The organism is Oryzicola mucosus (genome assembly GCF_014534685.1).
Taxonomy (GTDB): domain Bacteria; phylum Pseudomonadota; class Alphaproteobacteria; order Rhizobiales; family Rhizobiaceae; genus Oryzicola; species Oryzicola mucosus.
In genome coordinates, this window is the sequence record NZ_JACVVX010000002.1 from 677,023 (window position 1) to 791,045 (window position 114,023).

A 114,023-nucleotide genomic window follows, 5' to 3' on the forward strand; every position below is an offset into this window, starting at 1 on the left:
TTTCCGTCTCAAGTCGACCGGTGGAGATGTAGGGCGGGTTGCAGACGATCAGATCGACCTGGCCTTCCAGCCCCTTGCCGTCCAACGCGCCGAAAAGGTCGCCTTGCAGGATGGTCACGCGGTCGCCGAGGCGAAGGCGCTCGACATTGCGTCGGGCGGTGGCGACGGTGGAATCCGTGAGGTCCGCGCCCCAGACGCTTGCGCTCGCCTTGTTGCTTGCAACTGCAAGCGCGAGGTTGCCGGAGCCGCAGCACATGTCTATGACCGTGGCTGGCTGGCCGTCAGGCAACAGCCCTAAGGCAGTCTTGCCGAGAATTTCGGTTTCCTCTCGCGGTACGAGCACATCCGGCCCCAGTTCCAGCTCCAGACCCATGAAGTGGTGCAATCCGGTCGATGGTTCGTCTTGCGTGCCCTTGGCCATTCTCGAACGATCCCCTAACAAGGTAGAGCTTCCATAACGGGTCGAGGTAAACGGATGTTGAAATGTGCGCAGCGTTTATACTGTTAACTGCTGGAACACTTCCAGCCTGTATCACCGGCTACGACCCAATAGTGACTCCGTCCTAGAGACCAACCGAGGCAGATGACAGAAAAGCACGCAGTCGGTCAATTAAGGCGATTGCTGCCGATGGCCATGTCCTACATGGCATCCGGCGGCAGCCTTATCGTTGCCTCGGCCGCGCAACTCATCACCTTTGCCATCCTGGCGCGGTTTCTCGGCGTCGAGGAATTTGGTCTCTATGTTGCCGTGACCGCCGTCACCGCCATCGCTATCCATCTTTGCGGCTTGGGCGCTACGGAATGCCTTGTCCGGAGGGTCGCCCGCGACAAGTCGATATATCCCATCATGCTGGGCCACAACATCATCCTGACCGTGGCGAGTTCCGTCGTGCTCGTGGCGATCGGGTTGGTCGTACTGCCTTATTTCTATCCGCTGTCTCCGGATATGGCGATCAATGTCGGAGCGACGCTGCTTCTGCTCCTGACCAATATCCCGCTGGTTCGCGGCATCCTGCTGACGGAGCAGATTTTTCTCGGCCACAGCGATTTCCGCTCGGCCAACAAGGTCGTGTTGAGCTTCGGCCTGGCGCGCACCGCCGCCGCAGCACTTGCGTGCCTGGTGTTTGGCGTGAACACCATTGCCGAATGGGTCGTCTGGCAGTTTCTCTGCCACGTCATCGTGGCTGCGGGCTGCGTTTATTCCTTGCGAAATCTCGGCCGTCCAAAATACGGCATCGTCGGCGAGGAGATCAAGCAGGGGCTCTATTTCAGCATTCCGTTCATCATCCGTGCGGTGCGCCAGAACGCCGACCTTCTGATCCTGGGACTGGTCACGGCGCCTGAGATCGTCGGCAGCTACAGCGTCGCCCGGCGTATTCTGGAAAGCAGCTATCTGTCGGTCGAGGCGATGAACCGACTGATCTATCCGGGGTCGGCGCGTGCCTCGATGAACGGTTTGCATGCCGCGATGGGGCTGGTGAGGAAAGTCGCGATCGCGGCAGTCAGTATCAGTGCCGCGACTGCGATCACGGTGTTCATCTGCGCGCCGCTGCTGCCGCTGCTGTTCGGCCACGAATACGTGTCGATGGTCGATTTCGTGCGGATCCTGTGCTGGGTGGTGGTGCCGATGGCGATGTGGGCGATTGCCGTCGAGGCGTTGGGCGCCGCGGGCCATCACGCGGTGCGGGCAACGGTGATGGGCGGCGGAAGCCTCGTGGGTGCTGCCTTGACCGCCTGGGCTACATGGTACGCCCCGCCGACGGGCACGTTCATTTCCTTTTACGTGATCGAATTCATGATGGTGGGCATAAGCTGGGCCGTCTTGCTGCGGCTGGCCAGGTCGAGCCGGTCTCAATCGCAGGAACCCGTGGTCGATGCGCCGGTTGAGCAGGGCAAGGGAGCCTGATGGTTGCACGAGTGGTTGGGCCAACGCCAGAGAGTGAGAGAGACGGCGATCCAGGCGGCTCGCGCGACAAGCGCGTGGCCCCAGCCAATCGCATCCGCACAATGGAAATAAGCGACATCGGCGCGGTCGGGCGGTTGTTCAACATCGCTTTTCGCGGGAATGACCGACCGGCCTCGGAGAGCTTCACACGCTATTTCGAGACGCTGTTCTTCGGCAGTCCGAGCTATTCGCCGCAGCAGGGCAGCCTCGTGCATGAAAGCGCCGGCGGTATCGACAGCGCCCTTTTGTCCATCCCGATGCGGTTCGTCATCGGCGACCGCCCCCTGACCGGACGGCTCTTGTGCGCCTTCATGTCGAACGGTCGCAAGAGCGGTGTCGTGGGGGCAGCGCGGCTGTCGCGCAACCTCGCAACCAGCACTTCGCCGTTCTTCTTCACCGACAACGCCTCGCCGGTCAGCGCCGATCACTGGACCGCCGGCGGCGGCGACGTGCTGCCCATCCACAGCCTGGAATGGCGTCGCGACTTTCGCCCGTTCAACGCGCTTGCTCTCAGGGCCGCGCGGCGCAGGCCTGTGTTCGGTCATGGCCTGATCCGGTCCGGCCTGTCGCCTTTCGATATTCTGGCGCGGCGGTCCTTGCCATCCTATCGCTCGGCGCCGCCGCCCGGCATTCACGTCGTCCCCGTCGAGCTGGATCGATTTTACGCCCATGCCCGACCGATGACCGAGCGTTTCGCGCTGCGTCCGGCCTGGGATATGGATGAGCTCGACTGGCTGATGCGCGTGGCGGCGATGAACACCGCGCGCGGTGTTTTGAAGCTGGTCGAGGTTCGCGACGGAAACGAGAGGGTTGTCGGTTGCGTCCTCTATTTCGGCAAGCCGGGGGAAACCGCGCTGGTGCTGAACGTGCTGACGGTCGCAAAGCGTGAGCAGGATGTGGTCGCGGCGATGTTCGCCCATCTCGATGCCGAAGGCTACAGCGCCGCTCGCGGCATGGCGCAGCCCTTCTTCCTGAACGCTATTTTGCGGCAGCGCCGGCTAACCTTGAAATATGGCGGGTTTTTCTGCGTGAAATCCCCGAATGCGGAAATCCAGGATGCGATCCAGCGCAACGACATATATCTGGGAGGCTTGGCCTCGGAAAGCTGGAGCCGGTTGTTGACGGAGTTCTAGGAGTTCTAGCTCGAAAGGCTTATGCCGAAACTACTTTTTGCCTTAAGGGAAGATTCATCCCAAAAGTGTAGCAGTTCATCAAATTGCCATTGATCAACTGCAGGTGGTCCCGGGGTTCAGGGGAAAACGCAATGTACAAGCCATCGGAAATCCGGGAACGGCAGGCGGGCAGCGCCAAAGCGATAGCCCCCAGCGCCGGTGGCGGATCGTTGCTGGATCTGGCCGGGCATGAAGAGCCACAGGTCGCAAGCTATACCCAGCCGCGCGTCATCTCGCCCAAGGCGCAGCCGGGAGGGGAATCCGAGCCCGTAGCGCCGGAACCAACGGCCCCGGTCGTGACCGCCGACAGCGCTTTCATGGACCGCATAGCTGCGATCGGTGTCTTCGACGTTCTCCAGTGGGTCAAGCGTGGCCTCGCCTGGATCGTGTTGCTGTCCATCCTGTGTATCGGCGGCGCCTATGCCTATGCCAAGTTCGCGCCGCCGCGCTATACGGTCTACACCGATCTGGTCATCGATCCCACCAGCCTTCAGGTGGTGCAGAACGACGTTTTCGCCAGCAATCCGCAGCGCGACACGCAGTTGCTGGAGGTCGAGAGCAAGCTTCGCGTGCTGACCTCTCGCAATGTCATGACCAGGGTCATCGAAAGGCTGAACCTGACGCAGGACAAGGAATTCGTCGGCCCCGGTCCTTGGGCGCCGCTGATGTCCTATTTCGGCATCGAGCCCGAGCCGGTCACCGATAACGAACTCGCCGCCCTGCGGGCGCTGAACGAGCGCATCACGGCCCGGCGCGAGGAACGATCCTTCGTCGTCTCACTGGAGGTCTGGAGCGAGGATCCGGCCAAAGCCGTGCGCATTTCCGATGCCATCGTCGAAGCCTTCCAGCAGCAAGTGTTCCAGTCGTCTGCCGAAAGTGCCGCCCGCGTCGCCACCAGCCTGAACGATCGTCTCGACGAGCTGCGCACCAATGTGCGCGATGCGGAGGATCGTGTCGAAACCTTCCGACGCGAGCACGGCCTGCAAGGCACGAGCGGCGGCGATCTCCTGAGCACGCGCCTTGCGACCGAGCTGAACATCCAGGTGCTGGACGCGCAGCAGCGGCTGATCCAGGCCGAAACCCACTACAACGAGGTTCGGGCCGCTGTGCAGCAGGGCGATGTGGTGAGCGCTGCGACGTTGCAGTCGCCAGCGCTGACGAGCATGCGCGCCGAATACAGCACCCTGCAGCAGCAGGTCGCTTCGCTGTCGATGAACCTGGGTGCGCGCCATCCTCGACTGGTTTCGATGCGGTCGCAACTGGGCATCGTCCAGCAGTCCATCACCGACGAGGCGCGCCGCATTCTCGGCAATGCGAAGGCCGACATGGACCAGGCGCGTTCGACGCTCGATGCGCTGCGGGCGCGCGCGGAAACGGAAAAGTCGAATGTGTTCTCGGACAACGAGGCGCAGGTGCGGCTGCGCGCGCTGGAGCGCGAAGCCCGGGCCAGCGCAGCCCTTTACGAGACTTATCTGACACGCGCACAGCAGGTAACGGAGCGTCAGCAGCTCGATACGTCCAACATTCAGGTCATCTCCAAGGCGGTTCCGCCGCAGGCCCGCAGCTGGCCGCCGCGTACGGTTATCCTGCTTGCCGCGGGCGCTTTTGTCGGCATTGCGCTCGGAGTGGGGTTGGCCTTGTTGTTCGGCTTCATGAGATTTATGCGCACTCCGGAACCTGTTCCGGCGCGCTGACGGAGCGCTGCAATGGAGAGTGCTGCGGCAGGATCGAGTTCCGCGCCGATCGTCGACAGGAAGGCGATCGGCACAGTGCTGTTCATGGCGCTGTTTTTGTTTTCCTGGATTTCGCTGACGCCATTCTACGACCTGACCGGCGAGGCGGTGCTCGACCCGTCGGCCGGCAACTCCAACCGCCTCAACCAGATCGTGTTTCTGCTGCTGTTCGGCTGCATGCTGGTCTATGGCGTCATGCATCCGATGCGGCGGATGATCCTGCAGCCGCGGATCTTGCTGGCAACGATCTTCCTCTGGTTCCTGTTCGTCTCGGTGATGTCGGCGCATTCCAGCAACAGCATCAAATCGGTGATCCTGGCTGTTATGATGATCGTCAACGCCAGCATCTATCTCATGCTGCCGGCGTCGGAAAAGCACTTCGCCAAGATGCTGGCCATCGGCAGCCTGGCCGCGCTGGGATTGTCTTATTACGGCATCTTCATGCTGCCGCAGTTCTCGATCCACCAGGCAGCCGAGCTGCGCGAGCCGATGAATGTCGGTCTGTGGCGCGGGCATTTCCCCCACAAGAACAGCGCTGCCGCGGCGATGGTGCTGATGTCCTTCTTTGGCCTGTTCGTCATGAGGGCCTGGTCGCGGATCATTGGCGCGGTGATCTTCGCCCTGGCGGCCTTCTTCCTGATGCAGACCGGCGGCAAGACCTCGACGGCGATGCTGCCGCTGATTCTCGTGCTTGCCTTTATCGTCGAGCGTTTTCCGGTCCTGCGGATACCAGTGGTGGTGGGCGGGGTCGCGGCTTTCAATCTTTTCGCCGTCGGGTCGAGCGTCTACCGGCCCTTCGGTGAGTTCGTCGCCAGCCTGGGTATCGATGCGACCTTCACCAACCGGGCCGATGTCTGGCGCTTCGCGTTCGCCGCCATCGCCGAGCATCCATTCACCGGCTACGGATTCCGGTCGTTCTGGCAGACCGAAGAACTGCTCTACAGCGGCGGGCAGGTCGAGACCTGGGCCGTCGCGGCCGCGAACGGCCACAATTCGTTTGTCGATATCCTGCTCGCCACCGGAATACCCGGCCTGGTGCTGACGATCTTCTGGATCATCTTCATGCCGCTTCGCGACATTTCGAGGATAGATGCAAAGCAGGCGAGTCCAAACCTCACGAGATTTTTCCTTCGTGTATGGCTCTACGGTCTGTTTCATGCAGGACTTGAGAGTTTATTTTATGAAGGTGGTAACGTCTTGTGGTTTACCTTCGTGGTGGGGTTATACGGGTTTCGCTTCCAGTCGACGGCAACGCTTGTCGGCCGGGAGGCGGCAGGCAGGGCGACGGCGACATGAGTGGTTTTACGGACAGGCTCGACACCCTGGCGTCGCGCGTCATCAACAAATACAGCTGGAGCACCGTGCGCAAATCTCAGGCGATTGCCACGGATGTGCCGATCGTCAGCTTCACCTTCGACGACGTTCCCGATACGGCGCTGACCAACGGTGCCGCCATACTGGAGCGCTACGGCGCGCTGGGAACCTTCTACCTTTCCGGCAGCCTGATGGGTACCAAGGAAACGTACCGCAACATCATCGATGCCGAGGGGGCTCGGGAACTGGCCCGGCGCGGGCATGAGATCGGCTGCCACACCTATGCCCACCGAAAGGCGTGGAAGCTGTCGCCCGGTGGCTTAAGGCGCGACATCGAGAAGAACGGAGCGATGCTGGCGCGCGAGCAGATTGTGGACAGGGCCGAGAATTTTGCCTTTCCCTATAATGCGATGTCGCCTTTGGCGCGCGCCATGCTGCGCCGTCGTTTTCGCAGCTGCCGCGCGGCCAATGAAGGCATCAACCGCAATGCGATGGATCCCATCGCGCTGCAGGCGGTGGAGATTCGTCAGCCGGAGGATCACGCGCGTTCGCTGACCCGCTGGATCGACGACGTCGCGCAGACGCCGGGCTGGTTGATCTTCTTCACCCATGACATTGCCGATTTTCCGACGCCTTATGGCTGCAAGCCCGAGACGCTGGAGCGTCTGGTCAGCCATGCGGTTGCCAAGGGTTGCCAGATCCTTCCCGTTTGTGCTGCGCTAGACCGGCTGGAAGGCAAGGCAGAGGCGGCATGACGGCAAAACCGCACCCGCGTCTCCTCGCCGTCAACAACTACTTCTACCGCCGCGGCGGCGCGGAAGCGGTGTTCTTCGACCATATGAAGCTGTTCGAGGAGATCGGCTGGGAGGTGATGCCGTTCGCCATGCAGCACGAGCACAATCTGCCGTCGCCATGGTCGGATTATTTCGTTTCGGAGATCGAATACGGTCGGGAAAGCGGTCTTCTCACCAAGGCCAAGCAGGCGACGCAAGTAATCTATTCCTTCGAGGCGCAGCGAAACCTCCAGCGGTTGATGGAGAAGGCCCGACCCGACATCGCGCATGCGCACAATGTCTATCACCATATCTCGCCGTCGATCTTTTCGACATTGCAGGCGGCGAAGGTGCCTGTCGTGATGACGGTGCATGACCTGAAGCTCGCCTGTCCGGCGTACAAGATGCTGCGCGACGGCCATATCTGCGAGGCGTGCAAAGGGGGACGTATCTACAATGTCGCCCGCTACCGCTGCATCAAGGACTCCCTGTCGTTGAGCGCGGTGGTGTTCGCCGAGACCATGGTGCATCGCGGGCTGGGGCTCTATCGCCACAAGGTCGATCGCCTCGTCGTGCCCAGCCGCTTCTATATCGAGAAGCTGGTGGAGTGGGGATGGCCGCGCGAGAAGATGGCCTACATTCCGAATTTCATCGACGTCAGCCATTTGTCCTCGGACTGGGACGATGGCGGCTATTTCCTATTTGCCGGACGTCTTGCGCCGGAAAAGGGCATTGCCACGCTGATCCGGGCTGCGGCGAAAGCCGGCCAGAGGCTGGTGATTGCCGGCACGGGACCGGACGAGGCGATGCTGAAGGCTCTCGTTGCGGAGCTTGGCGCCGACGTGACCTTTGCCGGCTATGTGTCGGGCGAGGCGTTGCACAGGCTGATCGGCCAGGCGAGCGCGCTGGTGCTGCCGTCCGAATGGTATGAGAACGCGCCGATCAGCGTTCTGGAGGCCTATGCCATGGGCACGCCGGTCATCGGTGCGGCGATCGGCGGCATTCCCGAAATGATCGTGGAAGGCGAAACAGGCTTCACCGCGCGCAGCGGCGATGCCGACGACCTTGCCTCGGCGCTGAGCCGGATGGCATCGCTTGGCGCGGCGGGGCGAGCGCGACTGGGTGCCAAGGGGCGAGAGATGGTCGCAGAGAACTTTTCCGCCGAGGCCTATCGCAGCCGGACGCTCGATCTTTATCGCAGCCTTGGAGTGGAGCAGACATGAGCGCCACCGCAAAGACGGCGAGACCCAAGGTGATGATGCTCGGCCTGCGCGGTATTCCCGACGTGCAGGGCGGCATCGAGCGCCATGTCGAGGCGCTGGCGCCGCTTCTCGTCGAGCATGGCTTCGACGTCGAAGTGCTCGGCCGCGCACCTTATCTGCCGCAAAAGGAGGTTTCGACCTGGCGTGGCGTGACGGTCAAACCGCTCTGGGCGCCGAAACGCAAGAACACCGAGACGATCCTGCATACCGGGCTCGGCGTGCTCTATGCCGCCTGGAAGCGGCCCGACATCCTGCACATCCATGCCGTCGGTCCCGCGCTGCTGACGCCGCTGGCGCGGCTGTTCGGGCTGAAGGTCACGGTGACGCATCACGGCTACGACTACGACCGCGACAAATGGTCGAACTTCGCCAAGGCGATCCTGCGGGCAGGCGAGAGCGGCGGCATGCGGTTTTCCCAACTGCGCATTGCGGTGTCGGCGGAGATCGCGCGCACCATGCAGCAGCGCTTCAACGTGCCGGTGCATTTCCTGCCCAACGGCGTGACCGTGGGGTTCAGGCCGACACGCACCGACACAATAGACCGTTTCGGGCTGGAAAAGCGGCGCTACATCATGCTCGCTGCGCGCCTGGTGCCCGAAAAGCGACAGCTCGACCTTATCGCAGGCTATGCCGCGATGGCCGAGAAGGGCGGCTTCAAGCTCGCCATCGTCGGCGGCTCGGAGCATCCCGATGCCTATGAGAAAGAGGTCATGGCGCGCGCGGCGGCTACGCCCGGTGTGGTCGCCACCGGCTTCCAGTCCGGCGAGGCGCTGGCGCAACTGTTTGCCAATGCGGCGCTGTTCGTGCTGCCTTCCAGCCACGAAGGCATGCCCATTGCGCTGCTCGAGGCGCTGGGCAACGGACTTCCGGTGCTGGCGAGCGACATCGTCGCCAACAAGGAACTGAAGCTGCCGGAAGGCGACTATTTTCCGCTCGGCGATATCGAGGCGCTGGCGGAGGCGCTGCAGCGCAAGCTGGCCGTGCCGTTCTCGGAAGAGGATGCAGAACGCCAGATCGAGCGGGTGAAGCGCGACTATGGCTGGTCTGTCGTGGCCGACAGGACCGCTGCCTTGTATCGCGCACTGTTGAGCGGCCGGCCGGCGGGGGTGCTGGCCGAGAGCGGTGACGGGCAGAAGGCATGAGACGGGCGGCGATGGTCGCAGCCTGGCTGCTCCTGCTGTTTGTGCTGGCGGTCACCATATCGCCGATTGCCGACCGGCCGCAGAGCGGAATGCCGGTTCATTTCGAACGCGCCGGTGCGTTCGCGCTGATCGGTTTCCTGTTCGCATTCGCTTATCCGCACCGGCTTTTGCAGGTTTTCGCCATTCTGATCGCCGCCGCCGCAGGCTTCGAAGTGCTGCAAGGACTGTCGCCTGAGCGTCATCCGCGCATGATGGATATGCTGGTCAAGGCTGCCGGTGGCATGGTCGGCGCGACGATCGGCTGGTTCTGCTGCAACGTCGTAGAAAAGATGCGAAAGCCGGTATCGGGCAGCCAGGTCGAGAAAGAGGGAGGAAGGCGCGATGTCGGTATCGATCATCATCAAGACGCTGAATGAAGAGAAGCGGATCGCCGCGACCATCGAGAGCGCGCTTGCGGGCCTGCCCAACGGCAAGGGCGAGGTGATCGTTGCCGACAGCGGCTCGACCGACAGGACAATCGAGATCGCTTCCGGCTATCCCGTCATCGTCGCGCAGATTCGCGCGCCCGCCCAGGCAAGCTGCGGCATCGGCCCGCAACTGGGCTTTCAGTATTCCACCTTCGAGGCCGTGTGCCTGCTCGACGGCGACATGATCCTCGATCCGACCTTTCTGTCGGAGGCGCTGGCCTATCTTGAGGCCAATCCAAAGGCCGGCGGCGTGACGGGCCACATCGAGGAGATGCTGGTCAGCAATCTCGAATTCACCCGCCGCGTCCAGCGCAACGCGCCGGAACTGCGCGCCGGGCGCATCGACCGGATGAATGGCGGGGGGCTTTATCGCCGCGCGGCGATCCAGAGCGTCGGCTATCTGTCGGACCGCAATCTGCATGGCCATGAAGAGTTCGAGCTGGGCGCCAGGCTGCGCGCCGCCGGCTGGGAGCTGTATCGGCTGGACCGGCGCTTCGTGCAGCATTTCGGCCATACGATGAACTCCTACAAGCTGTTGGTGCGCCGCTGGAAGAGCAAATATCTGCGCGGCTCGGGCGAGGTGTTGCGCGCATCCTTCGGCAAACCCTACTTCAGCCAAGTGGTGAAGGATCTGCCCGAACTGAAGCTGTGGGTGCTCGTCTATGCCTGGATTCTGCTGTCGCTTGGCCTTTTGATCTTCATGCCCGGTAAGCTGGCCGCTCTTGGGCTTGTGGTGGCGCTAGCAGCTTCTATCGTGGCGCTGATGAGCTGGCGCAAGGGCAGCTTCCAGCTCGGCCTCTACACCGTGGTGGCGTGGCTGTTCCATGCCGCCGCCCTGCCGCTGGGCTTCTTCAAGAGCCGCCGCAAGCCGGATGACTGGATCGAGAGCGAGATGATGGGGCAGAAACAGTGAAGGCCGCCGCAACCGCCGCCCTCCTTCTGTCGCTTCTGCCCGGCATCGCCGGGGCGCAGGAATGGTTGCCGGTGCGCGAGGTATCGCTGGAGGTTGCGCCGGGAAGCCCGCTGGATTTCTCGGCTTTTCTACCAAATCCATCCATCGCGGAGACCGGCAGCATCGTAACGACGCCGGATGGGCGGCTGTCCTTCCAGGCGACGCCCGACAAGCCGGAGCGCCTGTTGTGCGCGTCGCTGGCCTGGAGCCCGGCGTCGGGCGGGTTTCCCGATCATGACACGGCCGACCGTTATGCCAAGCAGCTCGCCATGCATGGCTACAACATTGCGCGTTTCCATTTCGCGGATGCCGCGCTGATGGCAGACCGTGCGCGCGACTTCGATTTCGATCCAGAGGTGCTCGACCGTTTCCACTATCTTCTGGCGGCGTTGAAGAGGAACGGCATCTACTGGATCATGGACGGGCTTTCGTCCTGGCGCGGCGCCTATGGCGGCTATGAGGATCGCTGGGATCCGTCGAGCGACATCAAGCTGAAGCTGCATCTCGATCCGGCGACCTTCGAGCATTGGAAGATGCTGCAGGAAAGAATCCTCGGCTCGGTCAATCCCTATACGAAAAAGCGCGTCATCGAAGATGAGGCGCTGGCACTGGTGGTGCTGGCCAACGAGAACGGCATCGAGTTCGACAGCATCGTGCGCGAGCGCGGCCACCCGCATTATGACGAGGCGCTGCGCGCGCCTTTCAACGCCTGGCTGAAAGGCAAATACCAGACGACCCGGGCTCTGGCCGAGGCATGGCCCGATCTGAAGAGCGGCGAGCGCATCGAGAACGGCTCGGTGGAGTTGCCGCCCGACCGCTACAATGACAGCCCGCGCATTCGGGACCTGCAGGCCTTCTTCGTCGAGGTCGAAACGAAAACCGCCGAGGAGATGAGCAGCTTCCTGCGCGGTCTCGGCTATCGCGGGGAGATCAGCACCTACAACAACTGGCCCACCATTCAGACCGGGCTGAGCCGCCAGAACCTGCAGGCGGTGACCATGAACACCTATCAGGACTGGGTCGGCAGCTATATGCCGGGCGCGAAGCTGGAGCAGGCCAGCTCCATCGCAGACGGCGCCAACTATATGCGAATGATCGCCGCCGCGCGCTGGATCGGCCGGCCCTTCATCGTCACCGAATACGATCATCTGTTCTGGAGCCGGTACCGCTACGAGGCCGGGCTGGTGATGCCGTCTTACGCGGCCCTTCAGGGCTGGGACGTGTTGTGCAGGCACGGTCATGGTCCCATCGTGCTGGCCTATGGCGAGCCGTTTCCGCACAAGCGGCAGATGCTGCCTTATGCGATTGCGCTCGACCCGATCGCGCGTGCTTCGGAGACGATTGCCGCGCTGACCTATCGGCGCGGCGACGTGAAGACGGCGAGCATGCAGATTCCGTTCGCGGTGAGCGGTACGGAAGACCTGACCGAGGATGCTCAGGCGCGCGAGCCGGAAAACCTGACCGCGCTGGCCTTGGTGACCGGCATCGGCCTGCAGGCGCAGGCCAAGATGGATGGCAAGATCTTCGTCGGCCAACCTCGGCAGAGCAACAGCTTCGGCGCTGTTTTCAACGCGCTGCGCGAGACGGGCGTGGTGACGGCGCAGAACGGCACGGATGCGGAAGCCGGGCGCTTCGAGAGCGCTACGGGCGAAATCCTGCTCGACGAGCGGGCAGGGCAGTTGCGGCTTTCCACGGCGCTGACGGAAGGCGCTGCCTTCTCCACGCTGCGCGATCCCCTAGAGCTAGGGGCGCTGACCATCGCCCAGGCAGACGGCAACGCCATGGTGGCTGTCTCCGTGCTGGACGACGCTGCTTCTATCGCTGAAAGCAAAAAATTGCTTTTGGTCTTTGCCACCGACGCGCGCAACACCGGGATGCGGTTCCGGGACAGGGACGAGAAAATCATCGAGAATTTCGGCACATTGCCGGTGCTGATCCGCAAGGGATCTGTCGACATCCAGCTCAAGGGGATGGAGGGGCCATGGCGTATTTCGCCCGTCGGGCTCGACGGCAAGGTGCATAAGCCGATAGCCGAAGGCTCGGACGAACTCGCCGCCGAGATCAGCAACGATACGCCATCGGGGCCGACGACGTTTTTCCTTATCGAGCGGTGACGGGTCGCGGGTTTCCCGGAACGCTGCCGATGAAATGAAGGTGGAAACAGTTTAAGTCAAAATTCACCATTGTTGGAAAGGCCGGAATTTCCAGCGCATTTGGTCAGGCGGGTTTACTCTTTTTTCCGGCACGGCAATTATAAGCAATCCCGAAAACAACGGCTCGATGGGCTAAGACTTAATGTGCGGATTTGTCGGATACTGCGGCCACGACGTCGCCCCGGAAGAAGCGGGGACGTTGCTGCGTCGCATGACGACGGCGATTGCCCATCGCGGTCCCGATGAGCACGGCCATCACTCCGGCAAGGGCTTCGGCTTCGGCCACGCACGGCTTTCGATCGTCGGCCTCGCGGACGGCCAGCAGCCGATGTCGGATTCGACGGGCGAGCTATGGATCGCCTTCAACGGCGAAATCTTCAACTATGTCGAGCTGCGCGACGAGATGAAGGCGCGGGGCCGCCACTTCCGCACCGGCAGCGACACCGAGGTGATCCTGCATCTCTATGACGAGATGGGTCCGGACTGCGTCACTCGCTTCAACGGCGATTTTTCCTTCGCTATCTGGGACGAGCGGCGGCGGTCGATGTTCATCGCCCGCGACCGCATGGGCGTTCGGCCGCTGTTCTACACCAAGGTTGCCGACACCTGGTACTTCGCATCCGAGGTCAAGGCGTTGCTGGAAGTGCCCGGGGTTGCAGCCGAAATCGACACGGTGGCGCTCGACCAGATTTTCACGCTCTGGGCCCCGATTGCGCCGCGCACCGCCTTCAAGGGCATCAGCGAACTCGAACCCGGTTGGGCGATGCTGATCGACCGCGAGGGCCTCAAGACAAGGCCCTATTGGGAACTCGATTTCCCCGAAGCCGGCGCGCCGCCGCTTCATACCAACGAGCATGAAGCCGCCGAGGAGTTACGCGCGCTTCTGAGCGACGCCACCCGCATCCGCATGCGGGCAGACGTGCCGGTGGGAGCCTATGTATCGGGTGGGCTCGACTCGTCGATCACATCGGCGCTTGCGGTGCCGATGGCAGCCGAGGGGCTGCACACCTTCTCCGTCACCTTCGGCAGTGCCGAGCATGATGAGAGCAGCTTCCAGCAGGAAATGGCGAAGGCTTTGGGCACCCGGCATCACGCGGTCGCCTGCAGCGACGGCGACATCGCAGCGGTGTTCCCCGATGTCATCCGTTTCACCGAGCGGCCGATCATCCGCACCGCGCCGGCACCCTTGTTCAAGCTTTCGGGGCTCGTGCGCGAGCAGGGGCTGAAGGTGGTGCTGACCGGCGAGGGCGCCGACGAGGTGTTTGCCGGCTACGATATCTTCAAGGAAGCGCGCGTCCGCCGCTTCTGCGCGCGCCAGCCCGGTTCCACGATCAGGCCACATCTGTTCCGCAAGCTCTACCCCTACATCCCTGGACTTGCACAGCAATCGGCGGAATATCTCGCGGCGTTTTTTGGGGCGAACAACGACCCGCTCGACGACCCGCTTTATTCGCACCGGCCGCGTTTCCGCAGCACGGCGGCGGCCAAGCTGTTCTTCTCGGCAGAGCTGAAGGCGGAACTGGACGGCTACGACGCCACCGCCGAACTGGTCGAGCGCTTGCCGGAAGCGTTTTCGCGCTGGCACCCGCTGCATCAGGGGCAATATCTCGAGAGCCGCTTCCTGCTGCCGGGCTACATCCTGTCGAGCCAGGGCGACCGCATGGCGATGGCGCATGGCATAGAAGGGCGATTCCCGTTCCTCGATCACCGTCTGGTCGAATTCGCCACACGCCTGCCGCCGGAGATGAAGCTCAAGGGGCTGGTGGAAAAGCACATATTGCGCGAGGCGACGAAGGACCTTTTGCCCGAATTGATCAGCAAGCGCACCAAGCAGCCCTATCGTGCGCCCGACAGCGAATCCTTCATCGGCGCCGGCGACCTGGCCTATGTCAACGAAGCGCTGAGCGACGAGGCGCTGGCCGGCACCGGCTTGTTCAACGCCAAGGCGGTGCGCAAGCTGCATGACAAGGTACGCGCCGGCAACGTCACCGGTTTCCGCGACAACGCCGCATTCGTCGGCGTTCTTTCAACTCAACTCTGGTCTCAGGCCTTTGTGGGCAAAAGCTCCCGCAAATCGCTTGCTGCCTGACAACCCAAGGATGACATTATGAGCGACACGAAAGCGGCCGTGAAGGCCTTCATCATCGAGAACTTCCTGTTCGGCGACACCACCTACAAGCTGGACGACGAGGCATCGCTGATCGACAACGACATCATCGATTCCACCGGCGTGCTCGAACTCGTCGCCTTCGTGGAAGACCGCTACGGCATCACCATGGCCGATGCGGAGATCGTTCCGGCCAATCTCGATTCCGTCGCACGCATTGCGGCCTTCCTCGAGAGCAAGTCGGCCGCGGCCGCCTGATCGCACGGATTGGGAGGGGCGGTATCATGCGCTACGAGCGATATCTTGCGGAGAGCGCCCGGCTCTACGGGAGCAAGACCGCTCTTGTCGCTGGCGATCACCGCCTGACCTATGCCGAGTTCGACGCCTTGTCGTCGCGCCTTGCCGCCACGCTCGCGGCCAACGGCGTTGCACGCAACGACCGCGTGCTGGTGTTCATGGACAATGGCTGGGAGGCGGCGGTCTCGATTTTCGCCGTGCTCAAGGCGGGCGCCACCTTCAGCCCGATCAACCCGTCGACCAAGGCGGACAAGCTCGGCTTCATCATCGAGAACTGCCGGCCGTCGGCGGTGCTGACCACTGGCCGTCTGGCTGGTGTCGTCGAAGAGGCGGGGCAAGCTGCGGGCTGGAGCGGATTCATTGTCGCCACGTCCGGGCCAAGACCCTTGCCGACCGGTGTGATGGCGTTCGACGATGCCCTTGCGGGCGATGCCCTTGCGGGCAATGCCGAGGCGGTCGGGCATGGCGGCATCGATGTCGATCTGGCGATGCTCATCTACACTTCCGGTTCGACCGGGCGCCCCAAGGGCGTGATGATGACGCATCGGAACGTCGTGGCCGCGGCGACATCGATCACCACCTATGTCGAGAACCGCGCCGACGACATCATCCTGTGTGTTTTGCCGCTCGCCTTCGACTATGGGCTCTACCAGCTCTTGATGGCCGTCAAGATGGGCGCCACGCTGGTGCTGGAAAAGTCCTTCGCCTTTCCCCACGCGATTTTCGACCTTATCCGCCGGGAGGGGGTCACCGGGTTTCCGCTGGTGCCCACCATGGCGGCACTGATGCTGCAGATGCGCGAGCTGGAGCCGGGTTTCCTGCCCAGCGTAAAGTATCTCACGAATACCGCGGCGGCGTTGCCTGCCGAGCACATCGCAGCGCTGCGAGCGCTGTTTCCCGGCGCGCGGCTTTATTCGATGTACGGGCTGACGGAATGCAAGCGTTGCACTTACCTGCCGCCCGAGCAGCTGGACCACAGGCCGGGATCGGTCGGCATCGCCATTCCGAACACGGAAGCCTTCGTCGTCGACGACGACGGCAAGCCCGTGGCGCCCAATGTGCCGGGCGAACTCGTGATCCGTGGCCCGCATGTGATGCAGGGATACTGGGAAAACGAGGAAGCGACGAGGAAGATGCTGCGCCCCGGCGCCAATCCGTGGGAGAAGGTGCTCTACACGGGCGACCTGTTCCGCATGGACGAGGAGGGGTATCTCTATTTCCTCGGTCGAAAGGACGACATCATCAAGACGCGCGGCGAGAAGGTCGCGCCGAAGGAAGTCGAGATCGTCCTTCACGCCTGTCCGGGTATCGCCGAAGCCGTGGTCTTCGGTGTGCCGGACGAGGTCCTGGGGCATGCCATCGGCGCAATGGTGGTGCGGTCCGATCCTGACCTGACCGAACGCGATGTCATCCGGCACTGCGCGAAATATCTCGAAGATTTCATGGTTCCCAAGGTGGTGGAATTCCGCCAGGAACTGCCCAAGACAGACACCGGCAAGGTGAGCCGCCGGCTCGCCGCGGAGACAATGGAACCTGCCCGATGAACACACACGCCAAGCCTTTCTCCCCCGAAACACTCGTCATCGACGCTGAAGCGGAAGTCGAACGCATCACCGCCGAAATGCGCAATCTGCTGCGCACCCAGCTCAAGCGGCGCGGTTTCGTGCTGGGCATTTCGGGCGGCATCGATTCCAGCGTCAGCGCCGCACTCGCCGCCAAGGCGGTGGGCTCGAAGAACGTCTTTGCCGTGTTCACGCCGGAAAACGATTCCGACCCGTTGAGCCATCGCCTCGGCAAGGCCGTGGCCGACACTTTCGGCATCGAGGCCAAGCTGGAAGACATTGGGCCCGCGCTCAAGGCTTTCGGCTGCTATGAGCGCCGCGATGCGTCGATCCGCGAGATCGTTCCTGAATACGGGGAGGGCTGGGCTTCCAAGGTTGTCATCGCCAACTCGCTGTCGGGCGACGGCTTCAGCATCTCGCAGCTCGTCGTACAGGATCCGGAGGGTAATCAGCGAACGGTGCGCATGACGCCGTCAGCCTATCTCGGCGTGGTCGCCGCCACCAACATGAAGCAGCGCGCCCGCAAGCAGATCGAATATTATCACGCCGACCGGCTGAACTTCGCCGTCATCGGTACGCCGAACCGGCTGGAATACGACCAGGGCTTCTTCGTCAAGGGCGGCGACGGTCTGGCCGACATCAAGCCCATCGCGCATCTCTACAAGTCGCAGGTCTATCAGCTGGCCGAATACCTCGGCGTGCCGGAAGAAGTGCGTCGCCGTCCGCCCACCACCGACACCTATTCGCTGCCGCAGTCGCAGGAGGAGTTCTACTTCTCACTGCCCTACGACAAGATGGACCTATGCCTCTACGGGCTGAACAACGGCCTGTCTGCCGACGCGGTCGCTTCCGCCGCTGGCCTCACCGCCGAGCAGGTCGGCTTCGTCTGGACCGACATCGCCGCCAAGCGCAAGACCACGCGCTATCTGCATCTCGGCCCGCAGCTGATCGAGCCGGTGAGCGAGATCAGCCACTAAGGCTGGTTTTGGAAGGGCGCTCGTAACCTCACTATTACGGTTCGGTGGGTGCTCCATGGCGCCCCCCTCTGTCCTGCCGGACATCTCCCCCGCATGGGGGGAGATCAGGCCCTCATGACGGCTTTCGCCAATCTCAGACGCTCCAAAAGAAGCGAAGGCAGTCCAACTGCTGATCTCCCCCCATGCGGGGGAGATGTCCGGCAGGACAGAGGGGGGCGACGTAGGGCGCGACTGAAACTGCGAACTCGTCGTCGAATGATCAATCACACTTTCGCATCGCCATAGCCCGACGCAAACCGAACGATCCGCTGCGCCGCCTCGCGCAGCACTTCGTCCGGCTGGCATAGGCTGATGCGGATATGGCCGGCCGCGGCATCGCCGAAGCTCGATCCCGGCATGACGCTGACCTTCTCGGCGTCGAGCAGAGCAAAGGCGAATTTTTCGCAGTCCGGCTCGATGGCGCGGATGTCTAGCATCACATACATACCGCCCGCCGAACCGCGCACGACGAACCCGTTCGAGCCGTGAATGCCATCCAGCAGTACCGAGCGCCGCGCGGCATAGAGGGCGGCGATGTCGGCCACGCCATAGTCGTTTTCGAGCGCTTCGATGGCGGCGCGCGAGACGAAGTCGGTGAGGCCATAGGTGGTGACGAGGTTGAGGCTGATCAGCAACTGGATCATCGAAGCAGGCCCTGTCAGCCAGCCGATGCGCCAGCCCGTCATGCCGTGGCTCTTGGACATGGAGTTGATAACCAAGGTGCGCTCGGCCATGCCCGGCAGCGAGCGCGGCGAAATGTGCTCGCCGCCGCCCAGCGTCCAATAAACCTCGTCCGACAGCAGCCAGAGATCGTTACGGATGCAGAGGTCGGCGATGCCTTCGAGCGTCTTTCTCGAATAGACCGCGCCTGTCGGGTTGTTCGGGGTATTGATCAGGATGGCGCGGGTGTTCGGCAGCAAGGCTGCGGCAATCGCATCGGCACGCGGCTCGAAACCGTCGGCGGCTTCGGCTTCCACCACCGTGAAGTCGGCGCCGGCGGCACGGAAGGTGCCGGGGTAGGTGGCGTAATAGGGTGCGACGACGATGGCATGGTCGCCAGGATCGACCACGGCCTGCACCGCCGCATAGAGCGCCAGTTGCCCGCCGGGCGTGGCGATGACCTCGTCGGCTGACGTCTCGACGCCGGTGCAACGGGTGGACAGCCGAGCCATGGCCTGGCGCAGGCGCGGCAGGCCGGGCAGCATCGTATAGTGATGGAAGCCGGAGCGCACGGCTGTGACACAGGCCTCGACGGTTTCAGACGGCGTGTCGAAATCGTGGTCGCCGACCGACAGCATGATGATGTCCTCACCGGCCTGCTTGCGCATCATGGCGCTGAAATGCACCTCCCAGCCATCCTTGCCGGATGGAATGATGCCTGCAATGCGGGATGAAGGCTTTGGCATGACGATATCCGTTCTCTCGATCTGGTCTCATGACCTGGTGCGGCTGTAGCCGAAGCGGAAGGGATGCGGAAGCCCACCACGACCCGGCGAATCTGACAGAGCGCTGATCTCAGCGCATCCGAAATCCTTTGAGCCAGACGCGGTCTCCTGCCATTGCGTCAACAGCCGGCTCTGGCAATGCACCGAAGATTCTCTTGCGGGATCATGGCTTAAGGTGCAAATGCTGAGATCGATCGACGGCGAGGGTGTTCCGAAGCGGCTCGCGGCCTGGATACATCAGAGTGTTCGCAGCCGCGGTCCGAGAGGCAACAGCAGGGGACTTTGCGCGTTGCTGCTTTGCCCCGGAAGTTTGAAGGGAACTGCCAATGCTGGCGCCTGAGCGTGGAATGACGGACGATGCCGACATTGCCGAGACCGTCGACGAGGCGATCGCGACGCGGCGGTCGGTGAGGGCGTTTCTGCCAAAGCCGGTGGACGAGACGCTGATCCGCGAAATCCTCGACCTTGCCGCCCGTGCCCCATCCGGTACGAACATGCAGCCCTGGCGTACCTATGTGACCACAGGCGAGACCAAGGCAAAAATCTCCGAGGCCATCCTGAATTCGGGCATTCGCGCCGAGAAGGTCGAATGGGATGAATACAAATATTATCCCGAGAAGTTCTTCGAACCCTATCTGACGCGCCGCCGCACGGTGGGATTCGCGCTGTATTCGACGCTCGGCATCGGTCGCAGGGATGTCGACCGCATGCGCGAGCAGCATGACCGCAACTTCGTCTTCTTCGACGCGCCTGTCGGCATGATCTTCACCATCGACCGCAGGCTCAACAAGGGCTCGTGGGTCGATTACGGCATGTTCCTGCAGAACATCATGATCGCAGCGCGTGCACGCGGGCTACACACCTGTCCGCAAGCGGCGTTTGCTCCCTATCATCGGCAGATCAGGCCGATCCTCAATCTCGCCGACGAGGAGATCGTCGTCTGCGGCATTGCGTTGGGCTACGAAGATACTTCCAAGCCGGAGAATCACTTTCGCACCGAGCGCGCGCCGCTGGAAGAGTGGACGACCTTCCTGAAATAGGTCTTGCCTCGTCAGGACGACCCGGAACGACCATCATTGTGCCACACGATTGCGCAGGTTAGGCCTTCGCCGAAGCCGATTGCACCCATGGGGTTGCCTCCTTTATGAATTTCTCGGTTCGAACGCTGCGAACCGAAGCGAATGCCGAGAAGTCATGATCTCAAGAGCCTTGCGATACTCAATCCTGTTCGTCGTGCTGTTTGCCGCGTCTTTCGTCCCGCAGGCCGGTGCGCAGCAACTGGGGCGTGCCCCAGCCGGCATCGTCGCGGACCAGCAGAAAGTCATCGAGCAATTGAAGGCGCAGGTCCTGACGCTTGAGCAGGACATGACAAAAAGCGCGGAGGATGACAGCCGGCTTCTGGAGATCCGGCTGGAGCTGGAGCAGCTTTCGCAGCAACTGCTCGGCAGCGCGGTGGCGTTTCGGCCGAAGCTGACGGAAATCAACGAGAGGCTGACGCAACTTGGCCCCGTGCCGGCGGAGGGGCAGCCGGCCGAGCCGGATATCGTTTCCAGCGAACGCGAGGCGCTGACGGCGGAGAAGGCCGAGATCAATGCGGTGATCGGGGTGGCCGAAAACCTCTCGATCCAGGTCAATGGCATGATCGACCGCATCGGCGAGATGCGGCGCGACCTGTTCCAGAATCTTCTGACAAAACGCTATGACATCGACTACGCACTGTTCTTCGAGGTCCTGAGCGATTTCCAGGGCGAAATGGGCGACCTCTATGGGTCCGTAGCGTCGTGGTGGCGCTTCGTCTGGTCGTTCAAGCTGAGTTCGGTTCTGGGCGTCACCTTCTTCGGCGTGCTGGCGGCGGCGGTGCTTCTCGTCGGCGGGCGTCGGCTGTTCGGCAAGGTGTTCGAGCCGGATCCGATGGTGGAAGAGCCGAGCTACCTCAGCCGTATTTCGGTGGCCTTCTGGTCGACCTTGCTGCCCACCGCCACGCTTTCGGTGTTCCTGGGCATCACCTATTTCCTCTTCCGGTATTTCGAAATTCTGCGCGACGACATCGGCATCATGATGGGCGCGCTGTTCTATGTCATCCTGATGGTTTTCTTCGTCCATCGGTTGGGCAGGGCGATTATGGCGCCCAACATGCCCAATTGGCGTCTCGTGCCGGTGCGGACGGGAGCGGCCCGCTCGCTGATGTGGCTGGTGACCGCGACGGCCCTTTTCAGCGGCATCGATTATTTCCTGTCCACGGTCTATCAGGTGCTCGGCGCGCCGCTGACGCTGACTGTAGGCGAGGCGCTCGGCGCCACCGTCATCATCGGCGTGCTGCTGATCATGATCGGCTTGGTCAAGGCCTTGTCGACCACCGAAGGGACCGCCAAACCCTGGCCGTGGTATTTCCGCTATTCGCTTTATATGATGGGCGGCGCCACTCTGGCTGCCGCACTTCTGGGTTATATCGGGCTGGCCCGCTTCCTGTCGCAGCAGATCGTCGTGACAGGCGCGATTCTGGGCACGATGTATATCGGCCATCTCTCGGCGCGCGCGATGTCGGAGGAGGGCGCCTTTGCGCACACGTCCTTCGGCGATCGGCTGGGAAAATGGTTCTCGACCGACGAGACCACCTTGGACCAGCTCGGGCTGGTCATCAGCATCGTCATCAATGTCCTGGTCATTGTCATCGGCCTGCCGCTGATCCTGCTGCAGTGGGGCTTCCAATGGGGCGACATGTGGGTCTGGCTCGTGCGCGCCGCCGGCGGCTTCAGGGTCGGCAGCTTCAGCTTCTCGCCGTCCGGCATCCTCACCGGCATCATCATCTTCACGCTGGGCTATTTCATCACGCGCTGGTTCCAGAACTGGCTCGACGGGTCGGTCATGGCGCGCGGCAAAGTCGATGCGGGCGTCCGCAATTCGATCAGCCTGGTGGTGGGTTATGCCGGCATGGCGCTGGCGGGAATCATAGCGGTATCGGCTGCCGGCATCGATCTTTCCAGCCTGGCCCTGGTCGCCGGCGCCTTGTCCCTCGGTATCGGTTTTGGTCTCCAGAATATCGTGTCGAATTTCGTGTCCGGCCTGATCCTGCTGGCCGAGCGTCCGTTCAAGGTCGGCGACTGGGTTACGGCGGGCGCCGTTTCCGGGACCGTCAAGAAGATCAGCGTTCGCGCTACCGAGATCGAGACGTTCCAGCGGCAGACAATGATCCTGCCGAATTCGGAATTCATCAACAGCGCGGTCGGCAACTGGACGCATCGCAACAAGCTCGGCCGTATCGATATCAAGGTCAATGTAGCCTATGACAGCGATATCAATCGCGCCTTCCAGATTCTCAAGGAAATCTCCCAGGCGCATCCGCTGGTGCTCAAGAACCCCGAGCCATTCATCGCCTTCACCAATTTCGGCCCAGCGGCGCTGGAATTCGAAATGCGCGTCACCCTTGCCGATATCCTCACCAGCGGCACGGTGCAGAACGACCTCCGCTTCGCCATCTTCAACGAATTCGAGAAGGCCGGCATTGCCATACCGTCGACTGCGCGCGCGCAGACGCCCGTGCCCGAACAACCCCTCGACAAGGCAAGCGAGGATGAGCGCATCGAGGCGGAATATGAGGCGTTGCTGGCACGGCAGCAGGAAGCGAAGGCCGCCACCGCCGCGTCGAAGAGGCGACGCAAGCCCAAGGGCCCCGACCCTGCCTGATATGTGGCATGAATTTGGCATTCAGTTGGCGTTCAGCTTGGATCGTCTATAAGCTTTCATGAAAACGGGCGACAGTGCCCGCTCAGGCAACAGGGGCGGTGGCAACACCGGACTGACATGAAGAGAATGATGATCGTGCTGGCTGGTGTCCTGGGAGCTGCTTCGGCCGCTCACGCCGCAAGCGTCACCAATCTCGACGCTGAAGCTTACACGCTGACCGTGACCGACGGTTCGACCAAGTCGCAGTTGGCTGTGGCTGCCGGCGAGACGGTGGAGTTCTGTTTGAAGGGCTGCTTCGTGACCATGCCCAATGGCGACCGCGAAGCGCTGACCGGCGGTGAGACGCTGGAAATTTCAGGCGGCACCGCCCGCGTCAAGTAAAGACGCGGCGCAAGCTGCTTCGTAAGCCGGGTCCGAAAGGGCCCGGTTTTTTCATGGAGCGATGTCTTCCCGTTCGGTTTTTGGTCGGTGTGTCGTTCGCATCGATTCCGTGTCGCAAACAGGCCGAAAATCGCCTTGCTCCGCATATTAATCTCGGCCGCAAATGAGTGGATCGCTTCGGCTGAGGCCGGGCGCAGCAGGCGAGATGGAGTTGGGCGGCATGAAGACTGAAGCGCGCGCGGTCGTGATCGGTGGGGGCGTTGTCGGTGTTTCGACGCTGTATCATCTCGCGAAAAAAGGATGGGGCGACAGTGTTCTGATCGAGCGCAAGGAACTGACGTCGGGTTCTACATGGCATGCCGCCGGCCTGCTGCCCTTGTTCAACATGAGCTACTCGGTCGGCCAGATCCACAAATACTCGGTGCGCTTTTATCAGGAGCTGCAGGAAGAGACCGGCATGAATGTCGGCTTCACCAGATGCTCCAACATCCGGCTGGCCCGTACCAAGGACCGTTGGGACGAGTTCATGTATTATGCCGGTATTGCCGAGACGATCGGCGTTCCGGTGAAAATCCTGACGCCCGAACAGCTCAAGGAAGTCTGGCCGCTATGCGAGACCGACGGCATTCTGGGCGCCATCCAGCATCCCGACGACGGCTACATCCAGCCCGCCGACCTGACGCAGGCGCTGGCGAAGGGCGCGCGCGATCTGGGCGCTACGATCTATCGCAACACCGCGGTCACCGCGATCGAGCAGACTGCGGACGGCAAGTGGCTGGTCAAGACCGACAAGGGCGACATCACAGCCGAACATGTGATCTCGGCTACCGGCAATTTCGCACGCAAAACGGGCAAGATGGTCGGGATCGACATTCCGGTCATCCCGGTCGAGCATCAATATATCGTCACCGAGCCGCATCCGGCCATCGTCGAGCGCAAGAAGAAGGGACTGCCCGAAATGGGCGTGCTGCGCGAAAGCGACAGCTCCTGGTACATGCGCGAGGAGAATGGCGGCCTGCTGCTCGGCCCTTACGAAAAGGGCGCGCCGGTCTGTTATGTCGATGCGCCTTCCGACGACAGCGAATACGAGTTGTTCCAGGAAGACCTCGAACGCCTCGAGCCGTATATCGAGACGGCGATCGCCCGCGTGCCGGCCTTTGGCGAAGTCGGCATCAAGAAGGTCTACAACGGCGCAATCGCCTATACGCCGGACGGTTCGCCGATCATCGGCCCGGCCCCCGGCCTCAAGAACTTCTGGCTGAACGAAGGCCATTCCTTTGGCGTCACCGCTGCCGGCGGCGCCGGCTGGCAGCTTGCGGAATGGATCGTGGACGGCGAGCCGACCATCGACATGATGGGCGTCGACCCGCGCCGCTTCGGTCCCTATGCGACCGAAGGCTACCTCATCGCAAAGAACGAGGAAGCCTATGCCAACGTCTTCACCATGCACTATCCCGACGAGGAACGGTCTGCCGCGCGCCCGCTGAAGACGACGCCCGTCTATGATCGCATGAAGTCGCTGGGCGCGGTGTTCGGCTCGGTCTATGGCTGGGAGAGGCCCAACTGGTTCGCGCCGGACGGCTATTCCGTGCCCGAGGATCAGCTCGGTGTCGGCGCCGATGTGCTGACATCGGAAAATCATGCGCCGGCTTTGGAAGACGGTCGTGTGGTGGAGAAATGGTCGTTTCGGCGCTCCAACTATTTCGAGCATGTCGGTAACGAGGTGAGGAACGTCACCAGCAATGTCGGCGTGCAGGATATGTCGGCCTTCGCCAAAGCCTGGGTGCGCGGACCGGGTGCGGAAGCATGGCTGGACTCGATCTTTGCCAACCGCATCCCGAAGAAGATCGGGCGCATCGCGCTCTGCCATTTGCTGACGAAGCATGGCGGGGTACGCAGCGAGTTCACCGTCTACCGGCAGCCCGGCGGCTTCTATCTCGTCTCGGCCGGCGCCTACGAAGCGCATGACCACGATATCCTGCGCAAGCTGCTTCCGACAGACGGCAGCGTGCAGTTCACGCCGATGACAGCCCAGTGGGGCGTGCTGGTGCTGGCAGGCCCGAACAGCCGCAAGGTGCTGCAGAAGCTGACGCGCACGCCACTCGACAACGCCAGTTTCCCCTGGCTGTCCGGTAAGCAGATTTCGGTCGGCACTGCGACAGCGCATGCCTTGCGCGTCAATTTCGTCGGCGAGCTCGGCTGGGAGCTGCACCATCCGATCGAGCAGCAGAACACCATCTTCGACCTGCTGATGGAAGCGGGCGCTGAATTCGGCATCAAGCCTTTCGGCATCCGCGCCATGACTGCCATGGCCATCGAGAAAAGCTATCGGCTCATCCCGCGCGAGCTTTCCATCGAATATTCGGCCTGGGAAAGCGGGCTCGACCGCTTTGTTCATCCCAACAAGGGGGATTTCATCGGCCGCGACGCGCTGGTCAAGCTGCGCGAGAACGGTCCGCGCTGGAGCTTCGTCACCATGGAAGTGCATGGCGTTACCGATTGCGACGCGCGCGGCTCGGAAGCAATCTACAAGGATGGCGCGCTGGTCGGCCGCGCCACCCATGGCGGCTACGGCTGGCGCATCGGCAAGAGCATCGCGCTCGCCATGGTCAAGCCCGACATGGCGGAGCAAGGCGGGGAATTCGAGATCAAGATCCTTGGCAAGCTGCACAAGGCGACGATCATCGGCGAAAGTCCGTTCGATCCCAATAACGAAGCGCTCAGGGCGTGAACTTAGCGCTCGCGAAAATGTGAGGGGAAGCGGCGGCTATTTTGCCGGCGCTTTCTGGTCAGCTCTGAAAATTCGCGTAACCTTGCGGAATGTCTCGTTTGCTTCGCATCAGACATTTCCTGGCAGGTGGCGCCGCCTTGGCGCTGACGGCCTTCTGCGGTCAGGCCGCATCGGCTGCCGAGCAAGTCGATGTCGAACTGGTCCTGGCGGTCGATGTGTCGCTGTCGATGTCGCCCGACGAGCTTGAGATCCAGCGCAAGGGCTATGCGGAGGCGCTGACGCATCCGCATGTGCTGCAGGCGATAGCGGACGGCGTCAATGGCAAGATCGCCGTCACCTATTTCGAATGGGCGGGCGTGTCCTCGCATCATGTCATCGTGCCCTGGACGGTGATCGCCAATGCCGAAGATGCACAACGCGTGGCGACGGCGCTTTCGGTCGGACCGCCCAACAGTGCCAGGCGCACATCGATCGCAGCAGCACTCGAATTCGGCGCAGACCTGTTCGCCGAGACCAGCTATCGCGGCTTGAAGCGCGTCATCGACATTTCCGGCGATGGGCCGAACAACCAAGGCCCGCCGGTCAGCGAAATCCGCGACAAGGTTACCGCGCAGGGCATCACCATCAACGGCCTGCCGCTGATGACCAATGGCGGTTTCGCCAGTGCCTATGATGTCAGCGATCTCGACCGCTACTACACCGATTGCGTGATCGGCGGGCCGGGGGCGTTCATGATCCCGGTCAACGACTGGTCGCAGTTCCCCGAAGCCATACGCCGCAAGCTGGTGCTCGAACTGGCGGGAAATCCGCGCACGGTGCCGGCCTACGGCGCCTTGCCGGTGGTGCTGGCGCAGGCCGAGCCTGCCACCGACTGCCTTGTCGGCGAGAAGATGTGGCGAGACCGCTCCTGGATGTGGGACAGCCGATAGAGCCGGCCGCCTCGATCAGCCAGGCGTTCTACGCAGCGATGAGGTGCTTGCGGTCGAGCCGTTCCTGCTGCGGCGAGCGGGCATAGAGTTCGCGGTAGCATTTCGAGAAATGCGATGCCGAGACAAAACCGCAGGCGACAGCGACTTCCACAACCGGCATGGCCGACTGCACCAGCAGATGCCGTGCGCGGTCGAGCCTGATTTCGAGGTAATAGCGAGCGGGCGAACGCCCCATTTCGGTGCGGAACAGCCGCTCGATCTGGCGGCGCGACAGGCCGACATGATCGGCGATCTGGATCAGCGACAGCGGTTCGGCCAGATTGGCTTCCATCAGTTCGATGATGCTGAGCACTTTGGAGTTCTGCACCCCGAGACGTGCCCGAAGCGGCAGACGTTGCCGGTCGGTGGGGCTGCGCACCCGGTCGGTCAACAGCTGCTCGCAGACGCTGTTGACGACGTGATCGCCGAAATCGTCGCCGATCAGCTTCAGCATCATGTCCAGGGCCGCTGTCCCGCCGGCGCAGGTGTAGATATTGTGGTCGACCTCGAAGAGATCGGCGAAGACGTTTGCCTTCGGAAAATTCTCGGAAAAGCCGGGCAGGTTTTCCCAATGGATGGCACAGCGGCGATTGGCCAGCAATCCTGCGGCTGCGAGTACGTGGGCACCGGTGCACAGTCCGCCAATGGCTACGCCGCGGTTGTATTCCTCGCGCAGCCAGCCGAAGACCGAGCGGTTCTGGTAGCCTTCGACATTGACGCCCGAGCAGACGATCACCATCGAGGGTCGATCGGGGCCGGCCATCTTGCGGCGCTCTTCCTCCAGCGAGGTGTCGACGGCGCATTCGACCTGGTTTGATGCTCTTACGGGCCTGCCGTCGCCGCTCGCCAGGCGCCAGCGGTAGCCTTCATAGCCGAGCATGCGGTTGGCGATGCGCAACGGCTCTATCGCCGTCGCGAAGGCGACCATCGTGAAATCGGGTACAAGGAAGAAAACAAGCGAACGTTTGATCGAATGCTTTGCAGCGGTCACGTAACCCTCACACGGGCGACACATTCGAAGGAATGTCGCGATTAGCACAGCGTCGAACGAAGACGCCTTGGCTGTCAATGGTGTGGGGGGCAAAGCAACGACAAAATTTGCGACGTGCGAGAGGGGCCGGCCAAAGCCGGCCCGGGTCTCCTCAATCAGCAAGGAACCTTCGCCGAAATGAGCCTGACCGGCCTGCTTGCGCTTGTCTTCACGGTGTGGCGCGGACGGCGCTGGATGGCTTCATCGGCAGGCTGAGGCCAACCGATATCCTTCTGGATATTCCTCGGCAGCGACTGCAGCATGCGCTCGGTATGGTGACGCTTCAGCTGGTTGAAGTAGCGGTGAGCCAAGCGTTCAAAAGTGCTGAGAATAAGCATTGTCTTACCTTTCCATAGACTTAGCCGCAGAGGCGCAAACTGGCGCCACCGGTTACGGCGGTTTCCTGATTATCGATGGTGTCTTGGAGCTTTGAGGCTCCGGATGTCCGTGACTGTCAGCAGCGGTTCGTCATGAGATTGACTATGCCGACGATTTGAGGTTCAATCAATCGCAATGAAATGATCTCTTCGTTCAGTTTTATTGATGTAGGTGTCATGAACGCTCCGCTCAATCATCCTCTGCCTTTGCTCGATCTGGACGTGTTGCGAACCTTCGTCGCCATTGCGGAAACCGGCAGTTTCACCACCGCGGCAAATGCCGTCTATCGCACGCCGTCCGCGGTCTCCATGCAAATCAAGAAGCTCGAAGACATTCTCGGTCGCGCCGTGTTCGTACGCGATGCGCGTTCTGTGTCTCTGACGACAGATGGAGAAATGCTTCTGGGCTATGCCCGACGGATGCTGGCGGTCAACCGCGAGGCGGTGTCGAAATTCATCGTTCCCGACATAACCGGCGTCGTGCGGCTCGGCTCGCCCGATGATTTCGGCGAGCGTGTGCTACCCAGCGTTTTGAAGCGTTTCGCGCAATCGCATCCCTCGGTCGCCGTCGACGTGACCATCGATCAGAGCAGCAATCTGCGGCGGCGCATGGACGATCGTTCGCTCGATATCACGCTGTTGACGAACTCGGTGCGGGTCAGCATGGACAATGCCGAGGTGATGATGACGGAGCCGATCGTCTGGGCGGGTGCCAAGGGGGGGTGCGCTCATATGCGCGAGCCGCTGCCGGTTTCGATCTGGGAGGAGGGCTGTGCCTGGCGTGCCGGCGCGCTCGAGGCCTTGGGTCGCGTCGCCCGCAATTTCCGCGTCGCCTATATGAGCGCGCATACGGCAGGCCAGAGGGCGGCTATCCTTGCCGATCTCGCGATCGCACCTCTGCCGAAATCGTTTTTGGGTGACGACATGGTCGAACTCACCGTCGAAGATGGCTTGCCCGAAATGCCCAATTACAGCCTTGCCATGGTGGTGGCGCCCGATGCGAGCGCGCCGGTACTGGCGGCTGCCGATCACATCCGTGCGGCTTTCGCCATCTTCAAGGAAACCGGCAGGTTCTGACTGTTTATCTTAAAAGCAAAACCCCGAAGCCGGCCTGGCAATCGGGGTTCGATGTTGAACCGCGGTTGTCGTGTCTGACCTCGCAGATCAGATGTATTCCCAGCCGATGCGGCTGCCGGAAGAGGTCGACGGGCGATCCGGCGACCAGCGCCAGCCGATGTCCTTCTGGATGGAGCGCGGCAGCGAGTCGAGCATGACCTGGGTCTGGCGACGAGCGCGGTTCTTCATGGCAGTGTTGGCGAAACGGACGAAACCCTCAAACATGGTCGTGCTTTCTGTCTAAAATCTGTGCGGAGTGCTGATGTCGTGTGCGTATGAGACGCGATTGAGCTCCAATTAGGACAAATAGCAGGCAAAGTGCGACAAATTATTGCATTGCAGCAATGCATTTTTGCATGTCAAACCAGCAAAAAAGCCGGCTAACTCTGCGCCGGCTTTAAATGGACCATAGGCAATGTCCTTAGTCGCGCGTCCGTCTTGCAGCACGGTCCTCGCGCGAGCGTCGGCGGGGCGCACCGTCTCCCGCCGTGCCGTCGGTGTTGGCTGACTTGCGCGGTGGCAGGGTTACTTGTTCGGCCAGTTTGGGGAACGGATCGACCTTGTTGGGCAGCGCCATGGCGTCGATGAAGAGCTGCTGGAAATGCGGTTCCAGCGCGGTTTCGATCTTCTCGATCCGCCCCACTTCGGCTTCGATCTCGCGGCGATGGTTGCGGTTGAGCAGGGCCATCAGCGCGCCGGTGCCTGCCGCATTGCCGACCGCCTTGACCTCGGTCAGATCGCAATCCGGGATCAGGCCCAGCACCATGGCGTATTTCGGGTCGATGAAGGACCCGAAGGCGCCGGCGAAGCGGATGGTGTCGACCGCCTCCACGCCTTGCTTTTCCATCAGAAGCTTCACCCCGGCATAGAGCGCGGCCTTCGCCAGTTGAATGGCGCGAATGTCGTTCTGGGTGACGGTGATGCGCGGTTCGCCGTCATGCAGCAGGTAGGAGAATGTACGGCCGTTCTGGATGATCCGCGGGCTGAGTGCAGCCGTCGCACCGTCGACCACGCCGTCCTCCGAGATGATGCCGCTCAGATACATCTCGGCCACCACTTCGATGATCGCCGAGCCGCAGATGCCGGTGATGCCCGTCGCCTGCGCCTGCTCGAAGAAACCATCCTCGTCGGACCAAAGGTCGACGCCAATGATGCGGAACTTCGGCTCCAGGGTCAGCGGGTCGATGCGCACGCGCTCGATCGCGCCGGGCGCTGCGCGCTGACCGGACGAGATTTCCGCACCCTCGAAGGCCGGGCCAGTGGGCGATGAGGCCGCGACCACACGCTCGCGGTTGCCCAGTATGATCTCGGCATTGGTGCCGACATCGACCAGAAGCATCATCCGGTCCTGTCGGTACGGGCCTTCCGAAAGCGTTGCACCGGCGGCATCGGCGCCGACATGGCCGGCGATGCAGGGCAGCATGTAGAGCCGCGCGCCGCGATTGACCGAGATATCGATGTCATGGGCCCAGTAGTGCAGGGCGCCCGATACGGCGAGCGCGAAGGGCGCTTGCCCGAGTTCCGTGGGGTCGATGCCCAGGAACAGGTGATGCATGATCGGGTTGCAGACGAAGACGCAGTCGAAGATGTCCCTGCGGTCGACGCCGCCCTCGGCGCAGACCTTGTCGATCAGCCCGTTGACGGCCTCGCGCACGGCCTTGGTCATCGCCTCGCGCCCGTCCGGGTTCATCATCACATAGGACACGCGGCTCATCAGATCTTCGCCGAAACGGATCTGCGGGTTCGATGTGCCGGAGGAGGCGGCGATGCGGCCCGACAGCAGTGAGACCAGATGCATGGCGATGGTGGTCGAGCCGATATCGCAGGCGATGCCGTAAGCCTCGTTCTTCAGGCCGGGATAAAGGGCCACGATAAACGGCCGAGAGCTCTCCATGTCGCGGTGGATGGCGGCGGTGACACCCCAATTGCCCTTGCGCAGGATAGCTTGAACCTGCGGGATCAAATGAGGCGCGACGGCCAAATCCTTCCAGCCCCAGTCCTTTTCGAGCATCAGCTTGAGCCGGTCGAGATCGCCGAGCGGCTTGTGCATATCGGGCTCGTCAACCTCGACATAACAAAGCTGGACAGCGGCGTTGCGCTCGATGACACGGTCGCTCGCGGCCTTGCGGATGGTCTGGGCGTTGATGACGGTGTCCTGCGGCACGTCGATGACGAGATCGCCTTCGATCGTAGCCGAGCAGGACAGCCGCCGGCCTTCCGGTAGGCCGCGCACGCGCTCGTAGCGTTCTTCCTTGGCTCCCTTGGGCGAGATGTGCTCGTTTGAGGAGACGATCTTATGCTTGGCGAAACTGCCTTCCTGCACCGACACCTGGCATCGCCCGCATGTCGCCCGCCCGCCGCATACGCTCTCGACATAGACGCCGAGCTGGCGCGCGGCGTCCAGCACCGCCGTGCCTTTCGGGAACCGCCCGCGCTTGCCCGATGGCATGAACAGGACGAGGGGATCGGTGAGGTTTGCCGGGGCGTTCAATGCTTGACACCCCCCTCTGTCCTGCTGGACATCTCCCCCTCAAGGGGGGAGATCAGCAGTTGCGACAACAGTGCTTTCTTACCAACCTCGGCGATTGGCGAAACCCGCGATGACATCCGATCTCCCCGCTTGAGGGGGAGATGTCCGGCAGGACAGAGGGGGGTGCGGGAAAGAACGGCGCTCACTTGTTGAATTTAACCCCGATTCATCCGCGCTTCTCTCCCGCCCCTGCGCCGTCCACCGGCCGCGCCGCCATCGCCGGGCGCATTGACCTGCACCGGCGCTGGAGCGTGAACCTCACCCGGCTTGTAGTCCTTGTAGGTGCGAATCCAGTTGGTGCAATCCTTGTCGGTGCCGGCGAGCACGTTGGCGCCGCGCACCGCTTCCATTTCCTGCGGCCGGCACGGGTTCATGATCGCTGATGTCATTCCCGCGCCGATCACCATAGGGATGAAGGCGGCATTGATGCCGTGCCGGTGAGGAAGGCCGAAGGAGATGTTGGACAGGCCGCAGGTGGTGTTGACCTTGAGTTCGTTGCGCAAACGATAAAGCAACTGGAACACCTGTCGGCCGGCATCGCCCAGCGCGCCGATCGGCATGACCAACGGGTCGACCACCACGTCATGCGCGGGAATGCCGAAATCGGCGCAACGCTCGACGATCTTCTTGGCGACGGCAAAGCGCACGTCCGGGTCCATCGATATGCCGGTCTCGTCATTGGAGATGGCGACCACCGGCACGTTGTACTTCTTGATCAGCGGCAGAATCGCTTCGAGCTTTTCTTCCTCGCCGGTGACGGAATTGACCAGCGGACGGCCCTTGGCGACCTTGAGCGCTGCCTCAATGGCGGCCGTCACCGAACTGTCGATCGACAAGGGCAGGTCGACCAGCCCCTGGACGATTTCCATCGTCTGCACCAGAAGCGCGGGCTCGGTCGCATTGGGGTCGACGGCGGTGACGCCTGCATTGACGTCCAGCATGGTAGCGCCGGCGGCGGCCTGCTCAAGAGCGTCCTTGATCACCGTGTCGAAATTGCCGGCGACCATTTCGGCGGCGAGTTTCTTGCGGCCGGTCGGGTTGATGCGCTCGCCGATGACGCAAAAAGGCTGGTCGAAACCAATGACGATTTCGCGGGTCGCCGAGGCGACGATGGTACGGGTCATGCGTGTTCTCCGTTGCCGGCCTTGCCGCCAGATTTGGCGAGTTCGGCAAGCCGTTCCCGCGAATATGCATTTTCGATCTCGACGAAAGCCTTGTCGGCCTCGGCTTCCAGGTCGTCGCCGACGGGAACGGGCGCGGCCCTGCGCCACTCCGCCAGATAGGCGTCCGTCTCGGCCGCGCCGCTGCGCATCGCTGCCATGTCTATGGCCTCGGTGAAGCGCAGCGGCAGTTCGCGCTTGGCGGTCTGCCGGCCTTTCTTGACAATGATTTGGGCGGGTATGTCACGCCAGTAAACGACAACCAGATCCGCCATATGCCTGCGCTTTGTGAGTTCGTCCTGCAGCGAGCATTGCCCGAGGGCCGAAGCGCCCGCTTGTTACCAGACGACGCGCGCGCCTTCAAAAACGACGCGCATAAAATAGCGGAGGACGTTGTTTCTCAGAGCCAGCCCATCACGACCTGGGCGGCGGCACCTGCCGTGCCGATGATACCGGCGATGATGCCGAGCGAGACGATGGCAACAACGGTGCCGAGCGCAAACAGGATGCCGTCGCGCTGGGTCAGCGACAGGCCGAGCAGGGCGGTGGCAAAGGCCGGCAGCCAGTTGCCGAGCGGGATGGGAAGGGTAATGCAGGTGGCCAGGATCAGGGCTGCGATGCCGACGATACGTTCGCCACGTCGCCTCCAGAACGGCCAGTAGCGCGGCTTGACCATGCGTTCGACGCGCATCAGGCGCGGCACGATCCAGTCGGTCACGGTACGGAACTGCTCGGCGGAGATCGATCGGCGGGCAATGAAATTCGGCAGCCACGGCTTGCGCGTGCCGAACGCCATCTGCGCCGAAACGATCAACAGCGGAATGCCGAGAATGAGCGACGTGCCCGGCGGCAGCGGCATCAGATTGAAGGCGGCGAACAGCGTCAGCAGGGGCGCGAAGGCGCGATGCCCCATCATGTCGCGGATATGGCCAAGCGTCACGGTTCCCTCGGCGCGCGTCGCCATGTCGGAAAACATCTGCGAAAGCCGATGCCTGCGGCGGTGCTCTCCGCAGACAGTGTCGTCGGCGCTGAAGTCAGTCATGCCCTGCTGTTCATCCCGCTTGGTTTTTCATCTTCTCATTAACGTCGGAAGATTTCCATCTTATGTCAGGCCCAAGATGTGCGGCTTGTGCCGTCCGATTGCAAGGTCAGCGACGGAATTCGAGAATGTCGAGCTTGGATTCGTAATGCGGTGAGGGCAGTTCTACGCGCCATTCCTGCGGCCCGGTGCGGAAGGCATAGCCAACCTGGTCGGTCTCCGGGCCTGAGGCGTAGGGCTTGACCGCTTCGCCGGCGACGAAAAAGGAGCCGAGATAGATCAAGCGCTTGTCGCCATCGTCGAAGAACCGGCCCCTGGTGCGCTGCGAGCCGGTGAGCTTTTCCAGCGTCCAGCCCGAGCCGTCGTCGGTGACGCGGCATTTGAACCAGTCATAAACGACCAGTTCGCCGAGACCGCCGGCCTTGATGGTGCGGCACTGCCAGGCACCAACCATGTCGAAGCCCTGAAAAGACTTGTCCGGCTTAGCCAGAATGTCCTTCAGCGTCGCGACATCGGCGGCATTGCCCTTTTCGGCTTCGGTCACGGCTTCCTTGCGCGTGTCGTCGTAGTTCGCCAGGCGCTGCTTGTCCGCGGGGGTCATCAACTTCTGCACCTCTCCGTCGGCATGTGCTGCGCCGAGGGTCAGGGCAAGGTGAAGGGCGACAAGAACGGGAATGCGCATGGAAAGTCTCCTTTTGTCGCCACCCAGGATGCCAAAGCGGGCCATTTCAGGGCCTGGGGCCATTTGCCGTTCTCAGGAACGCGGTGAGGTCGCCATAACCCGTCGCACGTTTCTCGTAAGTGAGACCCAGCAATTTAGCGGCATTCTCCGCAACACTGTCCAGTTCCGGATCGTCGGTCTGGGCGAGATAGATCAGCTTTTCGTAATTGCCGAAATAATCCTTGATCAGTTCCGGATGCCGGTCGAGCCCGAGCGGCCGGATAAAAAAGGCGTCGAACTGGCGGCAGAGAAAGTCTGTCATGTAGAAGGCCAGCATATCCGCATCGCCCGACGCCATGAAGCGATCGTTGCCTTGGTAGAAGGCGAAGCAATGTGGTCCGGCGAGGCGTTCGACGCCATGCTTTTCGCAAACCGCATCCAGATGGCCGCCCGTGCCGCAGTCGGCATAGCCCACGACGATATGCTCGTAACCCTCGGCCCGCGCGTCGCCGATGGCCTTGTCCATGGCCGGCGCGATACGGTCGGGATAGAAATGAAACTCGGCGGGAAGGCAGGTCAGGTCGAGATGGTTGAGGCCGAACTGTTGCTTCACCGCGAGCACCTCGCGCGCAATCATGCCGCAGCCGATCACAAGCGTGTGGGCAGGGTCAGTTTTTGTGGCGATTTTTTGTCTACTCATGGAACTGCACGCCGCGGTCCGCGTTCAATCTGCGTGACTTTACCGATTGAGGGAGACATCGTCCATGAAGCTCAAACATCTTGCCCCGCTCGCTATCATCGTTTCGGCGATCGGCCTTTCGGCTTGCGCGAACACCATTCGAGGCGCCGGACAGGATACGGCCAACACCGTGCGAGCGGTGGACAGCGCTGGTAACAACGTTGCCGGGTCGGTTCGGTAAATCCGAAGAATTTTATTCAGGAATGGCCGCTCCGTATAGGGCGGCCATTTTTGTATCTGGCTTCAGGAGAGCGACGCGATCCGGGACCGGACAGGCGCAACGTTAAGCATTGCGGCTGTTGTGGCGCCGCTTCATGAAATCCTTGGCAGTTTCGACGGTAACGGCGGCATCGCGGCAATAGGCGTCGGCGCCGACGGCCCGGCCGAATTCCTCGTTCAGCGGCGCGCCGCCGACGAGCACGACGAAGTCGTCGCGGATGCCTCTTTCCTTCATCGTGTCGATGACGACCTTCATATAAGGCATGGTGGTGGTCAGCAGCGCCGACATGCCGACGATATCGGGCTTGTGTTCTTCAATGGCCGCAAGATATTTCTCGACCGGATTGTTGATGCCGAGGTCAATGACGTCGAAGCCCGCACCTTCCATCATCATGCCAACCAGGTTTTTGCCGATGTCGTGAATGTCGCCCTTGACGGTGCCAATGACCAGCTTGCCCTGCTTCGGCGCGCCGGTGGCGGCCAGCAGCGGGCGCAGGATGAACATGCCGGCTTTCATCGCATTCGCCGACAAGAGCACCTCGGGGACGAACAGGATGCCGTCGCGGAAATCCTCGCCGACGATGCGCATGCCCTCGACGAGCGCTTCTGTCAGCACCCGGTAGGGCGCCCAACCGCGCTCGAGCAGGATGTTGGTGCCTTCCTCGATTTCCTCCTTGAGGCCGTCATATAGGTCGTCGTGCATCTGCTGCACGAGTTCGTCGTCGGACAGTTCGGAAAGGATGATTTCGTCGTCGGACATTACCAAGGACTCCAGGGGCCGGCGCGCGGCATGCGACTGCTTTTATAGGTAGCTTGCGCGCGGTGATTTTCCATGGCCGATTTGCGACCTCCCGCAGCGGGAAAGCGACTGAGGTCGGCTTGGGCAATAGTATTGCGCTTGTCGATTTTGCGACAGGTGGTGGCGCTGGCGAACCGTTTCGGCGTAGCCTCTGGGCTACTCTCCGACGACAGGGCTGTCTTGCGCGGCCGACACGGATTCTTCAGGGAAGTGCGACCATGGACGACAGCGGACAGGAACCCTCGGGCGGCAGGCGGGGCCGGGGCGAACGTGGCGGGGCAAACGCCCGGCGCGCGGCGCGGTCGGGTGGCGGTCCTGGCACGCAGCTGACCTACATCAAGCGCGCGATCAACGTCTATGAGGTCCTCAACGAGGAGGGCCTGGCGCTGATCGAGAAGAACGCCGACACCGTGCTGGAAGAGATCGGCATCGAGTTCCGCGAAGACGAGGAGGCGCTGGCGCTATGGAAGGCGGCGGGCGCTGATGTCAGAGGCGAGCGGGTGCATTTCCCAAAAGGCATGTGCCGCGAATTGTTGAAGACCGCGCCGTCGATCTACACCCAGCATGCCCGCAATCCCGAACGGTCTGTGCAGATCGGCGGCAACGCAACCGTGTTCGCGCCGGTCTACGGTCCGCCCTTCGTGCGCGATCTCGACGGCGTCAGGCGCTATGCCACGATCGAGGATTTCCGCAATTTCGTGAAGCTCTCCTATATGGCGCCGTCGATCCACCATTCCGGCGGCACGGTGTGCGAGCCTGTCGACGTGCCGGTGAACAAGCGCCACCTCGACATGGTCTACAGTCATATCAAATATTCCGACAAACCCTTCATGGGCTCGGTCACCGCGCCCGAACGCGCCGAAGACACGGTGGCGATGTGCAAGATCCTGTTTGGGGACGATTTCGTCGACCAGAACACGGTGCTGACCAGCCTGATCAACGCCAACTCGCCGATGGTGTTCGACGGCACCATGCTGGGCGCGCTCAAGGTCTATGCCCGCAACAACCAGGCCTGCATCGTCACCCCCTTCATCCTCGCCGGCGCGATGAGCCCGGTGACGGTGGCGGGAACGCTGACGCAGGTTCTCGCCGAAGTTCTGGCCGGTGCTGCGCTCACCCAGCTTATCAGGCCCGGCGCACCGGTGCTGTTCGGCACCTTCGCATCCTCCATCTCGATGCAGTCGGGCGCGCCGACCTTCGGCACGCCCGAGCCCTCGCTGGTGTCCTATGGCGCTGCCCAGCTGGCGCGCAGGCTCGGCCTGCCGTTCCGCACCGGCGGTTCGCTCTGCGGGTCCAAGGTGCCGGATGCCCAGGCAGCCTATGAAAGTGCCAGCACGCTCAACTCGACCGTATTGGCGGGCACCAATTTCGTGCTGCACGCGGCCGGCTGGCTCGAAGGCGGTCTCGCCTCCTGCTATGAAAAATTCATGATGGATATCGACCAGCTCGGCATGCAGCAGAAGTTCGCCCAGGGCGTCGACCTGTCGGAAAACGGCCAAGCGATGGATGCTATCCGCGAAGTCGGCCCCGGCAGCCACTATCTCGGCTGCAGCCACACCCAAGCCAATTTCCAGACCGCCTTCTATCGTTCCGCGATTGCCGACAACAATTCCTATGAACAGTGGTTGGCCGAAGGCGAAAAGCGTGCAGAAGCGCGCGCCAACGAGATGGCGAGACGCTGGCTCGAAACCTACGAGGCGCCCTATCTCGATCCCGCGATCGACGAGGCGTTGGTGGATTTCGTGGCGCAGAAGAAGAACTCGATGCCCGACGCCTTCACGTGAAGCGAGCCCGCTTCAGGCCGGGCTAAAGTGGCCGACATCATTCACAAGGAAGTCTGGCGCACCGCTGTGCGGGGGCCGGAGGAGGGATGATTGTCTCATTTGCGCTTATACTGGTTCTGATATAAGTTGCTGTCATGTCTGCGCGGAAGCGGATTGAGTTTCTTGGGGATTCGCTCGTACAACTGAGGCGGTTTCCTGAATCGGCTCAAAAGGAGGCCGGCGTCCAGTTGCATAAGGTGCAATTGGGCCTTGAGCCGAGCGACTGGAAGCCGATGGCGTCGATAGGAGCCGGTGTCCGGGAAATCCGTATCAGGGATGAGATGGGCGCGTTCCGTGTGATCTATGTCGCGAATATCGGTGATGCAGTCTATGTGCTGCATGCGTTCCAGAAAAAAACGCAAAAGACCGCAAAGCGCGATATCGACTTGGCGGTTCTGCGCCGAAAGCAGATCTGAGGACAATTATGGAGCGTGAGGTTTTCGAGGATATCTGGGACGCGTTGGAAGCAACCCCGGCGGAGGCGGCCAACATGTCGATGCGTTCGGGACTGCTGATTGCCATCGAACAGCAGGTTAGGGGCTGGAATCTCAGCCAGGCGGAGGCCGCGCGGCGACTTGGCGTGACACAGCCGCGGCTCAACGACCTGCTTAAAGGAAAGATTGTCAATTTCAGTCTCGATGCCCTCGTTGAACTGGCTTCCCGAGCAGGTCTCAAAGTCACGCTCGACATCGCGCAAGCGGCATAGATGCGCGCGGGAGTGGCTAGGTGCGGTGTCTAAGCAATGATATCCGACCAACTCAACTCAGCTTTTACAGCCGTTGGCCTGTCTCTCCGTAGCGGGTTCAGCTTCTCTGCGTCCGATAACGCGCCGCCCGGTCTTTCTGGGCATCCGGCCCGGTCGGTGCTGCTGGTCGGCAATGCCGGCGCTGGATACTGGCCGCATTTTCAGCGCTGGCTGAGCGAGCAGCCCGCGCCGGTCCAAAATCCGCTCGATACATGGTGCCGGCAGATGATCGGCGGGATAGCCGAACAGGTCGGCGCACGCGCGGTGTCGCCTGCCGACAAGCCGTATCTGCCGTTCCAGCAATGGGCGATGCGCGCCGAAGGGTTGCGCGCGTCGCCGCTCGGCGTCCTGATGCATCCGGTGTACGGCGTTTGGCATGCCTATCGTGGCGCGCTGTTGTTTGACGTTGAGATTTCGATTCAAGTGCCTCGCAGTTTGAATCACCCCTGCGACCTATGTGTTTCAAAACCCTGCAAGAAACACTGCCCGGTCGCCGCCCATGCGGGCGAGGGTTTCGCTTATGCGGATTGTCTCGATCATGTCCGCGGCCACGACGGCGCGGATTGCCGTGAAAGGGGTTGCCTCGATCGCAATGCTTGCCCTCATGGAACGGCATTCCGCTATCCCACGGAGGTTCAACGTTTTCATATGGATGCGTTTGCGGGTTGACTCGCCGCTCCATACGGCGACCAATCCTTGGGAATGTGCGTTGATTCCTGCCGCTTCCAGAGGGGACATCTGAATGGCCGATACAACCGCTTCCCAAATCTCCACGCCTGCCATCGAACCCAGCCTGCACAGGGTCATGGGACCATGGCTGCTGCTTCTGTTCATTGTCGGCGATATTCTCGGCACCGGCATCTATGCGTTGACCGGCCAGGTCGCCAAGCAAGTGGGAGGCGTGGTCTGGCTGCCCTTTCTCGTGGCCTTCGCCGTCGCCTTGATCACGGCCTTCAGCTATCTTGAACTGGTCACCAAATATCCGCGGGCAGCAGGCGCCGCGCTCTACACGCACAAAGCGTTCGGTATCCATTTCATCACCTTCATCGTCGCCTTCGCGGTGATGAGTTCCGGCATTACCTCGGCCTCGACGGCTTCGCGCGCCTTCGCAGCCAACCTCTCAAACGCCTTTGGCTGGAACCTTGAAGCGGGCATTGGCATCACGCTGGTGGGCCTTGCCTTCATGGCGGTGGTTGCGGTCGTCAATTTCCGGGGCGTCGGCGAAAGCGTGAAGGCCAATGTTGTGCTGACCATGGTGGAGCTTACCGGTCTTCTGATCATCATTGTCATCGGCCTTTGGGCCATCGGTGCCGGGCAGGGCGATGTCTCACGCGTCACCCAGTTCTCCGCATCGGCTGACCGGGGCGCATTCTGGTCGGTCATCGCAGCGACCACGCTCGCTTTCTTCGCCATGGTCGGGTTCGAGGATTCCGTCAACATGGCGGAGGAATGCAAGAACCCGTCGAAAATCTTCCCGAAAGTGCTTCTCGCTGGCTTGCTGATCACCGGCGTGATCTATGTGCTGGTGTCGGTTTCGGCGATCACGCTGGTATCGCCGGAAGATCTGGGCGAGGGGGAGACGCCGCTGCTCAAGGTCGTCCAGGCTGGCGCGCCGAATTTCCCGATCGGTATCTTCGCCTTCATCACCATGTTTGCGGTGGCCAACAGCGCACTGATCAATATGCTGATGGCGAGCCGTCTGGTCTATGGCATGAGCCGCGAGCATGTGTTGCCGCCGCTGTTGGGCAAGGTGCATGTCACACGACGCACACCCTACATCGCCATCGGCTTCACCACCCTGCTGGCCTTCGGCCTGATCACCTTCGTGGGCGAGGTGCCGGCTCTGGGCGGTACGACGGCGCTGCTGCTGCTCTGCGTCTTCACCATCGTCAATGTCGCGGTGCTGGTGCTGCGCAAGGACAAGGTCGATCACGATCATTTCCGTGCGCCGACCATCCTGCCTGTCGTGGGCGCCATCTGCTGCGCCTTCCTGACCGGCCCGTGGACTGGCCGTGACCCCGTACAGTACAGCATTGCCGGTGTGCTTTTGGCCATCGGCGTCGTGCTCTGGGGCGTGACCGTTGCTGTCAACAAATCAACCGGCGTTCAGCCAGCGGCCCCGCGGTCCGATGACGACGACGAGTTGCATTTCCGTGGGCCGGTGAACTGACCCACCGTTTGAAGCGCGGCGGTGAGGTCGCGCTTTCTCTGCGGCGTCATCGAAAAGCATGAAAAATCTTTCCATCACCCCAAGGATCGCCGACAAGCGTTCGTCCAACGGGCAATGATGGCGATGATGCTGGACAAAAGCGATGTCTCCGATGCCGATCTGATCGGCCGAGCGCGCAATGGCGACAGGCTGGCGTTCGGCGCTCTGGTCGAGCGGCACTATGGATTCATCCATCGCGTTGCTTTCCGCTGGTGTGGCCGCAAGGCCGACGCCGAGGACATCGCGCAGGAGGTCTGCGTGCGGCTCGGCAAGGCTATCCGCGACTATCGCGGCGGCGGTGCCTTCACCACATGGCTCTACGCCATGACGATGAACGCCGCCCGCGACCTGATGCGCAAATCCGCGCGCGAAAGCCTCAAGACACAGGCTTTCGGGGTGCATGCGCTGATTTCAGGCGAGGCGCAGGAAGAGCCGGACGATCAGGCCGACCGGCTTTGGCTTGCTGTACGGCAATTGTCCGACAAGCAGCGCGAGGCGGTGGTTCTGGTCTATGGCGAGGGGCTATCGCATGCGGCCGCCGCCGACGCGTTGGCGGTCGCGGAGGCAACCGTGTCCTGGCACATCCATGAAGCGAAAAAACGGCTGAAGCAACTCATGCGCTCGGCCGGGGAAGAGTGACCATGGTCGACGACAACGAACTGGAAAGGCTGCGTTTTACCACTGTTCCGGCTCCTTCGGCGGAGGCCAGGGCGCGCGCCTTGCAGGCGGCGATGACAGCCTTCGACGATGCCGAAAATAATGCGGCCGCCACCCAAGCTTCCGAAGGCGGGCGTCGTCTCACAGACCGAGTGCACAAACTCTGGAGTGAGATGATGACCAAGAAATTTCTGACCGCACCCGCCCTTGCCGGCGCCGTGGCGTTGCCGCTCGCCGCCTATGTGACTTTCCAGGTGATCGAGCAGCAGGGTTTCGATTTCGGCCGCGGCCGTGGCGAGCTTCGCCAGACAAACCAGCCGGTTGCCAAGCCTTCCGAGGCCGAAAACCGCGACGTTGCAACCGAATTGGCGGCGCCACAGCAGCCCGAGGCTGCCATTGCACAGGAAGCAGCACCTTCGGCCGGTGGCCAGCCGGCCTTTGCCCCGCCGCCGGCACCTGCGCCGCAATCGGCAAGCCGCGACATGGCCCGTTCAAGCGGCGTGGTCGCGCCCAAGATGCTGACCCGCTCCCCGACCGACTTGCTGCCGCCGGCTACGGAGAACCGTGACCGCGTCCAGACGTTCGACGGCAACCCGATCAAGGTGACGGCGGAAGAGCCGGTGTCGACCTTTTCCATCGATGTCGACACAGCGTCCTATTCCTTCGTGCGCCGCTCGCTGAAGGAGGGGTTTCTGCCGCAGGCCGACACGGTGCGCGTCGAGGAGATGATCAACTACTTTCCCTATGATTGGCAGGGTCCAAACGATGCGAAGGACCCCTTCAAGTCGACCGTAAGCGTGTTTCCGACCCCTTGGAATGCCGGAACGAAGCTCATGCATGTGGCGATCAAGGGGTATGATGTGCAGCCGGTTGAGCGGCCCCGCGCAAACCTCGTTTTCCTCATCGACGTGTCGGGATCGATGAACGCGCCTGATAAGCTGCCGCTGCTGCAATCGGCGTTCCGGCTTTTGGTCAACACGCTTCAGGCCGACGACACCGTGTCCATCGTCACCTATGCCGGCGAGGCGGGCACCGTGCTGGAGCCGACCAAGGCTTCGGATCGCCAGGCAATCCTGGACGCTATCGACCGGCTCCAGCCGGGCGGTTCGACGGCTGGAGCCGCCGGCATCGAGGAAGCCTACAGGTTGGCGCAGAAATCCTTCGTGCAGGGCGGCGTCAACCGGGTGATGCTGGCCACCGACGGCGACTTCAATGTCGGGCAGAGCGACGATGCCGATCTCAAGCGGCTGATCGAGGACAGGCGCAAGGCCGGCGTGTTCCTGTCTGTGTTCGGCTTCGGGCGCGGCAATCTGAACGACCAGATGATGCAGACCATCGCCCAGAACGGCAATGGCACGGCCGCTTATATCGACACGCTGGCAGAGGCCGAGAAGGTGCTTGTGGAGGAGGCGGGTTCGACCCTGTTTCCGATTGCCAAGGACGTCAAGATCCAGGTCGAGTTCAATCCGGCTGCTGTCTCGGAATACCGGCTGATCGGCTACGAAACCCGGGCGCTCAACCGCGAGGATTTCAACAACGACCGTGTCGATGCGGGTGAGATCGGCTCGGGCCATTCGGTGACGGCGATCTATGAGATCACCCCGAAGGGCAGCCCGGCTGAGATGGTCGACGACCTGCGATATGGCGAGGCGACCGTGCAAAACCCCGGCGGCATCGCCAATGCCGACGAATATGCCTTCGTGAAAATCCGCTACAAGGCGCCCGACAGCGTCACCAGCACGCTGATCACCACGCCGGTGACAAAGGCGAACGAAGCCTCAAGCTTCGATACGGCTGGCGTCGACCAGCGCTTCTCCGTCGCGGTGGCCGCTTTCGGGCAGAAATTGCGCGGCGAGGATGCCACCGCTGGCTTCGGCTACGACCGTATCACCGAGATCGCGACGGCTGCGCGGGGCGACGATCCTTTCGGCTACAGGGCGGAGTTCCTGTCGCTGGTGCGCCTTGCCTCAGCGCTGGAGGCGGGCAAGCGGTAAAACAAGCGTGACCGTGGAGCCGGGGATATGGCTCTGTCGCGTGGCTGGGAGGGCTGGATAAGGGTCGCGTTCAGCGCTGCCTGCGCCGCTCACGACGGCCCTCGGCCGTCTCGGGTGCGTTGGCGGTGGCGAGTTTGTTGCGCATCGGGCCGATGCGCTCGACAATCTCCTCGACTGTCGGGCGACCAACCTTGTGGTGCTCATCCAGCGCCTTGCGCATGGCGGCGAGATGCTCGAAGGAGGTGCCGCAGCAGCCCCCGACGATCTTTGCGCCTGAATCGACTGCGAGACGCACATAATCCGACATCAGATCGGGCGTGCCCGAATAGTGGATTTCCGTGCCCCTGAATTCCGGAATGCCGCAATTGCCCTTCACGATCACAGTCGCGTCCGGCTTTGCCTCCGTCATGTCGAGCAGCGACGCCAGAATGTCTGACGCACCGACACCGCAATTGGCGCCGACTGCCACGGGCTGCTGCTGAAGTCCTTCGGACACACCATGGATATCCTTCGGCAGCAGGCCCATCATGGTGCGGCCGGCCGTGTCGAACGAGCCGGTATAGGTGTAGGGCAAGCCGACCTTGATCGCGGCTTCGGCCGCCGCGCGGATTTCCTCAGGTGCCGACATGGTCTCGATCCAGGCGACCTCAGCGCCGCCCGCCTTCAAGCCCTCGATCTGTTCGGCAAAGGCCTCGACAGCGTCGTCATAGGTCAGGGCGCCGAGCGGTTGCAGCAACTCGCCGGTCGGGCCGACGGAGCCCGCCACGATCACGCGGCGGCCGGCCTTGTCGGCGACGGAGCGGGCGATTTCAGCGGCGCGCTTGTTCAGCTCGAACACGCGATCCTGGGCATGGTGCAGCTTCAGCCGATGGCGTGTGCCGCCGAACGAATTGGTCAGGATGATGTCGGCGCCGGCCTCGACGAATTTCCGGTGCAGCGTTTCAATTTTTTCCGGCGCGCTCTCGTTCCACAATTCCGGTGCGTCGCCGGATTCCAGACCCATGGCGAACAGATTGGTGCCGGTGGCGCCATCGGCCAGAAGCACGCCTTTTTCGGCAATGAGATCATCAATCGGATTTTGCATGGGGTGCCTCGCTAACCGTGCCAATAGATATAAAGATCTCTTTATGTCTCGTCAATGAACGGTGCCGCAGTCGACGTCGCACAAAAAGCCGAGTCGCGCGTTAAACGTCATGGCTAGAGAAAATCACGAATCTTCCCGAAGAGCAGGCCAAGACGACGGTCGCGGCAGGGGCGGCAAAGCCGGCGCACTGCATCTGGGGACCTCTGGTTGGCATTATGCCGACTGGTGGAGCGCGTTCTACCCCGACGAGATCAAAAAGAAGGACGCCCTGGCCTATTATTCCAGCCGTTTCGATACCGTGGAACTCAATGCGCCTTTTTATCGGATGCCGACTGAGAAAGCCGTACGCAATTGGGCGGAGGCGGTGCCCGAGGGGTTTTTGTTTGCGTGGAAAGCCTGGCGGTACTTCACGCATCTCAAGCGTCTGCCGGTCGACGAAACCTCCCCTTCAATTGATGGAGAGCCGGATAGCGATGCTCGGAGAAAAGGCCGGCCCGGTGCTCTTTCAACTGCATCCGGGAATGAAAATTGATCTGGAGCGTCTTGCCGCCTTCCTGTCCTCTCTGCCCGGGACCACGCGCTACACCATCGAATTCCGGCATGAGAGCTGGTACGAGCCGGCAGTTTTTCGCTTGCTGGAAGATCATGGCTGCGCCCTCTGCATTTCCGACCATGCGCATGCACCTTCGCCGCGCGTGGTGACGGCCGATTGGGCCTATATCCGCAACCATGGCCCTTCCGGTAACTATCGCGGCCACTATTCGGAGGAGGCGCTGAAGGATTGGGCGGGCTGGATCGACCAGCGCCGGAAAGAGGGGATCGAACTGTTCATGTTCTTCAACAACACCATGAGATCCGCTGCTCCGAAGGATATCGAACAGCTCGAATCCTTTCTTGCGCCGGGCTGAGCGCTGCTTGCCAGAGGGAGCGGCGTTCGACTAAGCTGCTGGAATGGTTTCGTACCCATTTGTCCAGCAGCATCTGTTCGCCGTGACGCCTTCGTCGCGGACACGGCATGCCGAGTTGCTGCGGCTGTGCGCCCGCATCGGCTATTCGCCGCCCACCAGCGTCTGAACTCGCCCCGGCCAGACTGCCGGATTGAATCAAGACAGTGGGATAAATCCATGACCTATCAGAACTATTCGCTGGCACAGCTTCAGCAGATCGACGCCGCGCATCATCTGCATCCCTTCACCGACTCCAAGGAACTTCGCGAGGCCGGCTCGCGCGTCATTGCCCATGCGCAGGGGCCGTATATCTACGATACCGAGGGGTTCGAACTGCTCGATGGCATGGCCGGGCTTTGGTGCGTCAATGTCGGCTATGGACGCGACGAACTGGCGGAGGTCGCCGCCCAGCAGATGAAGGAACTGCCCTACTACAACTCCTTCTTCAAATGCTCGACGCCGACGCCGATCCTTCTCGCGAAAAAGCTCGCCGAACTGGCGCCCAGGCACATCAACCAGGTGTTCTACGGCTCGTCCGGTTCGGAGGCCAACGACACCGCGTTGCGGCTGGTGCGGCACTATTGGGCGCTGGAGGGCAAGCCGGAGAAGAACCGCATCATCTCGCGCACCATGGCCTATCACGGTTCCACCGTGGCGGGCACGTCGCTGGGAGGCATGGCGGGCATGCACAGCCAACTCGGCGGCGCGGTGCCCAACATCGTCCACGTCATGATGCCCTATGCCTATGAGCTCAAGCTGCCCGGCGAAAGCGACCATGAGTTCGGCCTGCGTGCGGCGAAAGCCGTCGAAGACGCCATCCTCGAGGCTGGGGCGGACAAGGTGGCGGCCTTCATCGGCGAGCCGATCATGGGGGCGGGCGGGGTGAAGATCCCGCCGGAAAGCTACTGGCCGGAGGTGCAGCGTATCTGCCGCAAGCATGACGTGCTGCTGATGCTTGACGAGGTCATCACCGGCTATGGGCGCACCGGCGAATGGTTTGCCGCGACGACCTTTGGCATCGAGCCCGACACCATCACCACGGCCAAGGCTCTGACCTCCGGCTACCAGCCGTTGTCGGCGCTGTTGGTGGGCGACCGTATCGCCAACACGCTGGTTGAGAAGGGTGGCGAATTCTACCACGGCTATACCTATTCGGGGCATCCGGTGGCTTGCGCGGTGGCTTTGAAAAACCTTGAAATCATCGAGCGGGAAGGGCTGGTCGAACGGGTCAAGTCCGATACCGGGCCGTATTTCGCGAAGGCGCTGCGCGAGCGCATCGCGCCGCATCCGCTGGTCGGCGAGGTGCGCTCGGTTGGCCTGATGGGAGCGATCGAGATCGTCAAGGAGAAGGCGACGCGGGAGCGTTTCTCGCCGGAGGGCAGCGCCGCTGTCACTGTCCGCGACCATGCGATAGCCGCCGGCTTGATGATGCGCGCGACGGGCGACACGATGATCCTGTCGCCGCCCCTGATCTGGACGCGCGAGATCATCGACATGGCTTGCGACCGTATCCTCAAGGCACTCGACCTGGCGGAAGCGGATCTGCGCAAGGCATAGCTGTCAGCGGTTCGGCGCAGGACATCGCACCTGCGCCGAACCGGCGATGCCATTGGTTATTGTGCGGCGCACAAAATTGGCGTAAGGATCGGCATCGACGCAAAGCCAGCGTTTCCGCCAGCAAGGCCGCCAACTCCATGATCAAAAGCTCTTCCAAAGCCGCCGGCAAGGCTGCGACCGTCTATGGAAATCTCATGCTGGCGCCGATGGTGATCGCCATGCGCGTTCCGCTCTTGGCCTCCGAAGCCGGATCTGACGGCAACAAGGGCGTGGAAACCATGCGCGCCATCACTGAAAAGACATCCGCGATGTTCGAGGGTGCGATGGCCGCGCAAGCATCGCTTATGAAGGCAAGCTGGCAGTTCTGGCCGGTCGTCGTTGCCGGGCGCGCACCGTCCTTGCTGACGGGCGAGGCCGCGGGCGAGGCGATGACGGCGGCTTTCGAAAAGTCCGGTACCACGGTCAGGGCCAATTTCAAGCGGTTGAGCAGGCCAAAAGCCAGCCGCTGAGGCTGTTTACCCAGCGCAAAAACCGCGCTCTAAACGAGGCGCGGTTCTGCCAACTAAACGCTTGGGTACCCATACACGGCACTTAAGAACGATGGCTCCGGTACGCGAGACCTGATCCGGAGCGTTGGGCGGCTTTGCTGTCCGCCTTGTTCTCCGTTGTAAGGCCACATCGTTACCGTGCGGTTAGCGAGTGCTTAAGCAAATCTAAATTTGCTGTTTTTCTTGAGCGGGCCTTACCCAAGATCGATTACGCAGCGTCACCGCGCAGGAACTTGATGATGCCCGAGAAATCGGCGTCGCCATGGCCCATGGCGTTGTAGAGGCCGTAAAGCTGCGTCGCCTCAGCGCCCAAGGGCGTTACCGCGCCGGCGGACTGGGCCGCTTCCTGCGACAGCTTGAGATCCTTGAGCATCAGGGCGGCGGCGAAGCCCGGCTTGTAGTCGCGGTTGGCGGGTGAGGCAGGCACTGGCCCCGGCACCGGGCAGTAGGTGGTCAGCGACCAGCATTGGCCGGAGGAGGTCGAGGCGACGTCGAACAGCGCCTGATGCGACAGCCCGAGCTTTTCCGCCAGGACGAAGGCCTCCGCCACCCCGATCATCGAGATGCCGAGGATCATGTTGTTGCAGATCTTGGCGGCCTGCCCGGCGCCTGCGTCGCCGCAATGCACGACCTTGCCCGCCATCGGCTGGAGGATCGGTTCGGCTTGGGCGAAGGCTTTCGCGCTTCCGCCGGCCATGAAAGTCAGCGTGCCCGCGGAGGCCCCGCCCGTGCCACCGGACACCGGCGCGTCGACCGAAAGCAGCCCCGCCTTTTCCGCAATCGCATGCGCCTTGCGTGCGGAGTCGACGTCGATGGTCGAGGAATCGATGAACAGCGCGCCCTTTCTTGCCTGCGCAGCGATATCTTCGTAAACCGACACGACATGCTTGCCGGCTGGCAGCATGGTAATCACCACGTCGGCATCCTTCACGGCAGCGGCCGCGTTGGCCATGACGGTGATGCCGTTCTCCCTCGCTGTGGCGAGGTTCTCCGGCATCAGGTCGAAACCGTGCACGTCGTGCCCCGCCTTGACGAGATTGGCCGCCATGGGGTTGCCCATATTGCCAAGTCCGATGAATGCGATTGTGGTCATTGTTTCCTCCGGAAAGAGCGAATAGGGAATAGCGAACAGGGGAGCGGCAGGTCCTTTCCTTGCTCGCTATTCCCTATTCGCTCACTTCCCGATCAACTGCCGCGCCACGATCACCCGCATGATCTCGTTGGTGCCTTCGAGGATCTGGTGGACGCGCAGGTCGCGCACCAGTTTCTCGATGCCGTAATCGTGCAGGTAGCCGTAGCCGCCGAGCAGTTGCAGAGCGTCGTTAGCGACGTTGAAGCCGGTGTCGGTGACGAAGCGCTTGGCCATGGCCGACCATTTGCCGGCGTCATGAGCCTTGCGGTCGAGCTTGGAGGCGGCGGCATAGAGGAAAATGCGCGCGGCCTGCAACTCGGTCTCCATGTCGGCGAGACGGAACTGCAGCGCCTGAAAGCGGTCGAGCGTCTGGCCGAAAGCCTTGCGTTCGGACGTATAGGTCAGCGCCTTTTCCAGAGCCGACTGCGCGCCGCCGACCGAACAGGCCGCGATGTTGAGGCGTCCGCCGTCGAGGCCGGCCATGGCGATGCGGAACCCAGCACCTTCGCCGGACAAGAGGTTGGCCACCGGCACGCGGCAGTCGGTGAAGTTGACCTGGCTGGTCGGCTGCATGTGCCAACCCATCTTGTGTTCCTGCCCGCCAAAGCTGAGGCCGGGCGCATCCTTGGGGATCACCAGCGTCGAGATGCCTTTGGGTCCGTCCTCGCCGGTTCGCACCATGGTGACATAAACATCGCTGGTGCCGCCGCCCGAGATGAACTGCTTGGCGCCGTTGATGACATAATGGTCGCCATCGCGCACGGCGCGCGTCTTCAGCGCGGCGGCGTCCGATCCAGAGCCCGGCTCGGTCAGGCAATAGCTGGCGAGCCATTCCATAGAGGTCAGTTTCGGCAGGAATCGCTGGCGCTGTTCCTCGTCGCCGAAGCGGTCGATCATCCATGCGCCCATATTGTGGATGGAGATGAAGGACGAGAATCCGGGGCAGGCCTTGGCAAGCTGTTCGAACACGAGCACGGCGTCGAGGCGGGTGAGGGCGGAGCCGCCGACATCGTCGCTGACATAAAGTCCGCCGAAGCCGAGCGGGCCGGTTTCACGAATCAGGTCGGCCGGGAAATGCTTGTCGCGGTCCCATTCCAGCGCATGGGGCGCGACGCGGTCGGCGGCGAACGCCTCCGCCATCTCGCGGATGGCGCGCTGGTCCTCGTTGAGCTCGAATTGCCCGGCTGTGGTGTCGACCGTGGCATCCATGGCTGCCTCCCTGGATTTTTCTTGGCTATGCGCGCCGCTCAATCTAGACCAATGCGATAGAGGCGCAAGTTGTGCATGGCTGAGAACCGGCTGTGCGCAGATTAATGGACGATATGATCAGCACTGCATTTTTCGATGGGCGACGGATGGATGACGGCAATTTTAGAAATCGCCTCATAGCACCCCCCTCTGTCCTTCCGGACATCTTGCTCTCAGAGGGGGGTGAGGATCAAACTTACCAGAATATCAATCCTACCCGCCGGTCCATCTGACGATGGCGCGGGCGATCATGCTGCAGGGTACCGGCTCTGATGTCGGCAAGACGGTGCTGGTGGCTGGGCTGTGCCGGGCGGCGAAGCTGCGCGGGATGAGCGTTCGGCCGTTCAAGCCGCAGAACATGTCCAACAACGCGGCCGTGGCCGATCTGCCCGGCGAGGCGGGCGGAGGCGAGATCGGCCGCGCGCAATGGCTTCAGGCGATTGCCTGCGGGGTAACACCTTCCGTCCACATGAACCCGGTGCTGCTCAAGCCGCAGAGCGAAATCGGCTCGCAGGTTGTGGTCCAGGGCAAGGTCTACGGCCACGCCAAGGCGCGCGACTACCAGGACCTGAAGCCGAAGCTGATGGACGCTGTTCTGGACTCCTGGCACAGGCTGGGCGAGGGCGCCGATCTGGTCATCGTCGAAGGGGCGGGCTCGCCCGCCGAGATCAATCTGCGCCCCCGCGACATCGCCAATATGGGCTTTGCGACGCGCGCCGATGTGCCGGTTGTTCTGGTCGGCGACATCGACCGAGGCGGGGTGATCGCCTCCATTGCCGGAACGCATCTCATCCTGCCGGAGGACGACCGGCGCATGATCGTCGGCTATCTCATCAACAAGTTCCGAGGCGATGCCAGCCTGTTCGATGACGGCATCAAGGCTATCGAGCGCTTCACCCGCTGGCCCTGCTTCGGCGTCGTGCCCTGGCTGAAGGCGGCGGCGCTGCTGCCATCGGAGGATTCGGTAATCCTCGAACGGCTTGCCTCGGGCGAAAAAAAACCGCTCAAGGTCGCGGTGCCGATGCTTGGCCGTATCGCCAATTTCGACGATCTCGACCCGCTGCGGGCGGAGCCGCAGGTCGAGGTGGTGTTCGTGCCGCCCGGTCACAGACTGCCCGGGGATGCCGGTCTTGTGATCATTCCGGGTTCGAAATCGACCATCGCCGACCTCATCGCCTTTCGCGGGAATGGCTGGGACCGTGATCTCGCCGATCACCGGCGACGCGGTGGGCATGTCGTCGGCATCTGCGGCGGCTACCAGATGCTGGGGCGCGTCGTAGCCGACCCTTATGGCATCGAAGGCTCGGTCACCGAGACAGAGGGGCTTGGTCTCCTTGATGTCGAGACGGTGATGGAGCCGGAGAAAACGGTCCGGAATTCTGCCGCGCGCTCGCTACGCTACGACACCGAGCTTTCGGGGTACGAAATCCACCTCGGCAGGACCACCGGACCGGATTGCGCGCGGCCGGTCGCCGAGATCAATGGCAAGGCCGACGGCGCGGCCTCGCCCGACGGTAAAGTGTTCGGCACCTATCTGCATGGCCTGTTCGGCGCGGACACGTTTCGGGGCCGGTTTCTCGCCGAACTTGGCATTCAGGACGGCGGCATCGACTATCGCAAGCAGGTGGAGGACGCGTTGGACGACATCGCAGCGCATCTCGAAAAACACCTCGACTGCGACGCGATCTTTTCCGCCGCGCGATAGGTTATTGCGCCGGCTCGTCCACTTTCGGCCAATAGGTTCCCAATGACCAGATATTGCCTTCCGGGTCGCGGCAGATGAACTCCCGGCTGCCATAGGGGCGGTCGGTCAGTTCCATGACAATCTCTGCGCCGGCAGCCGTGGCCTTCGCATAGGCTGCATCGGCATCGTCCACGGCGATGTAGATCGACTTGCCGCCGGCTCGATTGGCTGTTCCGACGGTTTCGCCATAGGCGTCCTGGCGTGAACTGCCGACCATGATGATGGCAGAGCCGAAGGACAGTTCCGCATGTTGGACAACGCCCCCATTCTCATGGCGGGCGCGCACGGCAAAGCCGAACGCTTCGACCAGCCAATCGATCATGGCGCCGGCGTCGTTGTAGCGAAAGGTCGGGAAAAGGCGAGGCGGTTCGGGTTTGGACACGGTCTGTTCCTCTCATTCTTGCATAAGGAGCAACTATGCCCCGCCGCGATGCCGTCAACCCGTCAGATGCCGAGCATCGTTCGGAGCGGGTTTGCCGGATCAGCCAGAAGTTTCACCGCAAGCGCCAGGCAGGTGACGACGAGCAGCGGCTTGATCAGCCTTGAACCGATGCGGATGGCGAGGCTGGCGCCCACGCGCGCGCCAATGAACTGGCAGATGCCCATCATGATGCCGATCTTCCACATCACGCCGCCCGCTAGGGCGAAGACGACAAAGGCTCCCAGATTGGACGCGCAGTTCAACAGCTTCGTGTGCGCCGTTGCCTTGAGCACGCCATAGCCGGCGAGCGTAACGAAGGCCAACATGAAGAAAGAGCCCGTTCCCGGCCCGAAAACGCCGTCGTAGAAGCCGATTGCCGGCACGACCAAAAGTCCAAACAGAAATGGCGAAAGCCGTCGGGCGCGGTCGACATCGCCCATATTCGGCTTCAGAGCGAAATAGAGAGCGATGGCGACCAGCAGTACCGGCAAGAACAGTTCCAGAATGTCGCCGGGCAGAACGGTGGCCAGAAGCGCGCCGAACACAGATCCGGCGAGTGCCAGGGCAGCGGACGGGAATTGCGCGCGCAGGTCGACATGGCCCTTTGAGGCATAGGCGATGGTGGCCGATGTCGAGCCGAACAGCCCCTGAAGCTTGTTGGTGCCGAGTGCCGTGACGGGCGGAAAGCCGGCAAGCAGCAAGGCAGGGATGGTGATCAGCCCGCCGCCGCCTGCGATGGCATCGATGAAGCCGGCGGCAAAGGCCGCCAGGGCGAGCAGCAGGATGGTTTCGGTGGCAAGGTCGAACATGCGGAAGGGTCGCCATTGGAGACAGAGGCCTTCGACCACATAGCCGCCGTCGCTGCAAGGCGGCAGCGCCGCCACACTCCGACAAAATTCTTGCCTGGCAAGGCCTTGAATGCCTTCAATCCGATTCCGGTCGCGCGAATTTTACGTTAGGGAGGGACTCATGGGCGATGAGAGGCATCATATGGCGGCGGGCTTGCTTTCCAGAATACGGGCCGTGTTCGACGGCGATCCGGGTGTGCGAAAGGTGGCGGAGGATCCGGTCCTGTCCGCTGAAATCCTGCTGCTGTTCCGCATGATCCTGGCTGATGGCGTTGCCACCGAAAGCGAAATGGCGGTGTTCCGCCAGATTTGCGCCGACAGCTTCGGCATCGAAAGCGAAAGCGTCGACGCGGTGATCGAATATCTCAACGAGTTCGGCTACGAGACCAATGGTGCGCAGGCAGTGGCGATGTTCCAGGACATGCCGCTGGAACGCCGCAAGGACCTTGCGCGGCACATGGCGGAAATCGCCAAGGCCGATCATCAGCTTGCCGAGAACGAGGTTCGGCTGCTGCGCCGGACCATGGAACTGTTGGGCATCGCACCCGCCGCCGCCGTAAAGCCTTAACGAAGGCATCTTTTCCCGCTCCCCTCCTCAAGGAGGAGAGCGGTTTGCAGCCAAAGACGCCTTACCAGCTTCCGGTGTTTTCCATCGACGCCCAGGGTTCGGCTTTTTCCTTTGCCGGGCCTTTCTGCAACAGTTCGATGGAAATGCCGTCCGGCGACTTGATGAAGGCCATGTTGCCGTCGCGCGGAGGACGGTTGATCGTCACGCCCTTGTCCATCAAGGCTTGGCAGGTCTCGTAGATGTCATCGACCTCATAGGCGAGGTGGCCGAAATTGCGCCCGCCCTTATAGTCTTCCGAATCCCAGTTATAGGTGAGTTCGAGAAGCGGGGCCGCCTTGTCCACGCCGGTCGCCTCGTCTTCGGACGCGGCGAGGAAGATCAGCGTGAAGCGCCCCTTCTCGTTTTCGCTGCGGCGGACCTCACGCATGCCGAGTTTCTTGCAGTAGAAATCCAGCGATGCCTCGATGTCCGCCACGCGGACCATGGTGTGCAGATAGCGCATCAGTCTTCCCTATGCTTTTTCCGAGTTGCGTCGGCTGCATAGATAGGGCGGGACGAGCGTTTTGGACAACCCGGCAAAGTCAATTTAGGTTCGAGGAAATACCGTCACTGAGTTTCTGTGCGGCGATGAAAAAAGCCCGGTTTGGCCCTTGCACCCTGTGTGCGACAAAATGTTAAGTTAAGGGACAGAATCAGATGTCTCATGCAGGAAAGGGGGCGTTCTTATGGGGGACAAGGCCTTTCTCCAAAGGGAGTATCAGGGTGGCGGCAACAGCCTCGACCGGGACTCCGCTTCGGAGGTGGAAGACCTCCGCGAGGTGGCAGGCGCCATCAAGTGGTTTGACGTGGCCAAGGGCTACGGCTTTATTCTCCCCGATGAGGCGGCGCTCGGCGATATTCTGCTGCATGTGACCTGTCTTCGCCGCGACGGCTTTCAGAGTGCGCTCGAGGGCGCGCGCGTGGTTTGCCTCGTCAAGCAGGGCGATCGCGGCCTGCAGGCGTTTCGCGTGCTTTCGATGGATATGTCGACCGCAGTGCATCCTGCCGAGATGCAGGAGCAGCGCACCCATGTCTCGGTGGCGCCGGAAAGCGGGCTTGAGCGCGCCCTGGTGAAGTGGTTCAACCGCACCAAAGGCTTCGGTTTTCTGTCGCGCGGCGATGGCACGGAAGACATCTTCGTGCATATGGAGACGCTGCGCCGCTACGGCATTGCCGAATTGCGGCCGGGCCAGGTTGTGCTCGTTCGGTTCGGGCGCGGCGACAAGGGCCTTATGGCTGCCGAAATTCATCCCGATATGGGAACCTTGCCGATAGCCCACTAGATTTGTCCCAGGCGGCTGTCGCGGACAAGGAAGCGCGATGAACTTCAAAAACGGGCTGGTAGCTGGCGCCTTGAGCGCCTTTGCCGTTTTGGGCGGGCTCGCTGCCCCGATGGCTCAGGTGTGGGCGCAACAGCCCGCACTGTCGGACAACAGCCCCATGGATCTGCCGGCCGATCCTGCGCCGCTGGTGATCCAGACCCAAAATGGTGACAAGAGCTTCACCATCGAGATCGCCGATGAGGCCGGCGAGCGTGCCATGGGCCTCATGTATCGTACCGATCTCAGCGACGACGAGGGCATGCTGTTCGTCTTCGGGCAAACGCAGCCGCTCAGCTTCTGGATGAAGAACACGCCGTTGCCGCTCGATCTGATCTTTATCGGGCGCGACGGCAGGATACGCGATATCAAGCAGGGCCAGCCGTTTTCCGAGGCGCCCATTTCGCCGAGCGAACCAGCGCGGTTCGTGCTGGAGTTGAAGGCCGGCACAGCTGACAAGAACGGCATAAAGCGGGGCGACCTTTTGCGCCATCCGGCAATCCAGCAAGCGCCCAACCCCGACTGATCGAAAAGGAATGCCATGACCGCCGGCAGCTTTTTCCATGACGGTTTCGATCTTGCCTATCTGGACGAGCCGTCGGCGACGGGCACGGGCGAGCCGATCCTGCTGATCCACGGCTTTGCCTCCAGCATTGCGGCCAACTGGATCGCGCCGGGCTGGGTCAAGACCCTGACCGAGGCAGGCTATCGCACCATCGCCATCGACAATCGCGGCCATGGCAGGACGTCCAAGAGCTATGAGGCGGCGGACTATACGCCGCAGAAAATGGCGTCCGACGCAGCGGCGCTGCTCGATCACCTCGGCATCGAGCGCGCGCATGTCATGGGCTATTCGATGGGCGCGCGGGTTGCCGCGTTCGCGGCGCTCGCCTTTCCCGACAAGGTTGCGACGCTGATCCTGGGCGGGCTCGGCATCGGCATGGTCGACGGCGTGGGCGATTGGGACCCGATTGCGGAAGCGCTCGTGGTGGAAGACCCCAACTCCATCACCCATGCGCGCGGCAAGATGTTCCGCGATTTTGCCGACCGTACCAGAAGCGACCGCCGTGCACTGGCTGCCTGCATTTCCACCTCGCGCGAATTGCTGAGCGAAGCGGATGCGAGCCGCATCACCCAGCCCACTCTCGTCGCGGTGGGGACGACCGACGATATCGCCGGCTCCGCCGCCGAGCTAGTGGCACTGATGCCGAACGCGGTTGCGTTGGACATTGAGGGGCGCGACCATATGCTCGCCGTGGGCGACCGCGCGTTCAAGAAGCGGGCGCTGGAGTTCCTGGCCGAACACCCGCTCTAGGATTGCCGCAGTTTTTCCAGGGACCGATGGATGTTGGCGCGGGCTGCGTCCTCGAAGTTCTCGCGGAATGTCGGGGTGTGGAAGAGGTGCGGCCGGTCGAGGAAGTTTTTCAGCACCGCTGCCCGTCCTGTTCGCCATGAGGCATCGTCGACCCAGGCATATTCTCGGCGCACCCCATCCTCATAAGCGTCGAAAGCGTCTGGTTCCGCTCCCAGAACGGCGAGATCCATGTCGAGGAAATACGCCGCATCCGAGGTCGCCTCGGGCGTGTCGAGCGCCGGCAGCCTGTGCGTGGCGGTTGCTTCGATCATCGCCACAATGCGGGCGAGCCGGGCCGGATCGGTCCGCTCGGTCAAGCGCTCGACGGCGAGCGCTGCGCTGCTGGCCTCGTTGTCCTTCGCCGTGCTGTCGTAGATCGCATCGTGGAACCAGATCGCCGCCTCGACCGCCTCCGGGTCGGACAGAAGGCCGGCATGGGTTTTGGCAAGCCCTAGCAAGGCTTCGACATGCGCTGTTCCGTGATAGTGCCGGTCAGGCGCGCGATAAAGCACTTCCAGTTCGGCGCGGATTTTGTCGTCGATCAGCTCGGTCATCGGCCCGAAAACACCGGCTGGCGGCGCTCCTTGAAGGCTGTTCGGCCTTCGGCATAGTCGGCGCTGGCGAAGGTCGCATCGCCGATCTGCTGTGCGAAGGCGATATCCCGCTTGTCGCCGGTGGCTGTCGCGCGCATCGAGGCTTTCGACGCCTTGATCGACAGCGGCGCATTGGCAGCGATCGTGCGGGCAATCTCATCGACTCGGGCATCGAAGTGCTCGGTCTCAATCACTTCGAGCAGAAAGCCGGCGGACTTGGCGCTGGCGGCGTCGAGCCGGGCCGCGGTGAAGGTCAGGTACTTTGCCATCTGCTCGCCCAGCGAGCCGACGATGTCGACCATGGCGTCGAGCGGATAGGCGAGCCCCAGCCGTGCTGCCGGAACGCTGAAGGTCGCGTCCAGCGTGGCGATGCGCAGGTCGGCCGCCGCCGCCAGGCCAAAGCCACCGCCGAAGCAGATGCCGCGAATGGCGGCGATGACCGGTATGCGCGCCAGGCGGACGGCGGCGAAGGCGGCGGAATTCGCGGCCTCATAGGTGCGGGCGCTGTCGGGTGCGCCGCGCAGCGTGTCGAATTCGCTGATATCGGCGCCGGCGGAGAAGTCGCCGCCTGCGCCACGCAGCACCACGACCCGGACGGTCGGGTCCGCTTCGAGCACCTGGAACAGGGCGGCCACTTCCAGCCACATGGCATATGTCAGTGCGTTGCGCCGCGCGGGCGTGTCGATGGTGAGGGTGGCGACGCCTGCGTCGATGCGAAGATTCAAGGGTTCGTTTTCCATGCCTGCTTGAATATCCATGATGCACATCCATTTGAAGCAGGTATGAAGAAAATTGAGTTCAACTGGTGGGCTTTTCGGCATATAAGTCTGCTCCCAGTCGGCAGAGCCGCGGCGAAATGGAGACATCGGTGATGAACAACATGGCGGTTGCGCGCTCCGGCCTCCTGAAGCCGGTCGATCCGATCTGGCGTTCGATCCGCGACGAGGCGATGGAAGCCGTCGAGCGCGATCCGCTGCTGTCGGCCTTCCTCTACACGACGATCCTCAACCAGGAGACGCTCGAGGACGCCGTGACGCACAGGGTCGCCGAGCGGCTGGCTCATGAGGATGTCGGGGCAGACATCATCCGCCAGACATTTCGCGCCATGCAGCAGGACGCGCCGACATGGGGCAACACGATCCGCGCCGACATCCAGGCCTATTACGAGCGCGACCCCGCCTGCGACCGGTTCATCATGCCGGTGCTCTATTTCAAGGGATTTCACGCGATCCAGACGCATAGGCTGGCGCATTGGCTGTGGCATCACGGCCGCAAGGATTTTGCGCTCTATCTGCAGAGCCGGTCGTCATCCGTGTTCCAGACCGACATCAATCCGGTCGCGCGGATCGGCAAGGGCATCTTCATCGACCATGCGACAGGGCTGGTCGTCGGCGAGACGGCTGTCATCGAAGACGATGTTTCGATCCTGCATGGGGTGACGCTGGGCGGTACCGGCAAGGCCGGCGGCGACCGCCATCCGAAGATTCGCCATGGCGTTCTGATCGGCGCAGGCGCCAAGATTCTCGGCAATATCGAGATCGGCCATTGCTCCAAGATCGCGGCAGGCTCCGTCGTGCTTTCGTCGGTGCCACACAACAAGACGGTCGCCGGCGTTCCGGCGCGCGTGGTGGGCGAGTCCGGCTGCGACAGGCCGTCGAGCCAGATGGACCAATTGCTGCCGTCCCAAAGCATGGAGCACGTCGTTACCTTCGATATCTGAGGGTGCGAGCCGCCAACAAAAGGCGCTGTTCTGCTTTACATCGGCGGTGCGCGCATGCCAGAAGCAGCCCCGCAGTCTCCTGGCGGCGCCTCTGAGGCGCCATTCGCGGAGACGACGAAAACGCGCTGAGCATTGACCCTTTGCGAAACGACACCAGTTTCTGGTCGGGCGCAAATGAAAACAAAAATCGGAGAAGCCAGTTGAAGCCGGACGAAATCAGAAAGCTCGACGCCTATTTCAAAAAGGTGTTCCAGAACCCGAAGCTGCAGGTCAAGGCCCGGCCGCGCAAGGACGACTCCGCCGAGGTCTATATCGGCGATGAGTTTCTCGGCATCGTCTTCAAGGACGAAGACGACGGCGACTACAATTTTTCGATGGCTATCCTCGACATCGACCTGGCTTGAGCCAATCTACTGCCGGGGAGCCTTTTCGGCCCCCGGCTGCCTGCCGCCGCCGGCATGACAGCGCAGCTCAACTGCTCGGCATTCCTGAGCGCGCTTTCTCCCCTCTCTTGAAGCCCATCGCACCGCTGAGCCTGCTTAGGCAGACCGGAATCTGATGCTTTGCGGTTGTGATAGTGACCGGCAGAGCTTGCGCGTGCCAGCTTCTGCTCTATCGTGCCACCGAAGCACGGCAGGACGGAGAGCAGATGCCCATCTATTCATTGGACGGAAAAACACCGCAATTCGAGGATCAGGACAGCGCCTGGATTGCGCCCGATGCCTCTGTCATAGGCGATATCCATATCGGCCGGGATGTCGGCATCTGGTTCGGCGCGGTTCTGCGGGGCGACAATGAACAGATCAGCATCGGCTCCGGCACCAACATCCAGGAACACACGATGATGCACACCGACATGGGCTTTCCGCTCAGCGTCGGAAAAGATTGCACCATCGGTCACCGCGCCATCCTGCATGGCTGCACCGTGGGCGACAAAAGCCTGATCGGCATGGGCGCTATCGTGCTCAACGGCGCCAGGATCGGCAAGAACAGTCTGGTGGGAGCCGGCGCGCTGGTCACGGAAGGCAAGGAATTTCCCGACAACTCGCTGATCGTCGGCTCGCCCGCCAAGGCGATCCGCACCATTGACGATGCGACGGTTGAACGCCTGCGCGAAGGGGCTGAAAACTACGTTCACAATCAGCGGCGCTTCAAAGCAGGGCTGAAGCCTGCCTGAATGAAAACGGCCGACGCCTGACCCCGGGGATAGGGTAGGCGCCGGCTCCTTCGCCATGATCAGCGGACGCTGGCCACCGCATCGGCGCGGCCGTCATTGATGCCGATCCAGACGCCGGAATTGGTTTCCGACTGGCGCTTGAGGTAGGTGTAGTCGGTCTCGTGCCAGGCCAGGACGCGGCTTTCCAGATTGTCGAGGATGAATTCGCCGAGATCGCTGCGGACGGTGAGCACGGCGTGCCCGTCGCCACTGGGTTGGCGCACGACGGTGATCAGCAGGCTGCCGGCGGGGACGCCGAGTTTCATCAGCCTGCGGCGCTTTTCCAGCACATAGTCCTCGCAGTCGCCTTTCATGTTGACGGGGAAGGACCAGACTTCTTCCTGGCCCCACAGTTCCATATCGGTGCGCGGCTCGATTGCCATGTTCACCGTGTTGTTGACCTCGACGATCTTCGCCCAAAGGCTGCGCGTCAGCTGCACCGGTGCCTTGCTCGGGGTCTTCTGGCTGCATTCGCCGCGTTCGCGCTGGCAAAAATCGTAGTGTCCCACCGGTTGGGTCGTGCGGCCCATGGTCTGCATGAAGGAAGCATCGGCAAAAGCCTGTCCGGCCGCGAAAAGCTGCAATCCAAACACCAGGCCGGCGAAAAGTGTTTTCATTTTTTTTGCATCCCCGTTTGAGGAGACACTGGCATCGCCGAATTTATTCTGCGCAAAACGTCGAAGTACAGATTTAGTAAAACGATAAGCGAATTAGCAACAAAGAATAATAGTGTTTTAAACCGAGTATTGCGATTTATTAATCATAACGAATGGTGAGTTTAGCGCGCCAGCAAATGCAAGGCTTTGCTTGGTTTATAAAATTTGAACGAATCCCTCGCCGGCACAGTTTGACGGCTTCCGCCATCCCAACTTGATACAGACCTTTTTAACCGTAAAAACGAGATTTTGGCGGATGGCGCACCATCCGCCTCATTTCCGCCGTCAAAAAAGCGGCATGGCCTTGGTCAAAGGCGTCGGCCGTTGATGTCACCGCGTCCACCTTCAAGCACGAGCAGATGCCCGATGCGGACCGCTCCATCCAGCGGATCGACCGGTTGGAGAGCCGCAGCACTTGGGGCGAGCGACGGCGCGGCGATCTCCGCGCGCTGCTCGGCGAGGTCCAGTTGCGCCTCTATGGTGCCGTTGTCGGGATCGATCAGGTCGACATGTTCGAGCATGGTGTCGACAATCGGATCGGCACCGAGCCAGAACGGTGTGTTGACGCTGCTGAGGACACCGATGGCACGCCGACCGGCGTTCTCACTCGCCAATGGCAACACCAGCAGTTCGAAGCGGGCAGGGCGCTGTGTGACACTGGTGGCCGCCAGCCTCATCACCACGGGTGCATTGTGGTGGAATACCCCATGCGCCAGCCGGCTGATCAGCCGGTGATCCGTCTGCCGCCAAAGCGAGGCAAAGGATGCGCCCTTCAACTCCCTGTCATAGGTTGCGCAGAGCCGCGTTCCGGCCAGGCGGAACACGGCTTCGCCGCGTGCATCCTGTTCGAGGATGAAGGTGTCGGCGAGCAGGGACTTGATGTCGGCCGGTTCGATCTCCGAGCGGCGTGGTGCGGAGCGTCCCGCGCGCAGCCGGTTCCAGTATCGGAAGAGGGTGATCGATCCTCTTTGTTTCATCATGTTCGGCTCCAGGGATGCTGCCACCTGTGCCAGGGGGAGACAGAATCACCTTTTTTGTTGGTCTAGATGAGCCGCGTTGCAGGAGGCATGCCAGTTGAACCCCGATTTGTTCACCGGAGGGGGCGGTTAAGGTTAATAATTGGTTTAAGTTGTCTCTATCGTTTTCGCGTGCCAATGTAAGGGTGTTCAGGCGGCTTGCTTGCCTGCAGCGCTTTCAGTCAAAGAACTTTGGTGGAGCCGGGGGGCTCGGCCGGCCGTTCGGAGCAATCCGAGCGGCTTTTTTTTATTCAGCGCAACCGAACGTGTTTGGCCCGGCAGGTGACGGCATGCAGCGCTTTGCGCTACATGGACGGCATGAACGCCACCGGACACAGCCTATGACCCAACCGCAGCGAGACGTGAGATATGGCGGTGGGCCCGCGGGCAAGGAGCCCATCTTCAACATGGCGGGGGTGGTCGTCGCCATCGTGGCTGTGTGCCTGGGCACTCAGTTGCTGCGCGACTATGTTCTGACCGCCCGACAGGACATTGAGCTTCTGGTCCGCGCAGCCTTCATCCCGCTTCGCTACAGCGGGCTGGTTCCGCTTGATTTCTATTCGTTTTCAAGCCCGTTCACCTACACCCTGCTGCATGGCAGCTTCATGCATCTGCTCGTCAACATGGTGTGGCTGGTGGCGTTCGGCTCGCCGCTTGCCAACCGAATCGGCGTCGTGCGGTTCCTCCTCTTCTTCGCGGCCACCGGGGTGGCCGCTGCGGCCCTCCACTGGGTCGTCTATCCCGATGACAACGTGCCGCTGGTCGGGGCGTCGGGGGCGATTGCAGGCATGATGGGGGCAGCCGCGCGCTTCGGCTTCCAGGTCGACCGCAGCCGCCAACGCCCGGCCTTTGGCGGGCCTGTGCTGCCAATCGCCGTGGTCCTCCAATCGCGAACCGTGGTGATGTTCTTGGCGATCTGGATGGTCGTCAACGTGGCTACTGGATATTACGGGCTAGTCCCCGGCATGGAAGGCACCATTGCCTGGCAAGCCCATATCGGCGGCCTTCTCGCCGGCTTTTTCGGTATTCGCCTGTTCGACGGTGAAAGCATGGGCCGGCCGCGTTTTTACAACTGACAGGATGACTGCGCCGGACGCTTCCATAGAAGCGCGCAGTGCTGATGTGCCACGTTGGGTTGAACCAAGCCTTCCGAGCTGCATTGCGGCATTGCGGCGAGGTCATGGACAGGCTTCGCAGGAAGCCTGCGGGCAGACATAGCGAGAAGCCGTCAACGCTCGTCTGCGTTTCGCAAGCGTGGCTGAGCCGTGCAAGCCACCCCGAAAAGCCTGGGTTCCAGATCCAAAAGAAAAGGCGGGGACCAGCCCCGCCTCGTTCCATTCATTGTGCCTCAGATCAATTGAGACGGCCGGCGGCGTGGGCCAGCATCGTGTAGACCTTGCCGGTATCGGATGACAGGTAGGTCTGCGCCATCATGTTGTCCCGGTCGTTGCGCGCGACGTCCTTGAGCAGCTTCTCGAAGTCGTCGCAATAGCGGTTGACGGCGGCACGGAACTCCCCGTCCTCCTGATACTTGCGGCGGATCTCGTCGAAGGTCTGCTGACCCTTCAGCGTGTAGAGCCGGCGGGTGAAGACGTCGCGCTCGCCCTTGCGGTAGCGGTTCCACAGCTCGATCGAGGCTTCGTGGTCGATGGCCCGCGCGATGTCGACGGACAGCGAGTTGAGCGACTCCACCACATGAAGCGGCGAGCGGGCCGGTTGTGCCTGGCGGCTTTCGCCGGACGGTGCTGCCTGCTTGGGAGCCTCCTCGCGGGATGCGCCGCTCAGCAGGTTGCTGACCCAGCCGCCCGGTTGCGGGCGGGCGCCGGCATCGCGGACAGGCTGTGCGTCTGCGGGCTGCTGAGGTGCTGCCACCGGACGCTCGATGGCCACCGTATCGGCCGTGGCTGCGACGGGCTTTTCCTGCTGCGGAGCAGGAGGAGCGGGCCGGCGCGGCTGGACCGCGGCCGCCTGCGGGGCAGGGGCCGGACGGGACTGGCGCGGTTCGGAAATGTCGACGGTGCGGCCGGACTTGGCAACGATGTCGGACAGTTCCTTGAGCGCGTTGATCTGCTCGGTGACGGCGCGCTTGATCGCCGAGGTGGATTCCTTGGCTTCCATCGGCATGTCGAGCACGCCCTTCTTAAGCTCTGCGCGGGTGCTTTCCAGCTCGGTCTTGATCGAACCGGCCGTGGCGCGGAGGTCCTCGGTCGCGTCGGCGAAGCGCTTGGTGGCGGCTTCGACCACTTCGCTGATCGCCGTGCTGATCTTTTCTGCTGACTGCAACGTGCGTCCTTCGGCATTGTCCATCGTCTTGGCGACGAGGGTTTCGAAGGACTGCATGACACGTTCCAGTTCCTCGGACTTCTTGACCAGGCCAACGGCGAGGTCGTCGAGCGAGGACTGGCGCTCCAGCGTGTGCTCGAGATTGCTCTGAGCGGCGCTGAGCAGTTCCGAGGCGGAGGTCAGCAGACGGCTGTGCTCGTCGAACTTGGTTGCGATCGAGGCGACCTCGCGCAGCGTGTGCGAGGACAGCTCGGTCAGGCGCGTGGTGTTGTTGTCCACCAGACGAGCAGCACTTGAGAAGGTCTGCGACGCCTTGTCGGTCGAGGCGGAGAAGGCCGCGGTGCTTCCCGCAAGCTTCTCGTCCACCACAGACAAATTGGCCGCGGCTTGGTCGATGAGGGTTTCGAGCTGCTGGCTCGAACCGGTCATCCGGCCGAGCAGATCGGTGACGCTCTCGGCAAGCGTGTTGCGCACGCCTTCCACCGCCGACAGCGCTTCCGCCGTACGGCTGGCAAGGGCGTTGACGAGGGCGGTGTTCTCGACGCGCAGCTTTTCGGTTGCGCGTTCAGTGGCGTCCTCCATGCTCTTCTGCAGTTCGGTGCCGCCTTCGGCAAAGCGCTCAACCAGCGGACGCGCGGTTTCGTCGAGGATCTTTGAGATCTCGGCGGACCGCTCGGCCAACATGGCATTGAGCTCGCGTGTGTTGGCGCCGATGGTACGGGCGGCTTCGTTCGTGCTCTGACCGATATGCTGGCCGACTGCCGAGAAGGTCTCGGCAATGGTGTTGGCACGGCCCGCCAGCTGTTCCTCGACCCGGGCGACCTGCTCGTCGAGCTTGCGGCCCATGGCGTCAGCGCCCTGTGCGAGGCGGTTTTCGGCAGAGTTGAGCTGCTCGTCCAGCTTGCCGACGACCGCATCAGCGCCTGCGGCCAGACGCTCATCCACACCGGCCAGCTTCTCCTCAATGGCGCGGGCGCGGGCATCGAGTTCGGCTGAGGTGCGATGCGAACGGGCGACGATGCGCTGCTCTGTTTCGGTGAAGGCGTTGGCGATCTGGTCGGCATGTTCGCCGATGCCGGCAGCGCTTTCGCCGATGCGGGCGGCAAGTGCGCTTCCCGCTTCGTCGAAGGCCTGGCTGACTTCGACCGCACGGCCCTTGAGCGTCGCAGCACTTTCTTCGGTGCGAGCCGCGAGGATGCGTCCGGCCTCGTTGAAGGCCTCGCCGACTTCGGCTGCGCGGCCTGTGAGTGCCGCTGTGCTTTCCTCGGTGCGGACCGCGAGCGTGCGCCCCGCCTCTTCGAAGGCCTCGCTGACTTCGGCTGCACGGCCCTTGAGCGTCGCAGCACTTTCTTCGGTGCGGGCAGCAAGGATGCGGCCGGCATCGTCGAAGGCCTGGCCGACTTCGCCGGCGCGGCCGATAAGCTCCTGTCCCGTCTGCTCGGCGCGGGCAGCGAGAAGACGGTCGGCATCCTCGAACACCTGGCCGATCTCGGTGGCGCGGCCAGCAAGGGTTTCCGCCGTCTCGCGAACGCGCTCGGCGAGTTTGCCTTCCACATTCTCATAGGTGCGCATGATCTGGTCGGCATGGGCGCCCAACGCCTCGGCGCCGCTGGAAATGCGGATGGCAAGCTTGTCGTCGGCAAGGTCGAAGACCCGGCCGATTTCGGAGGCGCGGCCGGCGAGCGTGTCGGCGGTGGTCGCAACCCGGGACGCCAACCGCTCGTCGGCTTCCTCGAAGCTGCGGGCGATGCTTTCGGCGCGGGCACCGAGAGCCTGGTCTCCAGCCAGAATGCGGCTCGCCAGCGTCTCATCGGCATTGTCGAAGAGACGGCCGATTTCCGATGCGCGGCCAGCCAGCGAATCCGCGGTGGCGGACACGCGGCTCGAAAGCCTCTCATCGGCCTGCTCGAAGCTGCGGACGATATCGTCCGCGCGGGCGCCGAGAGCCTGTTCACCGGCCATGATGCGGTTGGCAAGCGTCTCGTCGGCATTGTCGAAGATGCGGCCCAGCTCGGAAGCACGGGCGGCGAGCGCATCGGCCGACTCCGCGATGCGGAGCGCGAGGCGTTCGTCGGCATTGTCGAAGTTGTTGACGATGTCGCCGGCGCGCGCTGCCAAGTCCTTCGCCGTCTCGATGGCACGGGCGACAAGGCGCTGGTCGGCCTGGTCGAACGCACCCGCGATCTGGTCGGCCTTGGAGGCCAGGCGTTCGGCGGTCTCGTCGGCCTTGGCCAACAGCGCGTCGGAGGTTTCCGATGTGCGCGCGGCAAGGCGGCTTTCGGCTTCGTCGAAGGCCCGGGTGATTTCCTCGGCGCGGAGCATGAGTTCTGCCGAGGTCTGCGCCGCACGATCGGCAACGATCCGGTCGGCATCGGTGAAGACCTTGCCGGCTTCTTCGTTGAGCGCCGCGGTGACTTCCATCACCTTGTCGCGCAGCGAGCCGGCGATGACCACGGCGCTGCGCTCGAGAACGCCCCGGACATTGTCGACGCCCAGAGACAGGGCGCGTTCCATGGTGCCGGTGCGTTCCTCGATGACGTCGGTGTGGCGGCGGAAGGCTTCTTCGATCTTCTCGATATCGCCGGCAATCGCATCGGACAGGTCGACGCGCTTGGCGGCGATCTGGTCGATATGGCCGGCAATCGCCAGATCGATCTCGCGGCGGGCATCGCCCAGCTTGCCGAGATCGTCTTCGACGGCGCGGGCCAGCACGGTGCGGCCTTCGGCCAGGCGCTCGACCTGGCCTGCGACCAGGCTGTCGATGCCGGTGCGGGTTTCGGCCAGCTTGGCCAGATCCGCTTCCAGAGCGCGCCTGAGTATGTCGCGGCCCTCGGCGAGCTTTGCCACCTGGCCGGCGACGAGACCGTCGATGCTGGCGCGGCTTTCGGAAAGCTTCGCAAGGTCGTCTTCGATGACGCGCGACAGCTTGGCGCGCTCGGCGGCGAGGTCTTCCGCCTTCTGCGCCACCATCTCCTGAATGCGCGCCAGATCGGCCTCAAGCGCCTCGGAGAGAACGCCACGGCCATCGGCCACCTTTTCCGCCTGCAGGGCGACAAGGCGGTCGATCTCGGCGCGGGTGTCGGCGAGCTTGGCGATGTCCTGTTCCAGCGCACGAGAGAGGCCGGCACGCTCGTTGGCGATGTCCTCCGCGTTCTTCGCGACGAAGGACTGGATGCGCGCCAGATCGGCTTCGAGCGCTTCGGACAGGATACCGCTGCCATCGGCGATCCGCTCTGCCTGCAGGGCCACGAGACGGTCGATTTCGGCGCGGGTTTCCGCGAGCTTGGCCATATCGTCGTCCAGCGTGCGCGACAGGTTGGCGCGTTCGTTGGCAAGATGAAGGGCGTTGTCGGCAAGCAGCGCCTGAACCTTTTCCAGGTCGGCATCGAGCGCGCGGCTGAGGATTTCGCGGCCGTCGGTCAACCGGCCGACATGGTTGCTGAGGATGTCGTCGATCTCGCCACGGCTCTGCGAGAGCAATGCCAGATCGGCTTCCATGGCGTGGGTGAGGGCGTCGCGGCCGGCCGCCAGCTTCGCAGCCTGGTCGGAGACCATGCCGTCGATGCGGGCCAGATCGGCCTCCAGCGCGCGCTTGAGGATGTCGCGGCCTTCGGCCAGTTTCTCGACCTGCGCGGCGACGAGGCCGTCAATGCCCGAGCGGCTGTCGGCGAGCTTGGCGAGGTCGTCTTCCAGGGCGCGGGAGAGGGCGCCGCGTTCCTGGACGAGCTGCCGTGCATGGTTCGACACGAGGTCGTTGAGGCCGTCGATGTCGTTCTGCAGGGCACGGGCCATTTCGGCGCGCTCCTCCGCAACCTTCTGCGTCTGGCCGTCAAGCGCGCTGCGCACGGCCTGAAGATCGGCTTCCAGCGCGCGCTTGAGGATGTCGCGGCCTTCGGCCAGCTTCTCGACCTGGGCTGCGACGAGGCCGTCGATGCCCGAGCGGCTTTCGGCCAGCTTGGCGAGGTCGTCCTCGAGCGCCCGGGACAAGGCGCCGCGTTCGTCGCTGAGCTGACGTGCGTAGCTTGCGACGAGACCGTTGAGGTTGTCGAGGTCGGCCTCCATCGTGCGGACGATTGCGGCGCGTTCTTCGGCAAGGCGTGCCGCCTGGCTGTCGACGGCGGCGCGGATGGTGCCGAGGTCGGATTCCAGAGCGTTCTTGAGAATGTCGCGGCCTTCGGCAAGCTTTTCCACCTGGGCGGCGACGAGGCTGTCGATGCCCGAGCGGCTTTCGGCGAGCTTGGCGAGATCGGCTTCCAGAGCGCGGCTGAGGACGTCACGGCCTTCAGCGAGCTTTTCGACCTGGCCGGCGACAATGCCGTCTATATCCGAGCGGCTATCGGCAAGCTTGGCAAGATCGGCCTGCAACGCGCGGCTGAGGACCTCGCGGCCTTCGGCAAGTTTCTCGACGTGGCTGACCACGAGGCTGTCGATGCCGGAACGGCTTTCTGCGAGTTTGGCGAGGTCGGCTTCGAGCGCGCGCTTGAGAATGTCGCGGCCGGTCGAGAGCTTTTCGACCTGTCCGGCAACCATCGTATCGATGGCGGCGCGGTTTTCGGCAAGCTTCTCCAGGTCCGCTTCCAACGCACGACGCAGCACGTCCCGGCCCTGTGCCAGCTTTTCGACCTGTCCGGCGACGAGGCCGTCGATGCCCGAGCGGCTTTCGGCCAGCTTGTCGAGATCGTCCTGCAAGGTGCGGGCAAGCGCGATGCGTTCTTCCGCGAGGCGCTGGGCGTTCTCCGAAACAATGGCCTGGACGCGGGCCATGTCGATTTCGAGCGACTGGGACAGAGCGCCGCGTTCGGCTGCGATGCGCTCGGCGCTTTCTGAAACCAGGGTCTGCACCTTGGCCACATCGGCATCGAGGATCTGAGCCAGGTTGTTGCGTTCGGCTGCAATGCGTTCCGAACTCTGCGAAACCAGCGCTTCAACCTTGGTGACATCGGCGTCGAGAATCTGAGCCAGGTTGCCGCGCTCGGCGGCGATACGCTCTGCGCTCTGCGAGACCAAGGCTTCGACCTTGGCGACATCGGCATCGAGGGTCTGCGCCAGGTTGCCGCGCTCGGCTGCTATGCGTTCGGCGCTCTGCGAGACCAAGGCTTCGACCTTGGCGACATCGGCGTCGAGGGTCTGAGCCAAGTTGCCGCGTTCGGCGGCGATCCGCTGGGCGTTTTCCGCGACCAGCGCCTGAACCTTGGCGAGATCGGATTCCAACGCATCTGCAAGCGCGCTGCGCTCGCTGGCAATGGCCTGCGTGTTTTCTGCGACGACGGTGCGGACCTTGCCGAGATCAGCGTCCAGGCTGCGCGAGAGCAGGGCGCGGTCTTCGGCAATCTTGGCGGAATGGCCGCTTATCAATTCGCCGATATTGGCGACGTCGTTCTTCAACGCATTGGCGAGAATGTCGCGGCCTTGAGCGATCTTCTCGACCTGGCTTGTCACCAGACCTTCGATCTCATCGCGGGCGCCGGTGAGCTTGCTCATGTCGGCCTCAAGCGCACGAGACAGCACGCTGCGGCCTTCGGAAAGGCGGGCGACATGGCCGGAAACCATGTCGTCCAGATCGGCGCGGGTCTGCGCAAGCCTGCCGGCGTCCTGCGACAGGGCATGGGCGAGGGTTTCGCGACCCTGTTCGAGCTGGCGCAGATGGCCGCCGAGCGTGAGGTCGATGGCCTGACGCGACTCGTCGATCTTGCGCATGTCGTCTTCGAGCGCCTGGGACAGGATGGTCCGGCCTTCTGCGAGCTTCTGCACATGCAGGCCGACCGCGGTTTCGATGGAGGCGCGGCCTTCCGCGAATTTGTCGAGATCGGCGTGCAGGGCAGCGGCCATGCGTTCGCGGGCTTCGGCGAACTTGCGCGCGTTTTCCTCGACGGCGGTGTCGAGGTTGTGACGGGCGTCGGACAGACGGGCGATGTCCTCGTCGAAAGCGCCGGAGACGATGTGGCGGGCTTCTTCCATGCGGCCGGCGAAGTCGTTGGCACGCGATTCCAGCATGGTCGAGGTCGAGGTGATGATGTCGGCCATATCGGCGTTGATCTGCGACCGGCCTTGCTCGATGAGCGAGGTGAGCTGATCTCGGCTTTCGATAAACGAGCCTGCGATGTCGCGAGCGCGCTCGACCAGTGTTTCGCTGATCTGGCGAGCGCGGGCTTCGAGGGCTGCGTTGAGTTTCTGCGTACCGGTGTCGAGCGCTTCTGCGCGGGTCTGGAACTCACCAATGAGCGCCTGTCCCCGCTCGGACAGGGTGCGCTCGATGTTGCGCATGCTGGTTTCGAGTTCGGCGTTGATGCCGGTGGTTGCACCGCCGAGCAGGGAAGCCATGCCGCTGGTGCGTTCGTCGAGCATTTCGCGCATCGTGCGGGTTGCCGCATCGGTGGTCTCGCTCAACGAGGCGATGCGCATGTCGAGAAGGCTGGCGAAGGCTTCGCCCGATGTGGAAAGGCGGTCGCTGAGTGCTTCGACCTTGCCTTCGATGGTCTCGAACAGTGTCATGCCGCTCGAATTGATGCGGTCGACCAGGGCTTCGCCTGAAGTGTCGATGGTCATCGACAGCTTGGTCGAGGCGTTCATGATGCTGTCGCGGATGATGTCGCTGGCCGAGCCGAGCTCGTCGCGCAGGGTCTCATGCGCGCCGGAAATCGAGGCGCGGACGCGTTCGGCATGGGTGATGACGGCTTCGCGCTCGCTGCCCAGGCCATCGACCAGCGAACGGATGCGGGACGCGTTTTCCGAGTAGGAGCGCTCGATCTGGTTGACCTCGGAATGCACCAGGGTTTCCAGCTCGACGGCGCGCGCCAGGGTGCGCTCGATGCCTTCGCCCATCGCGGCGACTTCGCGGCGGATCGCCTGGCCGACATTCATGACGCGGTCTTGGGCGAGGTTTTCCGGCTCTGCGAGGCGGTAGGCGACTTCGGTCATCGACTGGGCGGCGATGCGCATTTCCTGCGCGCGGCGGATCATGACCGCGAAGGCCCAGAACAGGACGATCGGGATGATGGTGGCGATGGCGATGCCCAGAAGGGCCGGCCGGGCAAGCACGTCCTGCAGGCTGGAAATGGTCCAGATGCTCGGGGTGACGAAGATGTTGGCCATGGCAACGCCGCCGGCGATCCAGGCGGCGGACAGGATTGCCACCATCCAGTAGATCGTCGTCGAGGCGCGACGGTTGAAGCTCGTGAAGGTGGAGCGATAGGATTTCTGGCTGTCGTCGTTGGCCGGCTTGAAACCGTTGGGCTGGAGCTCGCCCAAGGGTTCGCTGCGCGGCTCGACAGGACGGCGGTCGGGCTGAATCTCGGGCTTGGAAGCCTGCGGCTGCTGCTCAGTGCGGAGTTCGGCCTGCGGCGCGGGGGGCGTCGGCACGGGCGATGCGGATGCGCCGTTGCGACCCTCATGCGCCAGTTCTTCGGCTGCTTGCGCGATCTGGGCCTCGAGGTCTTCCATCGTCGCTGCGATATCGAAATCGTCGTCGCGTGATCCGGTCAGATCCAGGTCGAGCGCTTCTTCCAGTTCCTTGGCGACATCGATGTCGATGTTCTTTGTTGTGGTTTTCTTCGCCATGCCTTCTACCCTGTACAATTTGTGCGGGTCAGGATCTTAGCCGTCCTGTTTCGAACCGCACTGAGGCTCAGTTTGAACTCGTCGTATCGTAGTGACACACCCGGGTAAATAAAACATGCATTCGGCGACATACGTAAAACTTTAAATATAAGGTTAACGTTGCCGTGAGTTTGGCAGCCGGTTACACGGGGTCGAGGTGCGGCAAAACAACGCCATTCAGAGTGGCATCCACGATACGGTCGCATCAGGATAAGGACGTTTCATGATTGTGCGCGATAGCGAAATCGGGCTCTCCACAGGCCAGTTCAATCCGGGTGGATCGCCGATCGATCTCGAACATCTCGCGCGCCAGACGATGGACGACGTCGAAATCCAGCGCGAAGTCCTGAAAATGTTTTCCGACCAGGTACGCTCGGTTGTGGAAAAGATGGCTCCCGCCGCGCCCAAGGAGCGCTTCGCTTTGGCCCATTCGCTGAAAGGGTCGGCCCGCAGCGTCGGGGCCTTCGCCCTTGCCGATTGCGCGGAGGAGATCGAAAGTCGCCCCGAGGATGAAACCCCGCTGCCGCACCTGTCGTTGCTTGCCGACGAGGTGTGCGATTTTATCGCCTCGCTGAAGATCTGAGGCGCGCCTTTAACCTCGACCTGTTCCGGTACGGTTCCGACGGGGATGTTGACTTGTCCCGGCGAGCGATTATGTGCCGGACAGCGAATTTCGGGAATGACAATGACCAAGCTGACCTACATCGCTTTTGACGGAACACGTTTTGACGTGGAAGCCGAGAACGGCTCCACCGTCATGGAAAACGCGATCCGCAACTCCGTTCCCGGCATCGAGGCGGAATGCGGCGGCGCCTGCGCCTGCGCAACCTGCCATGTCTATGTCGACGATGCCTGGACCGATGCGGTCGGCGAGCCGGAAGCGATGGAAGAAGACATGCTCGACTTCGCCTTCGACGTGCGCCCGACCTCGCGGCTCTCCTGCCAGATTCGCGTGCGCGCCGAATTGGACGGGCTGGTCGTCAGCATTCCCGAGAGGCAGGGGTGAGCCGCGCTGCGGCGTCTTTTCTCCGACCATGAGCGACACGACGGATGTCGCAGTCGTCGGCGCGGGCCCGGCGGCACTTTATGCGGCGTTTCAACTGGGTCTTTTCGGCATCGGCTGCAGGCTGATCGAGGCATCCGACCGGCCGGGCGGGCAATGCACCGAGCTGTATGGCGACAAGCCCGTCTATGACATGCCGGCATGGCCTGCCCTAACCGCGCAGGAAGTGGTCGACAGGCTTTTGCAGCAGATAGCGCCGTTCAAGCCCCACTTCGAGTTTGGCTGTGCAGTTTCCTCGATCATCCGCGAGGATAGCGGCTTATTCCGTCTTTCGAGCAAAGACGGACACGCTTTTACTGCGAAGGCGGTTGTCGTGGCCGGCGGCACGGGCGCGTTCGTTGCCGATGAGGGCCGGCGCCTCATCTCCTGTGACTGGCGCGACTGGGGATTTCCCGGACACCACGGAGCGATCGAGGTCGATACGGAGCGGTTCGAAACCTCGACGCCCGGCGTGTTCGCCATAGGCGATGCCTGCACCTATCCCGGCAAGCTGCCGCTGCTGGTCTCGGCTTTTCATGAGGCGGCACTGATGGTGCAGGCGATCCGTGCGCAACTGACCGCGCCGCGCCGCGCTGTCGTGGAATACAGTTCGACGTCGAGCAGCCTGCAACGACGCCTGGGCGTCAAGGATTAGGGATCAGCCCGGAATCTTGCCGGCGTCGATGCGTTCCATGCGATAGCGCAGCAGCCGGATGATACGGTTCTCGAAATTGATGCCCTCGATCCGGTCGAACTGGATCTGCGCGCGGTCATGCTTGGCGAGGATTTTTTCCGACAAGGCTTTGGCCGCCGCCTGGGCCGCGGGACAGCTTTTGAAACGGTAGAGGCCTTTCAGCGCCGATTCCAGTTCATGCGCATGGTTCTTGGCGATCACCACATGGCTTTCTTCGTGGCGCTTGATGTCGGCGGACAGCGTGTCCCAGATCAACCTGGTGTCGCCGTCGGCGCGGGCGCGCTGGCCCCATCGGGGCAGGATGAGCTTTGCCTTGACCGTCACGCGCGGATCGACGATGCGGCAGCCCTTCGCCTCCTCGGCGTATCCGATGCGGCTGGTGAACTCCATCTGGGTGGCGCCGGGATGACGCCGGCCGGTGCTTTTGACCTGGGGGCCGCGGGACGAAAGCTGGTCCTCGATCTCGCTCAGCGTTTTACCTGAGATGGTGAAGTAGCTGTAGCTCTTCATCACGCTTGCGGCGCCGGCCGGCATGCCGATGTAAATGACCATCGCCGCGGCAAGAAGGGATCGCTTCATCGTCTGGCCTCTCTTCCTGCCTTGCATTCGTCGATCGGGCGACGCAAGGGATGACGTTCGGGGATCATGGAAGCGAGTCCGTTGAGTTTCCGTGACGCCGTTTTGAAATTCGATAGTGGGCGATCCAGCATGGGCACACAATGGCAATTGGCGCATGGCCGCCATCTCGATCTGGGTGATCGCGCCATTGTGATGGGGATTCTCAACGTCACGCCGGACAGTTTTTCCGATGGCGGCCGGTTTGTAGAACCATCTGCCGCCGTCGACCAGGCGCGTCGAATGGTGGCCGAGGGCGCTGGGATCATCGATGTCGGCGGTGAATCCACACGCCCCGGCGCGGAACCCGTCTCGGCCACGGAGGAGCAGGACCGTGTGCTGCCGGTGATCGAAGCCTTGGCGAAGGATGCCGCCGCGCTGATCTCCATCGACACCTATCGCGAGGCCACGGCACGGCTGGCGGTTAAGGCAGGCGCTCATATCGTCAACGATGTCTGGGGCGTGCAGCGCGAAACCGGGGTTGCCGGTGTGGCGGCCGAAACGGGGGCAGGGCTCGTCATCATGCATACAGGCCGGGAGCGGCAGAAACTGCCGGACGTGATCGCAGACCAGCTTCTGTTCCTGAACCGCTCGCTCGAGATCGCCCGAGGCGCGGGCGTGAAGGATGCGCAGATCGTGCTCGATCCCGGCTTCGGTTTTGCCAAGGACGCCGACGAAAATCTCGACCTGATGGCGCGGTTCGACGAATTGCGCCGCTTTGGCTATCCGTTGATGGCGGCAACCTCGCGAAAACGCTTCATCGGCCACGTCAACGGGCGCGACGCCGCCGACCGCGATGTCGGGACCGCGGCAACCAGCGTGATCCTTCGGATGAAGGGCGCACAGCTCTTTCGCGTCCACAATGTCGCAATCAATGTCGATGCCCTTTCCTTCGCGGATGCTATGCTTGCGCGACACACCACACGGGGGGAGTGACCCATGTATACGATCCGGCTGAAAAACTGCGCCTTCTTCGCCCGCCACGGGCTGCTCGAAGAAGAAAAAGCGCTGGGTCAGCGATTCTATGTCGATGCCGAACTGAAGGTACAGCCCAACGGGCCGCTGGAGGCGGATTCGATGGAGGATACTGTCGACTATGGCGGCGCCTTCGAGGTGATCGAAGCGATCATCACCGGACAAAGGCGCTTCCTCATCGAGGCGCTGGCACTGGAAGTCGCCAAGGCGCTGTGCGCGAAATTCCCGCTGATCGTCTCAGCCGAGGTGACGGTGCGCAAGCCCAACGCGCCCGTTCGCGGCGTGCTCGACCACGTCGAGGTGACCGTTGCCTGGCCGGAGTGAAATCAGCGCCTTTCTGGGGCTGGGTGGCAATCTGGGCGACCCCCGCGCTGCGATGGCCGCTGCGCTGACGCTGCTCGATGCGGGGCCGGACACACGCGTCGTGTCGGTGTCCTCCCTCTACCGCACGCCGCCCTGGGGCAAGACCGATCAGCCGGATTTCCTCAACGCCGCCGCCGAAATCGCGACGACGCTCCAGCCGCGCGCGCTGTTGCAGCGTTGCTTGGATATCGAGAAGGACCTCAAGCGCGAGCGCAAGGAGCGCTGGGGACCGCGCGTCATCGACATGGATATTCTCGTCTATGACGGGCTGACGATCCGCGAGGAGGGGCTGGAGGTGCCGCATCCGCGCATGCTGGAGCGCGCCTTCGTGCTGATGCCGCTGGCCGAGATCGCACCCAGCCTGACAATGGCGTGGGCAACCTTCGTCGACCATCTGGCGCGGCTCGACACGGCCGGGATCGAAAGGCTCGACGCGCCGGCCGACTGGTGGCGCGTCAAAGGCTCAGCCTGAAAAGCCGCCTTCCTTCATGAACTGCTCTTCCTCCGGCGTCGACTGACGGCACAGGATGGTGTTGCGATGCGGGAAACGACCGAAGCGTGCGACAATATCGCGGTGGCCGATGGCGTGTTTTTCGTAGTCTTCGCCGAGCGCAATGGAGCGCTGCATCGGAATGTCATGGTCGGCCAGCACCTCGGAATGCGAAAACGGCAGGTAGAAGAACACGCGGATCGGCCCTTCGGTGGCAAGATCGTGACCGCGTTCGACCGCCTGACGCGCATAGTGGCGGGCAAGCGGATCGGTGGCATACATATGGCCGGTATTGCGGAAACAGTTGCGCGGGAACTGGTCGAGCAGAATCATCAGCGCAAGCGCGCCGTCGGGCGTTTCCAGCCAATGATCGAACTCGCGCCGGGCCGCGGCCCAATGCAGGTCGTTGAACTCGGACCGGAACGCGTCGTCGAAGCGATGGTCCTTGAGGAACCACTTGTCCTGGCCGGCATCCTTCCAGAAGGCGACGATGCGGGCGGCTTCAGCAGGTGTTTCGGACATGATCTCCTCCTTCAATTGGCGGGCTGCGGCTTTTGACGAGCGATGACGTCGGCCGCTTCCTCGTTGAGCGCCTGGGCCGCCCTGCGCGGCGCGGTCAGCGGTGTCGGCACGGGGGCAGCGCCGGTGTTGCCCTGTAGATAGGCGCGGCCGTCCTGAATTGTACCCGAAAACTGCATTTCGAGGCGCGCGGCGTCGCGTTCCCGGACATCCTGGATCACCTCGGCGACCGTGTCGGGATCTTCGCCGAGCTTTTCCAGCGTCGCCCCGCCGAACAGAAGGGCGGATTCGAAGGTCTCGCGAATCTGGTAGTCAACGCCGGCATGGATAAGGTCGATGGCCGTGCCGCGGTCATAGGCCCGCGCCAGGACCGGCGTCAGCGGAAACTCATCCTTGAGGTTTTCGGCGATGCGTACCGCCGTTTCCGCCTTGTCGACGCAGATCAGCACCGCGCGCGCCCGGCCGGCGCCGGCGGCATGCAGGATATCGGGGCGGGTGCCGTCGCCATAATAGACCTTGAAGCCGAAATTCGCGGCCGCCTCGATCATCTCGACGTCGTTGTCGATGATCGATACGTCGATGCCGCGCAGCAGAAGAGGCTGGCTGGCGATCTGGCCGAAGCGGCCGAAGCCGATGATGAGGATGGAGCCGTTGAGTTCCTCGGCGACGTCGACGCCGTCCAGCGACTGTTCGACCGGCGGCATGAGGCGGCGCAGCACGATGATGGCGAGCGGGGTAAGCACCATGGAGATGATGATGATCGCCGTCAGCATGGCGTTGGTGGCGCCGTTGATGATGCCGACCGCCGCCGCCGAGGAATAGAGCACGAAGGCGAATTCGCCGCCCTGTGCCATGACCACGGCACGGGTGACGCCCTCGCGCCTGCTGGTGCCGAGCATGCGGGCAACGAGATAGATGCCGACCCCTTTGACCAGCATGTAGGCCACGACGAAGATGAGAATCGTATGCCAGTTCGAGACGACGATGGCGAGGTCGAGCGACATGCCAACCGCCATGAAGAACAGTCCGAGAAGGATGCCGCGAAACGGTTCGACATCGGCTTCGAGCTGATGGCGAAAGGTCGATTCAGACAGGAGCACGCCGGCCAGAAAGGCCCCCATAGCCATGGAGAGGCCGCTTACCTGCATGGCGAGTGCCGAGCCCAGCACCACGAGCAGGGCCGCCGCGGTCATCACCTCACGCGCCCGCGAATCCGCGAGGACGCGGAACAGCGGATTGAGCAGATAGCGGCCGGCGAGGATGAGGCCGACGATGGCGGCGATGCCGATGCCGATGCTGGTCAGACGATCGGCCCAGCTGTGCGCTTCGGCATCCGCGCCGGGCGCGAGAAAGGCGACGAGCGCCAGCAAAGGCACGATGGCGAGATCTTCGAGCAGCAGGATCGACACCATGCGCTGGCCCTTCGGCGAGCCGGTGTCGCCGCGCTCCTCCAGCAATTGCATGACGATGGCTGTGGAGGTGAGTACGAAGCCCGCACCGGCGACGAAGGCCTGCGGCACGCTCAGCCCCATCAGGATGCCAACGCCGGTGAGCAACAGGGCGCAGGTGCCGACCTGGGCGGCGCCGAGACCGAAAATCTCCTTGCGCAGGCCCCACAACCGGGAAGGCTGCATCTCCAGGCCGATGATGAACAGGAACATGACGACGCCGAGTTCGGCGACATGCAGGATGGCTTCGGGTTCGGAGAAAAATGCGAGGCCGAACGGGCCGATGACGACGCCGGCGGCGAGATAGCCCAGGATCGAGCCGAGGCCGGCCCGCTTGAAGATCGGCACGGCGATGACGCCTGCCGCAAGCAATGCCACGACTTGTACCAGATCGCTGCCCGCGCCCGCCGCTTCCGCTGCCATGCCGTGTCCCTCGTTTGCGACGCGCCATGCGTCGGTTCAGGAACACATGGCAGAGGATGCGTGGCGGGACAATCCGAAAGCGGCGTGACAGCGAAGATGATGGGGATTGACGACGCGGCCAGTCACGCAGTTTGAGCCGCATCGGACGGCGTTTTCACCAAAAAACGGCCAGCCTTGCCGCATATGCTCGCTTGTAGAAGGCCTGTCGCTCAAGCAGACCGCCTATTCTGGATAGGTCTCAACGCCTTCCTGTATCGGTTTGTTGAAAAGTATGAAAGCCAGAGCGTTACCGGGCTCGGACATCGCGTCGCTGCGCAGGCCCGCTATCTCTCCAGCCACCCCGCTTGTGTATTCCGCGACCACTTCCCCGAAACTGTTGCGCTGGATGGCGACTTTCTGGCCGACATCGACTTTGTCATTGAGCCTGACGAGATGCTCGACGAGCCCGCCCATGGTCGCCAAGATCGGAAACGAGCTGTTGCCGACAAAGACCATCACATCTTTGCCTGTGCGGCCCATCGGTCCCGCAACAATGCCATGATGCTTGAGAACGTTCAGGGTGCCTTCCACAAACAGCGAGATCATCTCATGGTCCAGCGAGCGTGCAGCGCCGATCTCCGGCGTGAAGGAGGGGATGCCCGCGTCCATGAACGCGTTGTGCAGGACGCCCGGATAGACGTGGTTATCGAAGACCTGACTGACGGGATACAGATCGACCATCGCCTTGACTTCTGGAACATCCATGCCCGCGAGATTGAAGGCGGTAACCTCAAAGCCGGTCGTGCCGGTGTGGAAGTCGATCGCGAAGTCGGCATTCGGTCGGAGAAGCCGGTTGAACAGGAGCCCCGCGTGTCGGCTGGGAGCAGTGAAGCCGTTCTCGTCTCCAGGCCATTCCCGGTTCATGTCTATGAGATCGACGCCTCGCCCAGTGTTGGGCCACCTTCGCTGCATGCTTTCCACGGCGGGAGAGGACACGTCCGTGACCGCCATCACCGTGCCCGACATCTCTGCCGGATCGAGTTGGTTCATCACGGTGAGGACCGTGTGTATCGAACTCATTTCGTCGCCATGGACACCGCTAACAAAAACGGCGCGCTTGCCGGGCTTCGCCCCTCTGACGACCGTGACGGAGACATACCAATGCTGCCCGGTAGGCATCTCGACGCCCTGGAAATACAAAAGGTGCTTCTGTCCCGGCGACAGGTCGTTGACGTCGAGCTGGCTGACGACTTGCTTCCCGCCAATCACATCGCCGGTATACGACGTCCCGCCCGTTGTCGCTTCGCTGGAGGATGCCGGGGTATTTTGAGCCTTTGCGAGGCCAGCGCTGCCGACGAGGACGGCAGACGCGCTGACCGCAGCTATCGAAGTCTTCATGAAGTTGCGGCGATCAAGGCCTTCAATAGCTTTTTCCGACATGACGGCTCCTTTGGCGGCGCGACACGCGGTACACTATAGTCTTTAACGGCTCGATTGAAGCCGTTCTGTCTCGCCAATGGCGCGGTGGTCCGCATGGACGCCGTGCGGCATCTACCGAGCGTTGAACGTGATGCAGGAAGCGTATGCTCCGGCATCCTCACCGGACGACTGATTTCCAGAAGGAAAAGCTGCGCCGGCTCAGTTCTTCGCAATCGCCCCAACCGCCGTATCGTCGACGCGTGTCAGGCTCATGCCGATGACGGGCACCAGCTTTTCCTCGACGCGGACCGACACCGTGACATGCATGGTATTCTTGTCCGCGACGCGGGCCTGCATGACGCCGTTGAGCTGCTTGCGGTTGAGCGCCATGACGACCTTGTCGCCGTTGACGACGCTGCCCGAGACGATGTCCATGCCCTTGCCCTCGGCGCCGTCGAGGAAGATGCCGGAATAGTTGCGGCCCTTCTGTTCGATGCTCGCCTTCATCGGCTGGGTGAACATGCCGACGCGGCAGCCGCCGTCGAGCGTCATGCCGGCCTTGCCGTCAGGCGTTGTGCCGTTGAGGTTGCAGGTGAATTTGGTGCCCTTGTATTTGCCGGCGACGATTTCGCCAGGGCCGGACCAGACCCCTTCGACGGACTTGAAGAAGACCGTGTCGCTGTCGGCTGCAAAGGTCTCGCTCGATGTGCCGACGACAGCCGAAGCCGACAGCACTGCTACCGGCAGGACGGCGGACAGGAACAAGCTTTTCATAGAAACACCCGGCACTGAAACTGGAAACAAGTTCAACGAACCATGACCAAGATTGGTTAATGCTTCGTCACTTTCCGACTTTCTCCGAGCGCTGGATGCGGATTTCAAAGTGCCTTCTGAGGCGGCGGGGATGCGGTGGATTCACCCTCGCGCCGGGTCGCGTAGGAAGCGAGCGCGGAGAGGAAATCGCCCATGCCCGGCTTGCGAACCGCGCTGAAGGGCAGCGGGCGGGCGGCTTCCATGGCGGCCACGCCGATGCGTGCCGTCATCATGCCGTTGACCACGCCTTCGCCGAGCTTGGCCGACAGGCGTGCTGCCAGCCCCTGGCCGACAAGCTGCTGGACGACGCTGTCGCCGGCGGCAATCGAGCCGGTGACGGCGAGATGGGCCAGAACGCTGCGGGCAAGCCGGAAGAAGCCCAGCGTGCCCGGCCGGCCGCCATAGAGCTCGGAGATGCGCCGGATGAGCTTTCCAGCCTCGAACAGCACGTAGACGAGGTCGACTAGGGCGCGCGGGCTGACCGCCGTGACGAGGGAGACGCGCTTGGAGGCGTCGAGAATCAGGATCTTGGCGCGCTCGTCCAGCGGTTGAAGAAGCTCGCGCTCGGCAATGGCCAGCAGGTCGGAACCGTCAATGATGTCGTCGCGCAACGCGTCGAGGTTCTTGCGGCCGGCAGCGGTTTCGGCGCGTGACGAAAGCAGCGTGGTCAGCGTGGCGACCATCGCCTTAGCCGCGACGGGATCGTTGCGTGCAATGGCGTCGGCCGCCTCGGCGCGCAGTTTCTCCACCGAGGCGAGGCGCAGCACGGCGAGGACTTCGCGGCTGAGGATGACAACGAGCGACAAAGCGGCGAGGCCAGCTGCGCCAACCGCCACCCAGCCCAGCCAGTCGGCGCGCTGGAACAGGTCGCGGATCAGCTGGTCGGTCCACAAGCCGACGGCCAGCGAAATCAGAATGCCGAATCCGGTGGCAAAGACCGCCCACAACTTTGACCGGCGCGGCGCATCCTGCACCGGCGGCGGTTCGGCGGTGACGATGTCGGGTTCGTCAAATACGTCGATCTCGGCCGGCGTGACGGTGGCAAGCTCGGCCTCGATGGCGCGGGGGCGTCGCGGCGCCTGCGTTGCCCGTTTTTCTGCGTCGGCTGGTCTGGACGGTTCCGGATCGAGCCGGAAAGCGGCGGGCTTTCTGGTCATGCGAGACGGTCTCCGATGAGGAACTGCAAAGCGCGGTCGAGGCGGATATGCGGCAGGGACAGCTTTACGCCTTCGGCGGTGCGCTCAAGCCGGGGAGGACGAAAGCGGACAAATCGGATGGCGGCTTCGTCGGGTGCTTCGGCAGAGGTTTGAAGGTCTTGAAAGATCGAATCCGGTTTTTCCGGCAAGTCGCCGGGAAATATAGCTGTTTCGGTGTTGCCGTCGAAGCTCTGGCCGTCGATGGTTTCGCCCGATAGCGGCGTGCCGATGATGACGGGCAGCACCTCGCGGCCCTGTTTGACCGTGCCTTCGCGGGTGGCGCGAACGGCGGCCATGGCCAGCACCTCGACCTTGGCCCCGGAGAAATCGGCGCGCTTGATGGCGCGGTCGGTGAGCTTGCGGACGATAGCCTGCAGCCTGTCATGGCTTTCGTGATGCAGGTGATCGGCCTTGGTCGCCGCGATCAGCAGCCGGTCGATGCGGCGCGAAAACAGATCGGTAAAGACGCTGCCGCGACCCTGGCGGAAGCAGGCCAGGATTTCGGTCAGCGCGCGCTCTAGATCGGCCACGGCTTCCGCGCCCGCATTCATCGCCTGCATGGCGTCGATCAGCACGATCTGGCGGTCGAGCCTGGTGATGTGCTCGCGGAAGAAGGGGCGCACGACATGGGTCTTGTAGGCCTCGTAGCGGCGCTCCATCATCGCCTGCAGCGAGCCGGGCTTGGCACGTTCCGAGAGGGTCGGCAGCGGCGCGAAGGTCAGGGCGGGCGAGCCTTCCATGTCGCCGGGCATGAGGAAGCGGCCGGGCGGCAAGGTGGACAGCGCGCGCTTGTCTTCCCTGCAGGCGCGAAGATAGGCCGAGAAGGTCTCGGCGAGCTTGCGTGCCGCCAGTTCCTCGGCCGGTGCATCGGGGTCGATGGTTCCGGATAGGGCCAGCCAGTCCTGCGCGAGATCGGCGCGAACCGGCAGTTGCGCGAGCTCGAATGCCTCGCGGGAAAAGGTGGCGTAGGATTTTGCCAAAAGCGGCAGGTCGAGTAGCCATTCGCCGGGATAGTCGACGATGTCGAGCGACAGCCTCCCGGAAGAAAACATGCGATTCCAACCAGATGCGGACTCGAATTCAACCGTCAGGCGCAGTTCCGAAATGGCGCGGGTGGACTCCGGCCAGATTCGATCCTCCACAAGCGCTGCGACATGATCCTCGTATTGGAAGCGCGGGACGGCATCGTCCGGCTGTTCCTCCAGCTTGGCCTGGGCGATGCGGCCGGACTTTTGGGCCTCGAACAGCGGCAGGCGGCCACCATGAATGAGGTTGTGCACCAGCGCGGTGATGAAGACGGTCTTGCCGGCGCGCGACAGCCCGGTAACGCCGATGCGCAAAGTGGGCGAGAACAGGCCGGTGGCGCGCCCCGAAAAAGTGTCGAGCGCGATGCGCGCCTCGTCGGTCAGGGTGGTCAGAGACGCCAAAGATCAGTCCTCATGCGGTTCCCGCTCGATATAGGTGTCCTGGCCGGTATTTGAAGTGGTTTACATATCTCCCGGCGCCAGGAAGGCGCGCAGGCTGCCTGCGCCGAGCGATGCCACGGCGAGGCTGACGGGAAAATCTATGACCGCCAGACCGCATGTGGGGAAACCGGCGCGCAGCGTCGCCAAAGCGTCTGCATCGCCCGAAGGAGCATGGGCTTCGGCCAGATCCTCCATCATCGGGTTGTGGCCGACCACCAAAAGGCTGCCTTTGCCGCCATTCTCGCGAATGACGGCGAGATAGCCGGCAGCGTCGTCGTGATAGAGGCGCTCGGTGAAGACGACGCGGCCGGTGTCGGTCTGGCCCGCGACGGCCTCCAGCGTCTGGCGTGCGCGCAAGGCGGTCGAGCAGATGGTCATGCTTGGAATGTAATCCTGCTCCTGCATGGCCCGGCCCAGCGCTTCGGCATCGCGAATGCCGGATTCCTCCAGCGGACGATCGAAGTCGCGCATTCCGGGTAAGGCCCAGCCCGCCTTGGCGTGCCTGAGGAGATAAAGTGTGTTCAAGCGTTACCCCCAATAAGCCTAGGCCTCGTACCGTCCGAAGCAGGATTTGGGTGTACCGGCAGCAGGTGGCGCACGCAATGGCTAGCGGCTTGCGACAGAGGCGAGAAAGGGCAGGTGTGCTGTCCTATCCACAGGTGACGACAATTGAACCGGGGGTAGCAGGATGGGACTTGTGCTACCCGAGGCCGCCGAATATATAGGCGCGAAAACGGGGGTTTGTTGGGTGAGTCGAATGAACGAAACCGTTAATTTGCACTACGTACCTTCTGAAGACGAGCCGTTCATGAACGATCGTCAAAAGTCTTATTTCCGGGGCAAGCTCGTTGCCTGGAAAAACGACATTCTTCGCGAAGCTCGCGAAACGCTTGAAATCCTTCAACAAGAGAACGCAAACCATCCGGATCTCGCAGACCGGGCGTCTTCCGAAACCGACCGGGCGATCGAGCTCCGTGCGCGGGACCGGCAGCGCAAGCTGATTTCCAAGATCGATTCCGCTCTTCTGCGGATCGATGAGGGAACCTACGGCTACTGCGAAGAGACGGGTGAGCCGATCTCGCTCAAGCGTTTGGACGCGCGGCCTATCGCGACGCTGTCGATCGAGGCGCAGGAGCGCCACGAACGACGTGAAAAAGTCTACAGGGACGACTAAATCGTTCTTGGATATTACGGGCAGCTTCGGCTGCCCGTTTTGTTTTGTGGGCGATCTCAGCTCAATGGGCTCACGCTGTGAGGCTCAGCGTTTCGGTTGCGTCAGTTCGCTGAGCAAACGCGACATCTCATCCGCTGGGCTCGGCCTTTGCGCTGCCGGCTCTTCGTCGAGCTGAACTTCCAGATCCCGCAACAGCCTGGCGTCGATCTCACGATCGTCTGCTGCTTGCCGTGGTCCGGCAGTTGGGCGCTGTGGCGGCTGAGGAGCAGCCCTGTGTGGTGCGGGCGGCGCGACGGGCGCACGTATGACAGGCTCCTGACGCATGGGCGGAGGTGTTGGAGCCGGGCGCACGGCCGGCGCAGGGGTCGCCGGCGAGGGCTGGCGTTGAGCCGCCGGCTCCTGCGGACGTGGCCTGGGTGCGGGCTGGGGAGGTGCGGAGACAGCGAGATCCGGACGCTTGCTCGCGGCCACGCGGATGTCCGTCTCGACCACGACATCGTTCGGACCGCCGATGAGGATGAGATGCTCGACATCGTCGCGGCGGATAAGAACAAGGCGGCGATGGGTGTCCACCGCCGTTGCATCCATCACCGCCAGGCGGGTCTTGCGGTTGCGCCCACCCGTCACGAAGGTGCCGGCGGTCAGGCTCTTGATGATCTTGATGATCACCAGAACCACCACCAGCGCGACAAGCGCGGCGAGTGTCCACAAAACGGCTGCGGTGTAACCCGGCCCGGCTACGCTATCCAGCCAATCCACTCTTGAAGCTCCCAGCGTAAGTGTCTGAAACGACTTTAATAGCCACCGGTCAAACCGCAAGCAGCGTTTCCGCCATTCGCAGCCTTTCGTGCATCGCCGCGCCGGTCGTGCCGGTCAGGATGCATCGATGACTTTAACTGGCGCATGCCGCCGATGCGTCAAGGCCACGTTTTCCTGCGGTTATGCATAGTTTTCCCAAGCATTTGGGGCCGGGGCCTTTCCCGTGCTTGAAGAATGTGATTCAACCGCCCGAATAACAAAGCGGAGAGATTCCCGGGGGCATGGCGAAGGAAGCAAGCAAGGATTTCTATCCGGTGCCCATCGTCGATCAAGGGGAGCGGTTGAGCGCGATTACGCGCCTGATCATCTTCATTGTCGTGCTCATCATCTCCGCGGTCGTCTTTTCCCTGTTCAAGGAGCAGTTGGGCGACCCGTTCCTGCTCGGGCTGCTCGGCGTGCTCGCCATGATCGGCGTGGGCTATTTGTTTGCCACCGCCGTCGGCTTCATCCAGATCGCCTCCCGCTCGCCGGCCGATGCGCTGTCGCGCGCTTTTGTCGACACCATGTCGCAAGGGCTGCTCATGACTGATAGCAAGGGCCGCGTTGTCTACGCCAACCGCGCCTATGCCGACATGACAGGCGCCTCCAACGCTTCCAATCTGAAGACGGTCGAGAGCCTTCTGTCCGATGTGCCCGAGGCGTCGTCCATCGTCTATCGCCTGGCATCCGGCCTGCGCGACGGCGAGCGCGGCGCAGGCGAGTTCCGGCTGTCGCAGGCGCTGAACGCGGACGCCGAGCCCGGCGCGCGCTGGTATCGGCTGAGCGCGCGGCCTTTCAAGTCGCCGGAACACCGCACTCATCTGAACGCCTGGCAGCTTTCCGACATCTCGCAGGAGCGCGCCGAGCAGGAGCGTTTCTTTCTCGATCTCCAGCAGGCCATCGACCATCTGGATCACGCGCCTGCGGGCTTCCTGGCTGCCGACCAGGATCGCAGGATCACTTATGTCAACGCCACGCTTGCCGAATGGCTGGGCATTGACCTCGCAAGCTTCACGCCGGGCGCAATCACCCTGGACGAGGTTGTGGCCGGCGACGGCATGGCGTTGGTGCGCTCTGTGAAAGCCGATCCGGGTACGACGCGCAATGCGGTGATCGATCTCGATCTGGCGACCGTTTCGGGCGCAGCGCTGCCGGTGCGCATCATGCACCGGATTTCGGCGAATAAAGACGGCGTGCCAGGGCCGACGCGGACCATCGTGCTCAACCGCATGCAGGGCGAGGATTCCTCGGCCGAGCTGCGTGCATCGGAAGTGCGCTTTACCCGCTTCTTCAATTCGACGCCCATGGCGATTGCCGGCGTCGACCAGAACGGCCGTATCGTCCGCACCAATGCGCCGTTCCTGTCGCTATTCTCCAGCGTGGTCGACCGCGATACCGTCGACCGCAAGGTCAGGCTCGACACCGTCATCCACGAACGCGACCGGGCAGCGTTTGCCTTGGCGCTGGAGAAGGCACACCAGAAGCAGGCGGCGATTTCGCCGATCGATACCGTTCTGCCCGACAATGAGGAGCGCCACATGCGCTTCTACGTCAATGCGGTAGCCGATGGTTCAGACGGCGATGGGGCGGAGGAGGCGGCCATCGTCTACGCGGTGGAGACCACCGAGCAGAAGGCGCTGGAAAACCAGATGGCGCAGAGCCAGAAGATGCAGGCCGTGGGCCAGCTCGCAGGCGGCATCGCTCACGACTTCAACAATGTGCTGACGGCCATCATCATGGCGTCGGACCTGCTTCTCGCCAATCACAGGCCGTCGGACCCATCGTTCCCCGACATTATGAACATCAAGCAGAACGCCAACCGCGCCGCCTCGCTGGTGCGGCAGCTGCTGGCCTTCTCGCGCAAGCAGACGTTGCGGCCGGAGGTTCTGAGCCTCACCGACGTTCTGGCTGACCTGCGCATGCTTTTGGCCCGACTGGTCGGCAACGACATCAAGCTGAAGGTCGATCACGGCCGCGACTTGTGGCAGGTGAAGGTCGATCTCGGCCAGTTCGAGCAGGTGGTGGTGAACCTCGCCGTCAATGCGCGCGACGCCATGCCGGCGGGCGGCGACCTGACGGTGCGCACCCGCAACGTCACGGCTGATGAAGCCGCAGCCTTCAACTATCGCGAATTTTCGCCGGCGGACTTCGTGCTGGTCGAGGTCGAGGATACCGGCAGCGGCATCGCGCCCGATGTGCTCAAGAAGATCTTCGAGCCGTTCTTCACCACCAAGGAAGTCGGCAAAGGCACCGGCCTCGGGCTCTCGATGGTCTATGGCATCATCAAGCAGACCGGCGGCTACATCTATTGCGAGTCGGAAGTCGGCAAAGGAACTGTGTTCCGCATCTTTCTGCCGCGTTACATCGCCGTGGAACAGCCGGCATCGGCGCAGTCGGGCGATGCCAAGCCTTTCGAGGCCCCCAAGCCGGTCGAGCCGCCCAAGGACCTGTCGGGCTCGGCCACCGTGCTTCTGGTCGAGGACGAGGATGCGGTGCGGATGGGCGGCATGAGGGCGCTGACCTCGCGCGGCTACACCGTGCACGAGGCGTCTTCGGGCGTCGAGGCCCTAGAAGTGTTCGAGGAACTGAACGGCAAGGTCGATATCGTTGTTTCCGACGTTGTCATGCCCGAGATGGACGGGCCGACGCTGTTGGGAGAGTTGCGCAAGCGCCAGCCCAACATCAAGTTCGTCTTCGTCTCCGGCTATGCGGAGGATGCCTTCGCTAGGAACCTCCCGGCGGATGCGCAGTTCGGTTTCCTGCCAAAGCCGTTTTCTCTCAAGCAGCTGGCAACGGTCGTCAAGGACGTGCTCGAGTCCTAAGCGACTGGAGCATGGCCGGATTGCAGGTCTCAATCCCGCCGACGCGGGTGCCAAGCCCTACACTGCTTGTGTCTAATTTCCGCGCAGTGATCAATTTTGCCTATTAATTGTGCCGACCTTGGCTCCATCTGCGCAAATTTCTCTCATATTTAGGCGTCACTCCGCGCATTCTTGCGTATTGCCGATTTGAAGCCGGCTCACGACGCTGATTTCGTTCATTAAATTTTTACGGCTCCGCATTCCTGCGAACTGGCATGGGCGTTGCATCTGATTGTGCAATGCAAACAACCATTCGGAGATAATGGGAATGAGGGGCAGTTTCTACGGTATCAAGACCATGTTGGCTGCGAGCGTCCTGGCGACGAGCATGAGCTTCGCGGTGCCTTCCTATGCGCAGGAGGAGACCATCAAGGTCGGCATCCTGCACTCGCTGTCGGGTACGATGGCGATTTCCGAGACGACGTTGAAGGACACGATGCTGTTCCTCATCGACGAGCAAAACAAGAAGGGCGGCTTGCTCGGCAAGAAGCTTGAGGCCGTGGTCGTCGACCCGGCGTCCGACTGGCCGCTGTTTGCCGAAAAGGCACGCGAGCTGATCTCGGTGAACAAGGTTTCGGCCGTCTTCGGCTGCTGGACCTCGGTGTCGCGCAAGTCGGTGCTGCCGGTGTTCGAGGAACTCAACAACATCCTGTTCTACCCGGTTCAGTATGAAGGCGAGGAAAGCCAGCGCAACGTGTTCTACACGGGTGCAGCGCCCAACCAGCAGGCCATTCCGGCGGTCGACTATCTGATGAACGACGAGGGCGTGGAACGCTGGGTGCTTGCCGGTACCGACTATGTCTATCCGCAGACCACCAACAAGATCCTTCAGGCCTATCTCGAATCCAAGGGCGTGGCGAAGGAAGACATCATGGTCAACTACACGCCGTTCGGTCACTCCGACTGGCAGACCATCGTGACCGACATCAAGAATTTCGGTTCCGCCGGCAAGAAAACCGCCGTGGTCTCGACCATCAATGGCGACGCCAACGTGCCGTTCTACAAGGAACTCGCCAACCAGGGCATCAAGGCCGAAGACATCCCGGTCGTGGCTTTCTCGGTGGGCGAGGAGGAACTCGCCGGTCTCGACACCGCGCCGCTCGTCGGCCACCTGACGGCCTGGAACTACTTCCAGTCGGTCGACACGCCCGAGAATGCCGACTTCATCGCCAAGTGGAAGGAGTACACCAAGAACCCCGACCGCGTGACCAACGATCCGATGGAAGCCCATGTCATTGGCTTCAACATGTGGATCAAGGCTGTCGAGAAGGCCGGCACGACCGAGCCCGATGCGGTGATCGACTCCATCATCGGCGTTTCTGTGCCGAACCTGACGGGCGGCTACTCGGCGATGATGCCGAACCACCACATCACCAAGCCGGTTCTGATCGGCGAAATCCAGGCCGACGGCCAGATGGAGACGGTGTGGCAGACCTCGGGCCTCGTGGTCGGCGACGAATGGTCGGACTATCTGCCGGACTCCAAGGACCTGATCGCCGATTGGCGCGCCCCGATGTCCTGCGGCAACTTCAACGTCGCGGCCGGCAAGTGCGGCGGCAAAGGCACGAACTGAGTTGAGCTGAATGCCTGATCCTTCAGGCACCGATCCGGGCGGAGTTCTGCCCGGATCGTTTTCCGAAGAAACGGAATCGCTGCGACATGACATTCCTGCGCGCCATCGGCCTGCTCATCCTGCTGTTTGCGACCTCCGGTGCCAGCGCCCAATCCAATGAGACGGCGCTGCGCGAGACGATCGGTGGCCTGTCCTCAGCCAAGAATTTCCGCGAGACCGAAGAAATCGTTCGCAGCCTGGGCGCGACTGGTGACCCCGTCGTGGGCCGGGTGCTCAATGCGCTGTCGGACGGCAATGTCAGTTTCCGCAAGTCCGACAACACCGTTTTCATCGTCAGCGAGCGTGCCGGGCGCGCCAAGCTGTTCGATCCGATTTCCGGCGACGAGGTGGGCGAGGCGGCCACCACCGAGCTTACCAAGGTGAAGGTCAACAACGGCCTGCGCCGCTCCATTCGCGAAGTGTTCGCTACGCTGACCCTTGGGTCGCCGAACCCCGCAGTGCGCCAACGGGCCGCCGACACCATGTTCATCAGCCCCGATCCGGCCGCCATCGAGGGTCTCGACGCTGCAATCGCGAAGGAAGACGTCGCCAGCGTCAAGGAGCGCATGATCCAGGCACGCGCTGCTGCCGTTCTCGCCTCAGACCTGCCGGAAGCCGATAAGCTGGCGGCCATCGAGGTGATCGGCGCGCGCGGCGACCGCTCCGCTTTGTCGCTGCTGGTCAGCTATCAGGGCCGTTCCGAAGGCGCGCTCCGCGAGGCTGCTGCTTCCGCCGCTGCCGGTATCGAGAGCACCATCGCCGTCTGGAACGCGGCCCAGAACGTCTGGTACGGGATTTCGCTGGGATCGGTGCTGCTTCTGGCCGCTATCGGCCTGGCCATAACCTTCGGCGTCATGGGCGTCATCAACATGGCGCATGGCGAGATGGTGATGATCGGCGCCTACACCACCTTCGTGGTGCAGAACATCATCCGCACCTCCTATCCCGGCCTGTTCGACTACTCACTCGCGATTGCGCTGCCGCTGGCCTTCCTCGTCGCCGGCTTTGTCGGGCTCGTGATGGAGCGCGGCCTGATCCGCTTTCTCTATGGCCGGCCGCTGGAGACCCTGCTCGCCACCTGGGGCGTTTCGCTGGTATTGCAGCAACTGGTGCGCACCATCTTCGGGCCGACCAACCGGGAGGTGGGCAACCCGTCCTGGATGTCCGGCTCGTTCCAGCTCGGCGAAATGGCGATCACCTGGAACCGGCTCTGGATCGTGGTGTTCTCGCTCGCGGTATTCGTGCTGCTGCTCTACATCTTCAACCGGACGGCATGGGGCCTGCAGATGCGCGCCGTCACCGCCAATCGCCGCATGGCCGCATCCATGGGCATCCGCACGCCGTGGGTCGACGCTTTCACCTTTGCGCTGGGATCGGGCATTGCCGGCATTGCCGGCGTGGCGCTCAGCCAGGTCGACAACGTCTCGCCCGATCTTGGCCAGGGCTACATCATCGACAGTTTCATGGTGGTGGTGTTCGGCGGCGTCGGCAATCTGTGGGGCACACTGGTGGGCGCCATGTCGCTCGGCATCCTCAACAAGTTCCTCGAGCCTTATGCGGGGGCTGTACTGGGCAAAATCCTGGTCCTGGTGCTCATCATCCTGTTTATCCAGAAGCGCCCGCGCGGCCTGTTCGCGCTCAAGGGCAGGGCGGTGGAAGCATGATCACGCGACGCTTCTTCGCCAACGGCGCCGACCGGCGCGTCTTCATCACCATCGGGCTTCTTCTGGGGGCGGCGATTGTCGTGCCGATCCTCAACATCGCCCTGCCGCCGGACAGCGCATTTCATGTGCCGAGCTACATGGTCGCGCTGGTGGGCAAGTATCTCTGCTTTGCGCTTCTGGCGCTCGCGCTCGATCTGGTCTGGGGCTATTGCGGCATTCTCTCGCTCGGCCACGGCGCGTTCTTCGCGCTGGGCGGCTATGCGATGGGCATGTATCTGATGCGGCAGATCGGCGACCGGGGCGTCTACGGCAATCCGATCCTGCCGGACTTCATGGTGTTCCTGAACTGGAAGGAGCTGCCGTGGTTCTGGTACGGTTTCGACCAGTTCTGGTTCGCCGCCATCATGGTCATGCTGGTGCCGGGGCTTCTGGCCTTTGTCTTCGGCTGGTTCGCCTTCCGCAGCCGCGTCACCGGCGTTTACCTCTCCATCATCACCCAGGCGATGACCTATGCGCTGCTGCTCGCCTTCTTCCGTAATGACATGGGTTTCGGCGGCAACAACGGCCTGACCGATTTCAAGGACATTCTCGGCTTCAACGTGCAGGCCAACACGACGCGCTCGGCGATTTTCGCCGCCAGCGCGGTGGCGCTGGCGCTCGGCGTGTTCATCACCTGGGCGATCATCAACTCGAAATACGGAAAGCTGCTGATCGCCGTGCGCGACGCCGAGAGCCGGACGCGATTCATCGGCTGGCGGCCCGAAAACGTGAAGCTCTTCGCCTTCACGGTCTCGGCCGTTATGGCCGGCATCGCGGGGGCGCTCTATGTGCCGCAGGTCGGCATCATCAACCCCGGCGAGTTCGCACCGGCCAATTCCATCGAGGTGGTGATCTGGACGGCGGTCGGCGGGCGCGGCACCATTGTCGGCCCGATCGTCGGCGCGCTTTTGGTCAATGCCGGCAAGAGCTGGTTCACAGGCGTGCTGCCGGAATACTGGCTGTTCGCATTGGGTGGCCTGTTCATCGCCACGACCCTGTTCCTGCCGCGCGGTGTCATCGGCATGTGGGACCACTGGATGGCCACCCATCGCGAGCGCAAGGCGGCCGCTTTGCCGCCCTCGGCTGGAGCGCCGGCCGCGCCGACGCCGCAGCAGCGGGAGTGGCAGGCGTCTGCCACCGGCGGCGCTCCCGAACCCCAGCCGGCGGAGTGAGCATGAGCAAGAGCGGAACCATCCTCTATCTCGACGGCGTGTCGGTCTCCTTCGACGGGTTCAGGGCGATCAACAATCTGTCGCTGGTGCTCGACCGGGGCGAGATGCGCGCCATCATCGGCCCGAATGGCGCAGGCAAGACGACGATGATGGACATCGTCACCGGCAAGACCAAGCCCGATAGCGGCGAGGTCTATTTCAACGGCGAGATCGACCTGACGCGGCACGACGAGGCCGACATCGCGATGATGGGCATCGGCCGCAAGTTCCAGAAACCGACGGTGTTCGAGAGCCACACGGTCGAAGACAACCTGATGCTGTCGCTGAAGGGGCCGCGCTCGATCTTTCCGGCGCTGTTTCATCGCAAGACGGCGGACGAGGCGCGGCGCATCGACGATATTCTCGGCATCATACGCCTGGGCGACAAGCGCCATATGCTGGGTGCAAACCTGTCGCACGGGCAGAAGCAATGGCTGGAGATCGGCATGCTTCTGGCGCAGGATCCCAAGCTTCTGCTGGTCGACGAGCCGGTGGCCGGCATGACCGACGCCGAGACCGAAGAGACGGCGCGCTTGCTCAAGGATATCGCCAAGACCCATTCGGTTGTGGTCGTGGAGCACGACATGCATTTCGTGCGCGAGCTCGGCGTGAAGGTCACCTGCCTGCACGAAGGCTCGGTCCTGTCGGAAGGTACGCTGGATTTCGTCTCGGCCGACGACCGCGTCGTCGAAGTCTATCTGGGGAGATGAGCATGATGTGGCGTGTGCCGATTGCCCGGTTCCTGATGCCGGCCTTGCCGTGGCGGAGACGACGCTGATGCTGCTGGAAGTGTCCAATGCCACCTTGCACTATGGCGCGGCCCAGGCGCTGCGCGGCGTGACGCTCAACGCGGATGCCGGCAAGATCACCTGCGTGCTCGGCCGCAACGGCGTGGGCAAGACAAGTTTGATGAGATCGATCGTCGGCCACCACAGGCTGACATCGGGTACGGTTGCCTTCGAGGGGAAGGCGCTCGACCGGAGCGCGGCATACGATCGCGCCCGGTCGGGCATCTCTTTCGTGCCGCAGGGGCGGGAGGTGTTTCCGCTCCTGTCGGTGAAGGAAAATCTTGAAACCGGCTTTGCACCCCTCAAGCGCGCCGACCGCAACATCCCGGAGCATGTCTTCGAGCTTTTTCCGGTGCTGAAACAGATGCTGGGCCGTCGCGGCGGCGACCTCTCGGGTGGCCAGCAGCAGCAACTGGCGATCGGCCGGGCGCTGGTCATGCGGCCGAAACTGTTGGTTCTGGATGAGCCGACCGAGGGCATCCAGCCGTCGATCATCAAGGATATCGGCCGCGCCATCCGTTATCTGCGCGACAGCGCCGGCATCGCCATCCTGCTCGTCGAGCAATATCTCGACTTCTGCCGTGAACTGGCGGACGAGGTGAACATCATGGATCGTGGCATGATCGTCCATACCGGCCCTGCCGAGGATCTGGACAAGCCTGAGGTTCGGCGGTTCCTGACGGTTTGACTGTCAGTCAGCGGTCGAGATAATCAGCCACCATCGATGTCCATTTGGTATCCAACTCCGCGATTTTCTCGGCGGTGAAGGCTCTGCTGAGTGTGCGGTCCAAAGCAGAGCCTATAGGCGGGTCTATCAGAGGCAATTCCTCGTAGCCGAGAGCGGCTAGGCGCTTGCGCCAATTTGGATGTGTCGATTCGCTGTCGTCGGAGCCGTCAGGATCCGGCACCAGCAGCGTCTTCTGCACAAACGCGGCGTTTTGCAGGCGGTGTGCTTCCTTCAGGATGCGCATCATCGGCGGTTTGGGAACGGACATTGCGCCCCGCACCTCCCGATTCAAGGGGTCGTAAACGCGATCCTTCAAGAGTTGGCCGCCCGCGACAAGAAGCATCAGTGAGCGGGCCGTTTCATAGGCATCGCCAAGTTCGGCTGAAAGGCGGTCTGCCTTGATCTCGGCGGCTCTCGACAGGCGCATCTCCTCTTTGTGAAATGCCTTTGCGATGGGGCCGAGCGCCCAGTAGAGCACGCTTCCCGATACCGTCCGACCCGGCGGCGCATAGTCGAAGATTGCGTCGAAGCTCATTTCCAGGTCCATCAGCTTCAGGGAACCGTTGGTATCCTTGTATTGAAAATGCGCCAGTTCATGCGCCAGAACCGCTTTTACGGCGCGTTCATCGAAAAGGGCCAGAAGAGGAAGGCCGATGAACAGGACAGGTTTTCGACCCTTGAATCCGCGGGTTTCAGCGATGCCCGCATTGTAGTCTTCATTGATCACGATGACGGTCTTGTTTGCCTGTTTCTCGCCCGCGACCTCGCGCCAGAGCCGCCAAATGCCGGGTGCCTGTTCGTCGGTGACGCCGGGCTCGGACTTTTCTCGAACGCCAGGGAAAAGCGTTCCGAGCAGCAGAGTCACGGCCAGCAGCAGCATCGGAATGATGACGATGGAACTTGCCAGCACAGCCATTGGGTAGCGATCAAGGAGGGATAGCCACACGGCGCCGATGAGGAAGGCAGGCACGACGAAAAACAGAACGGCCAATCGCCCAAAGCGGGTAGCTGCTTTGACAAACAGTTTAATCATCGATGTCCCCCTCGAATTTCAAAGTCATAGCATTGCGGGATTTCCCAGCGCGAGATTTTGCGTCGCAGCATTCCCTTGCTTTCTGTGCACAAATGGTCCATATGCGCGGTTGTAGGCGCTTGGGCCGGCTTGACCGGCTTTCTCTAAGAGACTGGTTGCGTCTGTCTCCCGACCGAACGGATCGGGGGCTTTGCCCGCAAAGTGTGCGGGCACGACAGCGCAGCCGCGTGGACGCGAGCGTCCGCCGCCTTGTCGTTTTCCTATATTTAAAGCTCGGCAGGTTGCGCCCTGCCAAGGCTGACGTTTGCGGCTACGCCGCTGAAAGAAGTTTGTTTTGAACCAAGAAGATACCACGCAGCGTTCGCGCGAGCCGATCGGCTTCGCCACGCTCGGAATCACCGGTCTGCTGCTCAAGGCGACCGAAGTGGCCGGCTATACCGAGCCCAAGCCTATCCAGATCGCGGCCATTCCGCCGCAGATGGAAGGCCGCGACATCCTCGGCATCGCCCAGACAGGCTCCGGCAAGACCGCAGCTTTCGCGCTGCCGATCCTGTCCAAGATCATGGCGCTCGGCAGCAAGCGCCGTCCCAAGACCGCGCGCGCTCTGATCCTTGCGCCGACGCGCGAGCTTGCCGTGCAGATCGAAGAGACCATCCGCACGCTCGCCAAGGGCGCGCATATCTCGACAGCGCTTGTGCTGGGCGGCGTTTCGCGCTTCTCTCAGGTCAAGAAGATCCAGCCGGGTGTGGACGTTCTGATCGCAACGCCGGGCCGCCTGACCGATCTGGTACGCGAGGGCGACCTCGTTTTGGCCGACACCACATGGCTGGTGCTGGACGAGGCGGATCGCATGCTCGACATGGGCTTTATCAACGATGTCAAGCGCATCGCAAAGGCGACGCATCCTGCGCGTCAGACCGCGCTGTTCTCGGCGACCATGCCGGATGAAATCGCCGACCTCGCTCGTGGCTTGCTGCGCAACCCGACCCGCGTCGAAGTGGCGCCGCAGGGTACCGCAGCTGCCGAGATCAAGCAGAGCGTCGTGCTGGCCCGTACCAAGCAGAAGCGCCAGATCCTGTCGAAGATGCTGGCCGACGAATCGATGCGCTCCGTCATCATTTTCGTGCGCACCAAGCACGGCGCGGACCGCGTGACGCGCGATCTCGAGCGCGACGGCTTCCCGGCCGCAGTCATCCACGGTAACAAGTCGCAGAATGCGCGGCAGAGCGCGCTGAACGGCTTCCGCAGCGGTTCGGTCCGGATCCTCGTCGCCACCGACATCGCCGCTCGCGGCATCGACGTGCCCGGCATCAGCCATGTCGTGAACTTCGATCTGCCGGATGAGGCGGAGAGCTATATTCACCGCATCGGCCGCACCGGCCGCAACGGCGCCGACGGCATTGCGATCACCATGGTCGACCCGACCGAGAACGCCAAGCTGCGCGCGGTGGAGAAGATCATCCGCATGAAGCTGCCGGTCGAGGCCGATCATCTCGGCCAGCCCGATCCGCAGCGTTCGCCGGAAGACCGCCGCATCGAAGCGGCGAACGACCAGCCGCGCAACCGCGCGCCGCAGGGCCAGCGCCCCGGCGGAAACCGCAACGGCCAGAAGCCGGGTGGCGCCAAGCAGGCCGACGGCAAACCGTTCCGCGCCAAGCGCCGGGGCTTCGGCGGCGGCCGCAAGCCGGCTGCCAAGGCAGCCTGATAGCAGCGCTTGCCCCTATGAGCTGTCGCCACTGGTAGAATTGTGGCGCGGCGCGATGTGACGTAAGGCGGACGAGGCGAAAGCTTCGGCCGCCTTTTTTCCTGCCGGGAGGGAAGGGGCTTTGGTCCGACATGGGAGGGACAATGGCGAGCATCGCAATTCTCGCGATCGGCTACGTGCTGTCGCAGTTCTACCGTTCGTTTCTCGCCGTGCTGACGCCGGCGCTGATCGCTGAGCTTGGCGCGACGAAGGCTGAGTTGTCGGAGGCGTCGGGCGCGTTTTTCCTGGCCTTCGCCTTCTCCCAATTTGCAATCGGCGTTTCGCTCGACAAGTTCGGCCCCCGGCGCACCGCCGCCACGCTTCTGGCCTTTGGCGGAGCAGGCGGCGCGCTGGTCTTCGCGCTTGCCGACAGCGCGTCGATGATCACGCTGGCCATGGCGATGATCGGCGTGGGCTGCGCGCCGGTTCTGATGGCAGCCTTGTTCATCTTCGCGCGGACCTATTCCGTCGCCCGTTTTTCCGTTCTGACCTCGTGGTTCGTCGCCTTCGGCACGCTCGGCAACATCTTGGGAGCAGCGCCCCTTGCCGAAGCCTCCGTTCTGTTCGGCTGGCGTGCGGTGATGCTCGGGCTGGGAGCCGTCACCCTGCTGGTCGCTCTGGCCGTGCTTGCCCTGCTGCGGGATCCGGCAGCGCCGACGGACATGAGGGAGGATCGCTCCGGCTTTGCCGGTTATGCCGCGCTGTTTCGCATGCGGGTCTTGTGGCCGCTCATCCCTTTGATGGCGCTGACCTATGCGCCGTCGGCGGGGATCAGGGGCCTTTGGGCGGGGCCTTATCTCGCCGACGTGTTCGGCGCCGATTCGCTGACGATCGGCAACGTCACCTTCTTCATGGCGATTTCAATGGCCGTCGGCGCCTTTGTCTACGGGCCGCTGGACACAATGTTCGGCACGCGCAAATGGGTGATGATCGGCGGAAACGCCGTTGCGCTGGCAGCCCTCGCATTCCTGGCCATCAATGGCGCCGACGACATCTGGCTGAGCGCGCTGGTTTTGATCGTGATCGGCGTCAGCGGTGGCGGCTATGGCATGATGATGGCGCATGCGCGCGCTTTCGTACCGGCGCATCTGGTGGGCCGGGGCGTGACGCTGATGAACTTCTTTTCCATCGGAGGGGTCGGCGCCATGCAATTCGCTACCGGCGCGGTTGCGACGGCGGCGACCGACCCGAGCAATCCCGCGACTGCCTATGCAGCTTTGTTCTGGTTTTACGTGGCCGCGCTGGGGCTGGCGCTCGTTGTCTATCTGTTCGCCAGGGACGCGCGCCCGAAGGCATAGACTGTTATTCCGCGGGTGCGGACTGCTTGACCTGAAGCGGTTGTTCGCGGGGACGGGTGGCGCGGGCAATGACGGCGCGGCGCAGACGATGCGGCGTGAGGTTGAGCAGTTTGAGCGTCCAGGTCAGGCGGCGCGGGAAACTGACCTCGAAACGGTCGGTGTTCATGGCCTTGATGATCCGGGCCGCTGCACTGTTGACGTTCATCAGACCCGGCATGGCGAAAGGCGAACGCCGGCTCAGCGCGGTGTGAATGAAGCCGGGATTGATCACCTGAAGGCGAATGTTCATGCGGTCGAAATCGTAGCGCAGCGACTCCGCCATGACGTTGATCGCCGCCTTGGTCGCGCCGTATGCCGCCGTGCTCGGCAGGCCGAAGTAGCTTGCCACCGAGCCCATCATCACGATCTGGCCGCCGCCGCGCCTCTGCATGCGTTCCGACAGCGGCACCATGCCGTTGATGATGCCGAACAGATTGACTTCATAGGTCTGGCGGAAGTCGTGGACGTTCAGGCGTTCGCCCATCACCGGGATGTACTGGCCGGCATTGAGGAGAGCGAGCGTAATGGGGCCGTAGCGTTCTTCGATCTCGTTCACGGCCCGCGCCATGGCCTCGGCATCGCGCACGTCGCAGGGATGGTCGAAAAGGCGGTCGGAAAACTCTTTCGCCGCGGTCAGCGCGGCGATTGCAGGATCCGCGTCGCGGCCGCTGACGACGACCGTAAAGCCTCGCTCAGCCAACTGAAGGGCAACCGCGCGGCCTATGCCGGTGGCTCCGCCTGTGATCCAGACCACACCATCCGCCGGGTTTGCCCGGTACAAAGCCATGTAAGAATATCCCGCACTGCAACAAAGCTGACTCTAGGTGTAGTCGCAGTCGAGCGGCAAGGAAAGCCGAATCTGACTTGGGCGGTTTTATGGCGACGACTATGTGCCGATAATGTCGCCGAGCTTGCGGAAAAGTGAGCCGGTCAGTCGCAACTTCCCTTCTATGACGCTCAGGCAAAGACAGGGCCCATCCTTGCCGGCGACAGGCCGGTGATCGAGCATCTCATCGGCAATCGAGATATCGCCACGTTCGAAGCAGCCTCGCTTGTCGGAAAAGCTTCCCGACAGAACCAGCGTCAACTCCCGTCCTTCATGGGTATGGTCGGGCAGGGCCCTGCCTGCGCGAGCCCATAAAAGCGCTGTTTCGCACCCATCAATGTCGCCGAAGGAATACTCCTTCAGGCCCGGCAGTTTGGTCCGCCAGGGGATTTCATTCGAAGAAAAGCCGGCAAAGGCGCGCAATGCTTTCGGAAAGACGGGATCGTCAAGCGGAGGCGGCGACGGCAGCGGTGGCTGTCCGATGATGGTGCGCAAGCGGGCGTCGCCGTCCGACAGATCGATCGGTGCCTGGTCCGAGAGTGCATCGCCGGACAAGGTTTCAATCGCGTCGACGAAACGCTGCCTCTCCGGGTTCATCTCCAGATGCGCTGCAACCAGCACATGAGCGGGTATCGGGAGCGTGCCAGCCGCATACCCGACAAGCAGATCCTCCAATTCGTTGATGTCGACGCGTTCGCTCATTCGCCACTAGGCCGCGCTTTTCGCGCGAGCCGCCCGATGCTTCACTGTCACTTACGCAATTCGGCCCGTCCCGGATCAACCTTTCCGGTCGGACTGACCGCGCGCCCCACGGAAAGTGGTATTTCATCCGAAGGTTTCTAACAAAGCAAAATTTCGTGCCTTGAAAGGCTGGCCGCAGGTTTCTAGTTTCGCGGCGTCCACAAGGAACATTGCAATGTACGGTTCGGTCATCGACGCGATTGGAAACACTCCGCTCATTCGCTTGAAAAGGGCGTCGGAGGAAACCGGCTGCGAACTCCTCGGCAAGGCCGAATTCATGAATCCCGGCCAGTCGGTCAAGGACCGGGCAGGGCTATTCATCATTCGCGATGCCGAAAAGCGTGGGCTGCTGAAGCCTGGCGGCGTGATCGTGGAGGGAACGGCGGGCAATACCGGCATCGGGCTGACGCTGGTCGCCAAGGCGCTGGGCTACCGCACCGTGATCGTTATTCCCGAAACGCAAAGCCAGGAAAAGAAGGACGCCTTGCGCCTGCTCGGCGCCGAACTGATCGAGGTGCCGGCGGCGCCCTATAAGAATCCGAACAACTATGTGAAGGTTTCCGGCCGGCTGGCCGAGCAATTGGCCAGAACCGAGCCGAGTGGGGCTATATGGGCCAACCAGTTCGACAATTTGGCCAATCGCGACGGTCATATCCAGACCACGGCCCAGGAAATCTGGTTGCAGACCGATGGCAAGGTCGACGGCTTCGTGTCTGCTGTGGGCTCTGGCGGCACATTGGCCGGTGTCGCGATTGGGCTTCGGGAGAAAAACCCCAGCGTCAAGATAGGCCTGGCCGATCCGCTGGGCGCAGCACTCTTCAGCTATTACACGACGGGCGAGTTCGCCTCGCAAGGCGGTTCGATCACCGAAGGCATCGGGCAGGGGCGGATCACCGCCAATCTCGAGGGCTTTGTACCAGACCAGTCCTTCCAGATACCGGACGATGAAGCGCTGCCGATCGTGTTCGATCTCATCCAGGAAGAAGGGCTTTGTGTCGGCGGATCGACGGGCATCAACATTGCCGGCGCCATTCGTCTGGCGCGCGAGCTTGGCCCCGGGCACACCATCGTGACGGTGCTGTGCGATTATGGTACGCGCTATCAGTCCAAGCTGTTCAACCCGGAATTCCTGCGCAGCAAGAACCTGCCCGTGCCGGAATGGCTGGACCGCACGACGTCGATCCAAGCGCCTCTGGAGCAAGCATGACCGTCTCACCCACCGTCGCCCTGTTTCGCGACGATGCCTATCTCAAGGAGACCACGGCTGAGGTCACGGCGGTGACGGACACCGGAGGGATCGTGCTGGATCGGACCATTTTCTATGCGACGTCCGGCGGCCAGCCTGGCGATACCGGCCACATGGTCCGAGCCGATGGATCGCGCATCGCCATTTCCGGTACCGTGACCGGCGAGACCAAGGAACAGATCATTCATCTGCGCGCCGAGGGCGCCTCGGTGCCGCAGGTCGGCGAAACCGTTGGACTGTCGATCGACTGGGATCGCCGCTACCGCCTGATGAAGATGCACGCCGCCTGCCACCTGCTTTCGGTGGTATGCCCGCTGCCGATTACCGGCGCGTCAGTGTCCGAAGACGATTCCCGGGTCGATTTCGACATGCCGGAAGGCGGCATGTCCAAGGAAGAGGCGACGGAGCGCGTGATGGACCTGATCCGCGCCCACCATCCCATCTTCATCCGCTGGATCAGCGATGAGGAGTTCGCCGCCAATCCGGGGCTGGTCAAATCCAAGAATGTGCGCCCGCCTGTGGGCACCGGCCGCATCCGGCTGGTTTGCATCGGCGAGGGCGCATCGGTCGACAGCCAGCCCTGCGGCGGCACCCATGTCGCCTGGACCGGCGAGATCGGCGACATCCATATCGGCAAGATTGAAAAGAAGGGGCGTGAGAACCGCCGCTTCCGGCTTCGTTTCGGCCCTGCGCCGTCGGCGTGACAGAGTGAGGACAGCATGAGTGAGAAAAGCGCCTTTGTGGTGGATGCGGACTGGCTTCAAAGCCGTCTGGGCACGCCCGGACTGACCATCGTCGATGCTTCGTGGTACCTGCCTGCCGCCAAGCGCGACCCGAATGCGGAATATGAAGCAGGCCACATACCGGGCGCGGTGTTCTTCGATCATGAAGCGGTCAGCGACCCCGAATCGAAGCTGCCGCATACGTTTCCTTCTGCCCTGCATTTCGCCAAGGCCGTTGGCGCCCTGGGCATATCGGCCGACGACACCATCGTCGTCTATGATGGTCCGGGCTATATGTCGGCGCCGCGCGCATGGTGGATGTTCCGCGTCATGGGCGTTTTCCAGGTCTATATTCTCGATGGCGGGCTGGACCGCTGGAAAGCCGAGGGTCGGCCGCTGACGACAGAGGTAACCAAGGTCGCGCCATGCGTGTTCCACGCCGATCTCGACGCTTCCAGCGTCGTTCTGTTGGATGAAATGCGTGAGATCGTCGACAAGGGAGAGGTGCAGGTGGCCGACGCCCGATCGGCAGGACGTTTCGCCGGCGAAGAGCCTGAGCCGCGCGCCGGCCTGCGATCCGGCCATATGCCGGGCGCAAAAAGCGTCCCTTCTTCCAGTCTTTCGAAAGACGGGGAGTTGCTGCCCCTGAACGAATTGCGCGCGGTGCTGGAGACCGCGGGTCTCGATCTGTCCAAGCCGGTGGTCACGTCATGCGGCTCGGGCATTACGGCAGCGGTCATATCCCTGGCATTGCAGTCGTTGGGCCAGAAGGACAATCGTCTCTATGACGGCTCCTGGACCGAATGGGGCAGCCAGGCGGATACGCCGGTCGTGACCGGCAAGGGTTGATGATGGGCCAGATCAATAACGGCGAGCCGATCATCAATGACGGCGAGCCGATTGAGGTGACGGTGACGTTCCTCGAAATGGCGGAGCCCCCGAAGCATTATGCAGCGATGCCGTCCGGTCGGCAGCTCGCGCTGCTGCGCGCAAAAGACATCCCGCTGCATTTCTATCGCTATCTGCAGGATCGGGTCGGGCGGAAATGGCATTGGGTCAACGCGCTGCGGCTGGATGACGAGGAATTGGCCGCTGCGCTGCATCGCGAGGATCGTGACATACGGGTGTTGTATCTCGATGGCGCGCCGGCTGGAATGTTCGACATCAAGCCGCATCCGCATCAGTCGGAAACCGAGATCATGTATTTCGGGCTGATGGATCATGCCACCGGCCAGGGGCTCGGCCGCTGGTTCGTCGGTGCAGCGATCCAGGCCGCATGGGCACAAAATCCCAAGACCGTGATCATCCAGACCTGTACGCTGGACCACCCGGCGGCACTGCCGCTGTATCAGAAAGTCGGCTTCGTTCCGGTGGCGCAGAAGAAGGAGTTTCTCCGCCCGATGAGCTTCCAGGAGCGCTCGATCAGCGTGATGCGCTAATGTTCCCGACTGCCGCCTGAACGTCTCGTTCAGCGCCGATTCATCTGCGATCGGCAATTGTCCACGGCGAAACAACACGTTGCCCTGGAAGGGAATGCCATGATCAATCGCAGATTTTTCGCCGCCGGACTGGTTACTGCCCTCGCGATGCCCTCTATTGCCTTGGCCCAAGCGACGACCCCGTCATCCAGCCAGATCGAGCGGCAATTGGACGCTGCGCCGCGGATGCGGTTGCGCCCGGAGCAACGCGTCACGGTGCAGGAATTCAAGCGTCGGCCCGAACTACGCCGCGCGGCGCCATCGATCAACATCCAGTCGATCAACTTCGCATTTGGCTCAGCCGAAATCCCACGTTCGCAATATGGCAAGGTGGAAACCATCGCCAATGCGTTGAGCCGCATCTTGCGCCGTAATCCTCGGGCGAGGGTTCTCATCGAAGGGCATACAGATGCTGTGGGTTCCGACCATGCCAACCAGGTCCTTTCGGAGAACCGTGCAGAGTCGCTGAAATGGACGCTGGTGCGGTCCTTCGGACTGCCGCCGCGGGCGTTGGAAACGGTTGGCTATGGGGAGCAGTTTCTTCTGGTGCCGACGCCCAATGAAAACTGGCAGAACCGGCGTGTCACATTGCGGCGCTTCGACGATTTCATTCGCTGACGAAGCAGAGCAGGCTCCGCTTGCTTGAGCGGGGCCTGCTCTGTCACCGCTCGTCCTCGTCAGGAGGATGCTGCCGGGCTCGATGCGCTGATCGACTAACGGCTGCGCCGGCATGAAACGGGTGGCCCGAGTCGACGCGGTCATCTAGCTCTGCTCGAAACTATGAGAGCGGAGTCTTCAAATGTCGGTCTTGTTCAAGGCGATTCCTACGGAGTACGCGAAAGCGATTTGGGCTGGTGGCGACGATGCCTACGGCATGCAGCCGGAGCGCCGTGTTTCAGATGGCGACGGGGTTCCATGCAGGCATTGTCTGCGGGACGTGAGGGAGGGGGAAAGCTATCTGCTCTTCGCCTATCGGCCATTTACAAAGCTCCAAGCCTTTGCCGAAACCGGACCGATCTTCCTTCATGCCGACGAGTGCGGACACGCTGGAGACGCCGAGGAGATTCCGGAAATCATGCAAGGCACGCCCGACTTCATCATTCGCGGCTACAGTTGTGACGACCGGATCGTTTACGGCACCGGCGGGGTTGTCGCGACGAAGGAAGTCCCTGCCCGGGCGGGCGCACTGTTGAACCGCGATGACGTCGCCTACGTCCATGTCCGCTCGGCCCGGAACAATTGCTATCAATGCCGGATTGAGCCGCGTTAACGATTTGTTAACCGTTGCGATTCACATTGGTATTCAGCTGTCGCAGTCCCGTTACATTCAGACGGTATAAGGCAGATGTCGATTGGGAAGCCCGACCACGGATGGACTGGCGGGCTTCCCAAACCACGAGGAAGCGGGGTTTTTGCCCCGCTTTTTTGTTGCCCGCGGCATGAAAAAGGCCCGCCAGATACCGACGAGCCTTTGTCGTGTGCAGTCGATGCAAGCCGCCGAGCTTAAGCGGCCATGACCGCCTTCGCCGGTTCCACGAGCTCATAACCCAGTGCATCGGCCACCGCGCGGTTGGTGATGCGACCGCGATGCACGTTGAGGCCGTTGCGCAGATGTACGTCGTCGGCCAGCGCCTTGAGGCCCTTGTTCGCCAGTTGCAAGCCGTAATGCAGCGTGGCGTTGTTGAGCGCATGGGCCGAGGTGACGGGTACGGCGCCGGGCATGTTGGCCACGCAATAGTGGATCACGCCGTCTACCTCATAGGTCGGATCGGCATGGGTGGTGGCATGCGAAGTCTCGAAGCAGCCGCCCTGGTCAATGGCGACGTCAACCAGCACCGAACCCTTCTTCATGCCGCTGAGCATTTCGCGGCTGACGAGCTTGGGCGCAGCCGCACCCGGGATGAGCACCGCACCAACGATGACATCGGCCGAGAAGCATTCTTCCTCCAACGCTTCTACCGTGGAATAGCGGGTGTGGACGCGACCCGCGAAGAGATCGTCGAGCTGGCGCAAGCGGGGAATCGAGCGGTCGAGAATGGTCACGTCTGCGCCCAGTCCAGCGGCCATGCGCGCGGCATGCAAGCCAACGACGCCGCCGCCGATGACGGCAACCTTGCCCGGCAGAACGCCCGGAACGCCGCCTAGCAGCACGCCGCGACCGCCATTGGCTTTCTGCAGCGCGGTGGCCCCGGCCTGGATGGCGAGCCGGCCTGCGACCTCAGACATTGGCGCGAGCAGCGGCAGACCACCGCGCTCGTCGGTCACGGTCTCATAGGCCACGGCGGTGACGCCCGAGGCGAGCAGGCCCTTGGTCTGCTCGGGATCCGGGGCGAGGTGGAGGTAGGTGTAGAGGATCTGGCCTTCGCGCAGCTGCACCCATTCGTTCGGCTGCGGCTCCTTGACCTTAACGATCATGTCCGACCTGGCGAAGACGTCGGCAGCGGTCTTGGCGATGCGGGCGCCAGCGGCGGCATAGGCGCCGTCATCAGCCCCGATGCCGGCGCCGGCGCCGGTTTCGACCAGCACTTCGTGGCCATGCGCCACATATTCGCGCACCGAACCCGGGGTCAGACCGACCCGATACTCATGGTTCTTGATTTCCTTGGGGCAACCTACACGCATACGAGCCTCCCTGCTGCTTGGGTGTTTCCGGTTGCAGCGATTCAACCACGGGGCAGGGTGAAAGTGTTTGCGAATGCGCCTCTTCAAAGCCTATGCTGTCGATGATCCTTGCGCTGAAACGCCCATTCTTCGAAGGAATTTTCGCCGGTGTCGTTGGACAAGATTGATATCGCCATTTTGGACACGCTCCAGAAGGACGGCCGCATCGCCAATACGGCGCTTGCGGAAACGGTCGGCCTGTCCCAATCGGCTTGTTCGCGCAGACTGGATACGCTGGAAAAATCCGGCGTCATCAAGGGCTATCATGCGCGCTTGTCCAACAAGGCGCTCGGCTACCAGATGACGGTGCTGGTGCACATCTCGCTGTCCGGACAGTTCGAGAAAACGCTGTCCGATTTCGAGGCGGCGGTAAAGCGCTGCCCCAACGTGCTGTCCTGCCACCTGATGTCGGGCGAGTACGACTACATCCTGCGCATCGCGGCGAAGGATCTCGCCGACTATGAGCGCATCCACAAGGAATGGCTGTCGGCGATGCCGCATGTCACCAAGATCAACTCGTCCTTCGCGCTGCGCGAGGTGATCGACCGCACGGCAGTTGGGATGAAGCCGGAATTGGGCTGATGTAACCGTATCGGCACGACGCCGACATCGTCCTGTGCTGGACTCGCTGTTGGTTTGGGGCGAAGCTCCGGGTTCGGAGCTATCCTTCCAATCCCACGAGGAGCGAGAGATGAACCAACTGTTCCCGGCCCTGTCGCGGCGGTCATTCCTGGGAGGTGCGGCGGCCAGCACCTTCATCCTGCTGCACCCCTTCTCCGCGCGCGCCCAGGCCAACCAGGCGCATCTTCGCATCATGGAAACGACCGACATCCATGTGAACGTGCTGCCTTACGACTATTATGCCGACAAGCCGAACGACACGATGGGACTGGCGCGCACCGCGTCGCTGATCGACGGCATCCGCAAGGAGGCCACCAACTCCATGCTGGTGGACAATGGCGATCTCATCCAGGGCAGCCCGATGGGCGACTACATCGCCTATGAAAAGGGCATGAAGGACGGCGACATCCACCCCGTGATGAAGGGCATGAACCTGTTGGGCTACGAATGCTCGACGCTGGGCAATCACGAGTTCAACTACGGGCTGTCGTTCCTGGAAAAGGCGCTGGCCGGCGCACAGTTTCCGGTGGTCTGCGCCAATCTGACCAACGGCACACAGCTCGCTGCGAACCCGCGCGACGACAAGCTGTTCCTGAAGCCCTACACGATCGTCGAAAAGAAGCTGAAGGACGGGTCCGGCACTGAGCATCCAATCAAGATCGGCATCATCGGCTTCGTGCCGCCGCAGATCATGGTGTGGGATTCCAAGCATCTGAAAGGCAAGGTTGTTACCCGCGACATTGTGCAGGCAGCCAAGGCCTGGGTGCCCCAGATGAAGGAGGAAGGCGCCGATATCGTGATCGCGCTGTCGCATTCCGGCATCGACGTGAAGCAGAGCGAGATGATGGAAAACGCCTCGTTCTTCCTCGCAGGCGTGGAGGGTATCGACGCGGTCTTTACGGGCCATCAGCATCTCGTTTTCCCCGGTCCGAAGGATTTCGAGGGGCTCGAAGGCGTCGATGCCAAGAACGGCACGCTGCAGGGCAAGCCGGCTGTCATGGCAGGGTTCTGGGGCTCGCATATGGGCCTGATCGATCTGCTGCTGGAACGCGACGGCAATGCCTGGAAAGTCGTGTCTGCGACATCGGAGGCGCGCCCGATCTACAACCGGGTCGAGAACAAGAATGTCGCGACGGTCGAAGATGACCCACGCATCGCTGATGCCTTGAAGGAAGACCACGCGGCAACGCTGGAATATGTGCGCCGTCCGGTCGGCAAGACGTCGGCGCCGCTGCAATCCTATTTCGCTCTCGTGGCCGACGATCCCTCGGTGCAGATCGTGAGCCAGGCACAGACCTGGTACATCGAGGAGCTGCTGGAAGATTCACAGTGGAAAGATCTGCCGGTGCTTTCAGCCGCGGCACCCTTCAAATCGGGCGGCCGTGGCGGGCCGGAATACTATACCGACGTTCCAGCCGGTGACGTTGCCATCAAGAATGTCGCCGACCTCTATCTCTATCCGAACACTGTCCGCGCGGTGGCGATCACGGGTGCGGACGTCAAGGAATGGCTGGAGCGTTCGGCAGGCATCTTCAACAGGATCGAACCGGGCAAGCCCGACCAGCTGCTCATCTCGCCGGACTTTCCGCCCTATAATTTCGACGTGATCGATGGCGTCACCTACAGGATCGACGTGTCGCAGCCGTCGAAATACGACCCCAAGGGCAACGTTCTGGACAATACGGCCAGCCGCATCGTCGACCTGATGTATGACGGCAAGCCGATCGACCCGGCGGCGAAGTTCATCGTCGCCACCAACAACTATCGTGCCGGAGGCGGCGGCAATTTCCCCGGCATCAACGAATCCAAGATTGTGGTCGATGCGCCCGATACCAATCGCGACGTGATCGTGCGGTTCATCATCGAGCAGGGCACCATCAACCCCGCCGCCGATTCCAACTGGTCGTTCGTCCCGGTCGAAGGCGCCACGGTGATCTTCGAAACCGGACCGAAGGCCAAGGATCACATTTCAAGCGTGAAAGCGGTGAAGATCGAACCGGCCGGAGATGGCGAGAACGGCTTCGGTAAGTATAGAATTACGCTTTGATCCTGCGGAAGGCTTCGAGCGCATATAGCGCTCGAAGCTTCTTACGCTTTGTAGAAGACCTGGCGCACGTCGATATATTCGGCGCGGAAACCCGCCTCGCAATAGTGCAGGTAGAACTCCCAGAGCTTCTTGAAGCGCTCGTCGAAGCCGAGCGGCACGATGCGTTCCCATGAGTTCCAGAAGCGCTGCCGCCAGTCGGCCAGCGTGCGGGCATAGTCCTGCGGGAAAATCAGCTCGTTCAGCGGTGCCAGCCCATGCTGGACGCCGAGCGATTTGAGGATCGACGGTGTCGGCAGCATGCCGCCGGGAAAGACATAGCGCTGGATGAAATCGGGGCGCTTGCGGTAGATCGGGAAGGCCTGTTCGTTGATGGTGATGATCTGAAAACCGGCCGTGCCGCCCGGGTTGAGGCAGGAGCGCACCTTGGAAAAGAAGGTCGACCAGTATTTCTCGCCCACCGCCTCGAACATCTCGATGGAAGCGATGCGGTCGTAGCGCGCGGTCTCGTCGCGATAGTCCTGCAGCTTGATCTGAACCTTATCGGCAAGCCCGGCCTTCTGGATTCGTGCCTGGGCAAAGTCGAACTGTTCGCGGCTGATGGTTAGTGCTGTCACCTTGCAACCGATTTCCCGTCCGGCGAATTCGGCAAAGCCGCCCCAGCCGCAGCCGATCTCCAGAACGCTGTCTTCCTGGCGGATGCCGAGGCCACGGGCCAGGGCGCGGTATTTCTCCGCCTGGGCGCCTTCGAGATCGTTGGCGCCCGTCTCATAAAGGGCAGAGGAATAGGTCATGCTCGGATCGAGCCATTCGCGGTAGAACGCGTTGCCCAGATCGTAATGGGCGGAGATGTTGCGCTTGGAGCCGGTGCGGGTGTTCTCGTTGAGCCAGTGGCGAATGCGCTGGACGGTGTTCAGGAACCAGTTGCTGCCGCCGGCAAGGCGTTCGCCGGTTTCGCTGTTGACGACGAACAATTCGAGGAAAGTCGTGACGTCCGGGCTTTCCCAGTCGCCGTCCATATAGGATTCGGCGATGCCGATCGTGCCGCCCGAAAAGGCGCGCACCGGCAATTTCCAGTTATGCAGGACGATCTGGGCCTCCGGGCCCGGCTCCTTGCCTTCAACGCGCACCTGGCGTCCGTCTGGCATTTTTACCTGAAGCGAACCGCAGGGAAGGCCGATGGCTGCGGTCAGCACCATGCGCGCCTTCATCGGCAGGCCCTTGACGACTTGTGCAACGTTGCTGCTGTCGAGCACGATCACGTCGTCTCGGGCACCCTCAGTCAAATTTCCACCTGCCATATCCCATCCCTCGCAAGCGGTTCACTCACCGGGTTCAACGCAGCGGGCATCCCTATGGCTGACCGTCGCGGGTGGCGCCGGGCTTTTGTGGAACCTGGCTCCCTTCAGCCAGAGTTTCAGTGCTTCCCAGTGAATCCCCGCCATGATCTTCCATGTCATCAGAGGAAACTTCAAGAGACATAGCAACAAGTTGCCTGTGCCAAGGACCTTTGCTGTGCCGGCAAAGGTCGCCGACAGAACCGGATCGCAGCCCTCGGTCTCGTGAATGCGCAATTTGACCGTCTCGCCGGGCGGCATGACGCGGAAATGGTAGCGCGCATCCATCCCGATGAAGGGCGAGACATGGAAAATCTTGGCGCGCGTCTGGCGGACGCCTGCCTCGGTGAGATCACCGGGCCGAATCGGCGCGACGTAGCTGTGCCGCTCGCCAAAGGTGTTGCGTACGGCGTAGACAAGGGCCGTCAGCGTGCCATCGGCGTCATAGGCGAAATAGACCGAGATCGGATTGAAGGTGTAGCCGAACAGTCTGGGGTAACACAGGAGGAGGATGCGGGCGGGCCGTTCCAGACCGGCACCGGTCAGAAGGCGGTCGGCATAGCCGCGTACCGTCTCTTCATCGCGTTCGATGTGATCCTTCTCCCAGAATGAAAAAATGCCGCTGCTGTTGACCGACAGCAGAGGCGATGCCCGGCCCAGTTCGTCGAGCCTGTCAATATCGACCAGCAGCGAAAACACGGAATAGACGAAGCGATGGCCGAACGGCTTCAGGCGCGCATGCATGACCTCGCCGGGATAGAGCGTGCCCGCTGCCTGTGGCGGCGGGCCGTTGTCCCGAAGCGTCGTGATGCGCTGGTGCCTGGCCATGGCTATATCCGCTACTCCGCGGCCAGTGCTTGAACCGATGAACGCCAGGGCACCTGGGCGCCAAGTGCGGCGGCGGCATCGAGGCCCGATCTCAAGCCGTCCTCATGGAAGCCGTAACCCGTCCAGGCGCCGGCATAGTAGGTGTTGCGCTGCCCCTGAATGCCGCGCAGGCGCTGCTGGGCTGCAAGGGCTGCCGCATCGAACTGCGGATGATCGTAGACCCATTCGCCAAAGGTCAGATTGGCTGCGGGTTCGACCGCCGGATTGAGCGAGACGAAGAGCGGCATCGATGGGTCGATATGCTGCAGCCGGTTCATCCAGTAGGTGACGCAGACCTCCGATTCGCCGTCGCCCTTTGAACTGCGGAGATAGTTCCAAGCCGCCCAGGCCTGGCGGGATTTCGGCATGAGGCTGGTGTCGCGATGCAGGATGACGCGGTTGGGCCGGTATTTGACCGCGCCAAGACTATCCGATTCGGTGCTGGAAGGGTCGCCCAGCATGGCCAGCGCCTGGTCGCTATGGCAGGCGAAGATCACCTGGTCGAAGCGCTCGGCGTGGCCGTCTCCATGCCAAAGCGTGACGCCATACGCATCGCGCACCACCGAGCGGACCGGAGACGACAGGCGGAGGCGGTCGCCGAGCGGAGCAAGCAGTTTGGCGAGATAAGTTGCCGAGCCGTTGCGGACGGTTTTCCATCTCGGCCGCTCACGATGGATCAGGCGATGGTTTTCGAAGAAGCTGATGAAGGTCTCAGCGGGGAAATCCAGCATCTTGATACGTGGCGTGGACCAGATCGCAGCCGCCATCGGGATGAGGTAGTTGTCGCGGAAGGAGGATGAAAACTTCTTCTTCTCGATATATTCGCCGATCGTGTGCTGCAAGAGCAGGCCGGACTCGCGGTCGACCACGCATTCGCGGTTGAAGCGCAGGATCTCGCGCAACATCCACAGGAAGGACGGCGAGAAGAAATTGCGCTTCTGGGCGAAGATCGAACTAAGGCTGGCGCCCGACCATTCCAGCTTGCCGCCGTCAAGCGACAGCGAAAAGCTCATCTCGGTTTCCTGCGTCTCGACGTCGAGATGCTCAAACAGTGCGGTCAGTTCAGGATAGTTCAGCGTGTTGTAGACGATGAAACCGGTGTCGACGGAAACGGGCCTGCCATCGTAATCGATATCGACGGTTGCGGTATGGCCGCCCGGACGCGCGGCAGCCTCGAACAGGGTGACATCGGCGGTTGGGTGAAGCGCCCAGGCGGCGGATGCTCCACTTATGCCGGAGCCGATCACCGCGATCTTGTTGCGATTGCCATGTCCGCGATGTATCGGCGCCACGTTCATGAGGGTCCCTTCAGACGCTTATAGAGTTGCAGAGCGCGGTCACGCGCCTTTTTGTGATCGACTACAGGTACGGGATAATTCGTGCCGAGTTTCACGCCGGCGGCATCGAGAACGTCTTTTGATGCAGCCCACGGGCTGTGGATGTATTTGTCCGGCAGTTCGGAAAGTTCCGGCACAAAACGTCTGATGTAATCGCCCTTCGGATCGAACTTTTCACCCTGGAGAATCGGATTGAAGATGCGGAAATAGGGCGACGCATCGGCACCAGACCCCGCCACCCACTGCCAGCTTGCGGCGTTGTTGGCTGGATCGGCATCGACCAGCGTATCCCAGAACCAGGCCTCGCCCTTTCGCCAGTCGACCAGCAGGTGCTTGATCAGGAACGACGCGGTGATCATCCGCACGCGGTTGTGCATCCAGCCGCTCTGCCAGAGTTGGCGCATGCCCGCATCGACGATGGGATAGCCGGTCTGGCCTTTCTGCCAGGCTTTCAACAGCTTGCCGTCATTCTCCCAGGCGAAGGCGTCGAAGCTGGGGTTGAAGTTCTGCGTTGCCAGGTCCGGGTTGTGGAACAGCAGATGGTAGGAGAATTCGCGCCAGCCGACCTCTTTGCGGAACGTGTCGACATCGCCGGTCGGGGCGTCGATCGTCTTCGATCGAAGGGCACGAAAGATTTGAAAGGGCGTAATTTCGCCGAAGGCGAGATGGGGTGAAAGCCGCGACGTGCCATTCACCGAGGGAAGGTCGCGTCGTTCCGCATACCCCTTGATCGCGTCGCCCAGAAAATCGTCGAGCCGTGCACGCGCCGCGGTTTCTCCTGGGGTCCAAGCCTCGCGGATACGCTTCGCCCAATCAGGCGCGGTTGGCAGGAGGTTCCAGTCCTTGAGATCGTCCGACGCCAGTTTTCTGGGATAGGGTTTCAGCGCCTTTGGGGCATCCACGGGATCGCGGGGTTCGATATGGCCGGAGAGAGAGCGCCAGAACGGTGTGAAAACCTTATAGGATGTGCCGCCGCCGGTCTTGGTCAGCGACGGCTCATGCAGCAAGTGGCCGTCAAAGCTTTCGACGTGGAGACCCCGGTTACGCAGGTCGAGCTTCAAGGACGAATCGAGCTCTATGCAGGCCGGATCGTAACGGCGATTCCAGAACACGGCTGTCGCGCCGGTTTCTTCGATCAGAGTGTGGAGCGTCGTGGCGGTCGGCCCAGCCTGCAGGACAAGATGAGCGCCAAGCTTTTGAAGCGCGCCGGCCAACTCGGAAAGGGAGTGATGCAGCCACCAGAGGCGGGCGGCGCCGAGATCGCGCCGGGCCGGTTCCCTGTCGCGGATATAGACGGGGATGACCGGCGCGCCGGTGTCGGCTGCGGCTGAAAGCGCTCGATTGTCGTGGATTCGAAGATCATCCCTGAACAGGATGAGGACCGGACGGGGCTGCGCTTTTGTCTGCTCGTCTCGTACCATTGTCCCCGCGCCGAATGTCGTTGATGCAACGGATCATTGTACGTGGAGACGGCGAAAACGGATTGTCGGCGGGGACGACAAGCGCGCAGGACTAAGGTTTCCGGTGACGGAAAGATCGGGCGGCGTTGTAATTCTACGCTGACCACGGTGCGCCGGCAAAGCGCGTCGCCCAAAACAAAAACGAGCCCCCGACAGTGTCGG

105 protein-coding genes (1 of these 105 running past the window's edge) are annotated in these 114,023 nt (G+C 62.4%); 65 read left to right on the forward strand and 40 right to left on the reverse strand.

The annotated features are described in order from the left end of the window. Nucleotides 1-421, reverse strand: partial view of a N5-glutamine methyltransferase family protein gene (locus tag ICI42_RS09705; RefSeq protein ID WP_188164337.1) — the 5' portion only. It extends 254 nt beyond the left edge of the window; 421 of the gene's 675 nt are visible here — the first part of the coding sequence; the start codon lies at nt 419-421; its stop codon lies off the left edge, out of view. 162 nt (nt 422-583) lie between these two features. On the opposite strand from ICI42_RS09705, the gene ICI42_RS09710 reads away from it, so the two are divergent. From ICI42_RS09710 to nadE, 14 genes are all read left to right on the forward strand, one after another. After that, complete coding sequence (locus ICI42_RS09710) at nt 584-1,906, forward strand: lipopolysaccharide biosynthesis protein (protein ID WP_230980237.1); 1,323 nt, start codon at nt 584-586, stop codon at nt 1,904-1,906. Nucleotides 1,907-2,007: 101 nt separating this feature from the next. Continuing rightward, nucleotides 2,008-3,078 (forward strand): GNAT family N-acetyltransferase, encoded by a 1,071-nt coding sequence (locus ICI42_RS09715; protein ID WP_188164339.1) that lies wholly within the window; start codon nt 2,008-2,010, stop codon nt 3,076-3,078. A gap of 131 nt (nt 3,079-3,209) precedes the next feature. Beyond that, complete coding sequence (locus tag ICI42_RS09720; RefSeq protein ID WP_188164340.1) at nt 3,210-4,811, forward strand: GumC family protein; 1,602 nt, start codon at nt 3,210-3,212, stop codon at nt 4,809-4,811. A gap of 12 nt (nt 4,812-4,823) precedes the next feature. Next, on the forward strand, nt 4,824-6,146 hold the full coding sequence (locus ICI42_RS09725; protein ID WP_188164341.1) for an O-antigen ligase family protein: 1,323 nt from the start codon (nt 4,824-4,826) through the stop codon (nt 6,144-6,146). Beyond that, nucleotides 6,143-6,919 carry a polysaccharide deacetylase family protein gene (locus tag ICI42_RS09730; RefSeq protein ID WP_188164342.1) on the forward strand — a complete coding sequence of 259 codons (777 nt, stop codon included), beginning with the start codon at nt 6,143-6,145 and terminating at the stop codon, nt 6,917-6,919. The genes ICI42_RS09725 and ICI42_RS09730 overlap by 4 nt, the downstream gene beginning before the upstream one ends. Beyond that, nucleotides 6,916-8,160 carry a glycosyltransferase family 4 protein gene (locus tag ICI42_RS09735; protein ID WP_188164343.1) on the forward strand — a complete coding sequence of 415 codons (1,245 nt, stop codon included), beginning with the start codon at nt 6,916-6,918 and terminating at the stop codon, nt 8,158-8,160. The genes ICI42_RS09730 and ICI42_RS09735 overlap by 4 nt, the downstream gene beginning before the upstream one ends. Next, nucleotides 8,157-9,341 carry a glycosyltransferase family 4 protein gene (locus tag ICI42_RS09740; protein ID WP_230980238.1) on the forward strand — a complete coding sequence of 395 codons (1,185 nt, stop codon included), beginning with the start codon at nt 8,157-8,159 and terminating at the stop codon, nt 9,339-9,341. Before ICI42_RS09735 ends, ICI42_RS09740 begins: the two co-directional genes overlap by 4 nt. Further along, nucleotides 9,338-9,757 carry a VanZ family protein gene (locus tag ICI42_RS09745; protein ID WP_188164344.1) on the forward strand — a complete coding sequence of 140 codons (420 nt, stop codon included), beginning with the start codon at nt 9,338-9,340 and terminating at the stop codon, nt 9,755-9,757. Before ICI42_RS09740 ends, ICI42_RS09745 begins: the two co-directional genes overlap by 4 nt. After that, nucleotides 9,723-10,721 carry a glycosyltransferase gene (locus ICI42_RS09750; protein ID WP_188164345.1) on the forward strand — a complete coding sequence of 333 codons (999 nt, stop codon included), beginning with the start codon at nt 9,723-9,725 and terminating at the stop codon, nt 10,719-10,721. Before ICI42_RS09745 ends, ICI42_RS09750 begins: the two co-directional genes overlap by 35 nt. Then, a complete protein-coding gene (locus tag ICI42_RS09755) occupies nt 10,718-12,874 on the forward strand; it encodes a glycoside hydrolase (RefSeq protein ID WP_188164346.1) in 2,157 nt (718 codons plus the stop codon). The genes ICI42_RS09750 and ICI42_RS09755 overlap by 4 nt, the downstream gene beginning before the upstream one ends. Before the next feature lie 181 nt (nt 12,875-13,055). Beyond that, a complete protein-coding gene (gene asnB / locus ICI42_RS09760; protein WP_188164347.1) occupies nt 13,056-15,002 on the forward strand; it encodes an asparagine synthase (glutamine-hydrolyzing) in 1,947 nt (648 codons plus the stop codon). Nucleotides 15,003-15,020: 18 nt separating this feature from the next. Beyond that, nucleotides 15,021-15,278 carry an acyl carrier protein gene (locus ICI42_RS09765; RefSeq protein WP_188164348.1) on the forward strand — a complete coding sequence of 86 codons (258 nt, stop codon included), beginning with the start codon at nt 15,021-15,023 and terminating at the stop codon, nt 15,276-15,278. Nucleotides 15,279-15,304: 26 nt separating this feature from the next. Continuing rightward, nucleotides 15,305-16,861 carry a class I adenylate-forming enzyme family protein gene (locus ICI42_RS09770; protein WP_188164349.1) on the forward strand — a complete coding sequence of 519 codons (1,557 nt, stop codon included), beginning with the start codon at nt 15,305-15,307 and terminating at the stop codon, nt 16,859-16,861. Next, nucleotides 16,858-17,856: an NAD(+) synthase gene (gene nadE / locus ICI42_RS09775; RefSeq protein ID WP_188164350.1), complete on the forward strand. Its 999-nt coding sequence runs from the start codon at nt 16,858-16,860 to the stop codon at nt 17,854-17,856. Before ICI42_RS09770 ends, nadE begins: the two co-directional genes overlap by 4 nt. 263 nt (nt 17,857-18,119) lie before the next feature. Here the strand turns inward: nadE and ICI42_RS09780 are convergent, their stop codons facing one another. Next, nucleotides 18,120-19,301: a pyridoxal phosphate-dependent aminotransferase gene (locus tag ICI42_RS09780; RefSeq protein WP_188164351.1), complete on the reverse strand. Its 1,182-nt coding sequence runs from the start codon at nt 19,299-19,301 to the stop codon at nt 18,120-18,122. Between the two features lie 365 nt (nt 19,302-19,666). Between ICI42_RS09780 and ICI42_RS09785 the strand changes: the two genes are divergently transcribed. From ICI42_RS09785 to ICI42_RS09805, 5 genes are all read left to right on the forward strand, one after another. Beyond that, nucleotides 19,667-20,380: a nitroreductase gene (locus ICI42_RS09785; protein WP_188164352.1), complete on the forward strand. Its 714-nt coding sequence runs from the start codon at nt 19,667-19,669 to the stop codon at nt 20,378-20,380. Nucleotides 20,381-20,534: 154 nt separating this feature from the next. Continuing rightward, nucleotides 20,535-23,024: a mechanosensitive ion channel family protein gene (locus tag ICI42_RS09790; protein WP_188164353.1), complete on the forward strand. Its 2,490-nt coding sequence runs from the start codon at nt 20,535-20,537 to the stop codon at nt 23,022-23,024. Nucleotides 23,025-23,141: 117 nt separating this feature from the next. Then, nucleotides 23,142-23,405: a hypothetical protein gene (locus tag ICI42_RS09795; RefSeq protein ID WP_188164354.1), complete on the forward strand. Its 264-nt coding sequence runs from the start codon at nt 23,142-23,144 to the stop codon at nt 23,403-23,405. A gap of 220 nt (nt 23,406-23,625) precedes the next feature. Continuing rightward, on the forward strand, nt 23,626-26,136 hold the full coding sequence (locus ICI42_RS09800; RefSeq protein ID WP_188164355.1) for a GcvT family protein: 2,511 nt from the start codon (nt 23,626-23,628) through the stop codon (nt 26,134-26,136). An 89-nt stretch (nt 26,137-26,225) separates the two neighbouring features. Continuing rightward, entirely contained in the window at nt 26,226-27,065 is an 840-nt protein-coding gene (locus ICI42_RS09805) for a DUF1194 domain-containing protein (RefSeq protein WP_188164356.1), read from the forward strand. Nucleotides 27,066-27,093: 28 nt separating this feature from the next. On the opposite strand, the gene ICI42_RS09810 is transcribed toward ICI42_RS09805, so the two are convergent. Together ICI42_RS09810 and ICI42_RS09815 are read right to left on the reverse strand one after the other, a co-directional pair. After that, nucleotides 27,094-28,032 (reverse strand): GlxA family transcriptional regulator, encoded by a 939-nt coding sequence (locus tag ICI42_RS09810; protein ID WP_230980268.1) that lies wholly within the window; start codon nt 28,030-28,032, stop codon nt 27,094-27,096. A gap of 218 nt (nt 28,033-28,250) precedes the next feature. Continuing rightward, nucleotides 28,251-28,472, reverse strand: a complete 222-nt coding sequence (locus ICI42_RS09815) for a hypothetical protein (protein ID WP_188164358.1) — start codon at nt 28,470-28,472, stop codon at nt 28,251-28,253. Nucleotides 28,473-28,688: 216 nt separating this feature from the next. Here ICI42_RS09815 and ICI42_RS09820 point away from each other — a divergent pair, with 216 nt between their 5' ends. Next, nucleotides 28,689-29,588, forward strand: coding sequence for a LysR substrate-binding domain-containing protein (locus tag ICI42_RS09820; RefSeq protein WP_188164359.1), 900 nt, complete (start codon nt 28,689-28,691; stop codon nt 29,586-29,588). An 87-nt stretch (nt 29,589-29,675) separates the two neighbouring features. On the opposite strand, the gene ICI42_RS09825 is transcribed toward ICI42_RS09820, so the two are convergent. The 7 genes from ICI42_RS09825 to ICI42_RS09855 all read right to left on the reverse strand — a co-directional run bounded on the left by ICI42_RS09825 (nt 29,676) and on the right by ICI42_RS09855 (nt 35,717). Then, on the reverse strand, nt 29,676-29,852 hold the full coding sequence (locus tag ICI42_RS09825; protein WP_188164360.1) for a hypothetical protein: 177 nt from the start codon (nt 29,850-29,852) through the stop codon (nt 29,676-29,678). A 196-nt stretch (nt 29,853-30,048) separates the two neighbouring features. Beyond that, nucleotides 30,049-32,076 carry an ASKHA domain-containing protein gene (locus tag ICI42_RS09830; protein ID WP_188164487.1) on the reverse strand — a complete coding sequence of 676 codons (2,028 nt, stop codon included), beginning with the start codon at nt 32,074-32,076 and terminating at the stop codon, nt 30,049-30,051. Nucleotides 32,077-32,312: 236 nt separating this feature from the next. After that, nucleotides 32,313-33,281, reverse strand: a complete 969-nt coding sequence (locus ICI42_RS09835) for a methyltetrahydrofolate cobalamin methyltransferase (RefSeq protein ID WP_188164361.1) — start codon at nt 33,279-33,281, stop codon at nt 32,313-32,315. After that, nucleotides 33,278-33,592, reverse strand: a complete 315-nt coding sequence (locus ICI42_RS09840) for a virulence factor (protein ID WP_188164362.1) — start codon at nt 33,590-33,592, stop codon at nt 33,278-33,280. The genes ICI42_RS09835 and ICI42_RS09840 overlap by 4 nt, the downstream gene beginning before the upstream one ends. A 125-nt stretch (nt 33,593-33,717) precedes the next feature. Then, entirely contained in the window at nt 33,718-34,359 is a 642-nt protein-coding gene (locus ICI42_RS09845) for an exopolysaccharide biosynthesis protein (RefSeq protein ID WP_188164363.1), read from the reverse strand. Nucleotides 34,360-34,465: 106 nt separating this feature from the next. Then, nucleotides 34,466-35,038, reverse strand: coding sequence for a DUF4893 domain-containing protein (locus tag ICI42_RS09850; protein WP_188164364.1), 573 nt, complete (start codon nt 35,036-35,038; stop codon nt 34,466-34,468). Nucleotides 35,039-35,084: 46 nt separating this feature from the next. Continuing rightward, nucleotides 35,085-35,717, reverse strand: a complete 633-nt coding sequence (locus ICI42_RS09855; protein ID WP_188164365.1) for a DUF1638 domain-containing protein — start codon at nt 35,715-35,717, stop codon at nt 35,085-35,087. Nucleotides 35,718-35,781: 64 nt separating this feature from the next. Between ICI42_RS09855 and ICI42_RS09860 the strand changes: the two genes are divergently transcribed. Further along, nucleotides 35,782-35,937, forward strand: coding sequence for an entericidin domain-containing protein (locus ICI42_RS09860; RefSeq protein WP_188164366.1), 156 nt, complete (start codon nt 35,782-35,784; stop codon nt 35,935-35,937). A gap of 102 nt (nt 35,938-36,039) precedes the next feature. On the opposite strand, the gene ICI42_RS09865 is transcribed toward ICI42_RS09860, so the two are convergent. Continuing rightward, on the reverse strand, nt 36,040-36,735 hold the full coding sequence (locus ICI42_RS09865; RefSeq protein ID WP_188164367.1) for a corrinoid protein: 696 nt from the start codon (nt 36,733-36,735) through the stop codon (nt 36,040-36,042). 257 nt (nt 36,736-36,992) lie between these two features. Between ICI42_RS09865 and ICI42_RS09870 the strand changes: the two genes are divergently transcribed. The 7 genes from ICI42_RS09870 to ICI42_RS09900 all read left to right on the forward strand — a co-directional run bounded on the left by ICI42_RS09870 (nt 36,993) and on the right by ICI42_RS09900 (nt 44,202). Beyond that, nucleotides 36,993-38,558 carry a trimethylamine methyltransferase family protein gene (locus ICI42_RS09870; RefSeq protein WP_188164368.1) on the forward strand — a complete coding sequence of 522 codons (1,566 nt, stop codon included), beginning with the start codon at nt 36,993-36,995 and terminating at the stop codon, nt 38,556-38,558. Nucleotides 38,559-38,692: 134 nt separating this feature from the next. Further along, a complete protein-coding gene (locus ICI42_RS09875) occupies nt 38,693-39,013 on the forward strand; it encodes a type II toxin-antitoxin system RelE/ParE family toxin (RefSeq protein WP_188164369.1) in 321 nt (106 codons plus the stop codon). Between the two features lie 8 nt (nt 39,014-39,021). Next, complete coding sequence (locus ICI42_RS09880; protein WP_188164370.1) at nt 39,022-39,303, forward strand: helix-turn-helix domain-containing protein; 282 nt, start codon at nt 39,022-39,024, stop codon at nt 39,301-39,303. Nucleotides 39,304-39,339: 36 nt separating this feature from the next. Continuing rightward, nucleotides 39,340-40,011 carry a 4Fe-4S dicluster domain-containing protein gene (locus ICI42_RS09885; protein WP_188164371.1) on the forward strand — a complete coding sequence of 224 codons (672 nt, stop codon included), beginning with the start codon at nt 39,340-39,342 and terminating at the stop codon, nt 40,009-40,011. A gap of 73 nt (nt 40,012-40,084) precedes the next feature. Further along, nucleotides 40,085-41,512: an APC family permease gene (locus ICI42_RS09890; protein ID WP_188164372.1), complete on the forward strand. Its 1,428-nt coding sequence runs from the start codon at nt 40,085-40,087 to the stop codon at nt 41,510-41,512. A gap of 117 nt (nt 41,513-41,629) precedes the next feature. Beyond that, entirely contained in the window at nt 41,630-42,190 is a 561-nt protein-coding gene (locus ICI42_RS09895) for an RNA polymerase sigma factor (RefSeq protein WP_188164488.1), read from the forward strand. A 2-nt stretch (nt 42,191-42,192) separates the two neighbouring features. After that, the gene (locus ICI42_RS09900; protein WP_188164373.1) at nt 42,193-44,202 is read left to right on the forward strand and encodes a vWA domain-containing protein; all 2,010 of its coding nucleotides are present in this window, start codon (nt 42,193-42,195) and stop codon (nt 44,200-44,202) included. A gap of 70 nt (nt 44,203-44,272) precedes the next feature. On the opposite strand, the gene bmt is transcribed toward ICI42_RS09900, so the two are convergent. Then, entirely contained in the window at nt 44,273-45,286 is a 1,014-nt protein-coding gene (gene bmt, locus ICI42_RS09905; protein ID WP_188164374.1) for a betaine--homocysteine S-methyltransferase, read from the reverse strand. A gap of 109 nt (nt 45,287-45,395) precedes the next feature. On the opposite strand from bmt, the gene ICI42_RS23950 reads away from it, so the two are divergent. The 5 genes from ICI42_RS23950 to ICI42_RS09925 all read left to right on the forward strand — a co-directional run bounded on the left by ICI42_RS23950 (nt 45,396) and on the right by ICI42_RS09925 (nt 48,299). Then, nucleotides 45,396-45,818, forward strand: a complete 423-nt coding sequence (locus tag ICI42_RS23950) for a DUF72 domain-containing protein (RefSeq protein ID WP_269140760.1) — start codon at nt 45,396-45,398, stop codon at nt 45,816-45,818. After that, the gene (locus tag ICI42_RS23955) at nt 45,760-46,194 is read left to right on the forward strand and encodes a DUF72 domain-containing protein (protein WP_269140761.1); all 435 of its coding nucleotides are present in this window, start codon (nt 45,760-45,762) and stop codon (nt 46,192-46,194) included. Before ICI42_RS23950 ends, ICI42_RS23955 begins: the two co-directional genes overlap by 59 nt. A 43-nt stretch (nt 46,195-46,237) precedes the next feature. Beyond that, nucleotides 46,238-46,360 carry a capsid protein gene (locus tag ICI42_RS09915; RefSeq protein ID WP_188164375.1) on the forward strand — a complete coding sequence of 41 codons (123 nt, stop codon included), beginning with the start codon at nt 46,238-46,240 and terminating at the stop codon, nt 46,358-46,360. Between the two features lie 50 nt (nt 46,361-46,410). Then, complete coding sequence (locus ICI42_RS09920) at nt 46,411-47,790, forward strand: aspartate aminotransferase family protein (RefSeq protein ID WP_188164376.1); 1,380 nt, start codon at nt 46,411-46,413, stop codon at nt 47,788-47,790. 137 nt (nt 47,791-47,927) lie between these two features. Further along, complete coding sequence (locus ICI42_RS09925; protein WP_188164377.1) at nt 47,928-48,299, forward strand: hypothetical protein; 372 nt, start codon at nt 47,928-47,930, stop codon at nt 48,297-48,299. Between the two features lie 247 nt (nt 48,300-48,546). Here the strand turns inward: ICI42_RS09925 and mmsB are convergent, their stop codons facing one another. Together mmsB and ICI42_RS09935 are read right to left on the reverse strand one after the other, a co-directional pair. After that, the gene (mmsB, locus tag ICI42_RS09930) at nt 48,547-49,431 is read right to left on the reverse strand and encodes a 3-hydroxyisobutyrate dehydrogenase (protein WP_188164378.1); all 885 of its coding nucleotides are present in this window, start codon (nt 49,429-49,431) and stop codon (nt 48,547-48,549) included. A gap of 81 nt (nt 49,432-49,512) precedes the next feature. Continuing rightward, nucleotides 49,513-50,679, reverse strand: a complete 1,167-nt coding sequence (locus tag ICI42_RS09935) for an isobutyryl-CoA dehydrogenase (protein WP_188164379.1) — start codon at nt 50,677-50,679, stop codon at nt 49,513-49,515. A gap of 274 nt (nt 50,680-50,953) precedes the next feature. On the opposite strand from ICI42_RS09935, the gene ICI42_RS09940 reads away from it, so the two are divergent. Further along, nucleotides 50,954-52,423, forward strand: coding sequence for a cobyric acid synthase (locus ICI42_RS09940; RefSeq protein WP_188164380.1), 1,470 nt, complete (start codon nt 50,954-50,956; stop codon nt 52,421-52,423). Nucleotide 52,424: 1 nt separating this feature from the next. Here ICI42_RS09940 and ICI42_RS09945 read toward each other — a convergent pair whose 3' ends face one another. Both ICI42_RS09945 and ICI42_RS09950 read right to left on the reverse strand, forming a co-directional pair. Next, entirely contained in the window at nt 52,425-52,784 is a 360-nt protein-coding gene (locus tag ICI42_RS09945; RefSeq protein ID WP_188164489.1) for a VOC family protein, read from the reverse strand. Nucleotides 52,785-52,906: 122 nt separating this feature from the next. Further along, nucleotides 52,907-53,692: a TSUP family transporter gene (locus ICI42_RS09950; RefSeq protein ID WP_188164381.1), complete on the reverse strand. Its 786-nt coding sequence runs from the start codon at nt 53,690-53,692 to the stop codon at nt 52,907-52,909. Between the two features lie 181 nt (nt 53,693-53,873). Between ICI42_RS09950 and ICI42_RS09955 the strand changes: the two genes are divergently transcribed. Next, nucleotides 53,874-54,299 (forward strand): tellurite resistance TerB family protein, encoded by a 426-nt coding sequence (locus tag ICI42_RS09955; protein ID WP_188164490.1) that lies wholly within the window; start codon nt 53,874-53,876, stop codon nt 54,297-54,299. Nucleotides 54,300-54,360: 61 nt separating this feature from the next. Here the strand turns inward: ICI42_RS09955 and gloA are convergent, their stop codons facing one another. After that, nucleotides 54,361-54,801 carry a lactoylglutathione lyase gene (gloA, locus tag ICI42_RS09960; protein ID WP_188164382.1) on the reverse strand — a complete coding sequence of 147 codons (441 nt, stop codon included), beginning with the start codon at nt 54,799-54,801 and terminating at the stop codon, nt 54,361-54,363. Nucleotides 54,802-55,024: 223 nt separating this feature from the next. On the opposite strand from gloA, the gene ICI42_RS09965 reads away from it, so the two are divergent. Genes ICI42_RS09965 through ICI42_RS09975 form a run of 3 tightly spaced genes read left to right on the forward strand, consistent with a single transcriptional unit; the run spans nt 55,025 to nt 56,972 of the window. Continuing rightward, nucleotides 55,025-55,621, forward strand: coding sequence for a cold-shock protein (locus ICI42_RS09965; RefSeq protein ID WP_210317064.1), 597 nt, complete (start codon nt 55,025-55,027; stop codon nt 55,619-55,621). 37 nt (nt 55,622-55,658) lie between these two features. Beyond that, a complete protein-coding gene (locus ICI42_RS09970; RefSeq protein WP_188164383.1) occupies nt 55,659-56,183 on the forward strand; it encodes a DUF192 domain-containing protein in 525 nt (174 codons plus the stop codon). A 15-nt stretch (nt 56,184-56,198) separates the two neighbouring features. Next, the gene (locus ICI42_RS09975; RefSeq protein WP_188164384.1) at nt 56,199-56,972 is read left to right on the forward strand and encodes an alpha/beta fold hydrolase; all 774 of its coding nucleotides are present in this window, start codon (nt 56,199-56,201) and stop codon (nt 56,970-56,972) included. On the opposite strand, the gene ICI42_RS09980 is transcribed toward ICI42_RS09975, so the two are convergent. Together ICI42_RS09980 and ICI42_RS09985 are read right to left on the reverse strand one after the other, a co-directional pair. Continuing rightward, nucleotides 56,969-57,565 carry an HD domain-containing protein gene (locus ICI42_RS09980; RefSeq protein ID WP_188164385.1) on the reverse strand — a complete coding sequence of 199 codons (597 nt, stop codon included), beginning with the start codon at nt 57,563-57,565 and terminating at the stop codon, nt 56,969-56,971. The genes ICI42_RS09975 and ICI42_RS09980 overlap by 4 nt on opposite strands. After that, nucleotides 57,562-58,362 (reverse strand): enoyl-CoA hydratase-related protein, encoded by an 801-nt coding sequence (locus ICI42_RS09985; protein ID WP_230980239.1) that lies wholly within the window; start codon nt 58,360-58,362, stop codon nt 57,562-57,564. Before ICI42_RS09985 ends, ICI42_RS09980 begins: the two co-directional genes overlap by 4 nt. Before the next feature lie 113 nt (nt 58,363-58,475). Between ICI42_RS09985 and cysE the strand changes: the two genes are divergently transcribed. The 3 genes from cysE to ICI42_RS10000 all read left to right on the forward strand — a co-directional run bounded on the left by cysE (nt 58,476) and on the right by ICI42_RS10000 (nt 60,501). After that, entirely contained in the window at nt 58,476-59,324 is an 849-nt protein-coding gene (gene cysE, locus ICI42_RS09990) for a serine O-acetyltransferase (protein ID WP_188164386.1), read from the forward strand. Between the two features lie 200 nt (nt 59,325-59,524). Then, nucleotides 59,525-59,728: a DUF3126 family protein gene (locus tag ICI42_RS09995; protein ID WP_188164387.1), complete on the forward strand. Its 204-nt coding sequence runs from the start codon at nt 59,525-59,527 to the stop codon at nt 59,726-59,728. A 245-nt stretch (nt 59,729-59,973) separates the two neighbouring features. Continuing rightward, entirely contained in the window at nt 59,974-60,501 is a 528-nt protein-coding gene (locus tag ICI42_RS10000) for a gamma carbonic anhydrase family protein (RefSeq protein ID WP_188164388.1), read from the forward strand. Between the two features lie 59 nt (nt 60,502-60,560). Here the strand turns inward: ICI42_RS10000 and ICI42_RS10005 are convergent, their stop codons facing one another. Continuing rightward, nucleotides 60,561-61,157 (reverse strand): transglutaminase-like cysteine peptidase, encoded by a 597-nt coding sequence (locus ICI42_RS10005; RefSeq protein WP_188164389.1) that lies wholly within the window; start codon nt 61,155-61,157, stop codon nt 60,561-60,563. A gap of 347 nt (nt 61,158-61,504) precedes the next feature. After that, nucleotides 61,505-62,176 (reverse strand): PAS domain-containing protein, encoded by a 672-nt coding sequence (locus ICI42_RS10010; protein WP_330999142.1) that lies wholly within the window; start codon nt 62,174-62,176, stop codon nt 61,505-61,507. A gap of 377 nt (nt 62,177-62,553) precedes the next feature. On the opposite strand from ICI42_RS10010, the gene ICI42_RS10015 reads away from it, so the two are divergent. Next, a complete protein-coding gene (locus ICI42_RS10015) occupies nt 62,554-63,288 on the forward strand; it encodes a rhomboid family intramembrane serine protease (protein WP_188164390.1) in 735 nt (244 codons plus the stop codon). A 277-nt stretch (nt 63,289-63,565) separates the two neighbouring features. Here ICI42_RS10015 and ICI42_RS10020 read toward each other — a convergent pair whose 3' ends face one another. Beyond that, nucleotides 63,566-72,052: an apolipoprotein A-IV repeat region-like domain-containing protein gene (locus tag ICI42_RS10020; RefSeq protein ID WP_188164391.1), complete on the reverse strand. Its 8,487-nt coding sequence runs from the start codon at nt 72,050-72,052 to the stop codon at nt 63,566-63,568. 262 nt (nt 72,053-72,314) lie between these two features. Between ICI42_RS10020 and ICI42_RS10025 the strand changes: the two genes are divergently transcribed. The 3 genes from ICI42_RS10025 to ICI42_RS10035 all read left to right on the forward strand — a co-directional run bounded on the left by ICI42_RS10025 (nt 72,315) and on the right by ICI42_RS10035 (nt 73,788). Then, nucleotides 72,315-72,674: an Hpt domain-containing protein gene (locus tag ICI42_RS10025; RefSeq protein ID WP_188164392.1), complete on the forward strand. Its 360-nt coding sequence runs from the start codon at nt 72,315-72,317 to the stop codon at nt 72,672-72,674. Nucleotides 72,675-72,776: 102 nt separating this feature from the next. After that, nucleotides 72,777-73,097, forward strand: coding sequence for a 2Fe-2S iron-sulfur cluster-binding protein (locus ICI42_RS10030; protein WP_188164393.1), 321 nt, complete (start codon nt 72,777-72,779; stop codon nt 73,095-73,097). Between the two features lie 28 nt (nt 73,098-73,125). Further along, nucleotides 73,126-73,788 carry an NAD(P)/FAD-dependent oxidoreductase gene (locus ICI42_RS10035; protein WP_188164394.1) on the forward strand — a complete coding sequence of 221 codons (663 nt, stop codon included), beginning with the start codon at nt 73,126-73,128 and terminating at the stop codon, nt 73,786-73,788. A gap of 3 nt (nt 73,789-73,791) precedes the next feature. Here the strand turns inward: ICI42_RS10035 and ICI42_RS10040 are convergent, their stop codons facing one another. Then, a complete protein-coding gene (locus ICI42_RS10040; protein WP_188164395.1) occupies nt 73,792-74,406 on the reverse strand; it encodes a DUF922 domain-containing Zn-dependent protease in 615 nt (204 codons plus the stop codon). Between the two features lie 129 nt (nt 74,407-74,535). Between ICI42_RS10040 and folP the strand changes: the two genes are divergently transcribed. Genes folP through folK form a run of 3 tightly spaced genes read left to right on the forward strand, consistent with a single transcriptional unit; the run spans nt 74,536 to nt 76,252 of the window. Beyond that, a complete protein-coding gene (gene folP, locus ICI42_RS10045; protein ID WP_188164396.1) occupies nt 74,536-75,378 on the forward strand; it encodes a dihydropteroate synthase in 843 nt (280 codons plus the stop codon). Between the two features lie 3 nt (nt 75,379-75,381). After that, complete coding sequence (gene folB, locus ICI42_RS10050; RefSeq protein WP_188164397.1) at nt 75,382-75,741, forward strand: dihydroneopterin aldolase; 360 nt, start codon at nt 75,382-75,384, stop codon at nt 75,739-75,741. Further along, nucleotides 75,725-76,252 carry a 2-amino-4-hydroxy-6-hydroxymethyldihydropteridine diphosphokinase gene (gene folK / locus ICI42_RS10055; protein WP_188164398.1) on the forward strand — a complete coding sequence of 176 codons (528 nt, stop codon included), beginning with the start codon at nt 75,725-75,727 and terminating at the stop codon, nt 76,250-76,252. The genes folB and folK overlap by 17 nt, the downstream gene beginning before the upstream one ends. Here the strand turns inward: folK and ICI42_RS10060 are convergent. The 7 genes from ICI42_RS10060 to ICI42_RS10090 all read right to left on the reverse strand — a co-directional run bounded on the left by ICI42_RS10060 (nt 76,244) and on the right by ICI42_RS10090 (nt 84,058). After that, entirely contained in the window at nt 76,244-76,795 is a 552-nt protein-coding gene (locus ICI42_RS10060; protein ID WP_188164494.1) for a DUF924 family protein, read from the reverse strand. The genes folK and ICI42_RS10060 overlap by 9 nt on opposite strands. An 8-nt stretch (nt 76,796-76,803) precedes the next feature. Then, the gene (locus ICI42_RS10065) at nt 76,804-78,660 is read right to left on the reverse strand and encodes a monovalent cation:proton antiporter-2 (CPA2) family protein (protein ID WP_188164399.1); all 1,857 of its coding nucleotides are present in this window, start codon (nt 78,658-78,660) and stop codon (nt 76,804-76,806) included. A 222-nt stretch (nt 78,661-78,882) separates the two neighbouring features. Continuing rightward, on the reverse strand, nt 78,883-80,079 hold the full coding sequence (locus tag ICI42_RS10070; protein ID WP_188164400.1) for a succinylglutamate desuccinylase/aspartoacylase family protein: 1,197 nt from the start codon (nt 80,077-80,079) through the stop codon (nt 78,883-78,885). Nucleotides 80,080-80,277: 198 nt separating this feature from the next. Then, nucleotides 80,278-80,832, reverse strand: a complete 555-nt coding sequence (locus tag ICI42_RS10075; protein WP_188164401.1) for a hypothetical protein — start codon at nt 80,830-80,832, stop codon at nt 80,278-80,280. A 104-nt stretch (nt 80,833-80,936) separates the two neighbouring features. Further along, nucleotides 80,937-82,028: a YcjF family protein gene (locus ICI42_RS10080; protein ID WP_188164402.1), complete on the reverse strand. Its 1,092-nt coding sequence runs from the start codon at nt 82,026-82,028 to the stop codon at nt 80,937-80,939. Continuing rightward, the gene (locus tag ICI42_RS10085; protein WP_188164403.1) at nt 82,025-83,494 is read right to left on the reverse strand and encodes a YcjX family GTP-binding protein; all 1,470 of its coding nucleotides are present in this window, start codon (nt 83,492-83,494) and stop codon (nt 82,025-82,027) included. Before ICI42_RS10085 ends, ICI42_RS10080 begins: the two co-directional genes overlap by 4 nt. A 60-nt stretch (nt 83,495-83,554) precedes the next feature. Then, nucleotides 83,555-84,058: a SixA phosphatase family protein gene (locus ICI42_RS10090; protein WP_188164404.1), complete on the reverse strand. Its 504-nt coding sequence runs from the start codon at nt 84,056-84,058 to the stop codon at nt 83,555-83,557. A gap of 232 nt (nt 84,059-84,290) precedes the next feature. On the opposite strand from ICI42_RS10090, the gene dksA reads away from it, so the two are divergent. Beyond that, nucleotides 84,291-84,707 carry an RNA polymerase-binding protein DksA gene (dksA, locus tag ICI42_RS10095; protein ID WP_188164495.1) on the forward strand — a complete coding sequence of 139 codons (417 nt, stop codon included), beginning with the start codon at nt 84,291-84,293 and terminating at the stop codon, nt 84,705-84,707. Between the two features lie 84 nt (nt 84,708-84,791). On the opposite strand, the gene ICI42_RS10100 is transcribed toward dksA, so the two are convergent. After that, nucleotides 84,792-85,466 carry a flagellar biosynthetic protein FliO gene (locus ICI42_RS10100; protein WP_188164405.1) on the reverse strand — a complete coding sequence of 225 codons (675 nt, stop codon included), beginning with the start codon at nt 85,464-85,466 and terminating at the stop codon, nt 84,792-84,794. Nucleotides 85,467-85,747: 281 nt separating this feature from the next. On the opposite strand from ICI42_RS10100, the gene cckA reads away from it, so the two are divergent. The 6 genes from cckA (at nt 85,748) to urtE (ending at nt 94,368) form a co-directional block, all read left to right on the forward strand. Continuing rightward, nucleotides 85,748-88,327, forward strand: coding sequence for a cell cycle histidine kinase CckA (gene cckA / locus ICI42_RS10105; protein ID WP_188164406.1), 2,580 nt, complete (start codon nt 85,748-85,750; stop codon nt 88,325-88,327). 337 nt (nt 88,328-88,664) lie between these two features. Then, a complete protein-coding gene (gene urtA, locus ICI42_RS10110; RefSeq protein ID WP_407945148.1) occupies nt 88,665-89,939 on the forward strand; it encodes an urea ABC transporter substrate-binding protein in 1,275 nt (424 codons plus the stop codon). Between the two features lie 86 nt (nt 89,940-90,025). Beyond that, nucleotides 90,026-91,642 carry an urea ABC transporter permease subunit UrtB gene (gene urtB, locus ICI42_RS10115; RefSeq protein WP_188164408.1) on the forward strand — a complete coding sequence of 539 codons (1,617 nt, stop codon included), beginning with the start codon at nt 90,026-90,028 and terminating at the stop codon, nt 91,640-91,642. Next, nucleotides 91,639-92,853, forward strand: a complete 1,215-nt coding sequence (gene urtC, locus ICI42_RS10120; protein ID WP_188164409.1) for an urea ABC transporter permease subunit UrtC — start codon at nt 91,639-91,641, stop codon at nt 92,851-92,853. Before urtB ends, urtC begins: the two co-directional genes overlap by 4 nt. 2 nt (nt 92,854-92,855) lie before the next feature. Continuing rightward, a complete protein-coding gene (gene urtD / locus ICI42_RS10125) occupies nt 92,856-93,602 on the forward strand; it encodes an urea ABC transporter ATP-binding protein UrtD (protein WP_188164410.1) in 747 nt (248 codons plus the stop codon). Between the two features lie 70 nt (nt 93,603-93,672). Further along, a complete protein-coding gene (gene urtE, locus ICI42_RS10130; protein WP_188164496.1) occupies nt 93,673-94,368 on the forward strand; it encodes an urea ABC transporter ATP-binding subunit UrtE in 696 nt (231 codons plus the stop codon). Nucleotides 94,369-94,375: 7 nt separating this feature from the next. Here urtE and ICI42_RS10135 read toward each other — a convergent pair whose 3' ends face one another. Further along, nucleotides 94,376-95,134 carry a M48 family metallopeptidase gene (locus ICI42_RS10135; RefSeq protein ID WP_210317066.1) on the reverse strand — a complete coding sequence of 253 codons (759 nt, stop codon included), beginning with the start codon at nt 95,132-95,134 and terminating at the stop codon, nt 94,376-94,378. Between the two features lie 640 nt (nt 95,135-95,774). Between ICI42_RS10135 and ICI42_RS10140 the strand changes: the two genes are divergently transcribed. Further along, a complete protein-coding gene (locus ICI42_RS10140; protein WP_188164412.1) occupies nt 95,775-97,145 on the forward strand; it encodes a DEAD/DEAH box helicase in 1,371 nt (456 codons plus the stop codon). Between the two features lie 143 nt (nt 97,146-97,288). Then, nucleotides 97,289-98,482: an MFS transporter gene (locus ICI42_RS10145; protein ID WP_188164413.1), complete on the forward strand. Its 1,194-nt coding sequence runs from the start codon at nt 97,289-97,291 to the stop codon at nt 98,480-98,482. A 4-nt stretch (nt 98,483-98,486) separates the two neighbouring features. Here ICI42_RS10145 and ICI42_RS10150 read toward each other — a convergent pair whose 3' ends face one another. Further along, nucleotides 98,487-99,308, reverse strand: a complete 822-nt coding sequence (locus ICI42_RS10150; protein ID WP_188164414.1) for an SDR family NAD(P)-dependent oxidoreductase — start codon at nt 99,306-99,308, stop codon at nt 98,487-98,489. A 99-nt stretch (nt 99,309-99,407) separates the two neighbouring features. Beyond that, nucleotides 99,408-100,049, reverse strand: a complete 642-nt coding sequence (locus tag ICI42_RS10155) for a ChrR family anti-sigma-E factor (RefSeq protein WP_188164415.1) — start codon at nt 100,047-100,049, stop codon at nt 99,408-99,410. A gap of 214 nt (nt 100,050-100,263) precedes the next feature. Between ICI42_RS10155 and ICI42_RS10160 the strand changes: the two genes are divergently transcribed. The 6 genes from ICI42_RS10160 (at nt 100,264) to ICI42_RS10185 (ending at nt 104,804) form a co-directional block, all read left to right on the forward strand. Continuing rightward, complete coding sequence (locus tag ICI42_RS10160; RefSeq protein ID WP_188164416.1) at nt 100,264-101,295, forward strand: cysteine synthase A; 1,032 nt, start codon at nt 100,264-100,266, stop codon at nt 101,293-101,295. Then, nucleotides 101,292-102,038 (forward strand): alanyl-tRNA editing protein, encoded by a 747-nt coding sequence (locus ICI42_RS10165; RefSeq protein ID WP_188164417.1) that lies wholly within the window; start codon nt 101,292-101,294, stop codon nt 102,036-102,038. The genes ICI42_RS10160 and ICI42_RS10165 overlap by 4 nt, the downstream gene beginning before the upstream one ends. Before the next feature lie 15 nt (nt 102,039-102,053). Beyond that, the gene (gene sseA / locus ICI42_RS10170) at nt 102,054-102,905 is read left to right on the forward strand and encodes a 3-mercaptopyruvate sulfurtransferase (RefSeq protein WP_188164418.1); all 852 of its coding nucleotides are present in this window, start codon (nt 102,054-102,056) and stop codon (nt 102,903-102,905) included. A 2-nt stretch (nt 102,906-102,907) separates the two neighbouring features. Further along, nucleotides 102,908-103,495, forward strand: a complete 588-nt coding sequence (locus ICI42_RS10175) for a GNAT family N-acetyltransferase (RefSeq protein WP_188164497.1) — start codon at nt 102,908-102,910, stop codon at nt 103,493-103,495. A gap of 99 nt (nt 103,496-103,594) precedes the next feature. Continuing rightward, on the forward strand, nt 103,595-104,152 hold the full coding sequence (locus ICI42_RS10180) for an OmpA family protein (protein WP_188164419.1): 558 nt from the start codon (nt 103,595-103,597) through the stop codon (nt 104,150-104,152). Nucleotides 104,153-104,333: 181 nt separating this feature from the next. Then, a complete protein-coding gene (locus ICI42_RS10185; RefSeq protein ID WP_188164420.1) occupies nt 104,334-104,804 on the forward strand; it encodes a DUF1203 domain-containing protein in 471 nt (156 codons plus the stop codon). 233 nt (nt 104,805-105,037) lie between these two features. Here ICI42_RS10185 and ald read toward each other — a convergent pair whose 3' ends face one another. Further along, the gene (ald, locus tag ICI42_RS10190) at nt 105,038-106,156 is read right to left on the reverse strand and encodes an alanine dehydrogenase (protein ID WP_188164421.1); all 1,119 of its coding nucleotides are present in this window, start codon (nt 106,154-106,156) and stop codon (nt 105,038-105,040) included. A gap of 147 nt (nt 106,157-106,303) precedes the next feature. On the opposite strand from ald, the gene ICI42_RS10195 reads away from it, so the two are divergent. Then, nucleotides 106,304-106,777, forward strand: a complete 474-nt coding sequence (locus tag ICI42_RS10195) for an Lrp/AsnC family transcriptional regulator (protein WP_188164422.1) — start codon at nt 106,304-106,306, stop codon at nt 106,775-106,777. A gap of 109 nt (nt 106,778-106,886) precedes the next feature. Continuing rightward, nucleotides 106,887-108,863: a bifunctional 2',3'-cyclic-nucleotide 2'-phosphodiesterase/3'-nucleotidase gene (locus ICI42_RS10200; protein ID WP_188164423.1), complete on the forward strand. Its 1,977-nt coding sequence runs from the start codon at nt 106,887-106,889 to the stop codon at nt 108,861-108,863. A gap of 41 nt (nt 108,864-108,904) precedes the next feature. Here ICI42_RS10200 and ICI42_RS10205 read toward each other — a convergent pair whose 3' ends face one another. Genes ICI42_RS10205 through ICI42_RS10220 form a run of 4 tightly spaced genes read right to left on the reverse strand, consistent with a single transcriptional unit; the run spans nt 108,905 to nt 113,822 of the window. Beyond that, nucleotides 108,905-110,161: an SAM-dependent methyltransferase gene (locus ICI42_RS10205; protein ID WP_188164424.1), complete on the reverse strand. Its 1,257-nt coding sequence runs from the start codon at nt 110,159-110,161 to the stop codon at nt 108,905-108,907. A 21-nt stretch (nt 110,162-110,182) separates the two neighbouring features. Further along, on the reverse strand, nt 110,183-111,025 hold the full coding sequence (locus ICI42_RS10210; protein ID WP_188164425.1) for a DUF1365 domain-containing protein: 843 nt from the start codon (nt 111,023-111,025) through the stop codon (nt 110,183-110,185). Between the two features lie 11 nt (nt 111,026-111,036). Then, complete coding sequence (locus tag ICI42_RS10215; protein ID WP_188164426.1) at nt 111,037-112,362, reverse strand: NAD(P)/FAD-dependent oxidoreductase; 1,326 nt, start codon at nt 112,360-112,362, stop codon at nt 111,037-111,039. Next, complete coding sequence (locus tag ICI42_RS10220; RefSeq protein ID WP_188164427.1) at nt 112,359-113,822, reverse strand: cryptochrome/photolyase family protein; 1,464 nt, start codon at nt 113,820-113,822, stop codon at nt 112,359-112,361. The genes ICI42_RS10215 and ICI42_RS10220 overlap by 4 nt, the downstream gene beginning before the upstream one ends. Nucleotides 113,823-114,023 lie beyond the last annotated feature (201 nt).

Coding starts and splice junctions, on each gene's coding strand:
- ICI42_RS09710 (WP_230980237.1), top strand. CDS start 584: ATGACAGAAAAGCACGCAGTCGGTCAATTAAGGCGATTGCTGCCGATG.
- ICI42_RS09715 (WP_188164339.1), top strand. CDS start 2,008: ATGGAAATAAGCGACATCGGCGCGGTCGGGCGGTTGTTCAACATCGCT.
- ICI42_RS09720 (WP_188164340.1), top strand. CDS start 3,210: ATGTACAAGCCATCGGAAATCCGGGAACGGCAGGCGGGCAGCGCCAAA.
- ICI42_RS09725 (WP_188164341.1), top strand. CDS start 4,824: ATGGAGAGTGCTGCGGCAGGATCGAGTTCCGCGCCGATCGTCGACAGG.
- ICI42_RS09730 (WP_188164342.1), top strand. CDS start 6,143: ATGAGTGGTTTTACGGACAGGCTCGACACCCTGGCGTCGCGCGTCATC.
- ICI42_RS09735 (WP_188164343.1), top strand. CDS start 6,916: ATGACGGCAAAACCGCACCCGCGTCTCCTCGCCGTCAACAACTACTTC.
- ICI42_RS09740 (WP_230980238.1), top strand. CDS start 8,157: ATGAGCGCCACCGCAAAGACGGCGAGACCCAAGGTGATGATGCTCGGC.
- ICI42_RS09745 (WP_188164344.1), top strand. CDS start 9,338: ATGAGACGGGCGGCGATGGTCGCAGCCTGGCTGCTCCTGCTGTTTGTG.
- ICI42_RS09750 (WP_188164345.1), top strand. CDS start 9,723: ATGTCGGTATCGATCATCATCAAGACGCTGAATGAAGAGAAGCGGATC.
- asnB (WP_188164347.1), top strand. CDS start 13,056: ATGTGCGGATTTGTCGGATACTGCGGCCACGACGTCGCCCCGGAAGAA.
- ICI42_RS09765 (WP_188164348.1), top strand. CDS start 15,021: ATGAGCGACACGAAAGCGGCCGTGAAGGCCTTCATCATCGAGAACTTC.
- ICI42_RS09770 (WP_188164349.1), top strand. CDS start 15,305: ATGCGCTACGAGCGATATCTTGCGGAGAGCGCCCGGCTCTACGGGAGC.
- nadE (WP_188164350.1), top strand. CDS start 16,858: ATGAACACACACGCCAAGCCTTTCTCCCCCGAAACACTCGTCATCGAC.
- ICI42_RS09780 (WP_188164351.1), bottom strand. CDS start 19,301: ATGCCAAAGCCTTCATCCCGCATTGCAGGCATCATTCCATCCGGCAAG.
- ICI42_RS09785 (WP_188164352.1), top strand. CDS start 19,667: ATGCTGGCGCCTGAGCGTGGAATGACGGACGATGCCGACATTGCCGAG.
- ICI42_RS09790 (WP_188164353.1), top strand. CDS start 20,535: ATGATCTCAAGAGCCTTGCGATACTCAATCCTGTTCGTCGTGCTGTTT.
- ICI42_RS09795 (WP_188164354.1), top strand. CDS start 23,142: ATGAAGAGAATGATGATCGTGCTGGCTGGTGTCCTGGGAGCTGCTTCG.
- ICI42_RS09800 (WP_188164355.1), top strand. CDS start 23,626: ATGAAGACTGAAGCGCGCGCGGTCGTGATCGGTGGGGGCGTTGTCGGT.
- ICI42_RS09805 (WP_188164356.1), top strand. CDS start 26,226: ATGTCTCGTTTGCTTCGCATCAGACATTTCCTGGCAGGTGGCGCCGCC.
- ICI42_RS09810 (WP_230980268.1), bottom strand. CDS start 28,032: ATGGTCGCCTTCGCGACGGCGATAGAGCCGTTGCGCATCGCCAACCGC.
- ICI42_RS09815 (WP_188164358.1), bottom strand. CDS start 28,472: ATGCTTATTCTCAGCACTTTTGAACGCTTGGCTCACCGCTACTTCAAC.
- ICI42_RS09820 (WP_188164359.1), top strand. CDS start 28,689: ATGAACGCTCCGCTCAATCATCCTCTGCCTTTGCTCGATCTGGACGTG.
- ICI42_RS09825 (WP_188164360.1), bottom strand. CDS start 29,852: ATGTTTGAGGGTTTCGTCCGTTTCGCCAACACTGCCATGAAGAACCGC.
- ICI42_RS09830 (WP_188164487.1), bottom strand. CDS start 32,076: ATGCCATCGGGCAAGCGCGGGCGGTTCCCGAAAGGCACGGCGGTGCTG.
- ICI42_RS09835 (WP_188164361.1), bottom strand. CDS start 33,281: ATGACCCGTACCATCGTCGCCTCGGCGACCCGCGAAATCGTCATTGGT.
- ICI42_RS09840 (WP_188164362.1), bottom strand. CDS start 33,592: ATGGCGGATCTGGTTGTCGTTTACTGGCGTGACATACCCGCCCAAATC.
- ICI42_RS09845 (WP_188164363.1), bottom strand. CDS start 34,359: ATGACTGACTTCAGCGCCGACGACACTGTCTGCGGAGAGCACCGCCGC.
- ICI42_RS09850 (WP_188164364.1), bottom strand. CDS start 35,038: ATGCGCATTCCCGTTCTTGTCGCCCTTCACCTTGCCCTGACCCTCGGC.
- ICI42_RS09855 (WP_188164365.1), bottom strand. CDS start 35,717: ATGAGTAGACAAAAAATCGCCACAAAAACTGACCCTGCCCACACGCTT.
- ICI42_RS09860 (WP_188164366.1), top strand. CDS start 35,782: ATGAAGCTCAAACATCTTGCCCCGCTCGCTATCATCGTTTCGGCGATC.
- ICI42_RS09865 (WP_188164367.1), bottom strand. CDS start 36,735: ATGTCCGACGACGAAATCATCCTTTCCGAACTGTCCGACGACGAACTC.
- ICI42_RS09870 (WP_188164368.1), top strand. CDS start 36,993: ATGGACGACAGCGGACAGGAACCCTCGGGCGGCAGGCGGGGCCGGGGC.
- ICI42_RS09875 (WP_188164369.1), top strand. CDS start 38,693: ATGTCTGCGCGGAAGCGGATTGAGTTTCTTGGGGATTCGCTCGTACAA.
- ICI42_RS09880 (WP_188164370.1), top strand. CDS start 39,022: ATGGAGCGTGAGGTTTTCGAGGATATCTGGGACGCGTTGGAAGCAACC.
- ICI42_RS09885 (WP_188164371.1), top strand. CDS start 39,340: ATGATATCCGACCAACTCAACTCAGCTTTTACAGCCGTTGGCCTGTCT.
- ICI42_RS09890 (WP_188164372.1), top strand. CDS start 40,085: ATGGCCGATACAACCGCTTCCCAAATCTCCACGCCTGCCATCGAACCC.
- ICI42_RS09895 (WP_188164488.1), top strand. CDS start 41,630: ATGGCGATGATGCTGGACAAAAGCGATGTCTCCGATGCCGATCTGATC.
- ICI42_RS09900 (WP_188164373.1), top strand. CDS start 42,193: ATGGTCGACGACAACGAACTGGAAAGGCTGCGTTTTACCACTGTTCCG.
- bmt (WP_188164374.1), bottom strand. CDS start 45,286: ATGCAAAATCCGATTGATGATCTCATTGCCGAAAAAGGCGTGCTTCTG.
- ICI42_RS23950 (WP_269140760.1), top strand. CDS start 45,396: ATGGCTAGAGAAAATCACGAATCTTCCCGAAGAGCAGGCCAAGACGAC.
- ICI42_RS23955 (WP_269140761.1), top strand. CDS start 45,760: ATGCTCGGAGAAAAGGCCGGCCCGGTGCTCTTTCAACTGCATCCGGGA.
- ICI42_RS09915 (WP_188164375.1), top strand. CDS start 46,238: ATGGTTTCGTACCCATTTGTCCAGCAGCATCTGTTCGCCGTGACGCCT.
- ICI42_RS09920 (WP_188164376.1), top strand. CDS start 46,411: ATGACCTATCAGAACTATTCGCTGGCACAGCTTCAGCAGATCGACGCC.
- ICI42_RS09925 (WP_188164377.1), top strand. CDS start 47,928: ATGATCAAAAGCTCTTCCAAAGCCGCCGGCAAGGCTGCGACCGTCTAT.
- mmsB (WP_188164378.1), bottom strand. CDS start 49,431: ATGACCACAATCGCATTCATCGGACTTGGCAATATGGGCAACCCCATG.
- ICI42_RS09935 (WP_188164379.1), bottom strand. CDS start 50,679: ATGGATGCCACGGTCGACACCACAGCCGGGCAATTCGAGCTCAACGAG.
- ICI42_RS09940 (WP_188164380.1), top strand. CDS start 50,954: ATGGCGCGGGCGATCATGCTGCAGGGTACCGGCTCTGATGTCGGCAAG.
- ICI42_RS09945 (WP_188164489.1), bottom strand. CDS start 52,784: ATGATCGATTGGCTGGTCGAAGCGTTCGGCTTTGCCGTGCGCGCCCGC.
- ICI42_RS09950 (WP_188164381.1), bottom strand. CDS start 53,692: ATGTTCGACCTTGCCACCGAAACCATCCTGCTGCTCGCCCTGGCGGCC.
- ICI42_RS09955 (WP_188164490.1), top strand. CDS start 53,874: ATGGCGGCGGGCTTGCTTTCCAGAATACGGGCCGTGTTCGACGGCGAT.
- gloA (WP_188164382.1), bottom strand. CDS start 54,801: ATGCGCTATCTGCACACCATGGTCCGCGTGGCGGACATCGAGGCATCG.
- ICI42_RS09965 (WP_210317064.1), top strand. CDS start 55,025: ATGGGGGACAAGGCCTTTCTCCAAAGGGAGTATCAGGGTGGCGGCAAC.
- ICI42_RS09970 (WP_188164383.1), top strand. CDS start 55,659: ATGAACTTCAAAAACGGGCTGGTAGCTGGCGCCTTGAGCGCCTTTGCC.
- ICI42_RS09975 (WP_188164384.1), top strand. CDS start 56,199: ATGACCGCCGGCAGCTTTTTCCATGACGGTTTCGATCTTGCCTATCTG.
- ICI42_RS09980 (WP_188164385.1), bottom strand. CDS start 57,565: ATGACCGAGCTGATCGACGACAAAATCCGCGCCGAACTGGAAGTGCTT.
- ICI42_RS09985 (WP_230980239.1), bottom strand. CDS start 58,362: ATGGATATTCAAGCAGGCATGGAAAACGAACCCTTGAATCTTCGCATC.
- cysE (WP_188164386.1), top strand. CDS start 58,476: ATGAACAACATGGCGGTTGCGCGCTCCGGCCTCCTGAAGCCGGTCGAT.
- ICI42_RS10000 (WP_188164388.1), top strand. CDS start 59,974: ATGCCCATCTATTCATTGGACGGAAAAACACCGCAATTCGAGGATCAG.
- ICI42_RS10005 (WP_188164389.1), bottom strand. CDS start 61,157: ATGAAAACACTTTTCGCCGGCCTGGTGTTTGGATTGCAGCTTTTCGCG.
- ICI42_RS10010 (WP_330999142.1), bottom strand. CDS start 62,176: ATGATGAAACAAAGAGGATCGATCACCCTCTTCCGATACTGGAACCGG.
- ICI42_RS10015 (WP_188164390.1), top strand. CDS start 62,554: ATGACCCAACCGCAGCGAGACGTGAGATATGGCGGTGGGCCCGCGGGC.
- ICI42_RS10020 (WP_188164391.1), bottom strand. CDS start 72,052: ATGGCGAAGAAAACCACAACAAAGAACATCGACATCGATGTCGCCAAG.
- ICI42_RS10025 (WP_188164392.1), top strand. CDS start 72,315: ATGATTGTGCGCGATAGCGAAATCGGGCTCTCCACAGGCCAGTTCAAT.
- ICI42_RS10030 (WP_188164393.1), top strand. CDS start 72,777: ATGACCAAGCTGACCTACATCGCTTTTGACGGAACACGTTTTGACGTG.
- ICI42_RS10035 (WP_188164394.1), top strand. CDS start 73,126: ATGAGCGACACGACGGATGTCGCAGTCGTCGGCGCGGGCCCGGCGGCA.
- ICI42_RS10040 (WP_188164395.1), bottom strand. CDS start 74,406: ATGAAGCGATCCCTTCTTGCCGCGGCGATGGTCATTTACATCGGCATG.
- folP (WP_188164396.1), top strand. CDS start 74,536: ATGGGCACACAATGGCAATTGGCGCATGGCCGCCATCTCGATCTGGGT.
- folB (WP_188164397.1), top strand. CDS start 75,382: ATGTATACGATCCGGCTGAAAAACTGCGCCTTCTTCGCCCGCCACGGG.
- ICI42_RS10065 (WP_188164399.1), bottom strand. CDS start 78,660: ATGGCAGCGGAAGCGGCGGGCGCGGGCAGCGATCTGGTACAAGTCGTG.
- ICI42_RS10070 (WP_188164400.1), bottom strand. CDS start 80,079: ATGTCGGAAAAAGCTATTGAAGGCCTTGATCGCCGCAACTTCATGAAG.
- ICI42_RS10075 (WP_188164401.1), bottom strand. CDS start 80,832: ATGAAAAGCTTGTTCCTGTCCGCCGTCCTGCCGGTAGCAGTGCTGTCG.
- ICI42_RS10080 (WP_188164402.1), bottom strand. CDS start 82,028: ATGACCAGAAAGCCCGCCGCTTTCCGGCTCGATCCGGAACCGTCCAGA.
- dksA (WP_188164495.1), top strand. CDS start 84,291: ATGAACGAAACCGTTAATTTGCACTACGTACCTTCTGAAGACGAGCCG.
- cckA (WP_188164406.1), top strand. CDS start 85,748: ATGGCGAAGGAAGCAAGCAAGGATTTCTATCCGGTGCCCATCGTCGAT.
- urtA (WP_407945148.1), top strand. CDS start 88,665: ATGTTGGCTGCGAGCGTCCTGGCGACGAGCATGAGCTTCGCGGTGCCT.
- urtB (WP_188164408.1), top strand. CDS start 90,026: ATGACATTCCTGCGCGCCATCGGCCTGCTCATCCTGCTGTTTGCGACC.
- urtC (WP_188164409.1), top strand. CDS start 91,639: ATGATCACGCGACGCTTCTTCGCCAACGGCGCCGACCGGCGCGTCTTC.
- urtD (WP_188164410.1), top strand. CDS start 92,856: ATGAGCAAGAGCGGAACCATCCTCTATCTCGACGGCGTGTCGGTCTCC.
- ICI42_RS10145 (WP_188164413.1), top strand. CDS start 97,289: ATGGCGAGCATCGCAATTCTCGCGATCGGCTACGTGCTGTCGCAGTTC.
- ICI42_RS10150 (WP_188164414.1), bottom strand. CDS start 99,308: ATGGCTTTGTACCGGGCAAACCCGGCGGATGGTGTGGTCTGGATCACA.
- ICI42_RS10155 (WP_188164415.1), bottom strand. CDS start 100,049: ATGAGCGAACGCGTCGACATCAACGAATTGGAGGATCTGCTTGTCGGG.
- ICI42_RS10160 (WP_188164416.1), top strand. CDS start 100,264: ATGTACGGTTCGGTCATCGACGCGATTGGAAACACTCCGCTCATTCGC.
- ICI42_RS10165 (WP_188164417.1), top strand. CDS start 101,292: ATGACCGTCTCACCCACCGTCGCCCTGTTTCGCGACGATGCCTATCTC.
- sseA (WP_188164418.1), top strand. CDS start 102,054: ATGAGTGAGAAAAGCGCCTTTGTGGTGGATGCGGACTGGCTTCAAAGC.
- ICI42_RS10175 (WP_188164497.1), top strand. CDS start 102,908: ATGGGCCAGATCAATAACGGCGAGCCGATCATCAATGACGGCGAGCCG.
- ICI42_RS10180 (WP_188164419.1), top strand. CDS start 103,595: ATGATCAATCGCAGATTTTTCGCCGCCGGACTGGTTACTGCCCTCGCG.
- ICI42_RS10185 (WP_188164420.1), top strand. CDS start 104,334: ATGTCGGTCTTGTTCAAGGCGATTCCTACGGAGTACGCGAAAGCGATT.
- ald (WP_188164421.1), bottom strand. CDS start 106,156: ATGCGTGTAGGTTGCCCCAAGGAAATCAAGAACCATGAGTATCGGGTC.
- ICI42_RS10200 (WP_188164423.1), top strand. CDS start 106,887: ATGAACCAACTGTTCCCGGCCCTGTCGCGGCGGTCATTCCTGGGAGGT.
- ICI42_RS10205 (WP_188164424.1), bottom strand. CDS start 110,161: ATGGCAGGTGGAAATTTGACTGAGGGTGCCCGAGACGACGTGATCGTG.
- ICI42_RS10210 (WP_188164425.1), bottom strand. CDS start 111,025: ATGGCCAGGCACCAGCGCATCACGACGCTTCGGGACAACGGCCCGCCG.
- ICI42_RS10215 (WP_188164426.1), bottom strand. CDS start 112,362: ATGAACGTGGCGCCGATACATCGCGGACATGGCAATCGCAACAAGATC.
- ICI42_RS10220 (WP_188164427.1), bottom strand. CDS start 113,822: ATGGTACGAGACGAGCAGACAAAAGCGCAGCCCCGTCCGGTCCTCATC.